Source organism: Bradyrhizobium sp. dw_411 (assembly GCF_018449695.1).
GTDB lineage: Bacteria > Pseudomonadota > Alphaproteobacteria > Rhizobiales > Xanthobacteraceae > Bradyrhizobium.
In genome coordinates this window covers 230,294-345,636 of sequence record NZ_JAAVUY010000002.1, presented here as the reverse complement: position 1 = coordinate 345,636, position 115,343 = coordinate 230,294, and the positions used below count along the sequence as shown (strand labels likewise).

General features: G+C 61.7%; 101 protein-coding genes and 1 riboswitch (2 of these 102 running past the window's edge). Of the genes, 48 read left to right on the top strand and 53 right to left on the bottom strand.

The genetic code is table 11. The features are described from left to right. Nucleotides 1-783, bottom strand: partial view of an amidohydrolase family protein gene (locus tag HB676_RS04215; RefSeq protein ID WP_213736413.1) — the 5' portion only. 477 nt of this gene lie to the left of the window's left edge; only the first 783 of its 1,260 coding nucleotides appear in the window; it begins with the start codon at nt 781-783; its stop codon lies beyond the left edge, outside the window. Nucleotides 784-1,073: 290 nt separating this feature from the next. On the opposite strand from HB676_RS04215, the gene HB676_RS04210 reads away from it, so the two are divergent. From HB676_RS04210 to upp, 3 genes are read left to right on the top strand one after another with little or no spacing between them, the layout of a single operon-like run. Next, on the top strand, nt 1,074-2,330 hold the full coding sequence (locus HB676_RS04210) for a GTP cyclohydrolase II (RefSeq protein ID WP_213736412.1): 1,257 nt from the start codon (nt 1,074-1,076) through the stop codon (nt 2,328-2,330). A gap of 18 nt (nt 2,331-2,348) precedes the next feature. Then, nucleotides 2,349-3,587 carry a DUF1688 family protein gene (locus tag HB676_RS04205; RefSeq protein WP_213736603.1) on the top strand — a complete coding sequence of 413 codons (1,239 nt, stop codon included), beginning with the start codon at nt 2,349-2,351 and terminating at the stop codon, nt 3,585-3,587. A gap of 14 nt (nt 3,588-3,601) precedes the next feature. Next, the gene (gene upp / locus HB676_RS04200) at nt 3,602-4,231 is read left to right on the top strand and encodes a uracil phosphoribosyltransferase (RefSeq protein WP_213736411.1); all 630 of its coding nucleotides are present in this window, start codon (nt 3,602-3,604) and stop codon (nt 4,229-4,231) included. Nucleotides 4,232-4,240: 9 nt separating this feature from the next. Here the strand turns inward: upp and HB676_RS04195 are convergent, their stop codons facing one another. Continuing rightward, nucleotides 4,241-5,071, bottom strand: a complete 831-nt coding sequence (locus HB676_RS04195) for an aspartate dehydrogenase (RefSeq protein WP_213736410.1) — start codon at nt 5,069-5,071, stop codon at nt 4,241-4,243. A 290-nt stretch (nt 5,072-5,361) separates the two neighbouring features. Here HB676_RS04195 and HB676_RS04190 point away from each other — a divergent pair, with 290 nt between their 5' ends. After that, nucleotides 5,362-6,378, top strand: coding sequence for a formamidase (locus tag HB676_RS04190; RefSeq protein WP_213736409.1), 1,017 nt, complete (start codon nt 5,362-5,364; stop codon nt 6,376-6,378). 113 nt (nt 6,379-6,491) lie between these two features. Here the strand turns inward: HB676_RS04190 and HB676_RS04185 are convergent, their stop codons facing one another. The 14 genes from HB676_RS04185 to HB676_RS04120 all read right to left on the bottom strand — a co-directional run bounded on the left by HB676_RS04185 (nt 6,492) and on the right by HB676_RS04120 (nt 20,011). Beyond that, nucleotides 6,492-7,721 (bottom strand): amidohydrolase family protein, encoded by a 1,230-nt coding sequence (locus tag HB676_RS04185; protein ID WP_213736408.1) that lies wholly within the window; start codon nt 7,719-7,721, stop codon nt 6,492-6,494. Continuing rightward, complete coding sequence (locus HB676_RS04180; protein ID WP_213736407.1) at nt 7,721-10,153, bottom strand: branched-chain amino acid ABC transporter ATP-binding protein/permease; 2,433 nt, start codon at nt 10,151-10,153, stop codon at nt 7,721-7,723. The genes HB676_RS04185 and HB676_RS04180 overlap by 1 nt, the downstream gene beginning before the upstream one ends. Continuing rightward, a complete protein-coding gene (locus tag HB676_RS04175; protein WP_213736406.1) occupies nt 10,150-11,019 on the bottom strand; it encodes a branched-chain amino acid ABC transporter permease in 870 nt (289 codons plus the stop codon). The genes HB676_RS04180 and HB676_RS04175 overlap by 4 nt, the downstream gene beginning before the upstream one ends. A 3-nt stretch (nt 11,020-11,022) precedes the next feature. Next, entirely contained in the window at nt 11,023-12,126 is a 1,104-nt protein-coding gene (locus HB676_RS04170) for an ABC transporter substrate-binding protein (RefSeq protein WP_249780051.1), read from the bottom strand. Nucleotides 12,127-12,473: 347 nt separating this feature from the next. Further along, nucleotides 12,474-13,121, bottom strand: coding sequence for an urea amidolyase associated protein UAAP2 (locus tag HB676_RS04165; protein ID WP_213736404.1), 648 nt, complete (start codon nt 13,119-13,121; stop codon nt 12,474-12,476). A gap of 12 nt (nt 13,122-13,133) precedes the next feature. Continuing rightward, entirely contained in the window at nt 13,134-13,952 is an 819-nt protein-coding gene (locus HB676_RS04160) for an urea amidolyase associated protein UAAP1 (protein WP_213736403.1), read from the bottom strand. A 20-nt stretch (nt 13,953-13,972) separates the two neighbouring features. Further along, nucleotides 13,973-14,581: an urea carboxylase-associated family protein gene (locus HB676_RS04155; protein ID WP_213736402.1), complete on the bottom strand. Its 609-nt coding sequence runs from the start codon at nt 14,579-14,581 to the stop codon at nt 13,973-13,975. 10 nt (nt 14,582-14,591) lie between these two features. Next, entirely contained in the window at nt 14,592-14,984 is a 393-nt protein-coding gene (locus HB676_RS04150) for a RidA family protein (RefSeq protein WP_213736401.1), read from the bottom strand. Between the two features lie 88 nt (nt 14,985-15,072). Then, nucleotides 15,073-15,858: an amino acid ABC transporter ATP-binding protein gene (locus tag HB676_RS04145; protein ID WP_213736400.1), complete on the bottom strand. Its 786-nt coding sequence runs from the start codon at nt 15,856-15,858 to the stop codon at nt 15,073-15,075. Between the two features lie 9 nt (nt 15,859-15,867). Beyond that, nucleotides 15,868-16,524 (bottom strand): ABC transporter permease subunit, encoded by a 657-nt coding sequence (locus HB676_RS04140; protein WP_213736399.1) that lies wholly within the window; start codon nt 16,522-16,524, stop codon nt 15,868-15,870. Then, nucleotides 16,521-17,168, bottom strand: a complete 648-nt coding sequence (locus HB676_RS04135) for an amino acid ABC transporter permease (protein ID WP_213736398.1) — start codon at nt 17,166-17,168, stop codon at nt 16,521-16,523. Before HB676_RS04135 ends, HB676_RS04140 begins: the two co-directional genes overlap by 4 nt. Nucleotides 17,169-17,186: 18 nt before the next feature. After that, on the bottom strand, nt 17,187-18,041 hold the full coding sequence (locus HB676_RS04130; RefSeq protein ID WP_213736397.1) for a transporter substrate-binding domain-containing protein: 855 nt from the start codon (nt 18,039-18,041) through the stop codon (nt 17,187-17,189). 84 nt (nt 18,042-18,125) lie between these two features. After that, a complete protein-coding gene (locus HB676_RS04125) occupies nt 18,126-18,959 on the bottom strand; it encodes a nitroreductase family protein (RefSeq protein WP_213736396.1) in 834 nt (277 codons plus the stop codon). A 166-nt stretch (nt 18,960-19,125) separates the two neighbouring features. Continuing rightward, nucleotides 19,126-19,232, bottom strand: a riboswitch (guanidine-I (ykkC/yxkD leader). A gap of 293 nt (nt 19,233-19,525) precedes the next feature. Next, nucleotides 19,526-20,011, bottom strand: a complete 486-nt coding sequence (locus tag HB676_RS04120) for a MarR family transcriptional regulator (RefSeq protein WP_213736395.1) — start codon at nt 20,009-20,011, stop codon at nt 19,526-19,528. Nucleotides 20,012-20,146: 135 nt separating this feature from the next. Between HB676_RS04120 and HB676_RS04115 the strand changes: the two genes are divergently transcribed. The 10 genes from HB676_RS04115 (at nt 20,147) to HB676_RS04070 (ending at nt 31,955) form a co-directional block, all read left to right on the top strand. Beyond that, entirely contained in the window at nt 20,147-21,424 is a 1,278-nt protein-coding gene (locus HB676_RS04115; protein ID WP_213736394.1) for an amidohydrolase/deacetylase family metallohydrolase, read from the top strand. Nucleotides 21,425-21,449: 25 nt separating this feature from the next. After that, on the top strand, nt 21,450-23,837 hold the full coding sequence (locus tag HB676_RS04110) for a xanthine dehydrogenase family protein molybdopterin-binding subunit (RefSeq protein ID WP_213736393.1): 2,388 nt from the start codon (nt 21,450-21,452) through the stop codon (nt 23,835-23,837). Then, nucleotides 23,834-24,670, top strand: a complete 837-nt coding sequence (locus HB676_RS04105) for an FAD binding domain-containing protein (RefSeq protein ID WP_213736392.1) — start codon at nt 23,834-23,836, stop codon at nt 24,668-24,670. Before HB676_RS04110 ends, HB676_RS04105 begins: the two co-directional genes overlap by 4 nt. Further along, nucleotides 24,667-25,863, top strand: a complete 1,197-nt coding sequence (locus tag HB676_RS04100) for a 2Fe-2S iron-sulfur cluster-binding protein (RefSeq protein ID WP_213736391.1) — start codon at nt 24,667-24,669, stop codon at nt 25,861-25,863. Before HB676_RS04105 ends, HB676_RS04100 begins: the two co-directional genes overlap by 4 nt. A gap of 63 nt (nt 25,864-25,926) precedes the next feature. After that, complete coding sequence (locus tag HB676_RS04095) at nt 25,927-27,339, top strand: cytosine permease (protein ID WP_213736390.1); 1,413 nt, start codon at nt 25,927-25,929, stop codon at nt 27,337-27,339. Between the two features lie 147 nt (nt 27,340-27,486). Further along, nucleotides 27,487-28,665: an ABC transporter substrate-binding protein gene (locus HB676_RS04090; RefSeq protein ID WP_213736389.1), complete on the top strand. Its 1,179-nt coding sequence runs from the start codon at nt 27,487-27,489 to the stop codon at nt 28,663-28,665. Nucleotides 28,666-28,672: 7 nt separating this feature from the next. Next, nucleotides 28,673-29,539, top strand: coding sequence for a branched-chain amino acid ABC transporter permease (locus tag HB676_RS04085; RefSeq protein WP_213736388.1), 867 nt, complete (start codon nt 28,673-28,675; stop codon nt 29,537-29,539). A 1-nt stretch (nt 29,540) separates the two neighbouring features. After that, nucleotides 29,541-30,476: a branched-chain amino acid ABC transporter permease gene (locus HB676_RS04080; RefSeq protein ID WP_213736387.1), complete on the top strand. Its 936-nt coding sequence runs from the start codon at nt 29,541-29,543 to the stop codon at nt 30,474-30,476. Further along, nucleotides 30,473-31,252 carry an ABC transporter ATP-binding protein gene (locus tag HB676_RS04075; protein WP_213736386.1) on the top strand — a complete coding sequence of 260 codons (780 nt, stop codon included), beginning with the start codon at nt 30,473-30,475 and terminating at the stop codon, nt 31,250-31,252. The genes HB676_RS04080 and HB676_RS04075 overlap by 4 nt, the downstream gene beginning before the upstream one ends. Further along, nucleotides 31,245-31,955, top strand: coding sequence for an ABC transporter ATP-binding protein (locus HB676_RS04070; RefSeq protein ID WP_213736385.1), 711 nt, complete (start codon nt 31,245-31,247; stop codon nt 31,953-31,955). The genes HB676_RS04075 and HB676_RS04070 overlap by 8 nt, the downstream gene beginning before the upstream one ends. 4 nt (nt 31,956-31,959) lie before the next feature. Here HB676_RS04070 and HB676_RS04065 read toward each other — a convergent pair whose 3' ends face one another. Next, the gene (locus HB676_RS04065; RefSeq protein ID WP_213736384.1) at nt 31,960-33,138 is read right to left on the bottom strand and encodes an amidohydrolase family protein; all 1,179 of its coding nucleotides are present in this window, start codon (nt 33,136-33,138) and stop codon (nt 31,960-31,962) included. A 108-nt stretch (nt 33,139-33,246) separates the two neighbouring features. Further along, a complete protein-coding gene (locus HB676_RS04060; RefSeq protein WP_213736383.1) occupies nt 33,247-33,534 on the bottom strand; it encodes a hypothetical protein in 288 nt (95 codons plus the stop codon). 189 nt (nt 33,535-33,723) lie between these two features. Here HB676_RS04060 and HB676_RS04055 point away from each other — a divergent pair, with 189 nt between their 5' ends. Continuing rightward, nucleotides 33,724-33,987: a hypothetical protein gene (locus tag HB676_RS04055; protein ID WP_249780050.1), complete on the top strand. Its 264-nt coding sequence runs from the start codon at nt 33,724-33,726 to the stop codon at nt 33,985-33,987. Nucleotides 33,988-34,662: 675 nt separating this feature from the next. On the opposite strand, the gene HB676_RS04050 is transcribed toward HB676_RS04055, so the two are convergent. Further along, nucleotides 34,663-35,436 carry a ferredoxin--NADP reductase gene (locus HB676_RS04050; RefSeq protein ID WP_213736382.1) on the bottom strand — a complete coding sequence of 258 codons (774 nt, stop codon included), beginning with the start codon at nt 35,434-35,436 and terminating at the stop codon, nt 34,663-34,665. 171 nt (nt 35,437-35,607) lie between these two features. Between HB676_RS04050 and HB676_RS04045 the strand changes: the two genes are divergently transcribed. From HB676_RS04045 to HB676_RS04035, 3 genes are all read left to right on the top strand, one after another. Continuing rightward, the gene (locus HB676_RS04045) at nt 35,608-36,804 is read left to right on the top strand and encodes an amidohydrolase family protein (protein WP_213736381.1); all 1,197 of its coding nucleotides are present in this window, start codon (nt 35,608-35,610) and stop codon (nt 36,802-36,804) included. An 840-nt stretch (nt 36,805-37,644) separates the two neighbouring features. Further along, nucleotides 37,645-37,830, top strand: a complete 186-nt coding sequence (locus HB676_RS04040) for a hypothetical protein (RefSeq protein ID WP_213736380.1) — start codon at nt 37,645-37,647, stop codon at nt 37,828-37,830. A 141-nt stretch (nt 37,831-37,971) separates the two neighbouring features. Next, the gene (locus HB676_RS04035; protein ID WP_213736379.1) at nt 37,972-38,781 is read left to right on the top strand and encodes a sulfite exporter TauE/SafE family protein; all 810 of its coding nucleotides are present in this window, start codon (nt 37,972-37,974) and stop codon (nt 38,779-38,781) included. A gap of 53 nt (nt 38,782-38,834) precedes the next feature. Here HB676_RS04035 and HB676_RS04030 read toward each other — a convergent pair whose 3' ends face one another. The 9 genes from HB676_RS04030 to HB676_RS03990 form a co-directional block, all read right to left on the bottom strand. Next, nucleotides 38,835-39,290, bottom strand: a complete 456-nt coding sequence (locus tag HB676_RS04030) for a MarR family winged helix-turn-helix transcriptional regulator (RefSeq protein WP_213736378.1) — start codon at nt 39,288-39,290, stop codon at nt 38,835-38,837. 46 nt (nt 39,291-39,336) lie between these two features. Continuing rightward, complete coding sequence (locus HB676_RS04025; protein WP_213736377.1) at nt 39,337-40,041, bottom strand: ATP-binding cassette domain-containing protein; 705 nt, start codon at nt 40,039-40,041, stop codon at nt 39,337-39,339. Next, nucleotides 40,038-40,829: an ABC transporter ATP-binding protein gene (locus HB676_RS04020; RefSeq protein ID WP_213736376.1), complete on the bottom strand. Its 792-nt coding sequence runs from the start codon at nt 40,827-40,829 to the stop codon at nt 40,038-40,040. Before HB676_RS04020 ends, HB676_RS04025 begins: the two co-directional genes overlap by 4 nt. Further along, nucleotides 40,826-42,706 (bottom strand): ABC transporter permease, encoded by a 1,881-nt coding sequence (locus HB676_RS04015; RefSeq protein WP_213736375.1) that lies wholly within the window; start codon nt 42,704-42,706, stop codon nt 40,826-40,828. Before HB676_RS04015 ends, HB676_RS04020 begins: the two co-directional genes overlap by 4 nt. Before the next feature lie 233 nt (nt 42,707-42,939). Further along, complete coding sequence (locus HB676_RS04010) at nt 42,940-44,145, bottom strand: ABC transporter substrate-binding protein (protein ID WP_213736374.1); 1,206 nt, start codon at nt 44,143-44,145, stop codon at nt 42,940-42,942. Nucleotides 44,146-44,172: 27 nt separating this feature from the next. Continuing rightward, on the bottom strand, nt 44,173-44,757 hold the full coding sequence (locus HB676_RS04005; RefSeq protein WP_213736373.1) for an amino acid synthesis family protein: 585 nt from the start codon (nt 44,755-44,757) through the stop codon (nt 44,173-44,175). Nucleotides 44,758-44,787: 30 nt separating this feature from the next. Then, a complete protein-coding gene (locus HB676_RS04000; RefSeq protein ID WP_213736372.1) occupies nt 44,788-45,696 on the bottom strand; it encodes a UPF0280 family protein in 909 nt (302 codons plus the stop codon). After that, nucleotides 45,693-47,147, bottom strand: coding sequence for a 6-hydroxynicotinate reductase (locus tag HB676_RS03995; RefSeq protein ID WP_213736371.1), 1,455 nt, complete (start codon nt 47,145-47,147; stop codon nt 45,693-45,695). Before HB676_RS03995 ends, HB676_RS04000 begins: the two co-directional genes overlap by 4 nt. A gap of 21 nt (nt 47,148-47,168) precedes the next feature. Beyond that, nucleotides 47,169-47,462: a hypothetical protein gene (locus tag HB676_RS03990; protein WP_213736370.1), complete on the bottom strand. Its 294-nt coding sequence runs from the start codon at nt 47,460-47,462 to the stop codon at nt 47,169-47,171. Nucleotides 47,463-47,480: 18 nt separating this feature from the next. On the opposite strand from HB676_RS03990, the gene HB676_RS03985 reads away from it, so the two are divergent. The 3 genes from HB676_RS03985 (at nt 47,481) to pncB (ending at nt 52,907) form a co-directional block, all read left to right on the top strand. Continuing rightward, nucleotides 47,481-47,963, top strand: coding sequence for a (2Fe-2S)-binding protein (locus HB676_RS03985; RefSeq protein WP_213736369.1), 483 nt, complete (start codon nt 47,481-47,483; stop codon nt 47,961-47,963). Further along, nucleotides 47,963-51,535 (top strand): molybdopterin cofactor-binding domain-containing protein, encoded by a 3,573-nt coding sequence (locus HB676_RS03980; RefSeq protein WP_213736368.1) that lies wholly within the window; start codon nt 47,963-47,965, stop codon nt 51,533-51,535. The genes HB676_RS03985 and HB676_RS03980 overlap by 1 nt, the downstream gene beginning before the upstream one ends. Before the next feature lie 67 nt (nt 51,536-51,602). Continuing rightward, nucleotides 51,603-52,907: a nicotinate phosphoribosyltransferase gene (pncB, locus tag HB676_RS03975; RefSeq protein ID WP_213736367.1), complete on the top strand. Its 1,305-nt coding sequence runs from the start codon at nt 51,603-51,605 to the stop codon at nt 52,905-52,907. Between the two features lie 510 nt (nt 52,908-53,417). Here the strand turns inward: pncB and HB676_RS03970 are convergent. From HB676_RS03970 to HB676_RS03935, 8 genes are all read right to left on the bottom strand, one after another. After that, a complete protein-coding gene (locus HB676_RS03970; protein WP_213736366.1) occupies nt 53,418-54,440 on the bottom strand; it encodes a trypsin-like peptidase domain-containing protein in 1,023 nt (340 codons plus the stop codon). Between the two features lie 276 nt (nt 54,441-54,716). After that, a complete protein-coding gene (locus HB676_RS03965) occupies nt 54,717-55,421 on the bottom strand; it encodes an ABC transporter ATP-binding protein (protein ID WP_213736365.1) in 705 nt (234 codons plus the stop codon). Continuing rightward, entirely contained in the window at nt 55,414-56,169 is a 756-nt protein-coding gene (locus HB676_RS03960; RefSeq protein ID WP_213736364.1) for an ABC transporter ATP-binding protein, read from the bottom strand. Before HB676_RS03960 ends, HB676_RS03965 begins: the two co-directional genes overlap by 8 nt. A 53-nt stretch (nt 56,170-56,222) precedes the next feature. Further along, a complete protein-coding gene (locus HB676_RS03955) occupies nt 56,223-57,482 on the bottom strand; it encodes an ABC transporter substrate-binding protein (RefSeq protein WP_213736363.1) in 1,260 nt (419 codons plus the stop codon). A gap of 52 nt (nt 57,483-57,534) precedes the next feature. Then, nucleotides 57,535-58,509 carry a branched-chain amino acid ABC transporter permease gene (locus HB676_RS03950; protein WP_213736362.1) on the bottom strand — a complete coding sequence of 325 codons (975 nt, stop codon included), beginning with the start codon at nt 58,507-58,509 and terminating at the stop codon, nt 57,535-57,537. Then, on the bottom strand, nt 58,509-59,360 hold the full coding sequence (locus HB676_RS03945; protein ID WP_213736361.1) for a branched-chain amino acid ABC transporter permease: 852 nt from the start codon (nt 59,358-59,360) through the stop codon (nt 58,509-58,511). Before HB676_RS03945 ends, HB676_RS03950 begins: the two co-directional genes overlap by 1 nt. A gap of 7 nt (nt 59,361-59,367) precedes the next feature. After that, the gene (locus HB676_RS03940; protein WP_249780048.1) at nt 59,368-60,264 is read right to left on the bottom strand and encodes a polysaccharide deacetylase family protein; all 897 of its coding nucleotides are present in this window, start codon (nt 60,262-60,264) and stop codon (nt 59,368-59,370) included. Beyond that, entirely contained in the window at nt 60,261-61,505 is a 1,245-nt protein-coding gene (locus HB676_RS03935) for an alpha/beta hydrolase family protein (RefSeq protein ID WP_213736360.1), read from the bottom strand. Before HB676_RS03935 ends, HB676_RS03940 begins: the two co-directional genes overlap by 4 nt. Nucleotides 61,506-61,722: 217 nt before the next feature. On the opposite strand from HB676_RS03935, the gene HB676_RS03930 reads away from it, so the two are divergent. Further along, nucleotides 61,723-62,436: a GntR family transcriptional regulator gene (locus HB676_RS03930; RefSeq protein ID WP_213736359.1), complete on the top strand. Its 714-nt coding sequence runs from the start codon at nt 61,723-61,725 to the stop codon at nt 62,434-62,436. Between the two features lie 363 nt (nt 62,437-62,799). Here HB676_RS03930 and HB676_RS03925 read toward each other — a convergent pair whose 3' ends face one another. From HB676_RS03925 to HB676_RS03910, 4 genes are all read right to left on the bottom strand, one after another. Continuing rightward, nucleotides 62,800-63,927, bottom strand: coding sequence for an ABC transporter substrate-binding protein (locus HB676_RS03925; RefSeq protein ID WP_213736358.1), 1,128 nt, complete (start codon nt 63,925-63,927; stop codon nt 62,800-62,802). Between the two features lie 184 nt (nt 63,928-64,111). Then, the gene (locus tag HB676_RS03920; protein ID WP_213736357.1) at nt 64,112-65,035 is read right to left on the bottom strand and encodes an MBL fold metallo-hydrolase; all 924 of its coding nucleotides are present in this window, start codon (nt 65,033-65,035) and stop codon (nt 64,112-64,114) included. A gap of 117 nt (nt 65,036-65,152) precedes the next feature. Beyond that, on the bottom strand, nt 65,153-66,478 hold the full coding sequence (locus HB676_RS03915; RefSeq protein WP_213736356.1) for an MFS transporter: 1,326 nt from the start codon (nt 66,476-66,478) through the stop codon (nt 65,153-65,155). A gap of 147 nt (nt 66,479-66,625) precedes the next feature. Then, nucleotides 66,626-67,696: a Gfo/Idh/MocA family oxidoreductase gene (locus HB676_RS03910; RefSeq protein WP_213736355.1), complete on the bottom strand. Its 1,071-nt coding sequence runs from the start codon at nt 67,694-67,696 to the stop codon at nt 66,626-66,628. Between the two features lie 451 nt (nt 67,697-68,147). Between HB676_RS03910 and HB676_RS03905 the strand changes: the two genes are divergently transcribed. Together HB676_RS03905 and HB676_RS03900 are read left to right on the top strand one after the other, a co-directional pair. Further along, nucleotides 68,148-69,182 (top strand): ABC transporter substrate-binding protein, encoded by a 1,035-nt coding sequence (locus HB676_RS03905; RefSeq protein ID WP_213736354.1) that lies wholly within the window; start codon nt 68,148-68,150, stop codon nt 69,180-69,182. Then, nucleotides 69,179-70,648: an amidohydrolase family protein gene (locus HB676_RS03900; RefSeq protein WP_213736353.1), complete on the top strand. Its 1,470-nt coding sequence runs from the start codon at nt 69,179-69,181 to the stop codon at nt 70,646-70,648. Before HB676_RS03905 ends, HB676_RS03900 begins: the two co-directional genes overlap by 4 nt. A 139-nt stretch (nt 70,649-70,787) precedes the next feature. Here HB676_RS03900 and HB676_RS03895 read toward each other — a convergent pair whose 3' ends face one another. The 4 genes from HB676_RS03895 to HB676_RS03880 all read right to left on the bottom strand — a co-directional run bounded on the left by HB676_RS03895 (nt 70,788) and on the right by HB676_RS03880 (nt 75,175). After that, entirely contained in the window at nt 70,788-72,017 is a 1,230-nt protein-coding gene (locus HB676_RS03895; RefSeq protein ID WP_249780047.1) for a cytochrome c, read from the bottom strand. 10 nt (nt 72,018-72,027) lie between these two features. Next, entirely contained in the window at nt 72,028-73,791 is a 1,764-nt protein-coding gene (locus tag HB676_RS03890; RefSeq protein ID WP_213736351.1) for a GMC family oxidoreductase, read from the bottom strand. Nucleotides 73,792-73,793: 2 nt separating this feature from the next. Then, nucleotides 73,794-74,543, bottom strand: a complete 750-nt coding sequence (locus HB676_RS03885) for a gluconate 2-dehydrogenase subunit 3 family protein (RefSeq protein ID WP_213736350.1) — start codon at nt 74,541-74,543, stop codon at nt 73,794-73,796. 434 nt (nt 74,544-74,977) lie between these two features. Beyond that, complete coding sequence (locus HB676_RS03880; RefSeq protein ID WP_213736349.1) at nt 74,978-75,175, bottom strand: hypothetical protein; 198 nt, start codon at nt 75,173-75,175, stop codon at nt 74,978-74,980. Nucleotides 75,176-75,387: 212 nt separating this feature from the next. Here HB676_RS03880 and HB676_RS03875 point away from each other — a divergent pair, with 212 nt between their 5' ends. From HB676_RS03875 to HB676_RS03845, 7 genes are all read left to right on the top strand, one after another. After that, a complete protein-coding gene (locus tag HB676_RS03875; protein ID WP_218625622.1) occupies nt 75,388-76,632 on the top strand; it encodes an FAD-dependent oxidoreductase in 1,245 nt (414 codons plus the stop codon). Between the two features lie 188 nt (nt 76,633-76,820). Next, nucleotides 76,821-77,081, top strand: coding sequence for a hypothetical protein (locus tag HB676_RS03870; protein ID WP_213736348.1), 261 nt, complete (start codon nt 76,821-76,823; stop codon nt 77,079-77,081). Nucleotides 77,082-77,155: 74 nt separating this feature from the next. Further along, nucleotides 77,156-77,536, top strand: a complete 381-nt coding sequence (locus tag HB676_RS03865) for a PRC-barrel domain-containing protein (RefSeq protein ID WP_213736347.1) — start codon at nt 77,156-77,158, stop codon at nt 77,534-77,536. Between the two features lie 261 nt (nt 77,537-77,797). After that, complete coding sequence (locus HB676_RS03860) at nt 77,798-78,961, top strand: MFS transporter (protein ID WP_275944918.1); 1,164 nt, start codon at nt 77,798-77,800, stop codon at nt 78,959-78,961. A gap of 280 nt (nt 78,962-79,241) precedes the next feature. Then, the gene (locus HB676_RS03855; RefSeq protein ID WP_213736345.1) at nt 79,242-85,520 is read left to right on the top strand and encodes a HAMP domain-containing protein; all 6,279 of its coding nucleotides are present in this window, start codon (nt 79,242-79,244) and stop codon (nt 85,518-85,520) included. 15 nt (nt 85,521-85,535) lie between these two features. Continuing rightward, nucleotides 85,536-87,056, top strand: coding sequence for an HWE histidine kinase domain-containing protein (locus HB676_RS03850; protein WP_213736599.1), 1,521 nt, complete (start codon nt 85,536-85,538; stop codon nt 87,054-87,056). A gap of 129 nt (nt 87,057-87,185) precedes the next feature. After that, nucleotides 87,186-88,193 carry an SDR family oxidoreductase gene (locus tag HB676_RS03845; protein ID WP_213736344.1) on the top strand — a complete coding sequence of 336 codons (1,008 nt, stop codon included), beginning with the start codon at nt 87,186-87,188 and terminating at the stop codon, nt 88,191-88,193. Nucleotides 88,194-88,196: 3 nt separating this feature from the next. On the opposite strand, the gene HB676_RS03840 is transcribed toward HB676_RS03845, so the two are convergent. Both HB676_RS03840 and HB676_RS03835 read right to left on the bottom strand, forming a co-directional pair. Then, nucleotides 88,197-89,540: a sorbosone dehydrogenase family protein gene (locus tag HB676_RS03840; protein ID WP_213736343.1), complete on the bottom strand. Its 1,344-nt coding sequence runs from the start codon at nt 89,538-89,540 to the stop codon at nt 88,197-88,199. Nucleotides 89,541-89,717: 177 nt separating this feature from the next. After that, a complete protein-coding gene (locus HB676_RS03835) occupies nt 89,718-90,986 on the bottom strand; it encodes a DUF2325 domain-containing protein (protein WP_213736342.1) in 1,269 nt (422 codons plus the stop codon). Between the two features lie 278 nt (nt 90,987-91,264). Here HB676_RS03835 and HB676_RS03830 point away from each other — a divergent pair, with 278 nt between their 5' ends. Then, nucleotides 91,265-92,758, top strand: coding sequence for an aldehyde dehydrogenase family protein (locus HB676_RS03830; protein ID WP_213736341.1), 1,494 nt, complete (start codon nt 91,265-91,267; stop codon nt 92,756-92,758). A gap of 242 nt (nt 92,759-93,000) precedes the next feature. Here the strand turns inward: HB676_RS03830 and HB676_RS03825 are convergent, their stop codons facing one another. Beyond that, nucleotides 93,001-94,488 (bottom strand): aldehyde dehydrogenase family protein, encoded by a 1,488-nt coding sequence (locus tag HB676_RS03825; protein ID WP_213736340.1) that lies wholly within the window; start codon nt 94,486-94,488, stop codon nt 93,001-93,003. Between the two features lie 117 nt (nt 94,489-94,605). Between HB676_RS03825 and HB676_RS03820 the strand changes: the two genes are divergently transcribed. Next, a complete protein-coding gene (locus tag HB676_RS03820) occupies nt 94,606-95,691 on the top strand; it encodes a substrate-binding domain-containing protein (protein ID WP_213736339.1) in 1,086 nt (361 codons plus the stop codon). Between the two features lie 9 nt (nt 95,692-95,700). Here HB676_RS03820 and HB676_RS03815 read toward each other — a convergent pair whose 3' ends face one another. The 5 genes from HB676_RS03815 to HB676_RS03795 all read right to left on the bottom strand — a co-directional run bounded on the left by HB676_RS03815 (nt 95,701) and on the right by HB676_RS03795 (nt 99,724). Then, nucleotides 95,701-96,207, bottom strand: coding sequence for a DUF1543 domain-containing protein (locus HB676_RS03815; RefSeq protein WP_213736338.1), 507 nt, complete (start codon nt 96,205-96,207; stop codon nt 95,701-95,703). A 142-nt stretch (nt 96,208-96,349) separates the two neighbouring features. Then, nucleotides 96,350-97,561: an ABC transporter substrate-binding protein gene (locus HB676_RS03810; protein WP_213736337.1), complete on the bottom strand. Its 1,212-nt coding sequence runs from the start codon at nt 97,559-97,561 to the stop codon at nt 96,350-96,352. Between the two features lie 45 nt (nt 97,562-97,606). After that, the gene (locus HB676_RS03805) at nt 97,607-98,011 is read right to left on the bottom strand and encodes a RidA family protein (RefSeq protein ID WP_213736336.1); all 405 of its coding nucleotides are present in this window, start codon (nt 98,009-98,011) and stop codon (nt 97,607-97,609) included. 36 nt (nt 98,012-98,047) lie between these two features. Continuing rightward, nucleotides 98,048-98,458, bottom strand: coding sequence for a RidA family protein (locus tag HB676_RS03800; RefSeq protein WP_346347252.1), 411 nt, complete (start codon nt 98,456-98,458; stop codon nt 98,048-98,050). 267 nt (nt 98,459-98,725) lie between these two features. Further along, nucleotides 98,726-99,724, bottom strand: a complete 999-nt coding sequence (locus HB676_RS03795) for a TRAP transporter substrate-binding protein (protein ID WP_213736335.1) — start codon at nt 99,722-99,724, stop codon at nt 98,726-98,728. A gap of 196 nt (nt 99,725-99,920) precedes the next feature. Here HB676_RS03795 and HB676_RS03790 point away from each other — a divergent pair, with 196 nt between their 5' ends. The 11 genes from HB676_RS03790 (at nt 99,921) to HB676_RS03740 (ending at nt 110,855) form a co-directional block, all read left to right on the top strand. Continuing rightward, the gene (locus HB676_RS03790) at nt 99,921-101,093 is read left to right on the top strand and encodes a CaiB/BaiF CoA-transferase family protein (protein WP_213736334.1); all 1,173 of its coding nucleotides are present in this window, start codon (nt 99,921-99,923) and stop codon (nt 101,091-101,093) included. Then, a complete protein-coding gene (locus HB676_RS03785; protein ID WP_213736333.1) occupies nt 101,090-102,019 on the top strand; it encodes a CoA ester lyase in 930 nt (309 codons plus the stop codon). Before HB676_RS03790 ends, HB676_RS03785 begins: the two co-directional genes overlap by 4 nt. A 132-nt stretch (nt 102,020-102,151) precedes the next feature. Then, nucleotides 102,152-103,666 (top strand): 4-hydroxyphenylacetate 3-hydroxylase N-terminal domain-containing protein, encoded by a 1,515-nt coding sequence (locus tag HB676_RS03780; protein ID WP_213736332.1) that lies wholly within the window; start codon nt 102,152-102,154, stop codon nt 103,664-103,666. 43 nt (nt 103,667-103,709) lie between these two features. Further along, on the top strand, nt 103,710-104,291 hold the full coding sequence (locus HB676_RS03775; RefSeq protein ID WP_213736331.1) for an amino acid synthesis family protein: 582 nt from the start codon (nt 103,710-103,712) through the stop codon (nt 104,289-104,291). Between the two features lie 12 nt (nt 104,292-104,303). Continuing rightward, a complete protein-coding gene (locus HB676_RS03770) occupies nt 104,304-105,500 on the top strand; it encodes an amidohydrolase family protein (RefSeq protein ID WP_213736330.1) in 1,197 nt (398 codons plus the stop codon). 41 nt (nt 105,501-105,541) lie between these two features. Next, complete coding sequence (locus HB676_RS03765; RefSeq protein ID WP_213736329.1) at nt 105,542-106,183, top strand: MarR family winged helix-turn-helix transcriptional regulator; 642 nt, start codon at nt 105,542-105,544, stop codon at nt 106,181-106,183. Between the two features lie 222 nt (nt 106,184-106,405). Continuing rightward, nucleotides 106,406-107,623: an ABC transporter substrate-binding protein gene (locus HB676_RS03760; RefSeq protein WP_213736328.1), complete on the top strand. Its 1,218-nt coding sequence runs from the start codon at nt 106,406-106,408 to the stop codon at nt 107,621-107,623. A gap of 40 nt (nt 107,624-107,663) precedes the next feature. Beyond that, nucleotides 107,664-108,542, top strand: a complete 879-nt coding sequence (locus HB676_RS03755) for a branched-chain amino acid ABC transporter permease (RefSeq protein WP_213736327.1) — start codon at nt 107,664-107,666, stop codon at nt 108,540-108,542. Continuing rightward, nucleotides 108,542-109,378: a branched-chain amino acid ABC transporter permease gene (locus HB676_RS03750; protein WP_213736326.1), complete on the top strand. Its 837-nt coding sequence runs from the start codon at nt 108,542-108,544 to the stop codon at nt 109,376-109,378. The genes HB676_RS03755 and HB676_RS03750 overlap by 1 nt, the downstream gene beginning before the upstream one ends. Then, complete coding sequence (locus tag HB676_RS03745; protein WP_213736325.1) at nt 109,375-110,127, top strand: ABC transporter ATP-binding protein; 753 nt, start codon at nt 109,375-109,377, stop codon at nt 110,125-110,127. The genes HB676_RS03750 and HB676_RS03745 overlap by 4 nt, the downstream gene beginning before the upstream one ends. Further along, the gene (locus HB676_RS03740; protein WP_213736324.1) at nt 110,127-110,855 is read left to right on the top strand and encodes an ABC transporter ATP-binding protein; all 729 of its coding nucleotides are present in this window, start codon (nt 110,127-110,129) and stop codon (nt 110,853-110,855) included. The genes HB676_RS03745 and HB676_RS03740 overlap by 1 nt, the downstream gene beginning before the upstream one ends. A gap of 19 nt (nt 110,856-110,874) precedes the next feature. Here HB676_RS03740 and HB676_RS03735 read toward each other — a convergent pair whose 3' ends face one another. Continuing rightward, nucleotides 110,875-111,441, bottom strand: a complete 567-nt coding sequence (locus tag HB676_RS03735; protein WP_213736323.1) for a MarR family winged helix-turn-helix transcriptional regulator — start codon at nt 111,439-111,441, stop codon at nt 110,875-110,877. Nucleotides 111,442-111,619: 178 nt separating this feature from the next. Between HB676_RS03735 and HB676_RS03730 the strand changes: the two genes are divergently transcribed. The 4 genes from HB676_RS03730 to HB676_RS03715 form a co-directional block, all read left to right on the top strand. Further along, nucleotides 111,620-113,113 carry a 4-hydroxyphenylacetate 3-hydroxylase N-terminal domain-containing protein gene (locus HB676_RS03730; RefSeq protein WP_213736322.1) on the top strand — a complete coding sequence of 498 codons (1,494 nt, stop codon included), beginning with the start codon at nt 111,620-111,622 and terminating at the stop codon, nt 113,111-113,113. Between the two features lie 17 nt (nt 113,114-113,130). Beyond that, nucleotides 113,131-113,511: a cupin domain-containing protein gene (locus HB676_RS03725; protein WP_213736321.1), complete on the top strand. Its 381-nt coding sequence runs from the start codon at nt 113,131-113,133 to the stop codon at nt 113,509-113,511. A gap of 64 nt (nt 113,512-113,575) precedes the next feature. Continuing rightward, complete coding sequence (locus HB676_RS03720) at nt 113,576-115,303, top strand: FAD-binding protein (protein WP_249780045.1); 1,728 nt, start codon at nt 113,576-113,578, stop codon at nt 115,301-115,303. Further along, nucleotides 115,300-115,343 carry the 5' end (the start) of a 2Fe-2S iron-sulfur cluster-binding protein gene (locus tag HB676_RS03715; protein ID WP_213736320.1) on the top strand. It continues 292 nt past the right edge of the window, so only the first 44 of its 336 coding nucleotides appear in the window; it begins with the start codon at nt 115,300-115,302; its stop codon lies off the right edge, out of view. Before HB676_RS03720 ends, HB676_RS03715 begins: the two co-directional genes overlap by 4 nt.

Sequence of the window (115,343 nt, the reverse complement as noted above, 5' to 3'; positions counted from 1 at the left end):
GCCGATCACATGATCGGCATAGTCTCTCGGATAACCCGCCAATGCGCAGGTGTGCCCCGCGGTCACCCGGCCCTGCCAGCCATTGGCAATGGTCAACTCGGCCACCACTTCCAGGGTCCGCGCCGCCGGATCGTCGGTCTCGTCGACATGCATGTCGATGTCGGCGTCGAATTCCCGGGCGATGTCAAACACGATCTCGATATGCCGCCGGCTGTCTTGCGGCGAGGCTTCATTGAATGGCATTCCGCCGACGACATCGACGCCGAGTTTCATCACCTCGCGCATCAGCGCTTCGGTGCCCGGCGATTTAACGATGCCTTCCTGGGGAAACGCCACGATCTGGATATCGATCAGATCGCCAAACCGTTCACGTGCGCGGATCACGCCTTCGGCCGGGCGTGTGCCGCCGATCGGATCGACATCGACATGGCTGCGTAACCGGGAGACGCCATTTTCCAGCGCCCGCGCGAGAACGCGCGAGGCGCGATCCGCGATTTCATCCACGGTGTAATTACGTTTGAGCTCCCACAGGATCTCGATGGCTTCGGTCAGCGTCCCGGAGCGATTGACCGGCGCGCGTTCGGAGATCAGCGCCTTATCGAGATGAATATGCGGCTCGACAAAGCCCGGCACGGCCATTCGGCCCTCCGCATCGAGCGTCAAGGCGGCGGCTGAGGAAGCGCCGCCCGGGCTAACACTCACGAAACGGCCGTTGGCAATTCCGAGATCGCACAGGCCTTCGGAGCCCCACAAAGCGACATTCTTGACCAGGATATCCAGCATCGACAGAGCTCCGCGTTGAGCGCACTGCACAATGCTAATCCATCGGCGAAATTTAGGCGAGACGTCGCGTCATACGGCCGACATCAAGCCGGCGGCGGCACCTTAAAAGTTAACGGCCGTCTGTCCCAACACGCCTCCCAACGAAAGCAGCACGGGAATCACCGTTGTATTCGGCCGCAATATGGCTATATAGTTCGAAGCAGCGGCTGTCGCCGCAGCGTTAAATTCCATCGTTGGTGACCAGGCCCGTCTGCTTAGGCGGGCCGTCGCCATTTCGGGGGTCTGTTACGATGACCGGTTCAAATCGGATTGACCATATCCGCCTGACGTCGCATCCGGCGCCGGGTGCCAAGCATACCTACCCAATCCACTGGGGCGCCGCCAGCGCGCGCGAACGCGGGCCGATCATCGGCACGGTATCGCGTCCGCAGGATCGCAATGTCATCGGCACCCATGGCGGCTCCTATTCGGTCTATCGCGCACTGGCCGTTTCATCCGGCGCGCTCAACCCGATCCGGCGTCCGGATCTCACCAATACCCATCCCGCTGAGACGATCGGGCCGTTCCCGCAATGGAGCGATCCGCAGAAAATCGTCTCGCTGGATCCGTGGGGGCATCTCGCCGCGGAAAACTTCGCGAAGGAAATCGGCGAAGGCATCGATATCCGTCCCAGCATCGCGATCACCCGCGCCCGTCTCGATCTGCCCGAACTGCGGTCCGCGATCGAAGCTGGGCGGCTCAAGGTAGACAATGAAGTCGTGCACAAGAGCGGCAGCGTTTCCGTGGTCAAGATCGCGATCGACCCGGTCTGGTATCTGCCGGGAATGGCGCAACGCTTCGCCACCACCGAAAATAATTTGCGCCGGCAATTGTTCGAGCAGACCGCGGGCATGTTCCCCGAGCTGGTGACGCGGCCCGATCTGCAGGTGTTTTTACCGCCGATCGGCGGCATGACGGCCTATCTGTTCGGCGACGTCAGCAAATTGCCGGACCATCGCACCAGCATCACCTGCCGCGTCCATGACGAGTGCAACGGCTCCGACGTGTTCGGCTCCGATATCTGCACCTGCCGGCCCTATCTGCTGCACGGCATTGAGGAATGCGCGCGCGCCGGGCAGACCGGCGGTCTCGGCATCATCGTCTACAATCGCAAGGAAGGCCGCGCGCTCGGCGAAGTCACCAAATTCCTAGTTTACAACGCCCGCAAGCGCCAGGAAGGCGGCGATGCCGCCGCACAATATTTCGAACGCACCGAATGCGTCGCCGGGGTGCAGGACGCGCGTTTCCAGCAATTGATGCCGGACGTGATCCACTGGCTCGGCCTCAAGCGCATCGATCGTTTCGTTTCCATGAGCGACATGAAGCACGACGCGCTGACCAGCCAGGGCATCGAGATCGTGGAACGCGTGCCGATCCCCGACGAACTGGTGCCGACCGACGCGCATGTCGAAATCGCCGCCAAGAAGGCCGCCGGTTATTATTCGCCGGAGCCGCCACAGCCGCAGGATTTGATCAATTCGGTCGGCCGCTCGCTCGAGAAGTACTGAGAGAGGACGGCCGTGTCCGTGGCAAATTCCGAGACGTCGGCCGCGTTGTCGTTGCTGAATGCCAGGGCGGTTCGCGAGCGCGCGCATCGCATGCTGGCGATCGGCCTTGACGACAGACTGCCGAACTTCCGCATCCATCTCGACCGCATGGACGACGCGGTCGATCTGGTGCTGCAAACGACGCGCAAGGCCTACCCCTCGTTCGAGGTGCCGTTCCATTCGCGCTGGCGGCACTTCGTCATGAACGGCGACAATCGCTGGGCCGATATCGCTAACCAGATTCATTGGCCCGATCGCGCCGCCCGCGCCCGGGCTGAATTCGATCTGGCGATCGTCAGCGTCTTTCTTGACGCCGGCGCCGGCCCGTCATGGCGCTATCACGATCCGAAAACCGGAACGCCGATCGGCCGCTCGGAAGGATTGGGATTGGCCAGCCTTGCGATGTTCGCGGCCGGTGCTTTCTCTGCCGATCCGCGTCAACCGTTGCGGGCTGATGCCGAGGTGCTGGCGAATTTTTCCGTCGCCGAGCTGGAGCGCGGCCTGCAGGTTTCGGACAGCAACCCGCTGGTCGGCCTTGAAGGCCGCGTTGACCTGTTGCGCCGCCTTGGCGCGCTGGTGGCCTCAAAAGCCGACGTGTTCGGCAGCTTCGATAAACCGAGGCCCGGCGGCCTCTTCGATCGGTTGGCGGCGCAAGCAGAGAACCAGCAACTCCCCGCCCCCGCGATCCTCTCCGAACTATTGCGGGAGCTCGGACCAATCTGGCCGTCGCGGTTGACGCTTGGCGGCATCGCGCTCGGCGACTGCTGGAAACATCCGGCGCTGACGACGATGGATGCGACCAGCGGTCTGATGCCGCTGCACAAGCTGTCGCAATGGCTGGCCTATTCCCTGATCGAGCCGCTGCAAACGGCGGGTATCCGCATCACTGACATCGACGGCCTCACGGGCCTCGCCGAATATCGCAATGGCGGCCTGTTCGTCGACATCGGCGTGCTCGGCTTTCGCGATGCCGAAGACGCCCAGCGCGATCATGAAGTGGCGTCATCGCTGGTGGTCGAATGGCGCGCGCTGACTGTGGCGCTGCTGGATCGTGTTGCTGATGGCTTGCGGCAACGGCTTGGGCTCGATGCCACCTCATTGCCTCTGGCGAAAATTCTCGAAGGCGGGACCTGGGCCGCGGGCCGTCTGCTGGCGCGCGAGCGCCGCGCCGATGCTTCGCCGCCCATCAAAGTCATCAGCGACGGCACGGTATTTTAGATCGGATCAACACCATGGACGGCGTCACGATCGTTAGCCACCCGCTGGTGCAGCACAAGCTGACGCTGCTGCGGGAGAAGAACATCTCGACCAAGGCGTTTCGCGAGCTCCTCAAGGAGATCGGGATGCTGTTGTGTTACGAGATCACCCGCGACCTGCCGCTGGCCGATGTCGATATCGAAACGCCGCTGACGCCGATGAAGTCGCCGCAGATCGCGGGCAAGAAACTGGTGTTCGCGCCGGTGCTGCGCGCCGGCGTCACCTTCGCGGACGGCATGCTCGATCTGGTGCCGAATGCGCGCGTCGCCCATATCGGGCTTTATCGCGATCCGCAGACCTTCGTTGCCGTGGAATATTTCTTCAAGGCGCCGAGCGATCTGCACGAGCGGTTGGTGATCGTGATTTCACCGGTGCTGGCGACGGGGAACTCCACCGTCGCCGCGGTCGACCGGTTAAAGGAGCGCGGCGCCAACGACATCCGGCTCGCGTGCCTGATCGCCGCACCCGAAGGCATCGAGCGCATGCGCGGCATTCATCCGGATGTTCCGATCTGGCTCGCCGCGATCGACGAAGGCCTGGACAAGGATGCCTTCATCCTGCCCGGCCTCGGCGACGCGGGTGACCGTGCTTACGGCACCAAATAGGCCTTTATCTCAGGTACCGACGCGAAGCGCAGAACGCTGCTTGCGCAGATAGGCGATGACGGAGAGCGCGGTGATGCGCCCGGTCTTCGGATTCTCCGACGGGATGTTTTCGATCGACATCGAAAAACGGGCTGCATCGGATTCCACCTCGACACGATGGATGTTGCGCGTCACCGTGGGATCGGCCCAGATTTCCAGCCGTGTCCGGTCGGGGCCGATGCCAGCCAGCGACAGCGCCACCGCCACGTTGAGATTGGCCGGAAATCCTTTCGCGGCTTCGCGCGCCGTTCCCTCGAATATTCGCAGCGGCTCGGTGATGCGTTCGATGTCGATGTTGTTTTCGACGATATAGGGCGCGCCGGCCAATCCCTGAACCGGCTTTCGTGTCACCATCCTGACCGAGTGGATGGTCTCGACCGCAGCCGCCGTCACCGCATCGAGCCCGATCAGCGCGCCTGTGGGCACTACGATCTGCCCGCCATTTTGTTTCGCCAACGCGATCAGGTCCTCATTCTCGAGCAGCGCACCGGCGCTGAGAACGATCGCGGTTTTTCCCTTGGTCACAAAGGGCGCGACGATCGATCTCAGGAGTTTTCCGGGCGCGCATTCGATAACGATGTCGGCGGCTTCGGAGAGCTGTTCGATCGGCAAAATCGCGGGCGGAGTAGCCAGCTTGCCGAGCCAGCCTTGGTGCTTCTCGGGGTTCTGCACCGACACCGCAGTGAGGACCAATCCATCGATGCCCCGGTCCAGCGCCTGCGCCACCTTCGTTCCGATCGGGCCGAGTCCGGCAATCGCAACCCGCAGACTGGCTGGCTGGCCTTTGGATACATTCGACATGATTGGATTCTCTTCTTTCAAAATGGCTGTAACGGCGATTCCGGGACGACCTATACCCGCCATCCCGGCTTCCCGCGAGAGCCTTCTCGACCGCAAACCCGCCGGGCTCCCATGCCCGTTTCGAAACCCTTATCGCGCGATAAAAGCTGGCCTCTCCTCCATGAGAATGCTCAAGAAAATCCGCGGACCTGTCGCCTGAAATATGATCTTTTGCTCCTGGCGAAAATCGGCTTTGTTTCGTCCCGGAATATTCGCGCAACGATGCACGGACATCTCGAAGGAGTTAAGACATGAACGGACTCGGCGGCCTCAACAAATCCCCAGAAGGCGTGGTCATCGGCCTTGTTCAGTTGCAATTGCCCGTTGTGGTCACCACTGCGGACCTGGCTCGCCAGACCGAGCGGATCGTCTACATGGTCGGCAAGGCCCGCCGCAATCTCGGCACCATGGACCTCGTGGTGTTCCCGGAATACTCGCTGCACGGCCTATCGATGGACACCAATCCCGCAATCATGTGCCGGCTCGACGGCCCTGAGCTCGCCGCCTTCAAGAAGGCCTGCATCGACAACAAGATCTGGGGCTGCTTCTCGATCATGGAATTCAACCCCGACGGCAATCCCTACAATTCGGGGCTGATCATCGACGATCAGGGCGAGATCAAACTGTACTACCGGAAATTCCACCCCTGGATCCCGGTCGAGCCGTGGGAACCCGGCAATGTCGGCATTCCCGTGATCGAAGGTCCCAAGGGCGCCAAGATCGCGCTGATCATCTGCCATGACGGCATGTTCCCGGAGATGGCGCGGGAATGTGCCTACAAGGGCGCGGAGATCATGATCCGCACTGCCGGCTACACCGCACCGATCCGCGATAGCTGGCGCTTCACCAACCAGGCCAATGCATTCCAGAACCTGATGGTCACAGCCAATGTCTGCATGTGCGGATCGGACGGCTCATTCGATTCCATGGGCGAAGGTATGATCGTGAATTTCGACGGCAGCGTCATCGCCCACGGCACGACCGGACGGGCCGACGAAATCATCACCGCCGAGGTCCGCCCCGATCTGGTGCGCGAGGCGCGGATTCACTGGGGCGTCGAGAACAACATCTATCAGCTCTGGCACCGCGGTTATGTCGCGGTGAAGGGCGGCGCGATGGATTGCCCCTACACCTTCATGCAGGACATGGTCGCCGGCACGTTCCGGCTGCCGTGGGAGGACCAGGTCAAGGTCACCGACGGCACATCCTGCGGCTTCCCGGCCCCGACACGCATCTTCATGGACAAGACCGCGAAGGCGGCGGAGTAATCGCCGCTTCTTAGAGCCTTATCGGTTCTGATTGAATCAGAACCGGGCTCTAATCTTTTATTTTGACGCGTTTTCTTCACGCGAACCGGTATCCACTTCGCTCGAAAACGCTCTCAGTGCGGCTGATGGATTTGCGGACGAGGCCGGGTAAAGGACGCCCGGCCGCGTTTGATGCCCCACAGCGGCTGCGCCAGCGTCGCGACCGCATCGGCGGGATTGCCCGCATCCACGCAGACGAGGTCGGCCGGTCCGCTGACCTTGATACCGTAATCGTCGAGCCGCATCAGCCGCGCCGCAGAGCCCGTGATCATGTCGAGGCAACCAGCGAGGTCGGCCGGCCGCGCAACGTGGCAGACATTGGCATAGAGGTTCGCCATCCGGATCAGCGAGCCGTCGCCATAGGGCGTGAACGGATTGAGGACATTGTTGGTCGAGATCGAACAGGTCACGCCGGCCTTGCGCAGTGGTTCGGCGGGCACCACGCCGCGCGGCACCGCATGATCATGGCTGCGGCCCATCAAGTGCAGATCGGTCGACGGCAATATCGTCACCGCGACGCCCGCGCTCGCCAGTTGTTTTGCGATGGCGCCAAAGCGCTCCGGTGGCAGCAGCGACATCTGGGTAGCGTGGCCGACCGCAACGCGCCCGCCCCAGCCGAATTCCTCGGTTTTGCGGCAGACATATTCGATCTGCATGCCCTGCGTAGTCTCGGCAAGATCGAGATGCATGTCGATCTCGGCGTCGAAGTCGCGCGCGATCGCAAAGATACGATCGATCTGGGCACGCGGGTCGGTGTCGAAATACGGCACCGCCCCGATCGCCCGCGCGCCGCGGCGCAGACCTTCGATCAGCAATTCCTCGGTGCCAGGATTGTTGGTCAGCCCCTCCTGCGGGAACACGCATAATTCGAGGTCCATCGCCCAGGCATAATCGCGCGCCAACTGATCGACCGCCTCGAAGCCGATCATGCCGATGCCGGGATCAAGCTCGACATGGGTGCGCATCCGCATCGTGCCCTGGGTGATGCAGCGCTCCAGCGTGCGTTTGCCCCGCGCATACACGTCTTCGACGGTAAAGCCGCGCTTGGCAGCGGCGGTTTCCCGGACGGCTTCAGCAACGGTGCCTTCCTCGAGGCGGCAGCGGTCCATGATGCAGGTCTTGTCGAGATGGATGTGCGTCTCGATCATGCCCGGGATGACCAGGCAACCCGCCGCATCCAGTTCGCGTCCATCCGCGCTCAGCGATGGCGAGATCGCGGCGATAGTGGTGCCGGCAATACCGATATCGACGACGGCAAGCTCGCTGCCACTTAGCACAGCGGCGTTACGAATGATCAGATCCATCAATTCACCACAGCGGGATGGGCACCCAGATAGGCGTCGTCCAGCATTGCGTCCCGCAATTGCGAAGGTGCGCCCTGCGCCACCACACGACCACCTGATATCACATAGCCGCGATCCGCAATGGCGAGAACATGATCCGCCATCTGGTCGACAATCAACAACGTCATGCCCTCTTCCCGCAACCGGGTAAACTGTCCAAACAACTCGGCCGCGACCGCCGGCGCCAGACCCAGCGACGGCTCATCCAGCAAAAGGATATCCGGCCGCGCCAACAGCCCGCGCGCTACGGCCAGCATCTGCTGTTCGCCGCCGGACAACAGACCCGCCGCCGTATGAAGGCGCGGGCGTAATCGCGGAAATCGCTCAAGCATGGCCTCGATCTCGGCATTGTCGAAGTCGCCGCGGCGGGTTGCGCCCAGGCGGAGGTTCTCGGCGACTGTCAGTTGCGGGAATACCTGCCGGCCCTCGGGCACCAGAATCAAACCGGCGCGCGCGACCAGATGCGCCGGAAGCCGCGCTAGCTCGACACCGCCAAAGCCGATCGCGCCCTCGACCGGGCGGATCAGCCCGCTCAGCGCTTTCATCAGCGTAGACTTGCCGGCCCCGTTGGGGCCGAGCACCGCGATGGTCTCGCCACGGCCGACCCGCAAGCCGATCTGATGAAGTACGCCGAGAGGTCCGTAGCCGGCGTTGAGATCGCGCACATCGAGCAAGGGAGCACCGGCCGGGCGCGGGGCCAGCGGCTCGATCGATGTGGTGGCCCCGAGATAGGCCGCCTTGACCGCGGGATCGGCGCGCACCGCAGCCGGCACGCCCGAGGCAATACGTCGCCCCGCGTCGAGCACGACGATCTCGTCCGAGATCGACATCACCAGCGACATGTCATGCTCGACCAGCACGACGGCTAGCCCGGCGCGCGCCAGTCGTTGAAGAAGGCTACCCAGTTTCGCGGTGTCGGCATCATCAAGCCCGGCGGCCGGCTCATCCAGCAGCAGCACGGCGGGTTTGGTCGCCAAGGCGCGGGCGATCTCGACAAGCCGGCGATCGACATGCGGCAACGTCGCGGCAAGCCGTGTCTCCGAACCCGTATAGCCAACCAATGCAAGCAACGCCCGCGCCAGGGCTTCCGGCGCTTCGCCTCGCCAGGCGCCGCGCAGCAATCCAAGGCGGACATTGTCCAATACGCTGAGACCACCAAATGGCTGCGCGGTCTGAAAAGTGCGGGCGAGGCCCGCGCGCGCGGCATCGTAGGCCGGCTGGCCCGTGATATCGGCGCTTCCAACATGCACCTTTCCGGTGTCCGGGCGTTGAAAGCCGCTGACCAGATTGAGCAGCGTGGTTTTGCCAGCGCCGTTGGGACCGATCACGCTGGTCACACGGCCCGGCGGCGCGGTCAGATCGACACCCGCCACCGCAACGACGCCGCCGAACGCGACACGAACGCCTTCGGCCACGAGACTGCCGCTGGAGCCCGCGATATGCGCTAAAGCGAGATCGATATCCGGCCTTGCATGGGGAACAGATGCTTGCGGCATCACCAGCCGCGCGATCGCGCCGGCAATCCCATCCGGCGCGATCCACAAGACGATCAGCAACCCGGCACCGAAAACCAGCAGGCGATATTCGGCGAGGCTCGCGAGAAATTCCGGCAGCAGCACGACCACAGCGGCACCGACCAGCGGGCCGAGCGTGCGGCCCGCGCCTCCGAGCACCACCACCAACAGGAACAGGATCGACTGCGAAAACGGAAACGAACTCGGCGCAATGAAACCCGTCAGTGCGGCCTGCAATCCCCCGGCCAGCCCCGCCGCGACAGCGGCCAGCACGAACGCTGCCGTGCGCACCGGCAACGCGCTGATCCCGATGCCGCGCGCTGCGGCCGGAGCTGCAGCCGTCGCCTGCATCGCAAGCCCGAGCGGACTGCGCGTAAAATAGTAAAACAGCACAAGCGCCAGCACACAGAGCGCACAGGCCAATAACGCCGTGCCGCCGGTGCCGAACGGCGCCGGAATGCCGGCGAGACCGCTGGCGCCACCGGTCAGGCCCTGCCACTCCACGGAAACGGATTCAACGATGAAACCGAAAGCAATCGTGACCATGGCGAGATAAGGACCGGTCACCCGCAGCGCCGGGATCGAGAGCACGGCCGATATCGCTGCGACCAGCAAGACGGCGAGCGGCAACGCTTCCCAGAAATTCAGGCCAGCCTTGGTCGTGAGGATTCCGACGCCGTAGGCACCAAGTGCCAGAAAGCCGCCCTGCCCGAGCGAGACTTCCCCGGCGAGACCAAGCAGCACGTTGAGGCCGACGCCGACCAGCGCGGTGGTCGCCAGCGTTCCCATCAGATAGGCGTAGTAGCCAGGCGCCAACAGACAGGTTGCGGCAACGCCGGCCGCCAGCAGCGCCGCAATCACGAAGAAGATGGCCTTCATACCCGCACCTTGGCCCGGCCACCGAATAGTCCCGACGGCGCCAGCGCAAGTGCGGCGATAACGGCGGTGAATGTGACGATCTGGGTGCTTCCCGAACCCAGCCATGTCGTGGCGCAGGCTTCGACCAGGCCGTAAGCCAATCCGGCGATCACGACGCCCCAGGGATTGGTCAGACCACCGAGGATCGCGACCGCGAACGCCTTGATGCCGAACAACGTGCCCATGTCATACGCGACGTTGTACAGCGGCGCGATCAGGATGCCGCCGATCCCGGCCAATAGCGCCGCCGCCGCATAGGTGAGCGCAATGAGCATCGTTACATCGATGCTCATCAGCCGCGCGGCGTCCGGATTCTCGACCGCCGCGCGCAGCTTCAGCCCCAGTGCCGTTCGATGCATGCCGAGATGGACCAGCAGCGCCAGACCCAATCCGACCACCGGCACCAGAACCTGCAGCGGAAAGATGCCGACATTGCCGATGACCCAGGGATCATCGGCCAGGGCGGATGGAAGCGCGCGCGGCTCCTTGCCGAACAGCACCATCGCGACGTTGTCGAGCACGATGCCAAGCGCCACGGTCGCCATCAGCCAGGAGTTGGTCCCGCGCGCGACAAACGGCCGGACTGCGATCCGTTCGACCACCAGGCCCCAAATGGCACAGGCCAACAGCGCCACGGGAACCGCCGATATCATCGGCCAGCGCATGCCAACCGCCAGCGTGTGACACAGGACCGCGCCCAGCATCACCGACGACCCCTGCGCGAAGTTCACCGTGCCGGAGACGGCAAACGTCAAGGTGAAACCAAGCGCAATCAGGCCGTAGATGCTGCCGAGACTTAATCCTGAAACAATGGCGGTCGCGAGCATCGATCAGCCCGTGATGGGCTCGATCTGGTCTCCATTATACCGGACCATCACGTAGTCATTTTCATTCAAGGCGTCGTGGTTGTCGTCCGTGAAGGGCTTGGTGTAGTTCTTGATCAAGCCTTGATAGCTTTCGATGCCAAGAAAACCTTCGCGCAGTTTGGTACCATCGGTCGAGCCGGCCTTGGCGAGCGCAAGCGCGGTCAACTGCATCGCGTCATAGGCGTTCGCAACACCGACCGGCGGGGTGACGTCGCCGGGGCCTTTGACATCGGGATATTTCGCCATCATCGCCGCAAGCACACGCTTGCCGACATCGTTTTGCGAACCGAAGAAGCTGTAGGTCTGGACGAAATGCACTTTGCCTGCCCAGGATCCGGCGAGCTCGGGGAAGCGTCCGCCTGAAATGCCCCAATGCGACACGATCGGCACCGTCCAGGCTGAGCGTTGAAGCCCTTTGACAACTTGCGCGCCCGGCGCGGCATTACCGACCAGGATCAACGTATCCGCACCCGCTTCACGCAGCCGCTGCAACTGCGGTGTCATGTCGGCGTCCTTGTCGTCGAACTTTTCCGCAGCCGCGAGCTTGATGCCCGCAGCTTCCGCCGCGGCGGTCAGGCCGGCCAGGTTGGATTCGCCCCAGCCGTTATTGACCAGGATCAGCCCCGGCTTCTTGGAGCTAAAGCTGGTCATCGCATGCTTGATCAATGCGCGATCCACCAGAACGTCGACCGCAGAGACACGGAACACGAAGTTGGGATTGGCGCCATTGCGGGTGATGTTGGTCGCTGCCGCCCACACGCCCATGAAGGGCACTTTCGCGGTGTTCATCAGCGGCGCGATAGCCAGCGAAACCGGACTGTCGATGCCGCCGAAGATAATGGCGACGCCTTCCTTGTCGATCAATTCCCGCGCCGCAGTCTGGCCCTTGGCAGGGTTCGATTCGTCGTCACGGCGCACCAGTTCGAGCATGCGCCCACCGAGCAGACCGCCGCGCGCATTGATCTCGTCGATCGCGATGGTGATCCCGCGGGTAATCCCTTCGCCTGACTTGGCGGACTGCCCGGAGAGTGCGGCAACCAGACCGATCTTAATGGGTTCTGCCGCCATCGCAGAGCGCCCGACGAGGCTCCCCAATGCGACCCCGGCTGGAAGAACAAGAGCTTGGCGGCGCGTGAGACGTGTGGGCATTTCAGATACTCCCCTTCAGATTTCAATATGGAGGACTTTTGTGCTGGCTCGGGTCAGCTCATTGTGGCGGCCGTGAACCAAAAACAACGGCGCTCTCGGCGCCCAAGTCCATGCCGGTATCAAGCAAACGGTATGCCACAAACAGGAAAATCACAAACAGTACTCTCGATTTGACCAAGAATTTCAAACCGCCAAACACCCGCTGCACTGCGTTTATTCCGCGCATCATCCCACCGCCACACGTTCTGCGGCGGGGGTCTGTCTGTTCAGGATTCCCGGGCATCCCAGATCACCACCCGTATCGGGGTCGGATTGAACCCGTTGCAGGGATTGTTGACCTGCGGACAATTGGAGATGACGAAAAGCACGTCCATATCGGCCGTGACATCGACATAATTTCCCGGCGCCGAGATACCGTCGACGACCGTGAATGCGCCTGAGGGATCAATCGGCACATTCATGAAGAAGTTCAGGTTCGAGACAATATCGCGCTTGGTCAGGCCATGTTTCGAAAGCTCGAGGATGAAGTTCTCGCGGCAGGCGTGCTGATATTTGGTCTCTTCGCCGAAGCGCACAGCGTTGCTTTCGCAGGAACAACACCCCGCCGACGTATCGTGCCGGCCGCAGGAATCCGCCGTCAGATGGGCCATCACCCGGCCCTTGTTCGAAATCAGTTGCGTGCCAAGCTCGATATAGGCCGATCCCTGAACCCGCAGCGTATCCTGGCTGCTGTAACGCTCTGCCGGATCTTCCGCGCAATAAAGCAACGCGTCGACCGCCTGCTGTCCCTCGCTGTCGATGATCCGCAAGGTCTGCCCCTGCTTGAGCACACGGGACCACGGCCGCTCTGCCGGAATGTCATGGGAATAGACAGCGTCGGACATATCCGGTGCCGATGATGCGAGACCAGTCATGGAAGCGTCTCCTCAGGCGTAGAGCCGATCGGTGAATTCAAAGGCGCGGACGATTTCCGGCGACGTCGTCCGGCAGGCATCGTCTGGTTTCGGTGACGGCGCGCGGTAGCGAATGAGCGTGACGGGATCGGTCGCGGCCGGCCGTGCCGGGTCGAGCGGATGGGCGCAATTCGACAACACCAGCACCAGATTCATCTCGGCTCGCAGATCGACGAAGTCGCCCGGCCGCTTGCGGCCGGATACCCACAGGAAGCAGCCGTTGTCATCGAGCGATACCGGCGCAAAAAACGTCACGCAGGGCGGGATATCCCGAAGGCCGAGCCCGACCTTGGCCGCGGCGGCCAGGAAATTCTCATGCGTGTTACGCGTGGTCGCGCCGAACGCGGCCCGCGTCGAGGCCGGCGTCGATCCTCCAACCAGCAGATCGTGGGCACCGCTGGTGTCCTCGATCAGCGACAGAAACACCCGTCCCATGTCCGACAGCAGCACGCGGCCTTTCGAGATCGCCGCACTCCACTGTACTTTGACGGTGTCGGCGCAATTGACCCGCTCGGAAGTGTCTTCCTCGCGCCAGCCGATCAGCGACACGCTGGCGCGGCCGGAATCGTCCACGACCCGTAGCGCCTCGCCGCGTTTCAATCGAACCGTCGTGTACCAGCCAGCAGGAACCTGCTCGCGGCCGATCACGGCGTCGGACACGATCGGGACGCCATCGAGCGGCGTGACATCCGGCAAGCCTTTCGGCGTCAGCTCCTGTCCCGCCGCCCGTAGTTCTTCGTAACGCCGCCGATTGGCCTCGGAAATCTCTTGCTTGGTCTGTGCCGTGATCATGGCGTTGCTCCGACTTTGATCTACTGTTCGGCGATCGAAAAATGCGCTTCGACCGGCTTTCCGGCCTTGCCGTTGATCGGCAGGATGTCCTGCGGACAGGCGGAAAAGGCGATCACCAGATCCATCTCGGCCCGCAGACGAACGTAACTGCCGGGTACTGGCCGGGGCGGCGCTTCGAAGCCGAGCTGGCCGTCAGCGCTCCAGGGAATATTCATGAACAGATTGAGCGGGCTCGGCACTTCCGTTGGCTCCAGACCGAGTTCACGCATTCCCGCGAAGAGATTATCCGTGCAATTGTCGTGATAATCCTCCACGCCGAGAAATGCATAGCGATAACGGTCGCAGGCAGCGATCAGCGTGTCGTGAATTCCTCCGGACGTGTCTTCGGTCAGCGTCAGGATCGGCCGGCGTTTGTTGGTGCGCAGGATATCACCGGGCTTCGGCACCAGATGCAGGCTGTGCGCCCGGGTATGTTCATTCGACATGAACTCGCCGAGATCATTGCGGTTGAAAGCCCAGGTGTCGACCACCTGTTCGCCATGGGTATTGATGATGGTGACGACATGCCCGGCCGCGACAAAGGCAGCCTTGCCACGCCTCGCGGGAATTTCGATGAGAGATTGGGTCATGGCTGGCACCTCATGGCCGCACGGCGATCATGTCGATCTCGATGATCCCGCCACGGGCCAGACCGGTCACGCCGACGGTGGTGCGCGCCGGGCGCTTGTCGGCTGCGAAATAGGTCGCGTAGATTTCGTTCATCTTGGCATAGTCGCCGTTGAAATCAGTCAGGAAGATGCGCACGCAAACAATGTTGGCCAGCGTCAGCCCGCATCCCCTGAGCACACGGGTCAGATTATCCATCACCTTGTGCGTCTGAGCCTCGATGCCGGGCGGAATGGGGAGTGAATCGTCAACCGGATCGGTCGCAAGCTGCCCGGTCACGAAAACAAAACCGCCCGCCTCAACCGCGTGGCTGTAAGGCGCGACCGGTTTCGGCGCATCGGGCAAAAGGTGAAAGATGGGATGCATGGTGGACGTCCTCCAGGTCTTCTGTTCTCAGGTCTTCTGTTCTCAGTGTCTTCTGTTCTCAGGTCTTTTGTTGCCAGTGTGGTTTTTCTTAGCGTCTGCCGCCCGCGACGTCCCCAGCGTAGCGCTGGATGAACTGGCGGGCGCGTTCAGTTTCGGGATTGGAGAAAAACTTTTCCGGCGATCCGGTTTCGACGGCTTTTCCGCGATCCAGAAATAGCACGCGAGTCGCCGCGTCGCGCGCGAAAGCCATTTCATGGGTGACGATCACCATCGTCATGCCCTCATGGGCGAGTTCCCGCATCACGACTAGCACTTCGCCGACCAGTTCGGGATCGAGCGCGCTGGTGGGCTCGTCGAATAGCAGGAGATCCGGACGCATCGCCAGCGCCCGCGCGACGCCAACGCGCTGCTTCTGTCCGCCCGATAATCGGGCCGGAAAAGCATCGCATTTTTCGCTGAGCCCGACCTTCGCCAGCAACGCCAGTGCCTCGTCGCGCACCTCGGCCTTTGGCCGCCGTTGTACCTGAACCGGCGCCTCCATCAGGTTTTGCAATACCGTCAGATGCGGCCACAGCGCAAAATGCTGGAACACCATGCCGATGCGCGTCCTGATCTTCGACAGGTCGCGATCGCCCATGACGATGCCGGCATTGTTGATGCCGACCCGCTCGCCGTTTAAATAGATCTGTCCGGCGTCCGGCCGCTCCAGCCAGTTGATACAGCGCAGCAACGTCGATTTGCCCGAGCCGGAGGGGCCGAGCACGCAGACCGTCTCCCCCTTGTCGACCTGGAGGCTGACATCGGAGAGAACTTCGTTGGCGCCAAACCGCTTCGAAACCCCGGCCACGTCGAGAACTTTGTTGGTTTCAGCCATCGCGCGTTCCTATCGGCGTGCTTCGGCAACGCGGCCGATCGAACTTATCCCGGCTTCGATCACGAGACATAGCCCCCAATACAGGAACACCGCGGTAATGAAGGCCGCGAATGGAATATAATGCCGCGACTGGATCGAACTCGCAGCGTGCGTCAATTCCGGCAGCGCGATGATGGTCAGAAAGGCGCTGTCCTTGACGATCTGGATCATCTGATTGCCGATCACGGGTCCCGCCGACAGCAGCAGCGGCGGCAGGATGATGCGGCGAAACAGCTTTAGCTCCGAAAAACCAAAGGCGATGCCGGCCTCAATCGGCTCGCGCGGCTGCACCGCCCAGGCGCCGCGCAGAATCTCCGCCATATAAGCCGTGTTGTAGATGATCAGCGCCGCGAGACCCGAGCTCCAGTTGTCGAGCCGCAGGCCCAGCGACGGCAGGCCGTAATAGATGATGTAAGCGAACAGCAGGAACGGAACGCATCGCATGCCATCGACGAACAGGCGCGCCAAACCAAAAATAGCCGGCCGTTTCGACATCAGCGCCGGGGTCACGAGGAATCCCAGCAGCAGCGCTGCGATCGCCGACAGCGCCGACAATATCGCCGTATTGGCGAGCCCGCTCAACAGCAGCGAACGTTCGCTCCAGACAATGCCGAAATCATGGATCATGCCAGCGCCTCGGCCCTGGTCTGGCGCCGCTCGATCCAGCGCTGCAACGACACCAGTGCGAAGACGATCGGCACATAGATGGCAATCGCGACCAGAAACGGCGGCAGCGGTTCATAGGTCTGGGCGCCGATCCTGACCGCGGCGCGGGTGATGTCGACCACGCCGACCACCGCGAGGACCGGCGTGACCTTGATCAGCAGCGACATTTCGTTGACTAGGCCAGGAAGGCTCACCGGCACGATCTGCGGCAACACGATCCTGCGAAAACGCTGCCCCGCGTTCATGCCCACGGACTGCGCGGCCTCGTACTGGTCCTTGGGAAAATTCATCAGCGCAGATCGCCATACTTCGCAGTTGAAAGCCGACGTACTCATGACCAGCCCAAGGATCGCGGCCGAGACCGGACTCATCGGCACGCCGATATTGGGCAGCGCAAAAAACAACAATAGCAGCAGCGTGACCAGCGGCGTGGCGCGCAGCATGCTGACATAGAGCGCAACGATCCGGCCTAAAACCGGAACGTCGGCCCAGCGGATCAACGCCAGGCCAAGACCGATCGGCAGTCCGATCAGGATGCCGATCGCTGACAATGTTATTGTCACGATGGCACCCTGAAAGATCGCCGCGATATCAGCCGCGCTCATGACAGACCGGATCGGCCGTTAGAACTGCGGCTCAAACGCAACCGGCAGGTTCGGGAACGCTTCGCCAAACCACTTCTTCTGCAGCTCGGCAAACCGGCCGCTGGCCTTTTCCTTGGCGATGAAGTCGTTCAGGAAGGCTAGCAGTTCCTTGTTATCCTTCGCAACAGCCCAGGCCGGGAACGACGGACCGGAGACAGCCTGACCGACCTCGAAGATCGGCTTTTCGGCGACCAGCGTCTGCAGGTTGATGACGGTATTGACGACGTAATCGACCCGGCCGAGCGCCAGATCCTGATAGGCCTCAGGATAAGACGTATATTCGACGACCTTGCCGAGCTTGCCGCCTTCCTTCTCGAGCATCGCGCTCAGTTCCGGCAGACGGGCCAGCATGGCGCTGCCGGCCTGAACGCCAACGGTCTTTCCGTTGAGATCCTTGATCGAGTTGATCGACTTGTCGTCCTTGCGCTTGGCGTAATAATGCGTGGCGTCCGCGATCGGGCTGGTGAATTCGAGCGACTGCTTGCGTTCCTTGGTGATGAGCACCGCGGTAATGGCGGCATCGTACTTGCCGGTGCTGACGCCGGCCAGAATGCCGGTCCAGGGCAGGATTTCCTGCTTGATCTCGAATGGCGCAACCTTGCGCATGTCTTCGATCAGCTCATTGTCGAACCCGGTTGCCTTGCCGTCCTTGACGAATTCGAAGGGACGGAAATCGTCCTCGGTCGCCACGATGAGACCGCGCTTCTTGATCTCTTCAAGGCCGGCGGCTTTGGCATTGCCGATCATCATCGGCATGGCGAACAACGCGGCCATCGAGCCGAGCAGCAGGCGCCGTGACAAGGAATTGGTGCAGGCGATCGAATGCGTCTTCATGATCAGTCTTCCTCTCCGTTGAGTAATGGCCTGTCACAGCCAGCAAAATAAAACGTGCGAAGTATCGTGGTCGTGGTGGTCCCTTCAGTCGAAGCTAAACCCATGTGAACGCAGATAGGGCGGGAACGCCGCGCCTTCCGCCTTGGCGGCCTGCCGGGCCTTATCCTCGGACCAGCCGTAAAAATCCGCCTCGCCGAATTCCGCGTTGGAGCGCTGTTGCTCCCGGGGTATGGCGTGCACCGCATCGCGCCGGCGGTCGTAGCCATCAATGGCCGCGGCAAGCGCGCTGTCATCGTAACGATCGCGATGCGTCGTGATCTCGCGCGGCAGCCGCAGGCTGACGTAGCCCTCACTCTGGGGATAGCCGAGGCAAAGTCCCGCGACCGGAAACACCAGAGCGGGCAGACCGAGAATGTCCGCGACCTTGTCGACCTCGTTGCGGAGGACGCTGATGGGGCAGACACCGAGCCCCGCGGATTCCGCGCACAGAATCATGGTCTGCATCGCCAGCGCCGCATCGACGCTGGCATTAAAGAAACCTTCCAGCGTTCCGTTGCGCACCGGCTTGCCGCGCAATTCGCCGATACGCTGCAATCGCCGCGCATCGCCCAGAAACACGAAGAACACCGGTGAGGCGCCGATCCACGGCATGCTCGGGAACAGCTTGCCGATCGCGGCGCGCTGCGTGGCATCTGTGACGCGCAGGATCGACGCTTGCTGAAAATCCGATTTCGCCGACGTGCTCAAGGCCGCGGCGACGAGCAGATCGAGTAGGCCATCGCTCGGGATCACGTCGCTGTAACGGCGCACCGTCTTTCGCGAGAGCACGCGACGGATGAACTCGTTGTCGGCTGCCCCCTCGCCAGACGGACCGCCATCGCCAAACCGCCGTTCGATCGCTTCCGCAAAAGCTGGCATCAGCTCGAAACCCAACCGGCCCCGAACGCGGGACTCATCGGCGGTTGCGCAGCGGTCGGCATTGCCAGTTTTTGGACAGGTGAGACGTTCATCGCCAACTCCACTCAAGGTTCGCAAACCCTGGAATTGGCATAGACCAAAGACATGCCAATTCCTGGCCACTGAGGTCTCCCGGGATTTTATCCCGCCGTGCCCTGTGCAGATTTCTCCTGCTCAGGCGGCAGCTCTTGGACCAGCCATCGATGCGGATGCGGAACCCTAGCCACCAACTCAATGCAGGGTATGGAGCAAAGGACATGCCAGACCTGACCGACGGCGGCGTGGAGGGCGTTTTGCCTCATGGCCCCGGGCTGCCTGATGGCGACGATCTGGCCAGCGCCTAGGGATTGCGGAAGAAAATCGGCTATCCTGCCCGCCTCCAGTCACCCGAAAAATGCGAAGAGTACTGCGCATTTTGATCGGGGGGTGCGGCCCGGCGTCGACGTGCACTTTCCAACCGTGCTGCTTTTGAGGCACGGCTGCACAGATTGTAATCGTCCGGACCGATGCGCCGGCGATCGCCCCCCTCAATCGGTGGCTGTCGCTGCCTTCGCGTCATCTGAACTTGCAGCTACGATGCGCTGCATCATTGCAATCAGCCGCTTTTGCTCTGGCTTGCTCAGGTCGGCCACAGTTTCACGGTGTGCGGCACGCGCCGCCGCTTCCATCTGGCGCAGCAACGCCGCGCCTGACTTGGTCAGCCGGCACATCTGCGCCCGGCGATCCCGGTGATGGATCGAGCGCTCAATAAACTTGCGGGATTGCAAGCGCTTAAGCGCGCCGGTGGTGGTGGTGCGGTCGAGCACGACGTCGGCCGCCAGAGTGGTCTGGTCGGCGGTGCCGCGCCGGGCCAAGGCCGACAGCAGGCTGTACTGTAGCGGCGTGACGTCAAAGGCGGCGCATTTCTTCTGAAAAATCGCGACGTGGATTTGATGCAACCGCCGGATCAGAAACCCCGGCCGTTGACCGAGCGGCCAGGAGTTGCTGCTCTTTTGCACCGGTTTCTTGGCCATCTTTAACCACTCTGTCCTTGCTTAGGCTGCATGAATTTGATGCAATCTATGGCATGATAGTTGCTGTATGAAAATGCGAAGCATACTTCGCAATTAGCCAGCGGCCCTTGCCGCGCTAACGATAGGAGATCGGCCATGTCTGTAAGCACCACATTCGACCTGCTTTTGCGCGGGGGACGCGTCATCGATCCGGCCTCAGGCATCGACGGCCTGAAGGACGTCGCCATTCGCGGAGGCAAGATCGCTGCCATTCAGTCCGACATCCTGCCGACCAGCGCCAGGGAAGTCGTGGATGTGACCGATAAGATCGTGCTGCCCGGGCTGATCGATACCCACGCCCATGTCTATCAATATGTGACTGGCCGCTTCGGCGTGAACCCCGACATGGTCGGCGTCCAGTCCGGCGTCACCACGCTGGTCGATCAGGGCGGACCGTCCTGCATGACGCTGCCCGGCTTCCGGCACTTCATCGCGGAAAAGGCGCTGTCACGCACTTACGCGTTTCTCTCCGCCTATTTGGTCGGCGGTCTCGAGGGACATTACTATCCCAATCTCTACAGCCCCGATGGCGTCGATATCGACGCCACGGTGAAGGCCGCGCTCGCCAACCGTGACCTGGTTCGCGGCATCAAGGCCCATGCCGAGATCGGCGGCTTCGCGCGCTGGGGCATTCGCGTGATGGAGATGGCGGCCGAGATCGGGCGTCGCACCGAACTCCCGGTCTATGTGCATTTCGGACAGCTCTGGGGTTTGCCGGAAAGCGGCAACAATGGCGAGGACGTCGATACGATTCTGGAGCGGGTGATTCCGCTGCTTCGCTCCGGCGACGTACTGGCCCATCCGTTCACGCGCCATCCCGGTGGCTTCGTCAATCGCGAGGGTGAAGTGCATCCGGTCATTCGGGCCGCACTCGATCGCGGATTGCGCATCGATGTCGGCCACGGCAGCCACTTCTCCTACCGCCTGGCTCGCAAGGCGATCGCGGCCGGTATCGTTCCGACCACGCTCGGAGCCGATATCCACGGCTACAACACCCATATTCCCGCGCCGGCCGGAACGCCCGACGAGCATGCCGATGACGAGAACCATCCGTTCGCGGGTCAGGCCAAGTTCAGCCTGGTGCAGGCGATGAGTTCGATGATGGCGCTCGGCCTGACGCTCGAGCAGGTGGTACCGATGGTGACGTCGAATCCCGCCGAATTGCTGGGACTTTCAGACGTCATCGGCGCATTGCGGCCCGGCATGGATGCCGACGTCACCGTGCTCACGCAGAAGCCCGGCCGCTATATCCTGCGCGACAATGAGAATACGGAAGTGGTCGCAGACAGCCTGCTGCAACCCGCCTTCTGCCTGCGCGCCGGTGTACGTCACGACGCCGTCGCTCCGATTCTGCCGCAAGCGGTGGCGGCGTAACCGCAGACCGTGGAGACGGCCATTCATGTCTCACGCTGAAAGCGATCCTGCTTCGGAAACCGCACCCGACACCAAGCAAGGTGTTGGGGCGCGTATGCTTCGCAAGGAAGACGATCGCTTCATGCGCGGGCGTGGCCAATATGTGGCCGATATCCGGCTCGCGGGTCTGCAGGACGTCGCCTTCGTCCGCAGCCCGCTGGCGCATGCCCGGATCAAAGCCATCCATGTGCCGGAGCGTTATCGCGACGTGGTCTTTACGGCCGCGGACCTTGACGGGATCAAGCCGATCCGGGCCGTATCCGGCCTTCCAGGTTTCAAGATATCCGAACAGCCCATTCTGGCGACCGGCAAGGTGCGCCATGTCGGCGAACTCGTCGCGATGTGCGTAGCGCCGACGCGGGCCGAGGCCGAGGATATCGCGGCTTCCGTGACGCTGGATCTCGAAGAACTCCCCGCCATCCACGACATGCTCGCCGCGCGTGACCCCGGCGCGGCGCTGGTCCATGAACATTGGGGCGACAACGTCTTTCTCGAAAGCTCCTTCGAGGTCGATATTACGAAAGCCTTCGATGCGCCGATCAAGGTGACGCGCGAACTATCGACCGCGCGCCAATGCATGTCGCCGCTCGAGGGACGCGGCGTGATCGCTACTTTCGATCACCGCCTCGACCAGCTCACGCTCTACACGGGTTCGCAGATGCCGCACATCGTGCGCAACGGCCTGTCGGATTGCATGGGCGTGGATCAAGGCCAGATCCGTATCGTATCGCCGGATATCGGCGGCGGGTTCGGACATAAGGGAATCCTGCTGCCGGAAGAAGTTTGCCTTTCCTGGCTCGCGCTGCGCAAAGGCTATGTCGCGCGCTGGATCGAGGACCGGCGCGAACATCTGATCGCAAGCGCCAATTGCCGCGAGCATCACTACAAGATCACGGTCTATGCCGATCGCGACGGCCGCCTGCGCGGGATCGATTGCGAGGCCACCGTCGATTCCGGCGCTTACTCGTCCTATCCGTTCTCTGCTTGTCTGGAGGCGGCGCAGGTCGCGAGCATCCTGCCGGGCCCCTATGTGATGCCGGCCTACCGCTGCCGGACGTTTTCGGCCGCGACCAATAAATGCCCGATCCTGCCGTATCGCGGCGTTGCCCGCACCGGCGTCTGCTTCGCGTTGGAGATCATGCTGGATGCCGTGGCCGTCGCGGCTGGCATCGAGCCGGGTGAAGTCCGGTTGCGCAATCTGATCCAACCGGATCAGATGCCGTTCGACAACATCACCAAGAAACACTTCGACAGCGGCGACTATCCGGAAGCCATGAACCGCGCGCTTGCGGCCATCGATATCCCATCGGTGCGATCACGCCAGCGCGCAAAGGAACCGGATGGCCGGCTGATCGGTGTTGGCCTGTCGATCTATTGCGAGCAGGCCGCGCACGGCACATCGGTCTATGCCGGCTGGGGCATTCCGATGGTGCCCGGACACGAGCAGGCCACTGCGCGCATGACACCCGACGGCGGATTGGAACTCCGCGTCGGCGTTCATTCGCACGGCCAGGGTCTCGAGACTACGCTCGCCCAGGTCGCCTACGAAATCCTTGGTATCGAAACCAAGCTGATACGCGTCGTGCATGGCGACACTGCGATGACACCCTACTCGACAGGCACCTGGGGTTCGCGTTCGATGGTGATGGCCGGCGGCGCGGTGGCGACCGCCTGCATCGAGATTGCCGAACGCGCCAAGAAGATCGGCGCCAAGCTGCTTCAACTCGATCCGGCGATCGTGACGTTGCGCGACGGCCGGGTATGCGGGCCCAACAGCAGCATCGCGCTCGCCGAAATCGCACATACCTGGTACCGGCGCCCGCAGGATTTGCCGGCTGATGTCGATCCCGCCGGACTGGAATCGACCACCGGCTACAAGCCACAGCGCGACAGCGGCACCTTCAGCTACGCCGCGCATGCCGTGACCGTCGCGGTCGACCCTGACCTCGGTGAGGTCGAGATCCTCGACTACGTCATCGTTGAAGACGGTGGCGTGCTGGTCAATCCGATGATCGTCGACGGCCAGATCTATGGCGGTCTCGCGCAAGGCATCGGAACGGCGCTCTACGAGGAAATGCCGTTCGACAGCGCCGGCCAGCCACTGGCGACGACGCTCGCCGACTATTTGCTGCCTGGCCCGGCCGAAGTCCCCGAGCCGCGCCTCGATCACATGGAGACCCCCTCGCCTTACACGATGTTCGGCGTCAAGGGCGTCGGCGAAGGCGGCGCGATCGCGCCACCGGCCGCGATCACCAATGCCGTGAATGACGCACTGCGTCCGCTCGGGGTTGAGCTGTTGCATTCGCCGATTTCGCCGCGCCGAATTGTCGAGGCCATGCTGGCAGCGCGCGATGCCGAAAGATCGGCGGCATGAAAGCAGCAGCGTTCGCCTATGAACGCCCCACCGATCTGAACACGGCGCTGGCCCTGATCGCCAAGGCGGACGGAACGACAAAGATTATCGCCGGAGGTCAGTCACTGGGCCCGATGCTCAATTTGCGACTGGTCGAACCGGACACCATCATCGACATATCCGGGCTTGCCGAGTTGAAGCGCGCCGAACGCGACGGCGACGAACTCGTGATCGGCGCCTGCGTGACCCATGGCGACGTCGAGGATGGGCGAATACCCGATGTCACGCGTGGCGCCATGCAGCGCGTGGCAAGCGCCATTGCCTACCGGGCCGTTCGCAATCGTGGCACCATCGGAGGGTCACTCAGTCACGCCGATCCCGCCGCGGACTGGGTTTCGTCGCTGTCAGGACTGGGGGCAAGGATCACGCTGCGAAGTGCGGCGGGCGTTCGCAATCTTCCCATCGAGAATTTCATCACCGGCGCGCTCGAATCCGCGCTACAGCCCGGCGAAATCGTCGAGGCGGTGCGGGTGCCCGTCATGACACCGTCGGCGCACTGGGGTTACGTCAAGGCCTGCCGCAAGATCGGCGAGTTCGCCCACGCCATCGCTGCGGTGCTGATCGACCCGGAGCGGGCGACGGCGCGGGTGGTGCTGGGCGCCCTGGAAACAGCGCCTATCGTTCTCAGCGACGCGTCGGCTCTTTTTGGCGGGCGCGTCACCGGCGACTTCAAGCAGCATTTCGACGCGCGCGTGGCCGACGCCATACTGATCAAAGCCGGGGTCGCGAACGCAGTCGACCGGCACATTCATGTCGCGGTACTCCGCCGCGCGATCAATGAGGCGGCCGCGTGACCATGATCGGGCTCACCGTCAACACGCGTCCGGTCAAGGCTTCGGTCGAGCCGCGCACCCATCTGGCTGATTTCCTGCGCGACAATCTCAATCTGACCGGCACGCATCTCGGCTGCGAACACGGCGTATGCGGGGCCTGCACCCTGCTGCTCGATGATATGCCGGCCCGCTCCTGCATCACCTATGCCGTGGCCTGCGACGGCGCGCGGGTAACCACGATCGAAGGTCTCGATAACGACGAGATCGCCACCGAGCTTCGCGCCGCCTTTACCCGCGAACATGCCCTGCAATGCGGCTACTGTACGCCGGGGATGCTGATCGCCGCGCGCGATATCGTATTGCGTTTGCCGACCTCCGACGAGCACAGCGTCCGCGTCGGCATGAGCGGCAATCTCTGTCGATGCACGGGCTATGTCGGCATCGTGCGGGCTGTACGCACGGTGATCGACCAACGGCGCGAGCGCGGCATCACGCCGATCCCCGGTGGCGGCCGCCAGGCACTCGGCCCTGCCGGATCCGGCAACGCCACCAATCCTGTTGTCTCGGAGACGACTGCAAGAGCGGCGGCAAAGACTGAAACGCCAGATCAGATCAGTGTCGCGATGGCGATACCGAACTTTACGCCCGCGAAGGTCTTTGAGGATCAATTCACGGTGGCTTTTCCGCCGGCCAAGGTTTTCGACATGCTCGGCGATGTCGCGCAAGTCGCCGCCTGCCTGCCCGGCACGTCACTGATCGGGACGCCGACGCCGGAGCGCGTCGAAGGCATGATCCGCGTCAAGCTCGGGCCGATCTCGGCCAACTTCCGCGGCGCCGCGCGCATCGAACGCGTCCCCGAAGACCTCACTGGCCGGATCGTCGGAATGGGCAGCGATCAGCGCAGCCGGTCTTCCACCCAGGGCGAGATTCGCTATCGGCTTGTGCCGATCGAACAGGGCGCGGCCACGCGCGTCGAACTTTCGATTGGCTACAGCCTTAAGGGAATGCTGGCGCAGATCGCGCGTGACGGCCTGGTGCGCGATCTCGCCGCCCGGCTAACCGCCGACTTCGCACGCAATCTCGACCGCCATCTTTCGGGCGTTCCGGTGGACGGAGCAGCCGACGGATCACAGGATCTAAACGGAGTGTCTTTGCTGATCGGCCTTCTGCGCAGGCGTGTGCAGGAGACCATAAGACGCATCTGGGGCCGATGAAGATCGCTTCCCTTGGTACGATTCTTGCTGCGCTTTATCTGAATTTTTTCAACGGAGGGCGTCATGACAGATTCAGAACTACGGGCAGACGTACATAGTATCGAACCTATCCCTGACTCAGACCGCGACTCGACCGGCATTCAGCAAATGTGGATTTGGGCCGGAGCGAACATCGCACCGGTCAACTGGGCGCTGGGAGCGCTCGGCATCATTCTCAAACTCGGCCTGTGGGAGACCATCTGGGTCATCGTCATCGGCAATTTGTTCGGCTGCGCGATCTTCGCCGCGTTCACGGTGATGGGCCACAAGACCGGCGTCAATCAGATGGTCCTGAGCCGTTCCGCCTTCGGACGCCGCGGCGCCTATCTGCCGAGCCTGCTGATGTTCCTGATGACGCTGTGCTGGATCGGGGTGAACACCTACTTCCCGGTCAAGATCTCGACCGCGATTCTGGCGCAGTTCGGAATACCGGACTCGCTGCTGGTGACCTTCATCATCATCACCCTCGTGATGGTGATCCAGGTCTGGATCGGCATCTACGGCTTCTACGCGATCCGCACGTTTGAAAAATATACCGTGCCGGTGACCGTCGCCATCATGGTGCTGATGAGCGTGCTTGCCTGGAGCCAGCCGGGAGTCGTCAACTGGAATCTGACCAGCACCCTTCCGCCGGGTGCGCATCTGGCGATGTTGTCGCTGTTGATGACGGCGATCGGCGTCGGCTGGGGTATCTCCTGGGTCACCTGGGCTTCGGACTATTCGCGCTTCGTACCGCGCAGCACTTCCTCGAAGTCTGTGTTCTGGTACAGCTATATCGGCATGTATGTTCCGTCGGTGTGGCTTGCCATCCTTGGCGCGACGATCGCGAGCGTTACACTGGATACCGACCCGGCCAAGATGGTCAGCGCGGTGTTCGGCGGCGCCGCTAGCATCCTGGTGCTGCTGATGGTGCTGCACGGTCCGATCGCGACCAACATCCTGAACGTCTATTCTGCTGCGCTGGCTGCGCTCAGCATGGGTGTGCGTCTATCGCGGACCTCGCTGGCGTTGATCGTCGGTGTCGTCGGCTATCTGGTGACGGTCTACTTCATCTTCGCGCCGTCGTTCGCCAAGGCGTTCGATAACTGGATGATCAGTCTGCTGCTCTGGATGAGCCCCTGGGCAGGCGTCGTGCTGGCCGACTTCTTCATCAAGCGGAAGAGCCAAATCAACGTGCCCGAACTCTACGCTTCGCCGGAAACCAGCATCTATGGAGACATCAACTGGGGCGGCATCATCGCATTCCTGATTGGCCTGGTCGCCGGCTGGTCGGTAGAAGACGGACTCGTCCCGGCCTTGCAGGGACCGATATCGGGAATGCTCGGTGGCGCGGATCTCAGCTGGCTGTTCGGCATCGTCATCGCCGGAGCCGTATATTTGGCTATCGGTGGACGAACGGTGACGGCGCCCTCGGTAGTGATAACAGGAGCCAAATAATGCACGAAAATTCCCCGCGAATGCCATACACGCAGGGAATTTTCGGCTCATAACAGGGGTTCATAAGCGAAAGGCAGGCTTGTCGCCTAAACCCGACAAGCCTGCCGCCGCTGATGATCCCATTTGCACGACACAACAGGGGACGTGATGTCTTATCTTGCCTTGAAGCGTATTGCCGTGAAGAACTCGATCCTGGGTGCGACGGCCATATGTCTATCCATGACAACAGCGCATCAAGCGGCTGCGGAACCTGCAAGCTGCCCCTCCCCGATTCCATTGGGCCTGACCACGGCCCTCACCGGCAATACGGCGCTGCTCGGCACGCAAGCGCGCAATGGCGTCGAATTCGCGGTCGATGAAATCAATGCGAATGGCGGTATCGGCGGCAAGAAGCTGGCACTGGCCACGGAAGATACCGGCGCCTCCAGCACCGACGCGCTGAACGTGATGAACCGCATTCTCGAAGGCAAGCCGATTGTCGTATTCGGGTCGATGATCAGCCCGCACGTGTTCGCGCAGACCGAGGTCGTCACCAAATCGGAAACACCTTTCCTGGTCGGCGCGACCAACGCGAAAGTCACTGCGCAGGGCAGCAAATGGCTATTCCGCACCCATGTCCATGACGGACAGCTTGCCGATCTCATCCCGGAATATCTGGTGAAGTCGCTCGGCAAGACCAAGCCCGGCATCATGGCGGTGGCGGATGATTACGGCCTCGGCGCTTCCAAGGGCATCCAGGCCTCGCTCGCCAAGCTTAAGGTAGCGCCGGTCGCCGTGACGTCCTATGCACCGTCCGACAAGGACATGAGCGCGCAATTGCTTGAAATCAAGGACAAGGGCGCCGACAGCCTGATCCTGTTCGGCCGCCCAGCCGATGTGACGCTGGTCATCAAGCAGATGAGCGATCTGGGCATCAAGCTCCCGACCATCGGCAACGCCAGCATCGTGGCGCAGACCACGCTCAATAACCTCTCAGCCGCGGAGGCCGACGGCGGTTACGCGATCGGCGGCATGATCCCGCAGACTTCGACCGATCCGAAAATCCTGGATTGGGCAAAACGCGTTCAAGACAAGTACAAGGTCCCCGCCGACAATTTCACGGTGTCGTATTACGACACCGTCTATATGCTGAAATCGATCATCGAAAAGGTCGGCTGCGACAAAGCGGCGATCCGCGACGCGTTCGCCGCAACCAAGGACTGGAAGGGCATGCTGATCTCCTACCAGGCCGATGCCGTCGGTGATCTGGCCCACACGCTCGGGATTTACCGCAACAAGGGCAAGACGCCTGAATTGACCGGTCCGATCAAAGAAAGCGGATACTGATCCCTTCATGGGCCAGCTCATCGTCAACGGCCTGGCGCTCGGGAGCATCTATGCTCTCGTCGCCCTCGGCCTGCTGCTGATCTTCAACACCGTGCAGATCGTCAACTTCGCACAGGGCCAGTTGCTGATGCTGGGCGCCTTCATCGGCATCAGTTGTGCGGTCACGCATGAGTTGCCGGTGGCGGCGGCCTGGGCCATCACCATGGTGGCGATGGCGCTGGTCGGCATCGTGTTCATGGTGCTGGTCTACTTTCCGCTGCGCGGGCGACCTGCGTTTCTGGTGATCCTGACCACGATCGCGATGGGGATTGTGCTGGAAAACCTCGCGCTGATTATTTGGGGACCGCTGCCGGTCTCGCTGCCATCGCCAATTCACGGCCCGCCGCTGCGCTTCGCCGGCGTGGTCATTTCGATGCACCAGCTCTTCATCTTCTGCACGCTTGCGGTGATCCTGCTGCTGCAATTCCTGTTGCTGACCAAAACCCGGTTCGGAATTCTGATGCAAGCGACCGCGCAAGACCTGCACACGGCGCGGCTGGTCGGCATTTCCGTCAATCGCACCATCGCCGTGGCCTTTGCCTTCGGCGCTGTGTTGTCGGGAATCGCGGGATTATTGGTCGCGCCGATTTTCCTGGCTGAACCAACCATGGGCGGCAGTCTTGGTCTGAAGGGTTTTGTCGTCAGCGTGATCGGCGGGTTCGGCAATTTGCCGGGCGCGGTCATCGGCGGATTGTTCCTCGGTCTGATCGAGACGTTCGGCGCACGTTACATCTCGTCCAACTTTCGCGACGCCTATGCCTTCATTGTCATGATCGCCGTTCTGATCGCATGGCCCCGCGGCCTGTTCGGCGAGAAGAGCAGCGAGAAGGTCTGAGATGAAAATTTGGCCCATTCTCGCGGCGTGTGGTGCCGTCGCTCTCGCCGTTCCCGCGATCGCCCAAGACGGTTACATCATCCAGTTGCTCAACATCGCCATTCTCAATGCGATTGTCGTGATCGGACTGAATTTTGTGACGGGCTGGACCGGCCAGATCAATTTCGGACAGGCCGCGTTCTATGGGCTCGGCGCCTACACCACGGCGATCGCCACCAAGGCCGGCTTGCCCTGGATCACGACGCCCTTTTTGTCGGCTCTCGTGGTGATGGCTGCGAGCCTCATGCTCGGCCTGCCGACCATGCGGCTGCGAACCTACTATCTGGCCATGACCACGATCGGCTTTGGCGAAATCATCCGGCTGATCATCGTGCATTGGGAGCCCGTCACCGGCGGCACCTCCGGCTTGCGGGCGATCCCCGGCATCAGCATTTTCGGATTCGGGCCGCAGGGACAGGTGCAGCATTATTATCTCTTGATCGCGATACTCGCGCTTGCGATCCTGATCGCCGCGCGCATTCGCCATTCGACGCTCGGCCGCGCGATGATCGCCACCAAGGACAGCGAAATCGCCGCCGAGCAAAGCGGTGTCGATACGGTTCGCACCAAGCTGCTCGCCTTCATGATCGGCGCCGTCTACGCGGGTCTTGCCGGGTGTCTCTATGCGTCCTCGATCCGGTTCATCAGCCCTGACAGCTTTTCCAGCATCCAGGCGATCCTGCTGATGACCATGCTCATTGTCGGCGGCATGGGATCGATCTTCGGCTGCGTTATCGGCGCGCTCGCCCTGACCATTCTGCCCGAGGCGTTGCGGTTCCTCGGTCAATGGTATCTCGTGCTCTACGGCCTCGGCGTGATCGGCGTCATCGTGCTAGCCCCGGGAGGTTTGGCGTCGCTGGCATCGCTCCTGCCGCTACGCCGGGCGAGCGTCAATTGACCCCGGAACCGATCATTTCAGCGCGGGGAGTGACGCGCCGGTTTGGCGGACTGGTCGCGCTTGACGGCGTCGATCTCGATGTACCCCCGGGCATCGTGCAGGCCATCATCGGCCCCAATGGTTCTGGCAAAACCACGCTACTTAACGCGCTGAGCGGCGCTTCGCATGCCGACGCCGGCTCCATTCGCGTTGGCGGCCAGGAGATCTTCCGGCTCAAGCCGCACCGGATTGCGCGACTGGGTCTGGCCCGGACATTCCAGAACATCCGGATTTTCGATAATCTGAGCGTGATCGAAAACGTGAAAGTCGCAGCCGCCTGCAATAGTCCGACGTCGCTTTTCAATATCCTGACAGCCAATGTGCGGCACAAGCTCAGCGAATCCGATATCGATCGTAATGCACGTGAAGCGCTTGACATCGTCGGCCTCGTTCGTCGCGCCGAAGATCGCGCGACGCAACTGCCTTACGCGCAACAACGTCTGCTGGAGATCGCGCGGGCACTCGCATCGAAGCCGAAGGTGCTGTTGCTGGACGAGCCGGCCGCGGGCATGAACATGACCGAGAGCATGACGCTGCTCGACACCATCGCCAAACTCAAAAGCAGCGGCATCACGATATTGCTGGTCGAACATAATGTCAGGCTCGTGATGGGCATCAGCGACCGCGTCACCGTGCTGGACTTCGGCAAGAAGATCGCCGAGGGCACGCCTTCCGAAGTTCAACGCAATCCGCAGGTGATCGAGGCCTATCTCGGCAGGCGGCACCGGCATGCTTAAGATCGATAATCTGCACGTGTCATACGGCCACATCGAAGTGCTGAAAGGCATTTCGTTCAGCGTCGAGATGGGTGAGATCGTGGCCTTGATCGGCGGCAATGGCGCCGGCAAGACCACGACGCTCAGCACCATCTCCGGGCTGGTGCGTCCCACTTCAGGCACCATCGCCTGGAAGGGCGAAAACATCCAGAACGCCGCGGTCGAAGCCATCGTCGGTTCAGGCCTCGCGCATTGCCCCGAGGGGCGGCGGATTTTTCCGGGGCTGACCGTGCTGGAAAATCTTATCACCGGCACCGCGGCGCGTCCCCAAAGAAAGCGCGAGGTCGACGAAGATCTCGCACTGGTGTTCGATCTGTTCCCGCGCCTCAAGGAGCGGCTCAAGCAAGGCGGCTGGTCGCTCTCGGGCGGCGAGCAGCAGATGCTGGCGATCGGCCGCGCTCTGATGGGGCGGCCGAGCCTGTTGATGCTGGACGAACCCTCGCTCGGACTTGCGCCGATCGTGATCGAACAGGTGTTCGACCGCATCCTCGAACTCAACAAGCGCACCGGTCTCGGCGTGCTGCTGGTCGAGCAGAATTCCGCAATGGCGCTGGAAATCGCGAGCCGCGCCTTCGTGCTCGAGACCGGTGTCATCACATTGTCGGGCCCCTCGGCAGTGCTTGCCGACGATCCGCGCATCCGAGAGGCCTATCTGGGCGGCTGAACCACTAAGCGTGCTGCACCCGCTTGCCCGCGAGCACCGTCTCGGACGGGAACAGCCGCTGGCGCCCCGTCCGCACGCCCTTGTAATTATCGAGGAACTCGAACGACCCTTCCCGCAGCTCCATGATCGCCACATCGGCCGGCGCGCCCACGTTAAGCGTGCCGCGGTCATCGAAGGCCGGGAAGCAGCGCGCGGCATTGATTGTCGCACAGGCGATGATCTGGCTGAGCGGCATGCCGAACATCAGAAACTTCGACATCACATTCGGCAGATCGACAACCCCCGTGGTCCTCGACGTGAGGCCCCAGTCGGTAGAGAACGTATCGGGCCACAGGCCTTGTTGGGTCGCCTTCTCGACCGAAGCCCAATCGAAATGATCGGCGACGCCATTGCCGAAGTCGAAGAGAACGCCGCGCCGGTGCGCGGCCATCACGTCTGGAAACAGGATTCCCTTGTCGTCGAGGATGCCATTCTTTCCCGGCGCGTAAATGTGCGTGACAATGTCGCCGCGTTTGAGCAGCGCCAGAATGGAACGGATCGGCGAATAATTCTGACCGACATGGATCATGACCGGCAGAGGCCCGGCGGCCTCCTGCGCGCGGCGCAGCGCTTCGAGGTCGTTGGCATCAGCGACACTCTCCGACAAGCGCGCCTTGACGCCGACAACGACGTCCCGATTGCGCTCGATGGCTCCTCGCGCCAACGCCACATTGGCCGCGCTGAGATCATGCAATTCACCGGCCGGCGACAAGACGCCGGTACGCGCGATGTTGACCAGGCAGCGGCCCATCTGCGGTGCGCCGCGCGCAATCGCGGCCACCGCGTCAATATTGTCCGCCCCGCCGGTACCGGCATCGACCCATGCCGTCACGCCGTCCTGCAGGATCATCGGCGGGCCTTCCTTGCTGCGGCCGGCGTGGACGTGAATGTCGATCAAGCCCGGGGCCACGATCTTGCCGCGCGCATCGATGGTCTCGGTCGCGTCGCCCGCAATGTTGGCCGCGACCGCGACGATCCTGCCGCCGGATATCGCAACATCCCGCGTCGCGTCGAGATTGACAGAGGGATCGATGACGCGCCCGCCCTTGATGATCAGATCGTAGGTCGCCGCAAATGCATTTGGAATGCGGGCAAGCAGTGCCGCAGCGCTGGTCGCGCACACCAATTGGCGTCGGTTCATCATGGCCGATATTCCTCCCTGGCCGGACTTTCGGAAGTCCGTTGATGGCCGACAAATTACCCGGCGCCGATGACAAAGCCAGCGCCATCTGACCTTGCTTATCGCATGGCCCTATTCCGGACCTGCACCGACCGGCGGGCCGCCGGGTGGCCTGTGTAAAAATGAAATCGACGCAAACGCGCCGATCCAGGACCCTGCCGCGGCGAAGGCGACATAGACCCAATTTTCGGTGTAGCTGATCACCGCATATGAAGAGAGCAGGTACCAGATGCTGCTCCAGCTCGCCGCAGGTACACGCCGGCGAGCCACCACGGCGGCGGTGAACATCACATAGACCGCGTCGGTGGCTGCCGTTGCGATCACCACAGCGGTCGCGGTCAGTGGGTCGATCGACACCATTTGATTTCCTCCGTTTTGAACGATCACCGATCACATCCTCGCCAAAACATCTGCACTGCGGCAACACCTCGAAGTGAACGTCGTTTCGGCGTGAAGGCGTTTCAATATCCGGCTGTTCAGGAATGTCGGAAATCCATCGGGAGTCTTTTTGGCATTCGCGCTTATGCGCAACGGCAATGGAGACATCCAATGACCAAATTTACCATCCTCAGTGCGGGCGCCATTCTATTAACAACGCTCGCAACACCCGTGTTCGCGATGGCCTTTGCGCCGCCCAGCCGCTCGGTGGCGTCGGGAAATGAAACAACGACCAGACCGTGGTCGGCGCCGACGGGCCACCGCCAGCCTGGAGTCGCCGATGTTCCAGAATCCACCTCGCTCTCTCAGCGAGGTCTCGACCCGGAAGACGCAAATGTGGAACGCGCGATCAAAGGCATTTGCCGCGGCTGCTGAACGCAACCTGCTAACCAAGAAAAAGCGAGAAGATCGAAAGGTCTTCTCGCTGCATATTTTAATTTGATTCTCGAAACCAAAAGCCGGGAAATCGACGTCCGGCGAATTTATTTCGGTGGCCTGCCGCGTTTTGCAAATGTCAGTCCGCGCGAATCCGCCGAACAGCGAAGCAGGCTTGCCCGCTTGAGGGCCTCGTTACGTTCCGGCCCCGGGGGCAACAGGCGGGCTCGTTCCAATGCGTCCGCTGCGCGGATATCCCAATCAATTCTGTCAGGCGAACGTTGCGTGTCTTTATTCATGATCCAACTTATTGCGAATTCTTAAAGCGCGTCAGAACGCCGCACAAATCTGCCGGCTTTCACTAGACCCCAATGGGAACAGCGTTATTCCCGGGATCTAATGCTTTTATGACGCCCGAGAACTGGTGCCGTCCCGCGCTGGACGCAACCGCCGGATTCTCGATTTTCATGCCCTCAGATGAATCTTCCGATTCACGCTGTGCGCGATTCTCTTTTAGCAACCTGAAGTGCGTACGCCGAGTGCAAGCAAAGCACAGTCGCCAATTTTTTGAGCTGCGAGACGCTTCACAAGAAATTTATCAGGCTGGCCTCGGGCGCCCGTCCCCATGATAGTACCGCCAATCAGGTGGCTGGTTGGGACCGGCCACCACGGTTGCTAGCGCTCGGCGAAGGCCTTTTCGAGCACAAACTGGCCCGGCTCGCCGTGATTGCCTTCGGAAAAACCCTTGCCGAGCAGCAGCGTTCGCGTGTCCTGAACCAGCGCCGGGCTGCCGCAGATCATGACGCGGTCATGCGCGGCTTCAAGCGGGGCAAGACCTGCATCGCTGTACAGCTTGCCGGAACTCATCAGATCGGTGATCCGGCCGCGGTTGCGGAAGGGGTCGCGGGTCACCGTCGGATAATAGATCAACTGATTGCGCACGAGTTCGCCGATCAGCTCATCGTTCGGCAGGTGCTCGGTGATCATCTCGCCGTAAGCGAGTTCGGCGACGTGGCGGCAACCATGCAGCAGCACCACCTTTTCGAAACGATCATAGGTTTCGGGATCTTTGATCACGCTGAGAAACGGCGCCAGCCCGGTGCCGGTCCCGATCAGATAAAGATTGCGGCCATCCTCGAGATTGTCGATCACCAGCGTGCCGGTGGCTTTGCGACTGACGATGATCTCATCGCCTTCTTTCAAATGCTGGAGCCGCGAGGTCAGCGGGCCGTCCGGCACCTTGATCGAAAAGAACTCCAGCCGGTCCTCGTAATTGGCGCTGGCGACACTGTAGGCGCGCAGCAGCGGCCTCTCGCCGACTTTCAAGCCGATCATCGTGAATTCGCCGTTACGGAAACGGAACGAGGGATCGCGGGTGGTGGTGAAGCTGAACAGCGTGTCGGTCCAGTGATGGACGCTGAGAACGCTCTCCTGGTTGAAGCTGCTCATCTGAAGAATTCCGCTGGTTGGGCCCTGCTAATGGCCGGACTATTATACCGCTAAACTCATTCGTACACATTCATTTGTATACAAATGAATAATCCTTCTTGATCCCGGCGTCAAGCCGCGCGCAAGATGGCGCACAGCTTCCAGAAGACCTTGAACAAGAAAGAAAAACCGATGTCCCATGACCAGCCCCAGGCCACCGGCCCGAGCAAGCTCGTGATCCGAAATATCGGCCTGCTGCTCTCGGGCATGATGGAGAAACCCATTCTCGACGCCGACACCATCGTGGCGGAGAACGGCAGGATCACCGCCATCGGACGCGTCAAGGACATCAATACCGAAGGCGCGACCACCATCATCGATGCCAACGGGACAACGGTTACGCCCGGCCTGATCGACAGCCATGTTCATCCTGTCGCCGGCGACTGGACGCCGCGGCAGAATCAAATTGGCTGGATCGACAGTTTTCTCAACGGCGGCGTCACGACAATGATCTCGGCGGGCGAGGTTCACATGCCCGGCCGGCCGCGCGATGTGGTCGGCGTCAAGGCAATGGCAATCTTCGCGCAGCGCGCGTTCGATAATCTCCGCCCCGGCGGCGTCAAGGTTCACGCCGGCGCACCTGTAATCGAGCCCGGCATGGTCGAGGAAGATTTCAAGGAATTGGCCGCCGCCGGTGTCAGGCTGCTCGGCGAAGTCGGGCTTGGCGGCGTCAAGGATGGCCCGACCGCGCGCAAGATGGTGGCATGGGCGCGCAAGTACGGCATCCAAAGCACGATCCACACCGGCGGACCTTCTATTCCCGGCTCCGGCCTGATCGACAAGGACGTGGTGCTGGAAGCCGACACCGATGTGGTAGGTCACATCAATGGCGGCCACACCGCCCTGCCCGACAGCCAGATCCGCTGCATCTGTGAAGGCTGCAAACGCGGGCTCGAGCTGGTTCATAACGGCAACGAGCGAGCCGCGCTGTACACGCTGCGGGTCGCGCGCGAGATGGGTGATCTCAGCCGCGTGATTCTCGGCACCGACGCGCCGGCCGGCTCCGGCGTGCAGCCGCTCGGCATCCTGCGCATGGTGTCGCTGTTGTCGTCGCTGGGTGATGTACCCGCCGAACTCGCATTCTGCTTTGCCACCGGCAACACCGCGCGGATGCGCGCGCTGGATTGCGGCATTGTCGAAGTCGGGCGTGCGGCGGATTTCGTCATCATGGACCGGGCGCAACATTCCGCCGGCAAGAACATCCTCGACAGCGTTCAACTCGGCGATCTCCCGGGCATCGGCATGACCATCATCGACGGCATCGTCCGCACCCACCGCAGCCGCAACACCCCGCCGGCGACAAAGGTGCCGGAGATTGTCGGGCATTGAGGGGGGCAACAACAACTCACCTCCGTCATTGCCGGGCTTGACCCGGCAATCCATCACCTACAAAAATTTTACGTAGATTGATGGATGCCCGGGTCAAGCCCGGGCATGACGAGTGATGTTCGTGCTGACGCCTCGTGTAAACATGCCTCCGCGTCCCCGCGGCACGATCTGCCCGAGTTATTGCAAAACTTCCGCCCAACAAAGGGCGTGGGGAATGCCGGGTGCCCAGTGCACCCGCAGCCGCGCGTGTAGTGTAGGTAACACGCGCGTTAGTCACCACGGATACACCGGTTCACCCGGCATTCCCGCACGCGGTGGTGTTAACGGTTTCCTTCGCGCTCTCCCCGGTGACCGGGCTTGTTTGCCACCGTCATCAGTGGCGTCTTCGCCACTCACTTGACACCAGCGTCGGGGTGTCAGGACCACACGACTTCGCCGTCCGCTTCAGTGCCATTCGTCAAAGGCGCATCCACGTCCACCGCATCCCGCCCCGCGTTCGTGACGATCGCGATACGCCCCTCGAGTGGGGCGAGACAGTGTGCATTATAAATTTGATTTGGGTGCGCGACGAAGCAGAAAAATTTAAAAAAATTGCAGCATGACGGCTGGACACGCGTAACACACCGGTCGCCAAAACTACCCGACGGGCAAATCACTTGACTCCGGACCGCCCGAAAATTCGGCAGAAATTTTAGTTACGCAAATGAGAGCGAGTTCACATTCGGCGGCGACATTACGAGATATGTTCTGCGATGAGAGATGCGCGCCACTTAATTGCAACTGCTCCGCACTCCCGCTGAAATATACCGTCCACGCAATCTTCTTTTGGAGGATTAAACGATGGCAATTACAGAACAGTTTACTGTTCAGCACCACCTCGAAGATGTTGAAGTCAAAAATTACGATATGCCGATTATACTTGGCTATTCGATTTTCGCGATCGTGTTCTTGATCGTGGTCTATTTCGATTCCGTGTCGCCGGGGACGGCGCTCGGCGATTTTGCTTCGACGATTGTATTTCAGTAACGCATTTCGAAAAACGGCAAGCTCTCGCTGAACATTTTTGATTCGACGGCATCGGCCCCGGGAAATCGGGGCCGAAAGCGAAGGCTTTATTCCGCATGTCAATCGCGGAAAGGTCACCAGACTTCAACGATGGAGGCCAGCGTGAGCATCGAGCTGACGCTCGCGGTGTTTACCCTGAGCGGTATTGCAGCCGGGTTTTTCGCGGGCCTGTTCGGCATCGGCGGAGGCCTGATCATGGTCCCCGTGCTCGTATACGCGTTCAAGACCGCCGGGATCGCCACACAGCACACGGTGGCAATGGCGCTGGGCACGTCGATGGCGGCGATCGTGTTTTCGGCGGCGCAGAGCGCCTATAGCCATTATCGCCGGGGCCGCACCTCGATCGAGATGCTTCGGCGCGTCGCGCCGTGGGTGGTCGCCGGTGTCGCCCTTGGGAGTTCGGTGGCTGCGGAAACGCCGGCCATTCCGCTACTCACCTTCGTGGCCTGTTTCCAGTTTGTCGCGGCTGCCTTGATGATCACCGATGTGTCGAAGTTGGCCGCCTTGCAGATAGTGGCGCGGCACTCCCTCGCCCTGAACGTCTTTAGTCTGGCTTTTGGAAGCATCGCCGCACTCGCCGGAATCGGCGGAGGGACGTTGTTCACGCCTTATCTCAAGGCATCCGGCATGGAGCCGAAACTGGCGATCGGCACTTCGGCCGCGATCGGACTGCCGGTCAGCCTCGCAGGCGCGCTTGGCTATGCATGGGAAGGCCGCAACGTGCCGCTCGGCCACTGGATGCTGGGTTACATCAATTTGCCCGCGCTGGTCGCTCTGATCGCCGGAACCCTGTTGACGGTGCGTCTTGGTGTCGCCGTAGCGCACTGGCTGCCATCGCGGATGCTGGCCGGGTTATTCGCGCTGTTCCTGGTCTTCAACGGTACGCACTTGTTGTATTCGGCATTAAAGTGAGAGCGCCATCGCGAAGCGATGCGTCTCGAAAGATCCGGAAAGAAACCTACCCCTCACCGCAATTTGCTGAGCAACGCCACCAGCGTCTCGCGCTCCTTGGCATCGAGCGGCGCCAGCGTTTCCCGGGTGATCGCGAGTGCGCTGGGCGCAGCTTTCTCCGCCGTCTGCTGGCCCGCGCGTGTCAGGCTGACCAACAGGCGGCGGCCGTCCTCCGGATCAGCGCTGGTTTCGGTCAGGCCGCGCGCGGTGAGCCGGTCGATCACGCCCTTGATGGTCGCGACATCCATCGCGGTCAGCCGCCCGAGCTGGTTCTGCGAACACGGCCCGGTCTCGGTAAGCTTGGCCAGCACCGCCCATTGCGCCGACGTGAGATTGATTCCGATCTCCCGGGCAAAGATCGCGGCGTGGCGCTGCCAGACCTGGCGCAGGATGAAGCCGATCTGCTCCTCCAGCACATAGCCCGGCCGCGGCGGTTTTATGCTGCGTTTCGGAGAAACACTCCTGGTCATATCTGTCTCCGCCCCTGTCTTCTTCCCGATCTTTTGCCGGCTTTGGTCACAGCGCCAGATGCGCGTCGCGAATATCCGGCCGCGCGTCGAGTTCGCTCATCGTGCCGCTAAAACAAATACGGCCGCGCTCGATGATATAGGCGCGATCGGAAATCAATTTGGCAAAATGCAGGTTCTGTTCGGAAACGAGCATGCTAACGCCCTCTTTCTTCATGGTCAGGATCGCATCGACCATCTGCTCCACGATCTTCGGCGACAGCCCTTCAGAGGGTTCATCAAGCAGCACCAGCGAGGGATTGCCCATCAGGGTTCGGGCAATCGTCAGCATCTGCTGCTCGCCGCCGCTCATGCGCCCGCCCTGGCGGCTGCGCATCTCGCCGAGATTCGGAAACAGCGTGAACAGTTTTTCGCGGGTCCAGGTCGGCGCATTCGGCCGCGCCGGCTGGCGGCCGACCTCGAGGTTTTCCTCCACCGTCAAATCCGTAAAGATGCGCCGTTCTTCCGGCACATAACCAAGTCCGCCCTTGACGATCGCATGGGTCGGCTGATCCGAGACGTCCTTGCCCTCGAACACGATGCGGCCGGTGCGCTGCTTGACCAGGCCGACGATGGAACGGAAGGTCGTGGACTTGCCGGCGCCATTGCGCCCGAGCAGCGCGACCACTTCGCCTTCGCCGACTTCGAGCGCGATATCGAACAGGATATGCGCGGGGCCGTAATGGCTGTTGAGGTCTTGCACGCTGAGCTTCACGCCGGGGCTCCATCGTGATGGCTGGCGTCGTAGAGGAGGCCCTCGCCGAGATAGATCGCGCGGACCTGCGGATTGCGCCGGACCTCCTGCGGCGAGCCCTCGGCAATCAACGTGCCGCGGTTGAGTACGAGTATCCGATCCGCATGTTCGAACACCACATCCATGTCGTGCTCGGTAAAGAGCACGCCGATCGATTTTTCACGGGCGATCTGCGCGGTGAGCCGCATCAATTCGATGCGCTCGCGCGGCGCCATGCCGGCGGTCGGCTCATCCATCAATAGAAGTTTGGGCTGGTTGGCGAGCGCAATCGCGAGCTCCAGCCGCTTGAGGTCGCCATAGGCGAGCTCGCCGCAGGGGCGCTCGGCGTAACCGCCCATACCCACCAGTTCGAGCAGGCGACCGGCTTCTTCTTGCGCGTATTTCGGCGTCGAGGCCCACAGATTGAACAATTGCCGTCCATACGAGACCAGCGCGACCTGGACGTTCTGGCGCACCGTCATGGTCGGAAATGTCGCGGTGATCTGGAAGGTGCGGCCGACACCGAGCCGCCAGACCGCGCGCGGCTTCTTGCCGGCGGTATCTTCGCCGAGCAAATTGATCCGGCCCGTATCCGGCACGTTCTGGCCGTTGAGCATGTCAAAGCACGTGCTTTTGCCCGCACCGTTGGGGCCGATCAGCGCCAGGATTTCGCCTGATTTGAGCGAGAACGACACGCCGCGCACGGCATGAACGCCGCCATAGGATTTGCTCAGGCCCTCGACCGACAGCAATGTGGGCGCGATGCTCATTCGGCGCTCTCGATCCCGAGTACCGCCGGCTTGGGCGCATCCGATCGGCGGCGATGCCGAAGAGTTTCCAGTATCCCGACAATGCCTTTCGGGAAGGCGACCACAATCAAGACGATAAAGCTGCCGAGCACCAGCTTGGATAAATCAGTCTGGCTGACCAGCCAGATATTGAGCGCCTTGTAGACGACAGCGCCGACGATCGCGCCGGACACCGTCTCGACGCCGCCGAGCAGCACCATGACCAGCGCATCGACCGAGAGCGAGATGCCGAGATTGTCAGGAAAGACGCTGCCCTTCAGGTACGCAAACAGCGCGCCGGCTATGCCAGCGACGGTGCCCGCGATGACGAACGCGGTCCACTGGATGCGCTTGCCGTCGATCCCGATCGCTTCGCCCCGCAACGGCGAGTCGCGCGTTGCCCGCAGCGCGAAACCGAACGGCGAGAACACGATGACCCGAAGGGCTGCGACCGACAGCGCGGCGATGCCGAGCGAGAGCCAGTAAAAATGCGACGGCGACGCCGCCCACGGTTCGGGCCAGACCCCGAGGATGCCGTTATCGCCGCCGGTGACCGAAACCCATTGAAACGCGACCGACCAGACGATCTGCGCAAAGGCCAGCGTCAGCATCGCGAAATACACGCCAGACAGTTGCACCGCGAAGAATCCGAATATCGCCGCACCGGCAAGTCCAAGCAGCGGGCCGAGCAATAGCGACGGGATCATCGGCAGGCCCGCCATCTTGGCGAGGAATGCGACGCCGTAAGCACCGAGCCCGAAATAGGCGGCATGGCCGAACGAGGCGAGGCCGCCGACCGACATCAGGAAATGCAAACTCGCAGCGAAGATTACGAAGATCGCGATTTCCGAACCGACCGTCAGCGCGTAATTGCCGCTGATCAATGGCAGTGCCGCAGCCAGCAGCAGCGCGGCGATCGCGGCGAGACGCTCGTTCGACGTCAGCGGCCGCCAGGGATTCACCGTCAGGCCGGGCGTACGGCGCGCGGGCGCTTCGGCCTTACCGAACAGACCCCAAGGCCTTACGATCAGCACCGCGGCCATCACCAGGAATACCAGGATGATGGAGATCTTCGGAAACACCAGAATCCCGAAGGCGTTCAATTCCGACACCAGCACCGCAGCGACGAAGGCGCCGATGATGCTGCCGAGGCCACCGATCACCACCACCACGAACACATCGACAATGATGCGCAGATCCATCGCGTGATGCACCGCGTCGCGCGGAATTTGAAGTGCGCCGCCAAGCGCTGCGAGAAACACGCCGACCGCAAACACGCTGGTGAACAGCCATTTCTGGTTGACGCCGAGCGCCGCTACCATATCGCGGTCCTGCGTCGCGGCGCGCACCAGCACGCCCCATCGGGTACGCTGGAACAATAGCCACAGCAGTCCCAGCACGAGCGGGCCGAGCGCAATCAAAAACAGATCATAGGACGGAATGTTCTGGCCGAAGAAATCCACCGCGCCCTTGAAGCCCGGCGCGCGACGGCCCAGTAAATCGCTGGGTCCCCAGATCAGCACAACGAGATCCTCGACCATCAATGTCAGGCCGAACGTCGCCAGCAACTGAAACAGTTCCGGCGCGTGATAAATCCGCCGCAGCAGCACCATCTCGACCAGCACGCCGATCACGGCCACGATCAGCGCGGCAGCCACGATGCCGCCCCAGAACCCGATCGCGCCGGAAAATCGTTCGGTCAGCGTAAACGCGACATAAGCGCCAAGCATATAGAACGCGCCATGCGCGAAATTGACGATCCGCGTCACGCCAAAGATGATCGACAGGCCCGATGCGACCAGAAACAGCGACGCCGCGCTGGCAAGACCGGTCAGGAATTGGACGAAGTAAAAGGCCATAGGGGTCCGGGTTGGGGCGTCATTCGCGGTTAAGGCGTCATTCGCTGCTTCATCCTTCGAGACGCATCGCTGCGCGATGCTCCTCAGGATGAGGAAGAGTGTGGCAAAGTTTCAAAAGAACTCGTCATTGCGAGGAGCGAAGCGACGAAGCAATCCATTCTTCCTTTGCGCGGCAAGATGGATTGCTTCGCTGCGCTCGCAATGACGATTTCAACTCCTCAGAATGAGCAAACTCACTCCTTCGGGCGCAGCTTCATCACTTCCTCATCGCTCGGAAGATAATTCGCGCCCTTGCGATAGACCGAATCCACCATCACGCCCTTGCCGTCCTTCAGCGCGGTCTTGCCGACGAACGCGCCCAAAGTCGACTGGTGGTCGATCTTGCGGAACACGATCTCGCCGAACGGCGATGGCACCGCGAGGCCTTCGGCCGCAGCGATCAGCTTTTCCGGATCGGTGGAGTTGGCCTTGGTGAGAATGGCGGCCGCCGACTTGATGGTCTCGTAGCCGACGATCGAGCCGAGCCGCGGATAGTCATTGTACTTGGCCTGATAGGCTTTGAGGAACGTATCATGCTCCGGGGTCTTGATGCTGTACCAGGGGTAACCCGTGACGATCCAGCCTTCCGGCGTCTCATCCTTGAGCGGATCGAGATATTCCGGTTCGCCGGTCAGGAAGCTCACCACCGTGCGATCCTTGAACAGGCCGCGGGTGTTGCCTTCGCGAACGAGCTTCACCAAGTCAGCTCCGAAGGTAACATTGAGGATGGCTTCGGGATTGGCGGCGGCGACGGCCTGGACGACCGGACCGGCGTCGATCTTGCCCTGCGGCGGCCATTGCTCATCGACCCACTGGATGTCGGGTCGTTTTTCCGACATCAGCTTCTTGAACACCGCGACCGCAGACTGGCCGTATTCATAATTCGGCGCGATCGTCGCCCAGCGCTTGGCCGGCAACTTTGCGGCCTCCTCCACCAGCATCGCGGCCTGCATGTAGTTGGAAGGCCGCAGACGGAAAGTGTAGCGATTGCCCTTGGCCCAGGTGATGGCGTCGGTCAATGGTTCGGCCGCGAGGAAGAATACCTTCTTCTGGTTGGCAAAATCGCTGACCGCCAGACCGATGTTGGACAGGAACGTTCCCGTCAGCATCACGACGTTCTCGCTCGAAACCAGTTCGTTGGCGGCGGTCTGCGCGTCGGCGGGCTTGCCGCCGTCATCCTTGGAAACCACGACGAGCTTCTTACCGTTGATGCCGCCGGCGGCGTTGATTTCCTCGACCGCGAGCTGCCAGCCCTTGCGATAGGGCTCGGTGAAGGCGGGCAGCAGCGAATAGCTGTTGATTTCGCCGATCTTGATTTCGCTCTGCGCCATCGCAGCGTTGGCAATGCCGGCGAACACAATGCCCAGACCGGCCGCCAAGAGACGTTTGCTTCGTTGCATCCGATATCTCCAATGTTAAAAAATCAGCTATCGCAGACCGTCTTCACCTTTTATCTCGGTAATCTTCAAGCCACCGACGCGCGGCAGCGGACGGCCGCTGTCGGTGATCGCCACCGCGACCATGATTTCGTTGGCGCGCGGCGCGTCGTTGATCTGGACTTCCATCCCGTCGAAATGACTGCGCACGAACGCCGCATCCTTGTGGCCGAGCGGAATATCCAGCGTCGTGCCGGGCCCGCTGCGCTTCTTCGATGACGGGATCAGCGCCGCACCCTTGCCCAAGATCGTGCGCACCGGCGCACCCATCTTGGGATGCAAGATCGCGGCCGCGTGCTCGAGTTCGCCGTTTTCACCGACTGCCGCGGCCTTGCCGTAGCTGTGCGCCTTGGCGCCATCGATTCCCAGCGCCGCGACTGCCCTTTTGGCGAGCAGTTCGCCGAGTTCCTCGCCGATCGCAATCAGGGGGCTGAGATCTTCGACATATTTACCGGCAAACGGATTCTCGATTACGGCGATCGCCGCGGCGCGCCGGGTCGGCGGCGAAACGGTCTGGCCCATCTCCAGCAGCGTCTCTTCGACCACCGTGACGATCTTGCGAATGACCGCGCTCATCGCTTTCCGCCTTCCCGCTTTACATCAACCTCACGCATGTATCGCACTTTCCAATTCCCGGCGCGATACCGCAGGCGGCATTTCGGCGCGGAATTTCCGCGGCGAGACGACGCGCGTTTCGCCCTGCAAACGCAGAGCCGCGCTGTCGATCAAGCCTGCCGCCAGCAGCCTACACGCCGTGTCTGCGCCGGCTTCGAGCGCCGAAATGGCTTCGGATTGTTCCAATACATCGACGTGACGTGTTACCAATCGGGTGCCGAGATCGCTGTCGGGCTGCAGCTCATCGGCCGGGCAGCGGACGATGGCGGGATGACCGGGCAAGTCGACCGCATTGGCGATGATGGTGGCCGCGGCATCGGCCTGCGCGGCGGTTCGCGCCAGCACGGTCACGGCGTCGGCAATCCCGAGCGAAAAGCTGCGCCCATGACATCCGCTGGTCGCGATGCCGCGCGAGGGATCATCTGATACAATCACGGTCGTGGCCATCAGGCCGGGACGATCCGGGCGATCCACCAGACCCACGGTGAACTGCGCGCCGTCAGCCAGATGCAGCGCAATGTCGCCGCCATTGTTGACATAAGCGCGCTCAAGCGACGCCGCGCGCAGCATCGCGCCGAGGATTTCCTCGGCGACCGCTCCGGCTACTGAGGCCATCGGGGTGATGAAATGATCCGCCGCGAATGGCGCGACGGCCTTATGCATGCGGCGCGCGACCGCGCCTTGCAACCGGCATTGCCTGGGATCAACAGCGCTACGCAGCAGCGGTAGCTCGCCGCAGAGTTCGTCGAGCAGGCCCGTCAAGCGGCGCGCCGCAGCGTCATAGGCCGCGCGCAGATGATCTTCGCTGCCGCGCGCCTCGATGATCAGATCGATCGGGCCATCCTGCAGATGAAGCCGTCTGCCATCCGCCAGCCATCCGATCTGCGGCAGCCGCGTCATGAGCGCGATCCCGATGCGGGCGCCGGATTCATCTGGCGGATCTCGGTATTGTCTTTCAGCGACGCCAGCGGGCGCACATGATCCATATGGCCACCGAGCGCCGCGTAATCCGACAGCCGCAACGTGAATTCGATCGGCGCCACCAGCGCCGGGGTCGGAACATAGCCGAACGCGCCCGCCGGCAATCGGGTGACATCGACCATGAAGGTGATGCCGCCGCCGGGCCAGACATAAACCGGCGCACCGCCGGACGTGACCCGCGTCAAGGCCTCCTTGACCGAGCGCGTCAGCCGCACCGGATTATCGGTCACGCCGGCCCGCAGCGATCCACCCGCCCCGCCCATGAACAGCACGGTGCACAGCGCCGGCTCACAATTTTCCTGGATGCGCTCGACCGACAATTGCAGATCTGAAGGCATCGGCTTTTCGACCGGCTCCAGCGCCTCGTCGAGTTCGTAATAGGCTGCGTGCTCGCCAGTCGTCGAGACCATCAGCATGGTCATGCCGGGACGCGCGGTTTTCGGGTCGAACGGCCCCAGCACGGTCAGCGGATCGGAAATCTTGGTGCCGCCCCAGCCGGTGCCGGGCTCGGCGACCTGGAAATAACGGCCCGGCGTCGAGCGCCGTCCCTTCATCTTGATGCCGGTGTCGGGAATATCGAGCAGCTTGCCGGCCTGATGTTCGCTGAGCACGCCGGTGATGTGGTCGTCCACCACGACGACTTCATCGACCTTGCCCTGCCATTGCTTGGCAAACATGCCGATGGTGGCCGAACCGCAGCCGACCCGCATCCGCTCTTCGGCGACGCCGTTGACGATAGGCGGATAACCGGCCTGCACCACCACGCTGGCGCCGCCATCGATGGTGAGTTCGACCGGCTTGCAATTGCTCAAGTCCATCAGCGCATCGCAGGTGACGCGGCCTTCCTTCTTGGAGCCGCCGGTCAGATGATGGACGCCGCCGAGCGACAGCATCTGCGAGCCATATTCGCTGGTCGTGACGTGACCGACCGCCTCGCCCTGCACCCGGACGGTCGCGGTCTCCGGCCCGAGAAACCGGTCGGTGTCGATCTTCACCTTGACGCCGCAATAGCTGAAAATGCCTTCGGTCACCACGGTGACCATATCGACGCCGTCGATCTCCGAGGACACGATGAAGGGTGCCGGCTTGTAATCGGGATAGGTGGTGCCGGCGCCGATCGCGGTGACGAACACGCTGGGCTCGTGGACGATCTTGCCGTCCCAATCGCCGGTGGCCTGGAACGGCACGATCTGCCCGCCATGGGACACCGTGCGCTCCAGAACAATGTGAGGATCGACGCGCACCAGCTCGCCATTGTGATTGGCATAGCGGTCGCAGGCGCCGGCCGCGCCGGGCTTGATATAGCACATGACCGGACACGCATCGCAGCGGATCTTGTCAGTGGCGGCAGCGGTCGCATCAGTCAGCATGAACAAGCTCACAGGCCAGCGTCAAACTGTCGAATGGCCAAACGGGGTGCCCGGCACCATGGTCAGCCGGCGTCGGGAATTGACATTTCGCGCCGATTTCGTTCGTATACGAATGATCTTGCGCGCACCGCGAAAACCTGTCAAGCGGCGTTCGCGGCGAAAACCGCCCTTGCCGAATAAAAGCTCATCCCTGTTTATAAACAGGGCAGCAGGTTTGGCGATAGAGAAAGGCCCGCTTGCACGTTTGTATGCAAACGGTATCTTCGGGAAGCGTTTGAGCGATGTTTGCAGTGCAATCACCTCGCCGGAACCCATGAGCTTGACGCAGTGAGCATGACACCAGCCACGATCCGCCTGACCGTCAACGGCCGGATCCATGATGTCGATGCTGCTCCCGATACCGCACTCCTGTACGTGTTGCGCAACGACCTTGCCCTGAACGGACCGAAATACGGCTGCGGGCTTGGCGAATGCGGCGCCTGCGCGGTATTGATCGACGGCCTCGCCGCCCGCGCCTGCGTGATCCCGATCAGCGGCTGCGTCGACCGCGACGTCGTAACGCTTGAAGGTCTGGGCTCACGCAGCGATCCCGATCCGGTGCAGGATGCCTTTATCAAAGAGCAGGCCGCGCAATGCGGCTACTGCCTCAACGGCATGATCATGACGACGAAGGCGCTGCTGATGCGCAACCCGCAACCGACCGAGAACGAAGCGCTTGAAGCGCTGCGTTACAATCTGTGCCGGTGCGGCGCGCATATTGAAATCGTGCGCGCGGTGATGCGGGCGGCGGGCCATGCCGCCGAGGCGCGCGATTGATGGGCGCAACAAGCTTGCCAGAAGACCTGATATCGCAGCCGGGATCGTTGTCGATCGTGCGCCCGGCCACGGTGGGCGCGAAAGCCATCTTCGAAACGTTTATCACCATCACCGCCGATGGTTCGGTGACGGCCTTCAACGGCCATGTCGATCTCGGCACCGGCATTCGCACCGCGCTTGGGCAGATCGTCGCCGAAGAACTCGATGTGTCCTTTGCCCGCGTCGTTGTGGTGCTCGGCGATACCTCGCGGGTTCCCAATCAGGGCCCGACCATCGCCAGCGAAAGCATCCAGATCTCGGCGGGTCCGCTGCGCAAGGCCGCCGCACAGGCGCGACAATTCCTCTTGGCACGCGCCGCGGAACGGCTTGAACTCCCGATCCAAGATCTCGCGATCGACGACGGCCTGATCCGCGGCCATAACCGCAGCGTCAGCTTCGGCGAATTGATCGGCGACGAGATTATCCGCCTCGAGCTGGCCGATGACGTCAAGGTCAAGTCCGTCGAATCCTACAGCATCGTCGGCCAGTCGATGCCGCGGGTTGATTTGCCGGCCAAGGCAACCGGCGAACTGGTCTATGTGCACGACATGCGCGTGCCCGGCATGTTGCATGGCCGCGTCGTGCGGCCGCCTTATGCGGGTGTGGATGCCGGCCCGTTTGTCGGCACCAGCCTGATTGCGGTCGACGAATCTTCAGTCCGCGATATTCCGGGTGTGGTCGCCGTGGTGCGGATCGGCGATTTCGTCGGCATCATCGCCGAACGTGAAGAGAGCGCGGTCAAGGCGGCAGCCCAACTCAAGATCACCTGGAAGCCGACGCCGACGCTGCCCGATTTGAACGACATCGAGACCGCGCTGCGCGCCAATCCCTCGACGCCCCGGACTTTGATCGACAAGGGCGATGTCGATGCCGCCCTCGCCGCCGCTGCGAAGCCGATGCAGCGGACTTATGTCTGGCCTTATCAGATGCACGGCTCGATTGGGCCGTCCTGTTCCGTTGCCGACTACAGCGATGGTCACATCAGGGTGTGGTCCGGCACGCAGAACCCGCATGTGCTCCGCGCCGATTTGGCACTGCTGCTGCAACGGCCGGAATCCGAAATCGACGTAATCCGGATGGAAGCCGCCGGCTGCTATGGCCGCAATTGCGCCGATGATGTTTCGGCCGATGCGGTGCTGCTGTCGCGCGCGGTCGGCCGTCCCGTCCGCGTGCAATTGACCAGGGAGCAGGAACACGCCTGGGAGCCGAAAGGCACCGGGCAATTGATGGACGTCAAGGGCGGATTAAACGCCGACGGCAGCGTCGCCGGTTATGATTTCGCGACGCGCTATCCCTCGAACGGCGCTCCGACCTTGGCGCTGCTGCTGACCGGCGCGGTTTCATCGATTCCAATTATATCTGAAATGGGCGACCGCACTGCGATCCCGCCTTACGATTACGACGCAATGCGCGTGGTCGCGCATGACATGCCGCCGATCGTGCGCGCCTCCTGGCTGCGCGGCGTCTCGGCGCTCCCCAACACGTTCGCCCACGAATCCTTTATCGACGAGCTCGCGGCCGAAGCCGGCGTCGATCCGATCGAATATCGCCTGCGCTATCTGCGCGATCCCCGCGCGGTCGATCTCGTCAATGCGGTTGCCGAGCGCGGCAACTGGACGCCGCGCCCGGTCCGGCAGGAACCTGTGCCTGAGGGCGATATCGTGCGCGGGCGCGGCTTTGCCTACGCGCTGTATGTTCACAGCAAATTTCCGGGCTATGGCGCGGCATGGTCGGCCTGGATCACCGACGTAGCCGTCAACAAGGCGACCGGCGATGTCAGCGTGACCCGCGTGATCGCCGGCCAGGATTCCGGCCTGATGATCAACCCGGATGGCGTGCGTCATCAGATCCACGGCAATATCATCCAGTCGACCAGCCGCGCGCTGATGGAAGAAGTCTCGTTCGACCGCAATGCCGTGACCAGCCGCGAATGGGGCGCCTACCCGATCATCACCTTCCCGGACATTCCCGATATCGACGTGCTGATGCTGCCACGGCCGGATCAGCCGCCGCTCGGCGTCGGCGAATCCGCTTCCGTCCCCAGCGCCGCCGCGATCGCCAATGCGATCTATGACGCCACCGGTGTGCGGTTTCGGGAATTGCCGTTCACGCCCGAACGGATTCTGGCGGGATTACGGGAGCAGCAGGGCGCGACACAGGCAGTCCTGCCGGGCGCATCAAAAGCGCCGGATGCAATTCCACGCCCCTCGCCGTCAAATCCCTTCGCAAAACGCCGCGGCGTGTTGGCGGGTGCGGCGGCATTGATTGCCGCGGCGATCAGCGTCGCCGCCGCCGTATTGCCGTGGCGCGCGATTGCGCCGATCGCGCGGCCGGATGCTTCGGTCTTTTCAGCGGCGACCATCGCGCGCGGCCAGCAACTCGCCGCACTCGGCGACTGTGCGGTCTGCCACTCCAGCCTCAAAGGGATCATCAACGCCGGGGGCCTCGCCCTCGAGACACCGTTCGGCATTATCTACAGCACCAACATCACGCCCGATGTCGAAACCGGCATCGGCGCATGGTCCTATCCCGCTTTCGAGCGCGCGATGCGCGAGGGTATCCATCGCGACGGAAGACAGCTTTATCCGGCCTTTCCTTATACGCATTTCACCAAAACCACCGATGCCGACCTGCAGGCGCTCTATGCTTTCCTGATGGCGCAGGCACCCGTGCGCGTCGATAATCCCAAAACGAAACTTGCCTTTCCGTTCAACTGGCGTCCGCTGATGGCCGGATGGAACGCGCTGTTCCATCGGGAGGGCGCATTCGAACCCGACGCGACAAAAACCGCAGTCTGGAATCGCGGCGCCTATCTGGTCGAGAGCCTCGGCCATTGCAGCGCCTGCCATTCGCCGCGCAACGCGCTCGGCGCGGAGCAAGCCAGAGCCTATCTGGCCGGTGGTTTCGCGGAGGGGTGGGAAGCCCCGCCGCTGACGTCGCTGTCGCAGGCGCCGATCCCCTGGAGCGAGGATGAGTTGTTCGCCTATTTGCGGTCGGGCGAGTCTCGTTTTCACGGCGTCGCTGCCGGTCCGATGGCGCCCGTCGTGAAAGAACTCGCCGCGCTGCCTGACGAAGATATTCGCGCCATGGCGGTCTATCTCGGCTCCTTCAATGAAAACGCGATCTCGCAACCTGAACAGGAAGTCCTTGCTGCCAAACTTGAAAGCCTGACCGCGACGAGGGCGGTTTCCGCCTCGGCGGTCGGCGCCCGGATCTACGAAGGCGCCTGCGCGGTGTGCCATCAGGTCGGCGGCCCGCCTTTGTTCGGCAGCCGGCCGTCGCTGGCGCTGAACAGCAATGTGCACGCCGTAGTGCCGGATAATCTGATCCAGGTCATCCTGCACGGCATCGCCGATCCCGTGTCGAGCGATCTCGGCTATATGCCGGGCTTCAAGGACAGCATGACCGACGGCCAGATCGCCGAGCTCGTATCCTACCTGCGGCAACAATTCGCACCCAAAAACCCGGCCTGGACCGGTGTCCCGGAAGCAGTCAGCCGGATTCGGCAAGGATCAGAGTTAGCGCACAGATAGCCGCTGACCTGCCATGTCCGGTTGAAACCCACTGGTTGCAGGCCTCCCGTCGGGGTAAAGTCTGATCATGGCAGTCACAGACATTGCATCGCGAACCTACAATCACGGCTGGCGGCTCGATCCGATCGTGCGCAGCCTGCTGGATACGGATTTCTACAAACTGCTGATGCTGCAGATGATCCGGGAATTCTATCCGGAGCAGCGCACCACCTTTTCGGTGATCAATCGCAGCCGGCATGTGCGGTTGGCCGACATCATCGACGAGGGCGAGTTGCGCGCCCAGCTCGATCACGCCCGCGAGATTCGTTTCAGCAAGAAAGAGCTGATCTGGCTGGCCGGCAATACGTTCTATGGCAAGACCCAGATGTTCTCGCCCGACTTCATCAACTGGCTCGCCACCTTCCGCCTGCCCGAATATGAGCTGCACAAGGTGGACGGCCAATATGAACTGCATTTCCATGGTCCGTGGACACACACGACCATGTGGGAAATTCCCGCACTCGCCATTCTCAACGAATTGCGCTCGCGCCAGGTGATGAAGGGCCAGGGCCGGTTCGCGCTCGACGTGCTCTATGCCCGCGCCAAGGCCAAGCTATGGAGCAAGGTCGAACGCCTGCAGAAGCTCGAGGGGTTGCGGCTGTCGGATTTCGGCACGCGGCGGCGCCACGGCTTTCTGTGGCAGCGCTGGTGCGTCGAGGCCGTCAAGGAAGGCCTCGGCTCGTGTTTCACCGGCACGTCGAATGTTTTGCTGGCGATGGACAATGATCTCGAAGCAATCGGCACCAACGCCCATGAATTGCCGATGGTAGCTGCAGCGCTGGCGAACGACGATACCGAATTGCGCTGGGCGCCCTATCGCATTCTCGACCAGTGGCGCCATACCTATGGCGGCAATCTTTTGGTGGCCCTCCCCGACGCCTTCGGCACCAAGCCGTTCCTGCGCGACGCGCCCGAATGGGTCGCCGACTGGACCGGCTTTCGGCCCGACAGCGCGCCGCCGATCGCCGCTGGCGAGGAGATCATCACATGGTGGAAACAAAAAGGCCGCGATCCCCGGGAAAAATTGCTGGTGTTTTCCGACGGCATGGATGTCGGATCGATCGAAGAAACCTACCGGCATTTCGAAGGCCGCGTCAGGATCAGCTTCGGTTGGGGCACCAACCTGACCAACGATTTCGTGGGATGCGCGCCCAACGGCTCGCTCAACCTCGATCCGATCTCGATCGTCTGCAAAGTGACGTCGGTCGATGGCCGGCCAGCGGTGAAGCTTTCCGACAATCCGGAAAAAGCAACAGGCAGCGCGGCCGAGGTTGAACGTTATCTGCGGGTGTTCGGTAATGCGGGACGTGTGCGTGCGGCGGTGCATGTGTGAGGGATTAGAGGAAAGACATGTCCGCTCGGATCACCGTGAATTTAAACGCTCAGGGCGAATTAGAAATATGGCTAAACCCTGAAGGCCGGGACATTTTGGTCAAACAACTGCAAGGACTTTCCGAAAAGAACGACCATGTTCATCTTGGATCCTTCAGTGAAATAAAGACATCAGATCGTCCCTATAGGTCAGACGACAAGCTTCTAACGTCCGGGAAAATCCTCTTTCGAACGGACGCTTGGGACGCCGAATACTTTCCGCATGTTCTGGATTCACCAGCACCATCCAAATAAGACCTGCCACAGGAGGCCAGGCGTGGCAGCAGCTACGGAGTTGCGCTCCCTCTCCCGCTTGCGGGGGAGGGCCGGGGTGGGGGCGCTTCGGCAAAACTCGCCGTTCGTGGGGGATGATAGACTTCCCCCACCCGCCGCGCTCTGACGAGCGCGTCGACCTCCCCCGCAAGCGGGAGAGGTAAGAGACCCGCCGACAGACCGATCAAAACCTTGCAGCCTACCTCGCCGCCGGCTTGCGCTCGATCGGATGAATGTCGATCGTCCGCAAGCGGCCCATGCGCAGCACGTCCATTTCCAGCGTGCGGTCGATGCGGTCACGGTCGAGTGCGCGGATCAGATCGTCGACGCCGTTGATCTCGACGCCGTCGAGCTTGATCACAACATCGCCGGGCAACAATCCGGCGCGCGCCGCCGGGCTGTCCGGCTCGATCTGGGCCAGCAAGGCTCCCATCTTGTTTTCGACGCCGGCTATGACAGCGTGGCGTCGCGGAATCGGCGCAGTTTGGCCGGACACGCCGATATAGGCGCGCCGGACATAGCCGTGGCGGATGATCTCGGACAACACGAATTGCGCGGTGTTGCTGGCGACTGCAAAGCAGATGCCTTGCGCGCCATTGATGATCGCGGTGTTGATACCGATCACCTCGGCCGCAGACGACACCAAGGGGCCGCCGGAATTGCCGGGATTGAGCGCCGCATCGGTCTGGATCACGTCTTCGATGGTCCGGCCGCTCACCGAGCGGATCGAACGGCCGAGCGCCGACACCACGCCGGCCGTCACGGTCGACTCAAACCCCAGGGGATTGCCGATCGCGACCACGAGCTGGCCGCGGCGCAAGGTCTTGGAATCGCCGAGCGAGGCGTAGCGCAGATCGCGCACGCCGTCGGCGCGCAGCAGCGCCAGATCGGTGTCGGGATCGACGCCCAGCACGCGCGCATCGGTGACGATGCCTTCATTGTCGCGCAGCCGGATTTGCTTGGACGACCCGACCACGTGGTTATTGGTCAATACCAGGCCATCCGGGGAGATCACGATCCCGGAGCCAAGGCCGCCGCGCTCGCGCGTATCGGGGGTTTTCGAGCCGGTTTCGACCCGGACCACCGCCGGACCGACGCGTTCGGTCACGTCGATTACGGCGTTCGAATAGGCATCGAGGAGGGTCTGGTCGCGGGCGGCGGCGCGCAGGGTCGCTTGCGATGAGTGTTCGTCGTCAGGGATGTCGCGGGTAAAATCCAACATGGCAAAATTCCTTCCGACGTTAAATGGTGGTCCCTGGGGAGCCCTGCAAGAGACCCCAAAGGGAGCCCGGGGGCGTGCCAAAGCCCGGAAACCGATCGATTCGGACTTTGCCTGAATGTTTATTGGCGCGTTTCTACGTCCATCCTTCGAGACGCATCGCTTCGCGATGCTCCTCAGGATGAGGTCGGAGCCAGGACGAAATCTCTGTTCCTCATGGTGAGGAGCGCGTTTTCGCGCGTCTCGAACCATGAGAGCCCGGCCGATTCAAAAACATCGTCACTGCACGCCGAGCCGCTGGAACAGCAAATCCGTCTGCTGCGACAAGGTAGCGGCATCGCCCTGATGCACGACCTTGCCGGTTTCCAGGATATAGACGCGGTCGGCGACCGCGAGCGCGCTGTAGAGATTTTGCTCGACCAGCAGGATCGAGAGGCCTTCGCGCTTGAGACCGAGCACGATCTCTTCCAGATGCTGCACCATGACCGGCGCCAGGCCTTCCGAAGGTTCGTCCATCAGGATCAGTTGCGGGTCGATCATCAGCGCACGGCCGACCGCGAGCATGCCGCGTTCGCCGCCGGACAACTGCCCGCCCCGGTGATGCCGGCGCTCGGCCAGCCGCGGAAAGATGCCGAACACACGATCGACCGTCCAGCCGGTTTTGGCCCGCGCACTTTTCAGCATGGTCAGATGTTCGATCACCGTCAGCGACGGAAACAGCCGACGACCTTGCGGCACGATCGCGATCTTTCGCGCGGCGATATCGTGCGGCCGAAGCCCCACCAGGCTCTCGCCGCGCCAGGTGATCGAACCTGAGTTAATCTGCGGCGGCGTCAGGCCCATGATGGAGCGGATGAAAGTCGTCTTGCCCATGCCGTTTCGGCCCAACAAAGCGACGATCTCGCCGGCGCCAACATCGAGCGAGACGCCGCGCACCACATGCGCCTCGCCATAACCGCTGTTCAGATCGCGAACCTCAAGCATGACGCGGGCGCCCCAGATAGACTTCCTGCACTTGTTTGTTGCGGCGGATCTCGTCCGGCGATTCTTCAACCAGGACGCGCCCCTCGAACATGCAGGTGACGAGATCGACGAGGCCAAGCGCGAGATCCATATCGTGCTCGATCAGGACCACCGTGATATCGCGATCGAGCGCGCGAATGATCTCCGCGACCATCGAACGCTCCGACGGAGAAAGACCGGCGGCCGGCTCGTCGAGCAGCAATAGCCGCGGCGACGTCACCAGCGACAGCGCGATCTCGAGCTGGCGCTGTTCGCCGTAAGACAGATCCTTCACCATGACGTCGGCGCGGGCCGCGATCCGGACCGCATCGAGCGCGGCGGCGATTTGCGGCGCTTCGGCGCCATCGACATCGGGCTTGCCGAACAGTGAAAACTTGCGCGTGGAGCGGCCGCGCAACGCCAGCACCATATTGTCCTGCACGCTCAGCCGCGGAAACAGATTGGTGATCTGGAAGGTGCGGGAGATGCCGAGTTGGGCGCGGCGATGCGGCGGCAGCTTGGTGACGTCGTGGCCATCGAACGCGATACGGCCGCCGGTCGGCGGCAGCGCGCCGGCGATAGCGTTGAACAGCGTCGTCTTGCCAGCGCCATTGGGACCGATGATGGCACGGCGCTGGCCGCGCGGCACGGTCAGGCTGACGCCATCGACCGCGCGCAAGGCGTCGAACGCAACCACCACGTCAGCAAGCGTCAAGATAGGTTCGGACACAATCATTTCCGGTCAACGGGACGCGGCGCAGGCCGCGCCCCTTAGGTATGGGCTCAAGCTTTTTTGATGCCCTGGAAGCTGCGCGAATAAGGCGGTTGCTTCATGTAGGTTTCGGGATCGTAGGTCCAGAATTGCGAGACGTTCGGGTAGGACGTCACCGGCACATTCCAGTATTTGCCGTCGGGCCGTTTGACGACCTTGCGAATCTGGACGTCATAGATCGGGTTGCCGTAGCTGTCGAGCTTGACGGTCTTGCCGAGCGGCGAGCCGGTCAGTTCGGTCTTCAGCACGGTATCGATCAGCGCTTCGCGGTCTTCGGCTTTGCCACCCATTTTCTCCAGCGCCTCGGCCACCCACATCACGCCGGAATACATCGAGAAGCCATAGAGCGAGGGAATCTTGCCGTATTTCGCTTCATACTCCTTGACGAATTTCTGCGTGACCGGATTGTCCGAGCCTTCGGCAAAATGCGCGGGCGCGATGATGCCCTCGCATTCCTCGCCGAGCGTGCGGATCACGGATTGATCGGTGCCGTTCATCGCCGCCAGCAAAGGCGTCTTGGCCTTGAGGCCGAAGCTTGAATATTGCTGAATCAGCCGCGTGGCGTCGGCGCCGGTTTCCATCGCGAAGATCGCATCGACTTTCAGGTCGGCCAACTGGCCGAGATAGGGGCTGAAGTCGGCGGTGTTGAGCGGGTGCCAGAACTGCTGCACAATTTCGCCGCCGCCTTCGGTGAATACTTGCGCCAGACCGCCGCATTGTTCGTGGCCGAAAGTGTAATCCTGGCTGACGGTGGCGATCTTCTTGTAGCCCTGCTTCAAGGCCCAGTCGCCAAGCGGATGGGTAAACGCGCTGGCCGAATACCCGGCGACGCGGATCACGTTCTTGATGCGCTGGCGCTGGGTGAGATCGTCGGCCGCGATGATCGGGATGAAATAGGGCGTGCCGGTGCCCTTGACGTAATTGGCGACCGCAAGCCCGGTATTGGCGAGCAAATTGCCGATCAGCATGTGGCAATTGCCCTGCTCGACCAGACGGCGCGCCTTCTGCAGGGCGGTATCGGGGTTCGAAGCATCGTCCTCGATCACCAGTTCGACCTTGCGGCCCGCGATCTCGCTCTTCACCTGGTCGAGATAGAATTGCACGCCCTCGACCATTTCCTTGCCGCCTGAGGCGACGACGCCGGTGAGCGGCGCCAGCAGGCCGATCTTGATCGGACCTGATTGCGCCAACGCGCTGCGCCAGGGCGACGTGCCGACGCCGGCTGCGGCGATGGCGGCGGTGGAGGTTTTGAGAAATTGCCTGCGATGCATAGCGACGTCCTTTCGTGGAAGCATTGGATTAACGCTGCTTTTAACGCGCCTCTTAACGTTCCTTGCGCTTGAGCATGGCGCGCAGCGTCCCGATGATGCCCTCGGGGGTGAAAATCATGATCAGGATAAAGGTAATGCCGAGCACCATCTGCCAGCGCTCGGTATAGGAGCTGACGACGTTCTCAAGCGCGATGATGGCCGCGGCGCCGACGAAGCCGCCGAACAGCGTACCGACGCCGCCCGCGATCATCATCAGCACGCCCTCGACCGATTGCGCCAGCGCCACGGTGGACGGGCTGACGAAATTGTTGAACATCGCATAGAGCGCGCCGGCTACCCCGGCGAAGAAGCCGGACACCGCGAAGCCGACAAACAGATGCACCGAGACATTATAGCCGAGGCTGCGCATGCGGCTTTCGCTGTCGCGGATACCCAGCAGCGTCAGGCCGAAGGGCGAGCGGACAAAGCGCCACATCGCGTAGCTCACCAGCGACGCCGCCGCGAGGACCGCCCAATAGAACGCCCGGTGCGAGACCAGCCACTCCGGCCGCACGTCACCGCGCATGCCGTTCTCGCCGCCGGTGACCTGGGTCCAGCGCAGGCAGATGCCCCACACGATCATGCCCAGCGCCAAGGTCAGCAACAGAAAGTAGACGCCTGACGTCCGCACTGCGAGCAACCCAAAGACCACCGCGACCAGGGTCGCGGCGGCGATGCCGAGCGCGAAAGATGTTGCGGGCGATAGCCCGGCCTGCGCGGTGGCATAGACCACGACATAGGTCGAGACGCCGAAGATCGCGCCGTGCCCGAGCGAGGTGCGCCCGGCGAAGCCGGCGAGAATATCGATCGACATCGCCAGCACGCCGAAGATCAGGATCTCGGTGGCAAGCCCGACCTGATAATTGCTCAGCACCAGCGGCAGCGCCGCCGCGACGGCGATTACGATCGCCGCGACCGCGACCGCGCGCCCGGTCATGCCGGCGAAGGTGCGCGACTGCAATGCCGGCTGCGTCGCGATCGTCGTCATCAGGCGGCCTTCCCAAACAGGCCGAGCGGCCGGAACGCCAGCAACACCGCCATCGGGCCGAAGATGACGAAATAAGCGAGTTCCGGAAACATCACCTGCCCCAGCGTGTTGAGAAGGCCCACTAAAAGACTGCCGACGCCGACGCCAACAAGACTGCCGCGGCCGCCAATGATAACCACCGCGAGGCTGAACACCAGAATTTCCGCGTCCGCCGACGGATACAACGACAGGAACGCGCCGCCCATCAAGCCGCCGAGACCGGCCAGCGCGGAGCCCAAGAGGAAGGTGACGAGGAAGACGCGGCGAATGTTGACGCCGGAGGCTTCCACCATCTCGGCGTCATCAACGCCGGCGCGGATCAGCGCGCCCAGCCTTGTGTGGTTCAACAGTCCCCACAATCCCGCGAACACGACGATGCCGGTGACCAGCACAAACAGCCGGTAGGTCGGATAGAACACGCCGAACACCCGCATGCCGCCGCGCAGCACTTGCGGGATCGGCACGGTGAAACTGTCGCCGCCCCAGATCACCAGCGCCAGATCGTTGAGCACGAAGGCAAAACCTAGCGACAGCAGAACCTGGCGCAGCTCATTGCCGCGGACAAAGCGCAGCAGGCCCTGATCGAGCACGAAGCCAATCGCTGCGATCGCGAGCATCGCGCCGATGCCGCCGAGCACAAAGCTGCCGGTCCTGGTCGCGACCGTATAACCGATATAGCCGCCGAACAGATAGAGCGCGCCATGCGCCAGGTTGACGATGCGCAGCAATCCGAAAATCAGCGTAAAGCCGCTCGCGACCACGAACAACAGCGCGGCGAAGGTCAGTCCGTTGAAAAGCTGAAACGTATTCATCGCTGCTTCATGCCGGCGGCTTGCCCGCGATCTGGCCTTGATACCAATCGAGAATCTGCTCGCCGTTCCAGTGCACGACGCCTTCGAACTTGTTCACATAATCGTAGATCGCTTCGAGATATTTGATCCGGAACGGCTGGCCGGAAATGTAGGGATGGATCGCCAGCGACAGGATCTTCGGCCGCTGCGCGCTCTCGGCATAGAGCCGGTCGAAACAGTCGATGCTGCGCTTGAGCATATGATCGCTCTCGTGATGCTGCACCATCATCATCGGGATGTCGTTGAGTTCGATGGTGTAGGGCAGCGTCACCAGCGGGCCTTTGGCGGTGCGGATCACGGTCGGCTCGTCATCATAGACCCAATCGCCAATATATTTGACACCGGCTTCGGCGAGAAATTCCGGCGTATCGAGGGTTTGGGTCAGGCCGGGCCCGAGCCAGCCGACCGGCCGCTTGCCGGTGAAATTTTCGATCACGTCCATGGAGCGATGAATCATCGCCTTCTGGTCGGGGTCCTTGTGAATCGGCCCCTGCTCATAGGCGTGCCCCAGGAATTCCCAGCCGGCGTCCTTGGCCTGTTGCGCGACGCGGGGATAATCCTCGCAGACGCGGGCATTGATCGAGAGCGTCGGCGCGATGCCGAGCTTCTTGTAGAGATCGAAGAAACGCCATACTCCGACCCGCATGCCGTATTCGTGCCAGCTCCAGTTCGGCACGTCGGGCAATAGCGGAACCCCGGTCGGCGGCGGGATCACCTGCCGCGCCATCGGCTTTGAGATATCCCAGACTTCCAGATTGACGATGGTCCAGACCACGACACGGGCCCCGCCGGGCAGTTTCAGCGCCGGGCGATCGACGATGGCGGAGAAGTCGCTGCGCTCGCGCGGGATCATGGGGCCGGTCATAGCAGCGGACTCCAGCATGTTTTCATCAGCGCGCGCTGATCGATGCCGAAGCGATCGGCGAGCCAGTCGGCCAGCACTTCCTGACCAATCGTGGGATTATCGTGCTGGCAATGTTCGGCGCCGGTCTCTTCGGGGTCAAGCACGCGCAACGTCGCATTGACGCCATGCGCCTTGGCATAGTCATAGGTGCTGCGTGCTGCCGTCACGGTGAGAACGTCATGGCCTCCATGCATCACCAGATACGGGCATCGCATGTGCTCCAGATGACCCCTCAGTGTAAACGGCTTCATCAGTTCATGGGCCTCGGACATCGACCTGGCGCCGAATACCCAGCGGATATGCATGGCCAGACCGAAATCGTCGCCCTTGGTGCTCCACATGTCGTGCACCGACCAGATCGCGCCATGCGAGATCGCCGCCGCCAGCCGCGGCTCGTAGCAGCCAGCGCGGGCTGCATAGTAACCGCCAAGGCTGGAACCGCACACCGCGATACGTTTGGGATCGACATCTGAACGCTTCTCCAGCCAGTCGATGCATTTGCCGATCGGCACTTCGCTGTCGGCGCGGGTGACGACCTTATGCCGCCGCAGCGTCCCGCCCTGCCCCGGCCCATCGATCATCAGGACCGAGATGCCGCGCTGCAGGCAGCCATGCGCCTGCATGAACCACATCTCGTCCTTGATCGAATCGAGACCGCCCATGCAGATCAGCACCGGCAATTTGTCGCCGGGAAACGGCGCGCGGATGAAATAGCCGCACATCGGCTTGCCCGGCTCATAGGGAATCTCGACCACCTCGCCCGGCGGATTGAGATGGCCGATGAATTTGTGCGAGCAGGCTTCCATCTTCTCGAAGGTCGGTAGCCGTCGCGCATCGTCGGGCTCAAGGTGAAACTCGGCCTGGCGGTAATAGTCCGCCGCGCGCAGGAAGCAGTTCATCGCGGTCCGGATATGACCCGCGGCCTCTTCAGTCAGTCCGCGCTTCCAGTTGCGGTCGCCGATCCGCATCCACTCGGCGTGCCAGCTTTCGAGATCGCCCGGAATCATCCGCGACCCTGCCTGCATCACCTCGCTGACGCTGCCGCCCCCCTCCTGGGTTTCGCCGAGGCCACGGCGGAATTGATAGGAAAGCCAGGGATGCTCCGGCCAATGGTGCCAGCCGAATGGCTCGTAATGTGGCCCGCGGTCGGCGGTAATCAGTTCAATCGCGCTTTCGCTGATGTCGTTTTTTGCTTCCGCCATAACCCTACGCCACCCCTAGATCAGGTCATTCATGGTTCGACGAACCCGCCGGTGAGTCAATATAAATTACATACACTTTTCGCTGCCGCATATAATTCTGGCACTAAGATCGTTATTGATGCAGCTCAAAATCCAAATTTAAGGCGGCAATCTCACTGGCATCGGTTCATCGAACTGATAAAGTGTATTCACTTAAGGCAGAGATAGGCCCCTCCCCATGACGGACCAGCTCGACCGGACTTCTCCCGAATCTACCAGCGGACCTCGCGCCGGCAACCGCGCGCTTTCTGTGATGGACAGGGTCAGAGAGGCCGTCCTGGAGGGCTCGATCAGTGCCGGAGAGCGGCTCAACGAGGTCCAGCTCAGCAAGACGCTCTCGGTGTCGCGCACCCCCGTACGCGCGGCCTTGCAGGCGCTGGCCGGTGAAGGCCTGCTGGATTACGCGCCCAACCGCGGCTTCACGGTGCGCGAATTTCCGCTTCCCGCCATCGTCGATGCCTACGACATCCGCGCCTCGCTGGAAGGCGTCGCCGTCCGCTTTGCCGCCGAGCGCGGGCTTGGCGCGCAGGAACGGGAAATCATCGAGCGCAGCCTTGCCGCCGGCGACAAATTGCTTGAACGCGGATCGTTCGAAGCCGGCGATCTCACCATCTATCGCGATATCAATGGCGACTTTCACGACGCCCTGCTTGCAGCCGCCCGCAACCGCATGCTCTCCGAGATGATCCGGATCTGCCATCACGTCCCGGTATCGTCGAGCCGCAACATCGTGGTGTTCGAATATCACGATGTCCGCCGCCGCCACGACGATCATCACCGCATCTATGAGGCGATCGTCGCGCGCGAGCCATGGCGCGCCGAAATGCTGATGCGCGAGCATGTCGCGAGCATCAAGACATCGCTGGTCGGCTATCTCAGCGAGCGCAGGTAATGGAGGTGAGCTCCCTCTCCCGCTCTTGCGTAGGGCTATCGCATATGAAGAAAGAGATTGGGCCTGCAGTCTTTGTGCGGCCATCCTTCGAGACGGCCGCCTGCGGCGTCCCCTCAGGATGAGGACTTTCTGTGCGGCTAAATCTTGAACCCTCATGGTGAGAAGCCTCGTCTTCGAGGCGTCTCGAACCATGAGGCCCCAGGCGATTACCGCAGCGGAAAGTCATATGCGATAGCCCTGCGCTCTTGCGGGGAGGGTTGGGGTGGGGGCGCATCAGCAAACGCAGGCGAGGATGATAGATTTCCCCCACCCGCCGCGCTTCGCGCGACCTCCCCCGCAAGCGGGAGAGGTAAGACCAACCAGCTACTCCGTCGCAATCACGGCCGGCTTGCCGTCCTTGTAGCCCAGGATCTGCAGCGGCGTATGTGCGTGATTGTGGTCGTCAGGCGAATAGCTGCCGCCGAGCCGCGACGGCATCGTCGTGGTCTTCAGCGCTTGCTTGATTGCGTCGGGCTGGTCCGATCCGGCCCGGCGGATCGCATCGACCACGAGATACGTCGCTTCAAAAACGAAGAACGAACGTTGCGTCGGCACCAGCCCGTAACGTGACTTGTAGACCGCAACAAAGGCCTGCACGTCGGGCTTGTCCAGCGCGGGCGTGAACACGGCGATGCCGGTGATGCCGGACAATCCGCCCGCATCGCGAAACGCTTGCGAAACCGCAGCCGCAGCGCCTGCGAGATCGAACCGGCCAGTGACCGGCACTTTCCAGCCCGAGGCTTCATAGCCCTGGAAAAATCCGGGCGTGGAGCCTGCCAGAATCGCAACGACTTCGCCGGGCGCGCCGGCTTTCAGCTTGGTGAAGATACCGGAGAAATCCTTGGTGTCCTTTGGAATGACCTCATCGGCGGTGACGGTCATCCCGGCATCCTTGGCGGCCTTGACGAGCGCAATGGCATTGGCGTGCTGAAACTCGCCATCATCGGCGACGATCGCGATCGACTTGATGTTCTGCGATTTCAGCCACTGCACCAGACCGCCCTGAATATCCACTTCCGACGGAATGGTCTTGAAGGCATAATCATTGCCGCCAACGCCGGAGGCATCGACGAAATCCTGTCCGGCCGAGGTCGCGATCACCAGCGGCACTTTTGCTTCTTTCATCATCGGCATGATGGCATGGGTGACAGGCGTACAGAGCGCACCGATGATAACAGGCACGTGCTCCAGTTCGAGCAGCCGCTTGGTCGCGGGCACGCCGACATCAGGCTTGCAGGCATTGTCGGCATAGTATGCGACGACCGGCCGGCCCAGCACTCCGCCCGATTGGTTGATGCTGTCCAGAGCGATCTGCGCGCCATATTGCTCGGACTGTCCGCGGTCGGCCATCGGCCCGCTGAGAATGGTGGTGATGCCGATTTTGACGGGTTCGGCGGCCTGCGCAAAAGTGCTGCAGAGCAAGCCCGCAGCCAGAACAAAAGTGCGTTTCATATCGCTCCCCAGGGAATGAAAAACTTCGTTATAATTTCAGGGATAGAACGCTTTGCGATCGGCGTTGTCTATTCACGAGCCTGTGCAGCGTGAAGGCGGCATGATATCCCGCCGCGATATCCGCTGAGATCTCTTCCGTAATGCCCGGCCTTGTGCCGGGCATTACGGACTTAAGAACCGCGTCTCACTGCGCTTCCTTGTAAGCCTGTGTGATCGCCCGCGTGAGATTGCCGGGACGCTGCCAGCCGGCGTATTTCTTTTTGAATTCCTCGGTGAGAACAGTCACGGTGTCTTCGACGCTCTTGCCTTGTTTCTTCGCCGCCTGCGCCTGGTCCAGCAGATCGACCATGAAGGCCTTCTGCTCGGCGAACATCGAACTGTCACCGGGCTGGCTGTGGTCGGGCAGGATCAGCGTCGGCTTCAACTCGGCGACCTTGTCGAGCACGCCGATCCAGGCCCGGATGTTGGTCTGCGTTCCAATCGGCAGAATGACGAACTTGTTCTGCACGATATCGCCGGAGACCATCACGTGGTCCGGCTCGACCATGAAGATGATGTCGCCATTGGTATGCGTCGGCCCGAAAAACATCATCCGCACCGTGACATCGCCGAGGTCCAGCGTCATTTCCTTGTCAAACAGGATGTCGGCCTTGTCGATGCCGGCATCGACCAGCAATTCCTTGTTGACGTCGGAGCGCGACCGGAAAAAATCGATCAAGGCTATACCGGATTCTTCCAGTTCCTTTTGCTGGACGGTCGGCCGGATCACCACTGTGCCGGCCGGAAAGCCGGCCTGGCCGGTGACATGCTCGGGATGAAAGTGCGTAGTGGCGAGATAGAGATTGCCGCCCTTGCGCAGTTTTGCGGCGGCCGCCGCGACCGTCGCGCCGTTACGCTTGCCGAGACCGGTATCGATGACGAGGGTGCCCTTGCTGCCAACCACGATCCCGATATTGGGATTGCCGAACAATGCCCACACATGGGGCGACAATTGCTTGGTGTCGTTCTCGTTCAGAACGATGTTTTCGGGCTGTTGCTGCTGCGCAAGGCCGGTAGCAGGTGCTGCCAGCAATCCGAAACAAAACGCAATGACGGCTGATCTTTGCATCTCAATCCCCCCTTTTTACTACGGTGATCTCGTGAACAATCCCATTTCGATTATTCGGCCACCTGTCCCTGGATACTAGGCGACGGACACGAGCCGCACCAGCCCAACCCGGCAATGTCAGCGATCGACCACCGATTTCTCGGGATCGATCAGCAAAATCCAGATCAGCGCTCCCGTGGTCAGAACACCGGCGGTGACGTAGAACGGCGCAACCCAGGAGCCTCGCTCGACCAGAAAGCCGAACACCAGCGGCGAAATCGAAGCCCCGATCGCGCCCACCATGTTCATGACGGCGGTCACCGTTCCGCTGGATGTCCCGCCGACATCCATCGGCACCGCCCAAGCCGGCCCGAGCACCAATTCCAGAAAGAAGTTCGAAGCGGTCAGGCAAAGCACCGCGGTCATCGCACTGTCAGTGGTGCCGGCCGGGATCAGCAACAGCGCGGCCAGCGCCAAACCTGGCGCCGCCACCGCGCGCCGTGCCAATTTCAGATTACCGGTCTTGCGCAAGATGTGATCGGTCAAAATACCACCGACGAGATCGCCGAGCATCGCCGAGATCAGCGGCAGGGATGCGAGATAGCCGACCGAGTTCAGCGAGAGATGACGAAACTCAAGCAGATAGGTCGGAAACCAGCTGACGTAGAAATAAGCCCCATAAAAAAAGCAGCCATAGGCCGCTGCGATAAACCACATGTTCGGTGAGGTGAAAATCGTCCGCCACGGCACCGCGGATTCGATTTTTGTCGTGGCCGGAATGATTTCGCCGTTCGGAAATGTGCCGCGAATATGCGCGAGCTCTGCTCTGTTGACGCGTTCTTCGTCCTCCGGACGGTTGCGATAGAAATAAAAGAACACCAGAGACCAGGCGATGCCCAGCAGTGCAAAAATGTAAAATATCCAGCGCCAGCCCCACGCGTTCATGATCACAACCGCGACCAGCGGCGTGATGGCGATCGCGAGCCGGCTGAAACAATGCGTCATGCCCTGGACGAAACCGCGCTCGGATTTCGGAAACCATAGCTGCATGGCGCGGCTTGCGGTCGGAAAGGCACCGGCTTCTCCGAGACCAAATACGAAGCGAACCACGAAAAACGACGTCGTGCTCGACGCCCAGGCCGTTGCGGCCGTCATCAGCGACCAGAACGGGACGATCACCATGAGAACCCGCTTCGGCCCGAAGAAATCCGCGAGCCAGCCGCCGGGCACCTGCCCCGCGGCATAGGCCCAGGCGAATGCGCTGAAGAACAGCGCGATTTCGGTCTTGCTGAAACCGAATTCCTTGGCGATCGCCGGCGCTGCAATCGAAATATTGCTGCGGTCCATATAGGTGATCATGTACATCAGGCTGATGAGCAACAGCACGTACCACCTGATGTGGGTACGCCTCGCGCCGGCGAACGCTGTCGCTACGCCACTCTGCGCCGTAATATCCGCAGGCATGAAACCTCCATTTATTTTTTTGTCCGACGGTTTTGGCCCGTCGTTTTTTCGGTCGCCCTGATCAGGGCGACCGTCCCCATCGCACACATGGAAATCGCACTGGATTATTTCCGGCGCGCATTCCTGAATAATCCAATCAACGAAACCCTATCGCCCCGCGGCCACTTTCGCCGGCCGTTTGTTCTCAAGCGGGAGCGTGACCGGCTCGTTGAGTTCGGCCGACAGGTCGGCGGCGATATAGAGCTCCATGACACGACGCGCCTGATCGGGCGTCACCAGCACCGGCCGGTCCAGCGCCACCGCCTCAACGAAATGCACGGTTTCGGTCGCCATCGGGCCCGCATAGACGTGCCCGACCGGTTCGCCCGGCATCGTCGACATCGGAAACACCGCGCCGCCCTTCATCGTATTCAGCATCACGTCGCGGTGGGTGTCGTCGACCATCAGCGCGCCTTCGGTCCCGATCAGTTCGATCCAGGTCGAGGAGAAATTGGGATAGCCCGGCGGCAGGCTCCAGCCGCCCCCGACAACGAAAGTAAGCCCGCTGTCCATGGTCACGGTGATCCATTGCAGATCCGGGATATCGTTGCCGGTGGACTCGCGCATCGCGCCGTAATTGACCTGCGAATAGACCCGAATTGGCTTGGCCGGCTCAAGACACCACAGCACGAAATCGAGATCGTGCGTCGATTCCATCGCGGCGGGCGAGAGCTTGACGCGGCCGCTGATTTTCTTGCCGAGGCTGCGTGAAATATGCCGGCTGACCAGCGCACTGACCGGCTTGCCGATGGTGCCGTCGGTGATGCACTGTTTGACGTAGGCGAATTTTGGATTGTAGCGCTGCGAATAGCCGATGGTGAATTTCAGCCCGTTGGTGCGGGCGATCGAAATCAGCTCATCCGCCTCATCGAGTTCGAGTGCGATCGGCTTTTCGAGAAAGACGTGCTTTCCGGCGCGCAGGAAATCCCGCGCCATCGGGAAATGCGTCGTCTCCGGCGTCGCGCAGACGAAAACCGCCGAAATGTCCTTGTTGTCCAGCAAGGTCCGATAATCCGACGTGGCCGATTTGGCGCCGATCGAATCGGCAACTTCCTTCAATCGTTCCGGGCGATTTTCGGCGATGTGCACGGCACTCACCAGCGGATTGGCCGCACAGGCATGGGCCCGAATTCCCCCGCACCAACCCGTGCCGATGACCGCTACCTCGATCTGGTCCATTTTGTCTCCACCACTCTTTTTCGTTTCGTTTTTGTTTTTGAGAATCGGCTTGCTGGCGCAAATCGATCGGCCGGCGCGGTCCGTTGAGGAGCGCAGATCAGCGCTAGCACAGTCTGCAGCCCGCCCGATGTCAAGCGTGGACTTTAAGCGCTGGCGAAGTCCGGTTTGGGTTCATGTTGGCTCGCCACTGCCGGACCTAGGTTGGAGACCGGGATCACCGCATCGACCACTCGCGACAGACTTGCCAGCCGACTTGCCGGCCGACCGAAAAATTCCGTCTGAGGCGGTGCTGTTTTGGCACCGCCGCGCCAGATTTTTAGCTGTTGAAAGGCCCATCCCCAAACCTCAGACTAAGACCGGCGCTCGTCGAAGGTCTTGCTCTTAAAAAGTCTGCCCTTCGTAGACGGCGCTCATTCCGCCACGAATAGCTGAACCAACGGAGATTGGGTCAATGCGCCGGCTTCTGTCTGCCCTCGCGATAGCGAGCTGTCTTCTCCTGCCGCCGACCGGCGGCCACGCGGCCGAGCCGGTCAAGATCAAGTTCACGCTGGACTGGAAGCTTCAGGGGATTCACGCCTGGTACTATTGGGCCAAGGCGAAGGGATATTTCGCCGCGGAAAATCTCGATGTCCGGATCGACCAGGGCGAAGGATCGGCCACCACCGTAACGCGAATCATGTCCGGCGCCTATGATGCCGGCTTCGGCGACATCAACGCCATCATCCAGAACGCCGCCATGAAACCGGGCGAAGCGCCTGTCATGGTCTACATGATTTACAGCAAGGCCCCGTTCGCCCTGCTGACCAAGGCGGGAAGCGCGATCAAGAGTGTGAAGGATCTGGAGGGTTCAAAGCTCGGTTCGCCCGCCGGCGGCGCCTCGTTCAAACTGCTGCCGCTATTGGCCAAACAAAATGGCGTCGACTACAGCAAGATCAACATCACGCAGGTATCGCCGAGCATCCAGGAGCAGATGCTGCTGCAGGGACAGGTCGATTCCGTCGCGATTTTCACCGCGACGAGCTATATGAACCTGGTCTCGCTCAAGCTCGACCCCGACAAGGATTTCCGCTGGATGTACTACTCTGATTTGGGTCTCGATCTCTATTCCAACGGCATCATGGTCTCGCCGAAACTCGCCAAAGAGCATCCCGAGGCGGTCAAAGGCCTGCTGCGCGCGATCAACCGGGCCTTGAAGGAAACGGTCGAGCATCCCGGCGCGGCGATCGACCTTCTGGCCACCGAAGAGCCGCTAATCAAGAGCGACATCGAACAGCGCCGCCTGCTATATGTTTACAAGACCCTGATCGACACGCCGGAGGCGCGCGACCTTGGCCTGGGTGATGTGAGTGACGAGCGGCTGAAATCCGCGATTTCGATCATCGCGACATCGTTCGAGCTGCCGCGGGTGCCCAATCCCGGCGATATTTTCGACCACGCGTTTCTGCCTGCGAAGGCCGACCGCGTTCCACCAGGAATAAGTCCATGAAGAACGATATGAAGAACGACGCTTCGCGCACCATCGCCTGCAGCCATGTCGTCGGCACCGCGCGGACGCTGACGGGCGCCCAGGCGATCACGATATCGGGTGATAGCTTCGCGTCGATCGAGCCGACGACAACGCCGGCCGCCGACCGGTTTCTGGCAATGCCTACGCTGGTCAATGCCCACGATCACGGACGCGCCGTCTCTACCAGCGCAATCGGCGGCGATGCCAAGCCGCTTGAATCTTGGCTGCCGTATTTCGCGCTGTTTCCGTCGGTGGATCCCTATCTCGCCGCGGCTGTGAATTTCGCCAATGGCGCGCTCGGCGGCACCGGCGCCATCATGGTCCATTATACGCGTGCGCAGGGATTGACCGATCTTCCGACCGAAGCCGCCGAGATCGCGCGCGCGGCCCGCGACGTCGGCGTTCGCGTCGGCTTTGCGGTGTCGATGAAGGACCGCAATCCGCTGGTCTATCACGGGTCCGAAGCCCTGCTCGCCAGCCTGCCCCCGGATGCCCGCGCCGAAGCCGCGCGGCGCCTGATCTACAAGGTGCTGTCGCCGGGCGACTACATCAAGCTGATCGATGACGTCGCCGCCGCCGCGGACGGGCCGGGCTTCAATGTTCAATACGGCCCCAATGGCGTGCAATGGTGCAGCGACGCATTGCTGCAAGCCGTTGCGGAGGCGTCGCACCGCACCGGCCGGCGCGTCCATATGCATCTGCTGGAGACGAAATATCAGCGGCAATTCGCCGATGCCAATTATCCCGGCGGCGTCGTGCGCATGCTCGACGAAATCGGCCTATTGTCGCCGCGATTGACGCTGGCGCATTGCGTGTGGGCGAAACCGGATGAACTGGCATTGCTGGCCGAACGTGGCGTGACGATTTCGGTCAATACCAGTTCCAATCTTTTCCTCTACTCCGGCATTGCCCCCCGGAAGACGATGATCGAGCACAACTGCAAGACGGCGCTTGGAATCGACGGCAAGGCCTTCGACGACGACGACGACGCGCTACGTGAATTGAGGCTCGCTTATTATCTGCATGCCGGGACGGGATTCGACCGCACCATCAGCCGCGAGCAGGCCATTCAAACGGCCGTCAGCAATGGCCGCTTTGCCGTGACGAATATTGGGGATAGCGGCCTGATCGAGGCCGGCGCCGCGGCCGACATGCTGTTGCTGGACTGGGCGGCGCTCAACAATGAAAACCTTCGGGACGATATCAATCCGCTCGATCTCTTGTTCTCGCGCGCCACCGCGCGGCACATTCGCGAGGTGATCGTCGGGGGCCGGACCATCGTCCGGGACGGACGCGTGCTGGGCGTCGATTTCCCCGCGATCCGGCAGGAAGTGCTGTCGCGGATGCGATCGGGCATCAAGGAAAGCACAGCCCTCATCTCGGCGCTGTCCGTACTCGATGACGCGATCGCCCATCATTATGTAAGCGACTCGCATTGCTGCTGAGAGTTTAGAGCCTTATCGGTTCTGATTGAATCAGAACCGGGCTCTATCTTTTGTTTGACGCGTTTTCTTCACGCGAACCGGTATCCACGGAGCCTGTCATCGGGCGCGCGTTCGCGCGACCCGTTGGCTCGAAAACGCTCTACGGCGACTTGCGCAGGGCCTCGCGCTGGCTCGCGACAGCGTCAGCCGAGACCGGCACGGCGGCATTGCCCCAGGCGTTGCGAACATAGGTCAGGACCGCCGCCACCTGCGCGTCGCCTAGCCGCCAATCGAACCCGGGCATCGCGGGCGCGGTCGGCGCACCCGGCGTGGAAACCGCGCGCGTGCCATGCAGAACCACCCGCGCCAGCGTGGTCGGATCGTCCGATTGCACCAGCGCGCTGCCGGCCAATCGCGGGAAAAGATTGACCTCGCCTTCGCCGGTGTCCTTGTGGCACGCGGCGCAACTGTCCTTGTAGATCGCCGCACCCGCGCGCATCGCGCCATTGCTGGCCGCGACCGGCTCCGGCTTTGAACCCGCACCGGCTGCGCCACTGTCTTTCAGATAGGTCGCAATGGCCACGATATCGCCGTCGGTCATATGCGATGTGGAATGGGACACCGCCTCGGCCATCGGGCCCGAGGCCAACGTCCACTTGTTGGTCCCGTTTTTGAGATACTGGACCAGATCGTCCCTGGACCATCCGCCAATGCCCTTGCGCGGATCGTTGGTAATGTCGGGAGCGAACCAGCCCTGAAGCGTGGCGCCGGTCAACGCGACATTATTCTTGTCGCCGCCGAGAAGCGTCTTCGGCGTGTGGCAGGTGCCGCAATGCGCTGCACCCTCGACGATATAGGCGCCGCGATTCCACTCCGCGGATTTCTTCGGATTGGGTTGGTAGCGCCCGGATGCGAAATTGAGCCCGTTCCAGAACACCATCGCGAGGCGGATGTTCAGCGGAAAAGGCAGTTGGTTGGACACGACCCTGTTGCTGACCGGCGCGACCGTCGCAAAATAGGAACGCATGGCCAGCACATCGTCGTCGCTCAGTTTGGTATAGGCCGGATATGGCATCGCCGGATAAAGCCGCTTGCCATCGTGACCGCGGCCCTCATGCAGCACCGCGAGAAACTCGTCGTTGGTCATGTTGCCGATTCCGGTGTCGGGATCGGATGTGATGTTCGGCGCCACCAATATGCCAAACGGGGTCTGCAGCGCGAGACCGCCGGCATACGGCGCGCCGCCAGGCGTGGTGTGGCAGGCCGCGCAATCGCTGAGTGTTGCGAGATAACGTCCGCGTTCGATGCGGTCGAAACTCTGGGTATCCTGCGCAAAGGCAGCATTGGTCAGGCTGACGAACAAGGCGGCGGCTGTGAGAGAACGGCGCATCATTCCCTCACTAAACCAACGGACCGGGGTTTTTCAGATAGCGATTGCGAATAGCGTCGGCGGTCCAGTACGCGAGCGCACCGACCGTGTCGGTCGGGTTGTAGCCGTGATTTTGCGGGAACACCGAGGCGCCGCCGGGCACAAAGATATTGTGCACGTCCCAGCTCTGGCAATAGCGATTGAGCACGCTGGTTGAGGGATCGGCGCCCATCACGGTGCCGCCGGTATTGTGCGTGGTTTGATAGATGGTGCTGTCGTAAGGGCCCTTGCGCGGGCTTGCCGTCATCTCGACGGGGTCCATTGCTTTCGCAATCTCCGCGAGGCGCTCGGTCAGGAAGGCCGACATCTTCAGTTCATTGTCGTGAAAATCGAACGTCATCCGCAATAAAGGGCGGCCGAACCGGTCCTTGTAGGTCGGATCGAGATCGAGATAGCAGTCCTTGTAGCTGTACGAACTGGCGTGGGTCGCAAGACTCAGACCGCGTTGATAGGTCTCGGCTGTCGCTTTCTTCCACTCCGCGCCCCATTTCGGCGTACCCTTCGGCACCGGCCGGGTCTGGATCGGGCGCGCACCGGTCTGCCCGAACCCCATATAGCCACCGCCGAAGAAACCGAGCCCGGTGTGATCGAAATTGTCGCCGTTATAGTCGTCGATGATCATGCCGTGCGAGCCGGTCGCGATGAACGGATTGAGGATCTTGTCCTTGAGAATCAGACTGACACTGGAGGTGGTCTGATAGGCGTAGTTGCGCCCGACGACGCCCTGCCCGGTTTGCGGGTCGTAGGGTTTGCCGATGCCCGACAGCAACATCAGTTGCACATTGAAGAACGAAAACGCGCACATCAGCACGATATCGGCGGGCTGTTCCCACTCTTCGCCTGAGGTATCGACATAGGTCACGCCGGTCGCGCGTCTCCCGGTCGAGTCCAGATTGATTTTGGTGACCTCGGATTCAGTCCGTGCGCTGAAATTGGGAAATCGCATCAGCGCCGGCAGCACGCAGGTCTGCGGGCTCGATTTCGCATAATTGCCGCAACCGAACCGCTCGCAGAAACCGCAATAGGTGCACTGCCCGAGTTTCACGCCGAGCGGATTGACATAGGCTTCGCTGAGATTGGAAGCCGGCTGCGGGAACGGCGAATGACCGGTCTTGCGCGCCGCTTCGGCGAACAGCGTCGCGCCCAATCCCTGCTTCAGCGGCGGCGTCGGATATTCCGAAGAGCGCCAGCCTTCGAACGGATTGCCGCCGGGTTGCTTCTGCCCGCGAAGATTACCGGCCTTGCCGGAAGTGCCGCAGAGCTTTTCAAAGCGGTCGTAATAGGGTTCGAGTTCGTCATAACTGACGGGCCAGTCCTGGATTGTCATATCAGCCGGCAAGGCGTCCTTGCCGTAGCGTTCTTCAAGATGGCTGCGGATATTGAAATCCGTCGGCAGGAAGCGCCAGGTCTGTCCGTTCCAATGCACCCCGGCGCCGCCGACGCCGTTGCCCGGAAGGAAGCCCGAGAAACTGCGGATCGGCATCGCCGTCTGGCTCGCATTGTTGCGAAACGTCATGGTTTGCTGGTCGGGACGCAAAAACAGATCCAGCCGAACCGCGTAGCGCAATTCATCCTGCGCATAGGCGGGCGGGAAATCCGTTGCGGTGTCGCGCCACGGACCGCGCTCGATCGCAACCACGTTCAGCCCTGATTTGGCGAGTTCATAGGCAAGGATCGATCCGGTCCAGCCGAGCCCGATAATCACGACGTCCTTGGCAGGCAGTTTGCGGGCCATTGCTATTCTCTCACTGTCCAGTCGGAGCGGCCCATGATGCTCACGGGCGGCAACGGATAGGCTTCGTTGTGGCGCTCGACCCAATCGCGATAATCGTAACGCGCGCCGGGAAAGCCGATCAGCTTCCAGCCCGCCATGTCGCGGTTGCCGCCATAGATCGGATCGGCAAAAAAGCCTTCCTGGGTATTACCCAAGAGCAGCGTAAAGAAATCCGCGCTCTTGACGTCCTTGAGCGCGATAGATCCCGACTCCAGCCCTTTGAGCACCTTGTCCTGATCCTCAGGCGCGAGATCGCGAAAAGATTTTCCTGCGAAGTTGCTTTTGATGTGGTCCGCCAGCGCTCTCAGGCCCATGCGATAGCGCGCGGCGGGCGCGTCGGGCATTTGATAGCCTTGCGTGGCTGCGCCCGCCATGAAGGGTGGCCTGGTATAGAGGCCCTCGGAACGGCCATAGGGGCCTGCGAGTTGCCGGTCGATGTACACGGCGCACCCGGCATCCTTGCCGCCGGGCCCGCGATTGTCCGGCGGGATCAGGCGATCGACCGCGGCTTCAACTATCGCAGCTTCGTCCGCGGTGAAAAACAGCCAAGGACCGGGACGCACTGGTGTTGGTGGCGTTGCCGTTCCCGGCTCCCAAGGCAGGCTGCCGCCGAGAGTGCGCGCACGTGCCAGACCTGTCCCCACGAAAAAAAATGCGGTAGCGGAGGCCAACAAAAACCGCCGGGACGGTTGCGAGGAAGTATTGCGATTCATGGTCCCCCTCTGGCGCTTCAAACCGACGGCGTCGATCCACGTAGCATTACGCTTCGCTCAATGCGCGTTCTGTCGCATTCTTGCTGCGTTGAATTGCGGCGTGCTGCAGAAATGATTCTCGGGCCGGGGAATCCAGGTCGCACCACTGTCCGGGCGCATAAAACCAACGGCGGATAGCGCCGAAGGCAAACCGTCTGTCATCCGGGAATTCCGCCCCAATAGCATCGAGCTACTGACAGGTAGCACTCGGCTTGACGTCCGTCCCTGCGAAAGGTTCCAGCTACGGAACAAGATTTTGTTACGACCGCAGACCGGCGAGGTCATAGACGTCCGGAAGCCGGAACCCAGACTGACAGCAGTGCTATGCGCCTTGTGGACGTCCACAGTTCTATGAGTGACAGGCTAGTGATCGCCTGCCCGTCGCGGGCGTTCGATCAGGCGGCGTCGCGCCTGACGGCTTGAACGTTCGAGTTGCTTTCGTTGCAGTCCTCGAAGTGGGACGCCAATTCCTGCTCGGCGAGATGTTCCCAGCGTTCTGCCTGTCCAAGCAGATGCCAGCTCTGGCCGGGATTGTACGCAGCCTGCTGACGGTACAGCGAAGCCAATGCGCGATAGTGAGACGCGTTCTTCATGGCTACCTCCGCTAGATCGATGAATCTGGATCGAGTTTATTCCCTTTCATTGCGTCAGAGGTATTATGGTTATGTAACAGAACGAATTTTTGAACCGGGCGGCTGGATTTGCCGCACGCACGCAGGGCTAGGAAACTGGAACCAGACCGGATCGCGCTTGTTAAGAATTTGCCAACGCCGCCTTTACCGTTCCGGCGGCTGCTCAAGTTCATTTGAGGGTTATTATCAGCGTTCTCGATTCAGAGGATACCGAACAGGCCGACCTGCGCGGCGGCCGGTCGCCATGGTATGCGACACCCGAGCAAGCCGTCCGGCTTGAACTCGATGAAAACGTCAAATGCGATGCGCTGATCGTCGGCGGCGGTATTACCGGGTCGCTGATCGCAGAGCGGCTTACCCGCCAGGGCCTTGATGTCATTGTCATCGATCGCGAGCTTCCCGGCCGCGGCAGCACCGCCGCTAGCACGTCGATGCTGCTGTGGGAAATCGATCGCTCCCTTACTCAACTGACCGACCTTTACGGCTTCGAACGGGCATCGCGCGCTTACCACGCGAGCTTACATGCCGTCGCTGGTTTGAAGTCGCTGGTCCATCAACTGGGTATTTCCTGCGAACTGCGAGACAAGCCATCGCTGTATCTGGCTGCGGGCGATACCAGCAAGGAATTGCTCGGGGAACATCAACTTCGCGAACGCGCGGGTTTGCCGGGTGAATTCCTGGATCATCGAATGCTTCTGGATGTCTTCGGAATTGCGCGCGCCGGCGCGCTGGTATCGCCAGGTGCGGCGGACGCGGATCCATCGCAATTGGCCAAGGGCATGCTTGAGACCGCAGCCGCCCGAGGCGCCCGTGTCTTCGAAGCGGAAGCCATCGGTTTCGACGCGGCCGCGCGCTCGGTCGGCATTCAGCTGAAGAACGACCGTCAGATCGAGGCGCGCTCGGTGATTCTTGCGACCGGCTACGTCATACCCGCGATCGTTCACTCGACCATTCAAACGGTGTCTTCGAGTTGGGCAATTGCAACCAAGCCCCAGCCGCAAAATCTCTGGAAGGAAGGCGCGCTGATCTGGGAAGACAGCAAGGACTATCTCTATGCGCGAACCACCTCCGCCGGTCGCATTATCATCGGCGGCGAGGATAGCGACGAAGTGGTCGAGCCGGAGGCGCGCGATCGCCTGATCCCGCAGAAGGCCCGCGTGCTGGCGCAAAAGCTTGCCGCGCTTTGGCCGGCCGCTGATCTCGACATCGAATATCGATGGTCAGGAACCTTCGACACCACCAGCGACGGACTGCCCTTGATCGGTCCCGTGCCCGGTGCGAAGGGCATTTTCGCCGCCTATGGATATGGCGGCAACGGAATCACCTTCAGCTTTCTCGCCGCGCAACTGATCGGCGATCTGATCGCGGGCTCGAGTTCGCAGCTCCTGACTGATTTCGCGCTGGATCGGGACGGCTGATCTCCTGGAACCAAGTTGCCGTGATCGCATTTCCTTTATGAGGTCGCCGCTCGCCGTTCAATACGGCGCTGTCGCGGATAGCCAAAGGTCTTTTTGACCCGCTATTCCAACCAGCGCTCGCGAGGATAGCCCAAAGGCGGCGGCCTCTTCACTTCCTTAAAACCGGTCTGAGATCGAAGGCGAATGACATGACCATCGAAACATTTGCGGCACCGCGTGAACCGAACCTCGCGGAGCGGGCCATGGACACGGCAACCGACACCTCGCGTACCATTACCGAGCTTACCGAAAGTCTTCAGGCAGCGACCCGAAAGTTGACGGACGCTTTGGCGGCCGCGCGGCAGCCGGGGACGGCACTGTCGACCATTAGCGCGGTCACGCGGGAGGCACCGCTTGCAAGCCTGTTTGTCGCGTTCCTGTTCGGGATCGCGGTCGCGCGGCGTCGCTAGGACCTGCAGCACTTTGCCTTCCGGAACAATCCTTTCACCCGTCCGTTTTCGTTTCACAACCTCGGAGGTCTCGGATGGCAATGCAATCAAGAGAAATGGAAGCGCGGGAAATGGGCAACCTGATCGGCAGCGACAAGGTCGAAGGAACCCCGGTGTACGGCGCCGACAGCCAGAAGATCGGTTCGATCGAGCGCGTGATGATCGACAAGATGAGCGGCAAGGTTTCCTATGCGGTTCTGAGCTTCGGCGGATTTCTGGGAATCGGTGACGATCATTATCCGCTGCCTTGGCAGTCGCTGAAATACGACACCGCGCTCGGTGGTTATGTCACCGGTATCACGCTGAAGCAGTTGGAAGGCGCACCGAGATACGGCAACGACAACGCCTGGAACTGGTCTGACACTGCACGCGCGCAATCGGTCAACGACTATTACGGCATCCCCATGATCGCCTGACGGAAGATCGATTCCTGGTTTATCCGGGGATTTTCTTTCATCGCTTGTGGCTGTTCTTAAGACGTATCTGATGCGCGAGAGATGAATGTGCCGGGCGCAGTCTCGCCGCTGTCGATTCCACCTGGTCGTTAAATGACGGAATCCATGAACTGGCTTGCGTCACAAAGATTATTTCCTGGTCACGTCGTCAGTTCGATCGGGAAATGGTTTGTAGCGTCCCATTCCAGATCTAAATCATCCTCCTCTCAAAAGCTTTGGCCGCTGCTCGCGCTGAATTTCGTCATGGCGGACATGCAGTCGGGCATCGGCCCGTTCCTCGGCGTTTTCCTGCTGGGGCGCGGATGGAACAGCGGCCTGATCGGCACGGCGATGACAATCGGCAGCGTCGCGGGAATGCTGATCACTATCCCCATCGGCGGATTGATCGACACGACAAACTTCAAGCGCGCGTGGGTGATCGTGCCTGGAATCTGTGTGGTGAGCGCATCGGCGATCATTCTACTGTCGCAGGATTTCTGGATTGTGGCAGGTTCGCAGGTCGCGACCGCGATTGCCGGTGCCGCCATCGTGCCCGCGGTGACCGGCATTACGCTTGGTATTGTCCGGCAACGCGGATTCAACCGGCAGATCGGGCGAAACCAGGCCTTCAACCACGCCGGCAATGTGGTCGGCGCGGCACTGTCGGGCTATCTTGGATGGACCTTCGGCTACACCGCCGTATTCGACCTCGCCGCCGCGTTCGGTATGGTATCGATCGTTTGCGTATTGATGATCCCGCCGAAATCGATCGACAATCGGGCCGCACGAGGCACCAGCGAAGCCGATCCGGACAGCCAGCCCAACGCATCCTACGTCTTGCTGACACACAAGCCGCTGCTGGTCCTGAGCGTGGCGCTGGCGGCATTTCATCTGGGCAACGCCGCCATTCTCCCGTTGTACGGCCTTGCCGCCGTAGCCACTGGCGGCGCCGACGGACCGAGTTTCGTAGCGGCAACCGTGGTCATCGCGCAAGCGGTGATGACGATCGTATCGATCGTGGCCATGCGTGTGGCGGAAAAACGGGGGTACTGGCCGATATTGCTGGTGTCATTTGCCGCGCTACCTTTGCGGGGAGTACTTGCTTACTTCTTTGTGGGCTGGCTGGGCGTCATCCCCGTTCAGATTCTCGATGGGGTTGGTGCGGGGCTGCAGAGCGTTGCAGTTCCCGGCCTCGTCGCGCGCGCTTTGAATGGCACCGGCCGGATCAATCTCGGCCAAGGCGCGGTCCTGACAGTTCAGGGCCTCGGCGCATCCTTAAGCCCACTTTTGGGCGGCTGGCTCGCGCAAACCGCAGGCTATAACGCAGCCTTCGTGTTGCTCGGGTCGTTCGGACTTGTGTCAGTCGGGCTCTGGATCGCCTTCGCATCTCTGGTGAAGAAATATTGAGCCAACGGGGCGCCCGATCTCGCAATCGTTAACGACCGGTGTCCACCGGAAGCCCACCCCTAACCCCCGGATTGGACTGGCTATATTTTCTCTGGGGGCTGTTGGAACCAATTGCAGCTCGATGCGTTGGGGAACTTAGGTCGGACGTGCCGAGTTCCATGTTCGCGGGGCCATATCTTCTACTGATCTGGCATTTGTATAGGCGCCTCTATTCTGTGGCTTGTGAATTGATTCACCAATATCGCCAGACTAGTCGCGTGACTTCCACTTGGGGGATGCCATGAGTGATCTCGATTCCGCAGCTACTCTTCGCAGGACGCCCAAGCGCAAGCCTCCGGCGAACGGGGCTTCCGATCCGCTGCAGGATCTGCTGCATGCGCTGCAGGCGATGCGGGGCGGTGATTTCTCGGTCCGGATGACCGGCGATCATCTGGGGATCGAAGGCAAAATAGCCGACACTTTTAATGAAATCGTCGCCGCCAACCAGCGAATGGCGCTGCAACTGGAGCGGGTCGGCCAGGTGGTCGGCCGCGAGGGCAAGACCCGGCAACGCGTCAAATTCGATCTGCCCGGCGGCTCCTGGGCCGACATGGAAGGCTCGGTCAATACGCTGATCGACGACCTGCTCTGGCCGACGCGCGAGGTGACCCGGGCGGTCGCCGCCGTCGCGCAGGGCGATCTGTTGCAAACCGTAAAACTCGATGTCGACGGCCGCCCACTGGGCGGCGAATTTTTACAGTCGGCCAACATCGTCAATACGATGATCAAGCAGCTCAGCGTATTCACCTCGGAAGTGACGCGCGTCGCCCGCGAAGTGGGAACCGAAGGCAAACTAGGCGGCCAGGCACAGGTGCCGGAAGTGACGGGCGTCTGGAAAGACCTCACCGAGAGCGTGAACTCGATGGCCAACAACCTGACCGGCCAGGTTCGCAACATCGCCGAAGTGACGATCGCGGTCGCCAATGGCGACTTGTCCAAGAAGATCACGGTCGACGTGCGCGGCGAAATTCTGCAGTTGAAGGAAGCCATCAACACGATGGTGGATCAGCTTCGCTCGTTCGCGTCCGAAGTGACGCGCGTGGCGCGCGAGGTCGGCACCGACGGCAAACTCGGCGGCCAGGCTATCGTCCCCGGCGTCGCCGGCACCTGGAAGGACCTTACCGACTCCGTGAACGCGATGTGCGGCAACCTCACCGCGCAGGTCCGCAACATCGCCAACGTCACCACCGCCGTGGCGCGCGGCGACCTCTCGCGCAAGATCACGGTCGACGTCCGCGGCGAAATCCTAGAACTCAAAGACACCATCAATACGATGGTCGATCAGCTCAATTCGTTCGCCTCCGAAGTGACCCGCGTGGCGCGTGAGGTCGGCACCGAGGGCAAACTCGGCGGTCAGGCGCAAGTGCCCGGCGTCGCCGGCACATGGAAGGACCTCACCGACAACGTCAACTTCATGGCGTCCAACCTGACCGCGCAGGTCCGCAACATCGCGGATGTCGCGACCGCGATCGCTGGCGGCGACCTCTCCAAGAAGATTACCGTGAACGTGTCCGGCGAAATCCTGCAATTGAAGGAAACGCTCAACACCATGGTCGACCAGCTCAACGCCTTTGCCGGCGAAGTGACGCGCGTCGCGCGCGAGGTCGGCACCGACGGCCGGTTGGGCGGTCAAGCCAACGTGCTCGGCGTCGCCGGCACCTGGAAGGATCTGACCGAGAGCGTCAACTCGATGGCTTCAAACCTGACGGCGCAGGTTCGAAATATCGCCGAAGTGACCACCGCCGTCGCCAATGGCGACTTGTCGAAGAAGATCACGGTGGACGTGCGGGGCGAAATTCTCGAGCTGAAAGACACCATCAACACGATGGTCGATCAGCTCAACGCCTTCGCCGGCGAAGTGACGCGCGTTGCGCGCGAAGTCGGCACCGAAGGCAAGCTGGGCGGCCAGGCGCTGGTGCGCGGCGTCGCCGGCACCTGGAAGGACCTCACCGACAGCGTCAACTCGATGGCCTCCAACCTGACCGGCCAGGTCCGCAACATCGCCGAAGTCGCGACCGCCGTGGCCAAGGGCGACCTGTCGAAAAAGATCACGGTGAACGTGTCCGGCGAAATCCTGCAATTGAAGGAAACGCTCAACACCATGGTCGACCAGCTCAACGCCTTTGCCGGCGAAGTGACCCGCGTCGCGCGCGAAGTCGGCACCGACGGCAAGCTCGGTGGTCAGGCCGAAGTGCCCGGCGTCGCCGGCACCTGGAAAGATCTCACCGACAGCGTCAACTCGATGGCCGGCAATTTGACCGCGCAGGTTCGAAACATCGCGGAAGTCGCGACCGCGATCGCCGGCGGCGACTTGTCGCGCAAGATCACGGTCGACGTGCGCGGCGAAATCCTGCAGCTCAAGGAAACCCTCAACACGATGGTCGATCAGCTCAACCGGTTCGCCGGTGAGGTGACACGCGTCGCGCGCGAGGTCGGCACCGAAGGTCGCCTCGGCGGCCAGGCCAACGTGCCGGGTGTCGCCGGCACCTGGAAGGATCTGACGGACAGCGTGAACTCGATGGCGGGCAATCTGACCGCCCAGGTTCGTAACATCGCCGAAGTCACCACCGCGGTCGCACGCGGCGACTTGTCGCGCAAGATCACGGTCGACGTGAAGGGCGAAATTCTCGAACTCAAGAACACCATCAATACGATGGTCGATCAGCTCAACGCCTTCGCCTCCGAAGTGACCCGCGTGGCGCGCGAAGTCGGCACCGAAGGCAAGCTTGGCGGTCAGGCCGAAGTGCCGGAGGTCGCCGGCACCTGGAAGGACCTCACCGACAACGTCAACTTCATGGCCTCCAACTTGACGGCACAGGTCCGCAACATCGCCGAAGTGGCGACCGCGATCGCGGGTGGCGACCTCTCCAAAAAAATCACGGTGGACGTGCGCGGCGAAATCCTGCTGCTGAAAGATACCTTGAATACGATGGTCGAGCAGTTGCGCTCGTTCGCGGCCGAAGTGACCCGCGTCGCGCGCGAGGTCGGTACCGAAGGCCGGCTTGGCGGTCAGGCCGTGGTGCCCGGCGTCGGCGGCACCTGGAAGGACCTGACCGACAACGTCAACCTGCTGGCGGCCAACCTGACCACGCAAGTCCGCAACATCGCCGAAGTCACGACGGCCGTCGCGCGCGGCGACTTGTCGCGCAAGATCACGGTGGACGTGAAGGGCGAAATTCTCGAACTCAAGAATACCATCAACACGATGGTCGATCAGCTCAACGCTTTTGCCGGCGAAGTGACGCGCGTGGCGCGCGAGGTCGGCACCGAAGGCAAACTCGGCGGACAGGCGCAAGTGCCCGGCGTCGCCGGAACCTGGAAGGACCTGACCGACACCGTGAACTTCATGGCGGCCAACCTGACCGAGCAGGTGCGCGGCATCGTCAAGGTGGTGACCGCCGTCGCCAACGGCGACCTGCAGCAAAACCTGACCGTGAAGTCGAAGGGCGAAGTCGCCGCCCTCGCCGACACCATCAACAACATGACGGAGACATTGGCGACGTTCGCCGATCAGGTCACCAGCGTGGCACGCGAAGTCGGCGTCGAAGGCCGCCTGGGTGGTCAAGCCAACGTGCCCGGGGCGGCCGGCACGTGGAAGGATCTGACCGGCAACGTCAACCTTCTGGCCGCCAACCTGACCTCCCAGGTGCGCGCGATCGCCGAGGTCGCCACCGCCGTCACCAAGGGCGACTTGACGCGTTCGATTCAGGTCGACGCCCGCGGCGAAGTCGCCGAGCTCAAAGACAACATCAACACCATGATCGGCAATCTGCGGCTCACCACCGACGTGAACACCGAACAGGACTGGCTGAAGACCAACCTCGCCCGGTTCACCAACATGCTGCAGGGTCAGCGCGACCTCACCACCGTCGGCCGCTTGCTGCTGACCGAATTGACGCCGCTGGTGAACGCCCATATGGGCGTGATCTATCAGGTTGAGAACGAAGAAAGTCCCAGCCTGCATTTGCTGTCGACCTATGCCGGCGATGGCGCCAATCCTCATCCGTCCTCCATTCAGTTCGGCGACGGTCTGATCGGTCAATGCGCGATGGACAAGCGTCAACGGCTGGTATCGGATATTCCGCTCGACGCCGTTCCGATCAATTCGGCGCTGCTGCGGGTCATGCCGAAGAATCTGGTCGTGCTTCCGGTTCTGTTCGAGAACCAGGTCAAGGCCGTCATCGAGCTGTCTTCCGTCAGCTCGTTCACGACCTCGCAGATGACGTTCCTCGAGCAGCTCACAGACAGCATCGGCATTGTGCTCAACAGTATCGAGGCGACGATGCAGACCGAAGGCCTGCTGAAACAGTCCCAGCAGCTCGCAGGTGAATTGCAGACACAGCAAAAAGAGTTGCAGCAGACCAACGAACAGCTTGAGCAGAAAGCCCAGCAACTTGCTGAGCGTAACGTCGAAGTCGAAAGGAAGAACCAGGAAATCGAGCAGGCGCGACGCGCGCTCGAGGAAAAGGCGACGGAACTCTCGCTGACCTCGAAATACAAGTCGGAATTCCTCGCCAACATGTCGCACGAGTTGCGCACGCCGCTGAACAGCATCCTGATCCTGGGCCAGCAGCTCACCGAAAATGCGGACGGCAATCTGTCGGCCAAGCAGGTCGAATTCGCGCGAACCATTCACGGCGCGGGTACCGATCTGCTCAATCTGATCAGCGACATCCTCGATCTCTCCAAGATCGAGTCCGGAACCGTAACGGTGGACGCCGAGGAAATTCTTACGACCAATCTGCTGGAGACGGTGGGACGCCCGTTCCGGCATGAGGCGGATAACCGCCGGCTCTCCTTCAGCGTCGAGGTCGATCCCAATCTGGGACGCAGCATCGTCACCGACTCCAAGCGTCTGCAGCAGGTGCTGAAAAATCTGCTGTCGAATGCGTTCAAGTTCACGGCCGAAGGCGGGGTCCGCCTCAATGTTTCGGCGGCCGCCAGCGGCTGGAGCGCCGAACATCCGGTTCTCAATCACGCGCCGGGCGTCATCGCCTTCGAGGTGACCGACACCGGCATCGGCATTCCGCTTGAAAAGCAGAAGCTGATCTTCGAGGCGTTCCAGCAGGCCGACGCCGGCACCAGCCGAAAATACGGCGGCACCGGTCTGGGCCTGGCCATCAGCCGCGAGCTCGCAAGTCTGCTCGGCGGCGAAATCCACCTGCGCAGCACGCCCGGCCAGGGCAGTACGTTCGTGCTCTATCTGCCGCTGAAATATTCCGGACCGACGGTGGCGCCGCGCGTCCATGCCGGAACCTCCCACAATACCGCGCCGGTGCTGCAGGTCGCGGCACAGGAGCGGGTGATCGAGCAATTGGCCGACGATCGGCTCCATCTCGAGCCGGGAGACACCATTCTGCTGATCGTCGAAGACGATCCGCATTATGCGCGGGTGCTGATCGATCTGGCGCGCGACAAGGGCTTCAAGGTCCTGGTCGCCGCGCGTGGGGCCGAGGCGCTGGATCTTGCCAAGCAGTTCCAGCCCGCGGCGGTCTCGCTCGACGTTTTCCTGCCGGATATGCTGGGCTGGACGGTGCTGAGCCAGCTCAAGCATAATCCCCTGACCCGGCATATCCCGGTCCAGATCATCACGCTGGACGAGGATCGCCAGCATGCGCTGGCGCGGGGCGCGTTCTCCTTTGTCAACAAGCCGACGACGACCGAAGACGTCAGTGCGGCGCTGTCCAAGATCAAGGAATATGCCAGGCCGCGCCGCAAGCGCCTGCTGATTGTTGAGGATAATGCCGCGGAACAGATGAGTATAAGGGAACTGCTGGATCACAAGGACATTGAGATCGTGACCACCGGTACCGGGGCCGGCGCGCTCTCGACGTTGCGGGAGAACCCCTGCGATTGCGTAGTGCTGGATCTGCGATTGCCGGACATGAGTGGCTTCGAAGTGCTTGACCGAATCCGCAAGGATGATTCACTGTCCACTGTGCCTGTGGTCGTGTTCACGGGCCGGGAACTTTCGGTCGAAGAAGATGCGGAACTCCACACCATGGCGCGCAGCATTGTGGTGAAGGGCGTCGAGTCGCCGGAACGCCTGCTCGACGAAACGTCGCTGTTTCTGCACCGTGTGATCACGGAATTGCCCATCGAGAAGCAGCGAATGCTGGAGAAGCTCAACAGTTCCGACGAGGATTTGGTGGGCCGGACCGCATTGCTGGTGGACGACGACGCCCGCAACATCTTCGCGCTCAGCAGCGTCCTGGAGCGTCGCGGCATGAAGGTTCTCACCGCCACGACCGGCAGCGAGGCCGTTACGCTGGTCGAGTCCAATCCGGAGATCGCCATCGTCCTGATGGATATCATGATGCCGCAGATGGATGGCTACCAGACCATGGGGGTCATTCGGGAGAACCCGGCCTTCCGCCGGCTCCCGATCATCGCCCTCACCGCGAAAGCGATGAAGGGCGACCGGGAGAAATGCCTGGAGGCCGGCGCTTCCGATTATCTCGCCAAGCCGGTCAATACAGAACAACTGCTTCTTGCCATACGCATGTGGCTTCACCGCTGATTGGCATACACGATGATGGACCATGAAAAGGTAAATATCCTTCTGGTCGACGATCAGCCGGCGAAGCTGTTGGCCTATGAGGTGATCCTCAAAGAGCTCGGGGAAAACCTCGTGGTGGCCACCTCGGGCCGCGAAGCACTTGAATATCTCCTCAAGAATGAAGTTGCCGTCATTCTGGTCGACGTGTGCATGCCGGAACTCGACGGATTCGAACTGGCCGCGATGATCCGCGAACATCCCCGTTTCCAGAAAACGGCGATGATCTTCATTTCGGCCATCCAAGTCAGCGATCTCGATCGCCTGCGCGGTTACGAGATGGGCGCGGTCGACTATGTGCCGGTGCCGGTTGTTCCCGAAGTGTTGCGCGCCAAGATCAAGGTCTTCGCGGAGCTTTATCGAAAAACGAGACAGTTGGAACGGCTCAATGCCGAACTCGAGCATCGCGTTCGCGCCCGCACCGCGGAGCTGGAGGAATCGACTTCCCGGCTGGTCGAAAGCGAACAACGGCGCAGCATGGCGATCGCCGCCGGCAAGATGGGGTCCTGGGACTGGGATTGGGTCAACGGCGACTGGATGTGGGACGAAGGCCAATACCAGATCTTCGGCGTCGATCCGCAAACCTTCCGCGCGACCCCCGCCAGCGTTCAGGCTTTGCTCCATCCCGGCGATGTCGGCCAATTACGCAAGGCGATGGCCCGGTTCGCCAAAGGCGCGCGATCCTATGAAGCGGAATTTCGCATCAACCGGCCGGACGGCGAGATTCGCTGGTGCGTTGGAACCGCAGCCGCGACGCTCGACAGGGATGGCCGCGTAGTCGGTGTCAGCGGCGTGACCGTCGACATCACCGAACGCAAGCGCGCCGAGGAGCGTCAGAACCTGCTGACAAGGGAAGTCGACCATCGCGCCAAGAATGCCCTGGCGCTCGCCCAGTCGATCGTCCGGTTGACCCGCGCCGGCGATGTCAAAGCCTATGTCCAGGCGGTGGAAGGACGCATCAACGCGCTCGCCCGGGTCCATACCATCCTGTCACTGTCGAGCTGGCAGGGCGCCGAAATCAAGAAGCTCATCGTTGAAGAACTTGCGCCCTATTCCGCCGGCGGCCAGATCAAGGTCAGCGGGTCGGAGGTTCAATTGCAGCCGGCCACCGCGCAGACATTGGCGCTGGCCTTGCACGAGCTAGTCACCAACTCCGCAAAATACGGCGCGCTCTCCACCCTGTCGGGGCAATTGTCGATCATATGGCAGGTCCAGGCGAACACACTCGTACTGTCCTGGGAAGAAACCGGCGGACCTTTGGTCCGGAAGCCGGAAGTCAGGGGATTTGGAACCCGAAGTCTGATGACGAGTATTGAATCGCAGCTCGGCGGCGAAGCGCTATTTGACTGGCGTTCGGAAGGTCTGATTTGCCGCCTGTCGGTTCCGCTGGCGCAAAAGGCGGGAACATCCGAGGCGAACGATCTGGAAAATGACATTTCGCAAAGTGACGTCGTGTCCGGCAATATTCCAGAATGGCTGCCGCAATCGGCGAGGGTTTAAGCCAAGCGACCGAGCGTCATCGGAGCGCCGACGTTCGCAGAGCCCACCGCTCATCGACGGTTCTCCGAATCCCGGGCGAAACGAAAGCCGGCGGCCGGTGTTGTCATCGGTCATCAGCGGGAGTTTCGAATGTCCATCAGCGCCAAATCTCCTGTCTCACGCCGGGCCGTTGTCGGCGCGACCGGCACGGCCGCATTGGAAACCGCGGCTTCGCTGGCTCACGCCAGCGTGCAGGAAGCCGAACCGATGCCCGAGCATGGGTTGCAGAACCCGGCCGACAAATATCCCAAGCCACCCTACAAGAAGCAGTCGCAACCGTGGCCCGGTCTTGCCAGCAGGATGGAACCACGACCGGACCATGGCGAAACCAGTTATCGGGGATCGGGACGTCTGGCGGGCCGCAAGGCGCTTATCACCGGCGGCGACTCCGGCATGGGCCGCGCAGCCGCAATCGCCTACGCACGTGAAGGCGCCGACGTTGCCATCAACTACTTCCCCAGCGAAGAACCCGACGCCAGGGAAGTCATCGATCTGATCAAGGCCGAGGGCCGGATCGGCGTGGCGATCCCCGGCGACCTGCGGGATGAGGAGTTTTGCCAGGAGCTGGTCGATCGCGCGGTCAGGGGTCTCGGCGGCCTCGATATCGTGGTCAACAATGCCGGGCGGCAACAGACGCGCTCATCGATCCTCGATATCACGACCGAAGATTTCGACGCGACGATGAAGACCAATATCTATGCGCCGTTCTGGATCATCAAGGCGGCGCTGCCGCATCTCAAGCCCGGTTCAGTCATCATCGGAACGGCCTCCGAGCAGGCCTATGATCCCTCGCCCGACTTGTACGACTATGCGCAGACCAAGGCCGCGACGATGAATTACGTGAAGTCGCTCGCCAAGCAACTCGCCCCAAAAGGCATCCGCGTGAATGCCGTCGCGCCGGGCCCGATCTGGACTCCGCTTCAGGTGTCCGGCGGTGCGACGATGGAGAAGCTGGAAAAATTCGGCGGCCAGACACCGCTCGGCCGCGCTGGCCAACCTGCTGAACTGGGTTCGATCTATGTTCAATTGGCCGCTGCCGACGCGAGTTACGCTACGGGTCAGGTTTATGGTTCTGCAGGCGGCTCGGGCCAACCCTGAGCATCAATGCGTCACACGCCAGATCGTCCCGCTGCTGTCCTCAGAAATCAGCAGCGCGCCGTCGTGAGCCACGGCTACGCCCACCGGACGGCCCCACACATCGGAATCGTTGACCACAAAACCTGTGATGAAATCTTCATAGGCGCCGGTTGGAATGCCGTCCTTAAGACGAATGCGAACAATCTTGTAACCGGTACGCTTCGATCTGTTCCACGAGCCATGCTCGGCCGCGAAACCGTCGCCGCGATATTCGGCCGGGAATGCGTTGCCATTGTAGAACGTCAATCCGAGCGAGGCGGAGTGCGGCTGGATCAGGACATCGGGAACGGTGATCTTGTCCTTCAGATCAGGCCGCTCGCCGGCGTGGCGCGGGTCCTCATGGTCGCCGATGTAAAACCACGGCCATCCATAGAAGGCGCCTTCTTTCACCCGGGTCACGTAATCAGGGACGAGATCATCGCCCAAACCATCGCGCTCATTGGTCGAGCACCAGACGTCGCCGGTTGTGGGGTGGACCGCGAGGCCGACGCAATTGCGGATACCGGTGGCAAAGAGCCCGGCGTTCTTGCCGTCAGGATCGAAAGCCATCACCGCGGCGCGATCGGTCTCATAACCCCAGCTTGCGCCGAGTGGATGCTGGCTGCTCCATACTGGCAGTCCGCCCGCCGGAGCGCCCATGCCTTCGGCAACGTTGCTTGCAGAGCCGACCGATATCAGCATTCGCTTGTCGCCGTTGATGAAGGCGATGTCTCGCGTCGAATGCCCGCCTCCCGCGGGTAATGCCGCGACGACGACCTCGGGCTTTCCGGAGGCTTTGATATCGCCTGACTTGTAGGGAAAGCGAACGACGCTGTCGGTATTGGCGACATAGACCCACTGCGGATTGTCGCCGCTCGGAAAGAACGCGATCCCGAACGGCTGCTTCAACCCGCTGGCGTAGATCTCGTTGACATCGGGCTTCGATCCGCCGTCAGGCGCACGCAGAATACGAATGCGGCCGGCACGGGTTTCCGCCATGAAGATATCTCCATTGGGAGCGACCCGCAGGATGCGCGGGCCGCTCAATCCCTCGGCGAACAGTTCCACCTTGAATCCCGCCGGCGCCTGCGGCGTAGCAGAGGCCGGGCGCGGAACCGAGTGAGAGCCATTGGCGGTCGAGGGCGTGGCACCGGGTTTGGGCAGATCGGCCGGGGTTAGACGTCTGACCGTACCGGGCTTGTCGGCACGCCAATCGCCGAACGCTTTTTGTCCTTCAAGCGGCGGCGATTGAGCCAGTACCGGGCTTATCGAGGCCAGACCGCACACCAGCGCGAGGGCGGCTTTGTTCCAGTTGAGCGGCTGTCGCATCCGTTCCTCGCTTGATGGCCATGGCCATCAATGCCGGATCGATCATCGATCCCTATCGCGTTCGATTGTAACCACACCAGCCGTCAAGCGCTCTTCCGCAATCCCGTTTCCGGGATCACATTTTCTTTTTCAGGATGGAGTTTGGCGGCCGGCAGCGCAAAAATTGGCGTGCTGGATTCAGACCTGGGCCAGTTGCGGGCTTTTCAGGACATCGCGGCGGTCGATCGCGGCCACAAAACTCGCCACGCTCGCGCTTCGAAGCGGCATGAACGGCTTGTGTCCGTCGCGGCAATATTTCTTGACGTGCCCGACCGCCGAATGGCTGATGCAGTCCATCGGAAAGAAGGCGGCATCGGCCCGGCTTATCAAACCCGGCAAGGTCGCGAGATTTTCTTCAATGCCCCCGTCGTGAGACAGGAATATTCCGCCTCGCCTCGCGACAACCGCTTTCAACTGATCGATCAGCCCCGGGCGTCCGCCGACATACAGCACGGTCAGGCCGTCGAGATCGCGTTCGACCTTAGCGGCCGGCGCGTCCGCGTCATCGATCTTGAGTTCGGCTTCGAGCGCCACCACTTCGCGCTGAAGCTGGTCGTTTTGCTTGTTGAGCGCCGCCGAAAACTTGTGCGCCTTTTCGAGCTCGCCTTCGAGCTCCGCGACCCGTGCGGCCAATGCACTCGCATGCGCCTTCTCCGCATCCAGCCGCTGCAGCAGCGTGGCGGCGGTCACGGCGCCCGATATCACTTCCGCAGCGGTTCGTTCCGTCGATTCGCGCCGGCGAACCTCCATTTCGAGGCCTTCGACCTTGCGCACCAATTCAGCGCGCTCGCGCGCGCTCTCGGAGAGGCGCGCCTCCTGCCGGGAAATCTTCTCGTCGCGGTCGCCGAGTTCAAGCTCGAGCGTACGCAACCGCGTGATGTCGACCCGATTGGACGAGCCAACCATATGCGACAGCATGTGGACCTGACCAAACGCATCCTCGACAAGCGGACGATCGGTCGCGGGATGCGTTAGAACGGCCCAGTAGCCACCGGGGATATTCCCCTGCTCGAACGCCTCAAGCCAGAGCGCTCGCACGTCGGCCACGCTGGAGACTTTGGCAAAACGCCGGATCAATGCCTCATGGCGATTGTCCAGCATCTTGTTCAATAATTTTCCGACGAGGTCGTGCTTGCCCGCGGCCCGCACGCCGCGGCCATGCAGGATATTGTCGGACGCCGTTTTGGCCTCGGTGTCACCGAGCTTGGCGAAAAATTGACGCAACTCGGCGGCGGACAAACACGTCCCGATGATGGAGCAATGCAGCGACGGCGCGATATCCCAGATCTTGGATCTTCGGCCCTTTACGTCGGTGACGACAAGAGGCGCCAGATCGCCTCCCAGACGAGGTAACAGGGCACTCGTCACAGTCCGATGATGGTGATGGACGACAGACAGGTCAGACACAAGAATCGTTCCAGGAAACGTCATATTCTATTGGATATAACGATAGCCTGCATTCCACCCGCTGGCAATATGCCCGGCAGCCGTTCAAATGCCTGAAACAGCACCAAAATCGGGCAGCGGCTTCCGCAAAATAAGCATATGAGGTGTTCGTTCCGGCATGCGCGATCGCCCGCTCGCCGCCTTTACCTCGTCACGAAACTCAATGTAGTCTTGCCGCTACAACGAATTTACAAAAATGACCTTCGCCAAGAGGTCCGATGCCAAGGGAGCAGAACATCATGAACGTAGCGCATCCTGTGCCGATCTCACGCCATCCCTATGCCGACGGCTCCTACAAGAAGATGCTGATCGACGGCAAATGGATCGACGCCGCATCCGGCAAACGCTTCGAGACGCACAATCCCGCAACCGGCGAACTGCTGGCCACCGTCGCCGAGGGCGACGCCGAAGACATCAATCGCGCAGTTGCGGCAGCCCGCCGGGCTTTTGGGGGACCGTGGAGCAAGGTCAAGCCGTTCGAGCGGCAGAATCTGCTGCTCAAGCTCGCCGACCTCGTCGAGAAGAATTTTGAGGAACTTTCGCAACTCGACACGCTCGACATGGGCGCGCCGATCAGCCGCACCCGCGGCAACAAGCAGCGCGTGCTCGGGATGCTGCGGTATTACGCGGGGCAGGCCACGTCGCTGCACGGCGAGACCATCGAGAACTCGCTCCCCGGCGATATCTTTTCCTACACGCTGAAAGAACCCGTCGGGGTCGTCGGCGCGATCATTCCCTGGAACGGCCCGCTCGGCGCCAGCGTCTGGAAAATCGGCCCCGCGATTGCGACCGGCTGCACCGTCATTCTCAAGCCTGCCGAGGAAGCGCCGCTGACTTCGCTGCGGCTGGCCGAACTCGTGATGGAAGCCGGCATTCCGCCCGGCGTCGTCAACGTCGTGCCGGGATTCGGCGATACCGCAGGCGCGGCGCTGGCCTCGCATCTCGGCGTCGACAAGGTCGCCTTCACCGGCTCGCACGTCACCGGACAATCCATCATCCGGGCGTCCGCCGGCAATCTGAAGCGGGTGTCGCTCGAACTCGGCGGCAAGTCGCCGGACATCGTGTTCGCCGACGCCGATCTCGATGCGGCGGTGCCAGGCGCGGCGATGGCGGTGTTCGCCAATTCGGGCCAGATCTGCAGCGCGGGCACAAGGCTGTTCGTCGAAAGCAAGGTCTATGACGAATTCGTCGGCCGCGTCGCTGAATATGGCAAGAAGCTGCAGGTCGGCAACGGCCTCGATCCCAACACCCAGATCGGGCCGCTGGTGTCGGCGCAGCAGATGGAGCGCGTCTCCGGCTATCTCGACATCGGCCGCAAGGAAGGCGCTCAGGCGCTGGCCGGCGGCGCCAGGCTGACCGAAGGTGCACTGTCGAAGGGATACTTCGTGCCTCCGACCGTGTTCGCCAACGTGCAGGACAATATGCGGATCGCGCAGGAGGAGATTTTCGGGCCGGTGATCTCGGCGATCTCGTTCAAGGACAGCGACGAATTGATCCAGCGCGCCAACGCGACCACGTTCGGATTGGGTAGCGGAGTCTGGACCAAGGACGTCAGCAAGGCACACCGCGTCGCCCAAGCGCTGCGTGCCGGCTCGGTCTGGGTCAATTGCTATCAGGCGATGGACCCGGCGGTGCCGTTCGGCGGCTACAAGATGAGCGGTTACGGCCGCGAGTCCGGCAAGCAGCATCTGGAAGAATACCTCAACGTCAAGGCGGTCTGGATCAAGACCTGATACGGCAAACTATGGACAACGGCCTTTTGTGCGACGACGTGTGATCTCGTTCACAGAGGCCGCCGTCAGGCGATGCTAGCAACGCCGCACCGGACATGTCCCCGTCCGGGCGGTCCCCCCCAGCCGCAAAGCCGTCAAGCGATGACATTTCGCTTGGCGGCTTTTTCTTTTTCAAAACGAAAACGCGGGCCCTGCGGCCCGCGTTTGATCTTTCACCGATCCCTCCTGCGAGAGCCGAATCCTCAGACGTTGAGGTTCATCCAGACGGCCTTTGGCTCGGTAAAATTATCGATCGCGGCGGTGCCGTGTTCGCGGCCCAGACCGGAATCGCGCTCGCCGCCCCACGGCAACCGCACATCGGTATAGCCGTAGGTATTGATCCAGACCGTGCCGGCCCTCGCCTTCTTGGTGAAGCGCTGCACCCGTCCCATGTCACGGCTCCAGACGCCGGCGGCGAGGCTATAGGCCGTGCCGTTGGCAATCCGCAGCGCGTCAGCTTCGTCACGGAATTTGATGACGCTGACCACCGGGCCGAATATCTCTTCCTGCGAGATACGCATCTCGTGCGCGACGTTGGCAAACACCGCCGGGCTGATGAAATAGCCACGGTCGCCGACGCGCTGGCCACCGGTCGTCAGCATGGCGCCTTCCTTCTGGCCGATATCGACATAATCGAGAATGCTCTTCATCTGCTTTTCGGAGATCACCGGCCCGAGCACGGTCGCGCGATCGCTGGGGTCGCCGATGCGCAGCGATTTCGCCCGCGCCGTCAGCCGCTCGACCACCTCGTCATACGCCTTCTCCTGGACCAGCACGCGCGAGCCGGCCGAGCACACCTGCCCGGCGTTGAAGAAGATACCGGCCGCGGCCGCCTTGGATGCCGCATCCAGATCCGCATCGTCGAAGATCACGTTGGCGGATTTGCCGCCGAGCTCCAGCGACACGCGTTTGAAATTACCCGCCGCGCCCTTCATGATGCCGCGGCCAACACCCGGCGATCCAGTGAACGTCACCTTGTCGACGTCGGGATGATTGACGAGGGCATCGCCGACCACCCGGCCGGGACCGGTGACGATATTGAGCACGCCCGGCGGCAGGCCCGCCTCCAGTGCGAGTTCGCCGATGCGCAGCGCCGACAACGACGTCAGTTCGGCCGGCTTCATCACGATCGTACAACCGCAGGCCAGTGCCGGCGCCAGCTTCCACATCCCGATCATCAGCGGGAAGTTCCAGGGCACGATCGCCGCCACCACGCCGACAGGTTCACGAATGGTATAGGTCAGCGCATCGTCGCGGGTCGGCACCACTTCGCCGCTGATCTTGTCCGCCCAACCGGCATAGTATGTCAGCGTATCGATCGCCGCCGGCAGGTCCTGCCGAAGCACCGCTGAGATAGGCTTTCCGGCGTCGAGGCTTTCGAGTTCGGCGATTTCGTCGGCATGGATTTTCAGAAGATCCGCCCATTTGAGCAGGATGTGACCGCGCTCGGAGGCGCGCATCGTGCGCCAGGGGCCTTCGAAGGCACGGCGTGCCGCGGCAACCGCGAGATCGACATCGATCTCGTTGCCTTCAGCGACGGTCGCAATGACCTGTTCGGTCGCGGGATTGATGGATTTGAAGGTGCGGCCCGAGGCGGACGGGACCCGTCGGCCATCGATCAGCAGCAGCCTGTCCCTGGAGGCTGGAATGACGGTTGAGTGGTCTTGGGCATAGTCATATGCAATCGACATCATATTTCCTCCGGTTCTTGTTCTTTAACTTAGGAGGATATTTGCAGTATAAAATATGATATTGTGTGCCTATGGCTCACACATATATGAAGCATAATTCATAATACTGAGACACCCATGCTGGATATCGAGATCGAAACTGTCTGGCGATTTCGCAAAGAGGGCAGCCCGCAGACCGCGGTTGTCATGCTCGGAATACTCAACGAGATCCGAAAAACCGGAAAACTGACCAGCGCGGCCGAGCACGCCCATCTCTCCTACCGGCACGTCTGGAACCTGGTCGAACAATGGTCCGATTTTTTCGGCGTGCCGCTGGTCGAAACCCAACGCGGCAAGGGCACCAGACTGACAGCATTCGGCGAAAAGCTGGTCTGGGCCGGCGAGCGCATGCAGGCGCGCCTCGGCCCGCAACTGGAAAATCTGGCGCAGGAGCTCGCCACCGAGATCAAGCCGTTTCTGCACCAGCGCCCATCGGTGATCCGCGTTCACGCCAGCCACGGCTTTGCGGTTTCGAAACTGCGGGAATTGCTCGACCGTGAGCCCGGTATCGGTGTCGATCTTCGTTACGTGAGCAACCAGAATTCATTGGTGTCGCTGGCACAGGGCGCCTGCGACCTCTCGGGCGTGCATCTGCCGCGCGGCGAATTGCGCGCCCAGGGCATCCAGGTTTGCAAGGAATGGCTCGATCCCCGCGAAGACCGCGTCATCAGCTTCGTCACGCGCGAGATGGGGCTGATGGTCAAGCGCGGCAATCCGCTCAACATCGCCTCATTGCAAGACCTCGTCGATCGCAAGGCCCGCTTCGTCAACCGCGACCATGATTCCGGCACGCGCATCTTGTTCGACCAGCTATTGGCGCTGCACGGTATCGACGAAGCCAAAATCATGGGCGGACAACAGATGGAGTTCACCCATGCCGCGGTCGCGGCCTATGTCGCCAGCGGCATGGCAGACGCAAGCTTCGGCGTCGAAGCCGCGGCGCGTCAGTTCGGCCTGGATTTCATCCGGATTCTGACTGAAGACTATTTCTTTGTCTGCAAACGCGCGTTTCTGGAAACCGAGCCGATGCAGCGGGTGCTCGACGTCATGAAGGGTGGGGAATTTCACGCCGGGATCGCCACCCTGCCCGGATACATTGCGGCCAACACGGGCGCGGTCAGCAGCGTCAAGGAATTCCTGGAGAGCATGGACGCGAGCCGGTGAAACGCGATCTCAGGCGATCGGCCGATAATCGCATTCGAAAGCGAACGGCTTTGAAGTCGTCGCGGGCGTCAGACTGATAAAGCGCCCATGGCTTTGCAACAAGGCGGTCAGGTCCATGGCCTTTTCAACCTCGAACAGGCGATCCTTGTGCGGCAGCGACCAGCCGTTGGTTTGCGTCAGCGCCTTTTGCTTGGCCGATGCGGCGTCCGGCGCCACGATCAGGACGTTCTTGTGCAGCTCGGCGAAATCCAGCGGGCTATATCCGCCGAGATTGACGAAGAAGAGCTTGAGGGCCTGATCGCCTGACGGTTCGGTCGTCAGCGTGACATCGAATCCGTCGGCCTGTTCCACCGGTCCCCAGCAATCCAGATGCAGGCTCTTGGGGGTGCCCCACCATTGCTGACGCAAATCTTCGTAACAATCTTCCGGCGTGTTGCCGATCGAGAAGCGGACGTCATGCAATTCGACATTCGCATTGCCGCAGTCGCCGCCGACGTAAAACATGAATAGCTTCATTGCGAATTCGCCAATCGACGCCGATATCAAGTCGAAACGTCCTAGCAAACATCCCAGCCGAACTCCAGATCGCGCCAGAACCGATCATCCAGCTCGTCATGGCCGGGCCTGTCCCGGCCATCCACGTCCTTTTTTTCGAAGGTTACTGTTTCACCAGCGGGCATTCGCTTTCCGCGATCGGACGGAACGCCTGATCGCCGGGGATCGTCGCGAGCACCTTGTAATAATCCCAGGGATATTTGGATTCGACCGGCGTCTTGACCTGCACTAGCAGCATGTCGTGCACCATGCGGCCGTCCTTTCGGATCGTGCCGCCTCGCGAGAAAAAGTCATCGACCGGCATTTCACGCATTTTGGCCAGCACCGCCTGGCTGTCGGAAGTCCCGACCGCTTTGACGGCCTTGAGATAATGCGACACCGCCGAATAAACCCCGGCATGGGTCATGGTTGGCATCGCCTTGCGCCGTTCGAAGAACCGCTTCGACCACGCGCGCGTATCGTCGTTAAGATCCCAATAAAATCCCTCGACGAAAGTCAGGCCCTGCGCCACCGGCAGGCCCATGCTGTGGATATCGGAAATATAAACCAGGGGTGCAACGATGACGTGATCCCTGGTCAAGCCGAATTCCGTCGCCTGCTTGAGGGAATTGATGGTGTCCGAACCTCCATTGGCAAACGCGATCACTTTCGCATTCGACGCCTGTGCCTGCAGCAGGAAGGAACTGAAGTCGGAATTATTCAGCGGATGGCGCGCACTGCCGACCACCGTGCCGCCGAGCGCCGTGATCGCCTTCGAGGCCTCGTTCTGCAGCGAGATACCGAGCGCATAATCAACCGTCAGGAAATACCAGCTCTTGTCACCTTTCGCGACGAGTGCCTTGGCAAGACCGGCCGCATTCGAATAGGCGTCATAGGCCCACTGGATTCCATTCGGCGAGCATTGCTTGCCGGTTAGTTCGGTCGTGGCTGCGGTGACGTAAAGCGCGATCTTGTTCTTGTCCTTGACGATCTGCTGCACAGCAAGTGCAACCGCCGAGTTTGGCATGTCGGCTACCACATCGACGCCATCGACATCGAACCAGTGCCGGACGATGGAGGTGCCGACATCGGTCTTGTGCTGGTGATCCGCAGAGACGAGCTCAATCGGCTGGCCGCCGAACGTGCCGCCGGCATCCTCGATCGCCATCTTGGCGGCCTCGACGGACCCCGCACCCGCCTGGTCCGCGTAAAGACTCGACATGTCGCTGAGGATGCCGATCTTGATCGGCTTATTTGGCGTCTGCGCCTGAACGGATGCTCCGCCCAGGAAAATGATGGAAGCAAGGATAGCGCTTGTTTTCAGCTCAAACTTCATATTCACCTTCCGATATCCTTTTCCAATATCCTTGCACACCAATCGTCAGCTCGCTCCCGGCAATCCCACGACAGCCTCGATCTCGACCTTCATCTCCGGAAGCGCCAGCTTGCTGACTTCGATCAGCGTGCTGGCCGGCCGTGCGTCACCGAAGAATTCCCGCCGCACCGGGTTGATCACGGCGCGATCATCGATGTCGGTCAGGAATACCGTCACCTTGAGAACATCGGCCATGGTCGCTCCCGCCGCATCGAGCACGAGCGTCAGATTCTTCAGGATTTGGCGGGTCTGCGCCGCCGCATCCGCTCCGCCAACGAGTTGCCCCGCCGCGTCATGCGCCGTCAGCCCGGAGACGAACAGGATGTCGCCGAACCGGACCGCATCGGTATAATGACTGATCGCGGCCGGGAGCCCGGCCACCCTGAATTCCCTGCGTTTGGACTGCGTCATCGACATTTCTCCCTGCAACTCGCGGACCAGCCGCGATCAGACCGCCGCGATGGTCTGCACTTCGACCAAAAAAGGCTCCTTCACGAGCCGGTCGACCATCAGCAAGGTATTCGGCGGATACTTTCCGTTCGGAAACATCTTCGGGAATTCGCGCAGGCGGAATTCCATGAATTTGGGAATGTCCTGCGAGTGGACGAGATAGGTCGTGAACTGAACGACATTGCCCCAGGACGCTCCGGCTGATCTGAGCGCGGCCTCGATATTGCGAAATACCTGCCGGGTCTGGAGATCGAAATCGCCCTCACCGATGACATTACCCGCGGAATCGCCTGACAGCATCCCGGCGATGAACAGGAATTCGTTCGCCTTCACGCGCGTCACATGGGTGTATTGGCCCATCGGAGGCCCAAGCTCTTCGGGATTATAGATGTTGATTTCTGCTGACACAGGTTTTCCTCTCTGCGGCGTCGCCGCGATGACAGAACGAAGGTGCCGAAGCCGGCCACCGCTGAACGGACTATGCAACAGATCGGGGGACGTGCGACAGCGCCAAGCGCCGCATAGCGGCAAACGAACCTGCGCGCGACGGGAATACCTGCCGAAATTGCGGATGGTCACGCCTGCATCTTCGCCGAGCGTCGCGCGCATCGGCCTGACAAAACATCGGTGCCGTCACGCGCCCTGATTTAGGGCAGCGTCGCCGCAAAAAGCGGCTTAGCTTCCGCCGCCAGCCTCTTTTCGGAATTGCTCGATCAAATCCTTGCCGATGCGGGACGCCATCTCGTCCGCCACCGGTTGCATGGCCTTCATCCATTCGGCCTTTTCGTCCGGCGTCAGCTCATAGAAGGTCATGGTGCCCGCCTTCTTCATCGCTGCGATCGCGTCATCGTTTTCCTGCTGCGCGATGCCGTTGGCGTAGTCGGTTGCATCGTCCATCGCCTTTTGCACTTGCGACCGGATATCGGCTGGCAGCCCGTCCCAGAACTTCTTGTTCACGATCACGGCGTAGCCGACATAACCGTGGTTGGACATCGTTGCGTGTTTTTGGACCTCGTGCATCTTCTGCGTATAGACGTTGGACGGCGGGTTCTCTGCGCCATCGACCACGCCGGTCGACATCGCCTGATAGACTTCGGAAAAAGCCATCGCCTGCGGAATGGCGCCCAGCGCCCGCATCTCGGACTCCAGCACCTTTGAGGACTGAATCCGCATCTTCATGCCATGGAAATCGGCGACATGATGCATCGGCTTGTTGGCCGTCATGATCTTGAAGCCGTTATCCCAATAAGCGAGGCCTTCGATGCCCTTTGGCGCCAGCTTGGCGAACAATTCCTTGGCGACTTTGCCCTTGGTAACGCGCGCCAGCGCAGCCTTGTCGGGAATGATGTAAGGCAGGTCGAAAACCTCGAATTCCTTGACGCCGAGCGGGCCGAACTTCGCCAGCGAGGGCGCCAGCATCTGCACAGCGCCGAGTTGCAGCGCTTCAAGCTCTTCCTTGTCCTTGTAGAGGGTCGAATTGGCAAACACCTCGACCTTGACCTTGCCGCCGGTATATTTTTCCGCCAGCTCCTGGAATTTCAGCGCGCCCTTCCCCTTCGGGGTATCCGGCGCCACCACATGGCTGAATTTGATAATGATCGGCTGTTGGGCACTGGCCTGGTTGCCGATGGCCATTGCCACCGCGACCAAGCCCGACAAAATGGCGCTGCGCATGATTGGCTGCACGTGCGGGTTCCTTCCCTGTTCTGTTGTCGGGCGCCTTGATCAGCGCTTTCTGCCCCACCATGCCATGCGGATAAATCGGCTTGATAATGAGGCCCGCCAGTGCGAGCTAGTCTAGCATGTTGTCCGGTCATGACCATCTGGCCGCGCAACAAATCCGCTTGAAAGTTCTTCTGGAGAAGCTGCCATGAAAGCAGGACAGCCCGTTTTGCCCCTGTCCGGCATTACCGTCGTCTCGTTGGAGCAAGCCATCGCGGCACCGCTGGCCAGCCGGCACCTTGCCGATTGGGGCGCGCGCGTCATCAAGATCGAGCGGCCGGGCAAAGGCGATTTTTGCCGCGACTACGATTACGTGATGAACGGGATGTCGAGCCAGTTCGCCTGGACCAACCGGTCAAAGGAAAGCCTCGCGCTCGATGTGAAAAGCGATGAAGGCAAGGAAGTGCTGGATGCGTTGCTGCCGCAGGCGGATGTCTTTCTGCAAAACCTGGCGCCGGGCGCGGCCAAGCGGCTGGGTCTGGATGCCGCAACGCTGGTCGAGCGCTTCCCTCGCCTGATCGCCTGCGACATCTCCGGTTATGGCAGCGGTGGCCCCTACAGCCAGAAAAAAGCCTATGACCTCTTGGTGCAATGCGAGGCGGGATTCCTGTCGATCAACGGCACCCAGGAACAGCCCGCCAAATGCGGCATCGCCGTCGTCGATACCGCCACCGGCATGTATATTGTCAACGGCGTGCTGATGGCGCTGTTCAACCGCGAGCGCACCGGCAAGGGCATGGCGTTCGAAGTGTCCCTGTTCGACTCCATGACCGAGTGGATGAGCTATCCGGCCTATTACACCGAAGGCGCCGGCAAGCCGCTGGTGCGCACCGGTACGCGTCATGCGACCATCGCGCCGTACGGGCCGTTCAAGGCGGGCGACGGCGGCGTGGTGTTCTTCGGTATCCAGAACGAGCGCGAATGGATCGCGCTCTGCGCGCAGGTCTTAGGTGACGCGGCATTGGCGAGCGATCCGCGCTTTTCAAGTAATCCGCAGCGCATGCAAAACCGCGATGTGCTGGAGGCGCTGATCGAGCAGCATTTCGCAAAATTTTCGGCCGCCGAGGTGATGCAGCGGCTCGAAGACGCGTCGATCGCGAATGCGAACATGAACACCGTCGAAGCCTTCCTCAGGCATCCGCAGCTCCACAGCCGCGACCGTGTTCGCAAGGTCGGCTCGCCCAATGGGCCGCTAACCAGTTTCCTGCCCGCGATCATCATCCCCGGTGTCTCGCCTGTGATGGGCGATATTCCCGCCGTCGGCGAACACACCGAGACAATTTTGGCCGAACTCGGCCTGTCGACGAAGGCTCAGCCATGACCGCACCGCGACTGACCCGCAGCTATCTCGCCGTACCGGCCCATCGCACGCCGTTGGTGCAGAAGGCCGCGGCATCCGCTGCGGACGCCGTGTTCATGGATCTCGAAGACGCGGTCCCTCTGGCCGAGAAAGCCGCTGCGCTGGCGGCTGCTGCGGACGCGCTGACCACACTCGATTGGGGTCGCAAGACCGTCTCCGTCCGGCTGAACGCCATCGACAGCCCGTCGATCCAGCGTGAGATTGAGACCCTCGGTGGATTGAAGCGGCTCGATGCCTTCATTATTCCGAAAGCCGAGACCGTCAGCGATGTCGCGAAAATCAGCCAATGGATCATGGCCGCCGCGGGCCAACGCGATGCGCCTGTCGAGATCGAATTGCTGATCGAAACCGCGCGCGGGCTGGTCAATGTCGAGACGCTCGCGGCCATGGGCGGCCTGGTGACAGCGCTGCATCTGGGCGTCGGCGATTTCGCGGCGTCGATCGGCGCACGCAGCGCGGAAATCGGCGCGTCGCCGTCAGGATATCGGCATGTCGCCAGCGCTGCCGACGGCTATCAAGAAGTCCCGCTCGATCTCTTTGCCTATCCGATGATGCGGCTATTGGTGGCGGCGCGCGCCTTTGGGCTGCGCGCCATCGACGGCCCCTGCGGCGCCTTCCGTGACGCGAAGGCCACGACCTCCACCGCAATGAAAGCCGCCGCGATGGGCTTCGACGGCAAGCAGGTCATCCATCCCAGCCAGATCGAGATCACCCGCGACGCCTTTATCCCGTCCGACGAAGAGATCGCCTATGCGCATCGCGCCATCGCAGCGCTGCAGGAAGCCGAGCGCAACGGACAGGGCGCCGTCACGGTCGACGGCAAGATGATCGACTACGCGAATATCCGGATGATCCACCGCCTGCTCAGTTTCAAGGATGCCGGCTAGCCGGTTGAGACAGATCCGGCCATCAGCTCGAAAAAGAGGGGATTGAAATAGCTTCTTAAATTAGCTATTCTCCGACGCTATTCGCACCGTGCGCGGCCAATACGAGCCCGCAGGCCATGGAGGAGCACCGCGATGACGGGTCCCGGATCGAAGCAACCCCTCTCCGTAAAGAACGGCGCACAGCACATTCAAAGCGTGCGCGACGGCCGGTCGGTCTATCTCAATGGAAAGCTGATCCACGACGTTGCCGAACATCCGGCCTATCGAAATGCCGTCGCATCCGCCGGCGCGCTCTATGACCACCAGTCCAAGCCGGAAAATATCGAACGCATGACCTTCGATATCGGCGGCGGCCGCCGCGTCAACCGGTGCTGGCAGTTGCCGCGCAGCTATGACGAGCTGGTCGAGCGCCGCAAAGCGCTGGTCGAATGGGCGGAGATATCCTGCGGCTTTCTCGGGCGATCCCCCGACCATGTCGCCTCCTCGATGTCCGGCATCATGATGGGGATCGACGTGTTGGATCGCCACGGCGAGAAGTACGGCAAGGCCTTTCGCGAATGGTTCGACTACGTTCGCCAGGACGACATGTTCCTCACTTACGTCATCAACAACGTCCAAGGCGACCGGTCGAAGGCATTTGGCGATCAGGGCAAGGGCGCCGAGGACATGGTGGCCCGCATCGTCGATCAGGACTCTTCGGGAATCACAATCCGCGGCGCCAAGCTGTTCGCGACCAGCGCTATCATGGCGAATGAGATCTTCATCAGTTCCGGGCAACCCCTGAAGCCCGGAGAGGAACATCTCGCCTTCTCCTGCGCGCTGCCGATGGCCACCAAAGGCATCAACCTGCTGTCGCGCAAATCCTTCGAAGCCAGCGCGGTCAGCGAATTCGATAATCCGCTGTCAACCCGGTTCGATGAAAACGACGCGCTCGTTTTCTTCGACGACGTGAAAGTGCCCTGGGATCGCGTGTTCGTGCTGCGCGACACCGATATGTGCCGCGCCCAGCTTCATGATACGCCGGCTCACGTGTATCAGAACTATCAGGCCCAGATCCGGCTTTCGGTGAAGCTGCGCTTTCTCGTCGGCCTCGCGCGCGGCATTGCACGAACCATCGGCACCATCAATTTCCCGCCGGTCGTGGACGTGCTGGGCAAGCTGGCGTCGCAGGCATCTCTGATCGAAGGGATGATGCTGGGCATGGAAGCCGGCGGCGCGATGCGCGGCGAATATTTCCTGCCCAACAAGCATCTCCTGTATGCGGCACAGGTGCAATCGCAGGAGATGTATCCGGTCATCATCAGCACGATCCGGGAACTCGCGGGCGGCGCGCTGATGATGCTGCCTTCCTCCGCGGCCGATTTCGACAATCCCGATATCGCGCGCATGATTTCGTTGACGCAGGTGTCCCCCGTCATGAGCGGCGAAGACCGCGTCAAGCTGTTGAAACTGACCTGGGATGCCGTGGGATCGGAATTCGCCTCGCGTCATCTTCAGTACGAAATGTTCTATGCCGGGGCGCAGTTCGTCACCCGTGGTCACAGCTACCGCACCTATGATTGGGATCGCGCGACCGCGATGGCAACGCGGCTGTCGGACAGTTACACTCTGGCCGATTCCCGAGTAAGCGCAGGTCAGGCAGCCTGATGCCGGTTCGAGATGGTATCTTCCCGATGACACGAGGCCTCCCATGAAACTCGATATTCGCCGCCTGCTGTCCTTTTGCGATCACAAGGACGTCGAGGCCGGCCATCGCCATACAGAGCCGCTTCGGCGCGTCGCGGCCATCGCCATCGTCGGCAATCCCTATGCCGGCAAGTATGAGGAAAATCTATCCGAGGCGATCGAAGCCAGCGTCCACATCGGCCGCGTGTTGTCAAAACTCGCGACGGATCTCATGGGTTCCTACAAAACGGAGAGTTACGGCAAGGGCGGCATTGTCGGCCTCGGCGGTGAACTCGAACACGCCAACGCGATGCTGACCACGACGTTCGCCGCACCATTGCGTGACGCCGTCGGCGGCGCGGAGGCCTGGATACCCTCTTTCACCAAGCTCGCCGCGCCGGGCAGCCAGATCGATATTCCCCTCGCCCACAAGGACGCGCTCTATGTCCGGTCGCATTATGACGGCATGACGATCACGCTGCCGCCGGATGCGCCGGCCGCGGACGAAATCGCGCTGATCGTTTGTCTCGCCAATCGCGGCCGGCTCAATGCCCGCGTCGGCGGGCTCGCGGCAAAGGACGTCGTCGGCAAAGACGGCCTGCGATAACAGGGGAACGATGTGCGTACCGCGATTGTCAATATCGGAACCATCGTCACCGGCGACCTGAAGCAACCGTTCGCATCAGGCGATAGCATCCTGCTCGATGGCGGATCGATTGCCGCTGTAGGAACGCTGTCGGCCGATACGGTGGCCGGATGCGACGTTGTCGTTGACGCAGCCGGGACGACGGCGATCCCCGGTCTGATCGACAGCCATGTCCACATTACGTTCGGCGACTACACTCCACGCCAGCGCGTGGTCGGGTATCTCGAAAGCTATTTGCATGGCGGCACCACCACATCGATCACCGCATCGGAAGTGCATGTCCCCGGCCGCCCAAAGGATGCTGCAGGCGTGAAAGCCCTGGCGCTGGCTGCACGCGCCTGCTTTCTCGATTATCGGCCCGGCGGGATGCGCGTCCACGCGGGTTCGATCATTCTCGAGCCGGGCCTGAGCGAAACCGATCTCAAAGACTTGGTCGCACAGGGCTTGTGGCTGGCGAAAGCCGGCTTTGGCGCGTTCGAAACTCCCTTCGACTATGCGCCGCTGATGCAGGTCGCTCGCCGATTGGGGATGGTGACGACCATGCACACCGGCGGCTCCTCGATTCCGGGATCGTCGGGGATATGGGCCGAGCATGTGCTGGCCTCCAATCCCACCGTGTCTTTCCACGTCAATGGCGGTCCGGTCGCGATGCCCGAGGCTGGTTTTGCGCGGCTGGTGAACGAAAGCGATATCGCGCTGCAACTCTGCACCGCCGGCAATCTGCGCACCGCCTTGCTGACGGCGAAATTACTCGATGAGGCCGGCCAGCCCGAGCGGCTGCTGATCGCGACGGATACGCCGACCGGCAGCGGCATCATGCCGCTCGGCATGTTCTACACCATCAGTCACCTCGCGAGCCTCGGCAACATGCCGCCGGAACAGGCGATCGCGGCGGCGACCGGCAACAATGCCCGGGTATACCGGCTGAATTCTGGATTGCTTCAACCGGGCAAAGACGCCGATGTCGTCTTGATCGACGCCTGCGCCGGCGGCTCTCAGCCCGACGCCCTCTCCGCGCTGCGCAATGGCGACGTGCCCGCGGTATCAGCGGTTTTCACCGACGGCGTGCCGCGCTTCGTCGGCCGTAGCCGCAACACGCCGGCATCGATACGCGACGTCAAAGTCGCGCAGTGCAAACTGCCGCGGGATTTTTCAGGGGCCGCGCACTGACCGCGACATCAAGATAAACCGCATACCGTGAGCTGAAACGAATGGCACGAGAACGACTGGCGGCCTCCTCAAAGATCAAGTCGCCGCCGCCGAAACCGGCGCGACAAGCCGCACTGACAGTCGCGCGGCCGGAACTGCTGATTGACGGCTCCGACCAGAAATTCCGCAGTCTGGTTCATAACCTCTTTGGTTTTCTGGCCCGTCATTCGTCGGTGCGCGAAGGCCACGCCGCGCTGATCGGCCTTGCCGGTATCGAATACACGATGCTGATTTCGATCGGACACCTTTCGGCAGACGGCAATGTCAGCGTCAAGGACGTCGCCGATCACCTGCATCTTAGCGGCGCGTTCACCACAGTCATTACCAACAAGCTGCTGCAGAAGGGCTTGATCGAAAAGGCCGGCCATCCCGTCGACAAGCGCCGGCTGTGCCTGAGCGTCACGGCGCGCGGGCGCGACATGCTGGAACGGCTCGCACCGATCCAGCGGCAGGTCAACGATGTCGAGTTCGGCTGCCTTAACGCCAGGGAATTTGCCTCGCTGGTCGACATGGTCGAACGTCTCGTCACATCGAGCGAACAGGCGATGGCGCTGCAACGATATCTATCGGAATCCAGCGCCAAGCCGAACATCACCAAGCTCGATGTACCGCCAAAGTCAGCCCGCAAGAGAGGATCGTCGTAGCCGCGGCTCTGGCCTGCTGGACGGCCCGCCGCCCCTGAGATACCTTTGTAATAAATCTAACTTTCAAAGCTGTCCAATATGTGTTTGTCTCGGCTGAATTCCTGGCCGAATTCTGGGAGATGATTTAGTCCGAAGACCCCGATGGCACGGTCTATGCACGTATAGGCGCAGCTAAAACTGATGAATCATGATCTGAGCCGCATAATTCTGGGAGAGTATTCGATGAATTCGCCTCGCAATAAATGGTCCGTTCTTCTCGCCGCAGCGATCCTACAAATAGCGGTCGCAGGCTCCGTGCAAGCGCAAACCGTCGCGATTGGCGCGATCGTCCCCAGCAGTGGACCCTTCGCGGAATGGGGCCGCAGCAACACCGTGACGCTCAAGATGCTGGAGCAGGAAGTCAACAAGGCCGGCGGCATCAATGGCGCCAAGCTGAAGGTCATTATCCTGGATGATGCAACCAAGCCGGCGCAGGCGGCGAGTTCACTGCGCAAGCTGGCCGGCGATGAAAAGGTGATCGCGGTCGCAGGCCCCCTCACCAGCAGCGCCGCCGAGGTGACATTCCCGGTCGCCAACGAGATGAAAGTGGTCTCGATGTCGCAGGCTTCGTCGAAGCCCGGCGTGGCGAAGGCCAACCGTCCCTGGGCTTTCCGCAACACGATCGACGAGTCGATCCTCGCGAAGTCGACGGTGCCCTATTACAAGAAAACCTTCGATATCAAGACCGTTGCCATTATCTTCGACGCCAAGGACGCGACGGCCGCGACCGTGGGCACCAAGATCATGCCCGCGATGATGAAGGACAACGGCATCGCGATCGTCAATGAAACCGATCCGCTATCCTTCAACACCGGCGACCTCGACGTCAGCGCCCAGGTGACGAAGATGAAGTCGCTCAACCCGGACGGCGTCGTTCTGAGCGCGGACTACAGCCAGGCCGTGACGGTGCTGCGCGAGATGAAGCGCCAGGGGTTCATCAAGCCGGTGGTCGGCGCAACGCAACTGATCTCGTCGGCGATCCTGAAAGCGGCGCCCGAGTTGCCGATTGTCGCGCCCGCGACTTTCTACGCCTCGATGACAGGCGGTCTTGCAGCGCCCTTCGTGGCGGAGCTGCAACCGATGCTGCGCAAGGAATCCGGTTTGCCGGCGGAGATCGAGCCCAGCATGTATGACGCGAACATCTACGAGATCGTCAGCATGTATGTCGAAGCCGCCAAAAAATCCGGTGTGACCGGCAAGCCGGAAGACCTTGAAGCGGACCGCACCAAAGTTCGCGATTACCTCGTCAAGCTCGACAACTTCAAGGGATTGGGCGGCCCGATCAGCTTCAACGACGACGGCGATGCCATCAAGGCCTTCTATGTGCTGCAGGGCCAGAATGGCGCCTGGACGACCAAGGTGCAGGGATGCAGTTCGGTGCCGGGTCATCCGGCCTGCTGATCGAACGTTTTGATATAGCCCGGCGAGAGCAGGCGTCTCCATGCTTCTGCAGCAACTGGTGAATGGCGTGACCTTGGGAGCAGTCTATACGCTGCTCGCACTGTCTTTTTCCATCGTGATGGGCATTCTGGGCATCCTGAACCTCGCGATCGCCGAACTCTTCATGATCGGCGGCTATCTCGGATTCGCCGTCATCACCGCGCATCTGTCGTTGCCGGTCGCCGTGGCTGCCGGCATGGCGGGGGCCGCGGCCATATCCGCCGTGATCGAGAAGATCGGCTATGAGCCGCTGCGCGATGCGCCGCTGGTCACGCCGATGCTGAGCACGCTCGGCTTTTCGATCATTCTCCAGAACATCGCGACCAATATGTGGGGCTCTGATCCCCTGCAATTGCCGGATGAATTCCTCGGCGGGCGTATCGCTCTTGGACCGGTCAGCATTGGCGAGCTGCAATTGATCGTTATCGGCGTCACGATCGTATTGGTTGCCGTCATGGCCTACATCGTGCAGCGCACGTCGATGGGCCGGGCGCTGCGCGCGGTTGCCGAGAACCGCGACGTCGCGCGCCTGCTCGGCGTCTCCGGCAGCCGGATCACGCTGACCGCGTTCATGATGTCGGGCGCGCTGGCGGGCGCGGCCGGCGTGCTGATTGCAATCCATTATGCGGCGATCACACCCTATGTCGGCGTCGAGATCGGACTGAAGGCAATCGCGGTGATGGTGATCGGCGGCACCAGCCGAATCTGGGGCGCGCTGCTGGCAGGTCCGCTGATCGGCATCGCGGAAGTGCTCACCGTCGCCTATGGCGGCTCCCAGATCAGGGATTTCGTGGTCTACGGATTCATGATCGCGATCCTGCTGTTTCGCCCGCAGGGTTTGCTGGGCGGCAGCGGTGCGGATCAGGGGCAGCGGGTGTGATGTCGACCTATACCGCGAGCCTGCTGGCGGATGTGGGCATTCTCACGCTCGGCGCGCTGAGCGTCTACGTCATCCTGGCGACCGGCCAATTGTCACTCGGCAATGCCGGCTTCATGGCGATCGGGGCTTACCTGGCCTCCTATTTGACCGTGGTCGCAGGCGTGCCGCTAACATCGGCTTTGGTGATCGCGGCCCTCTGCTCAGGGATCATCGGCGTGATGATCGGATTTCCCGCGCTGCGGCTAAAGGGAATCTTTCTCGCGATGGCGACGCTGGGGTTTGGCGAGATGATCCGCAGCCTGTTTCTCAACCTTGAGATCACCGGCGGTGCAGGCGGCTTTCATGGCATGGCCCATGTGTCGGTCACCTATGTCTGGATCTGGGTCGGGCTGATACTGGTTCTGGTCTGGCTGATGGAATCGTCCCGGGCCTGGCTCGAGATGCGCGCGGTCGCCGACGACGAGACGGCGGCCAATCTGATCGGTCTCAACACGACCATGACCAAGATCGGCGCGTTCGGCATGAGTGCCGCGGTAGCGGCGGTGTCCGGCGGGTTGTTCGCGCATCATCATGTCTATATCGAGCCCGGCAATTTCGGATTCGAACGCTCGATCGATTTCGTTCTCGCGGTCATTCTCGGTGGATCGACCATCGGCGCGGGATCGCTCGTCGGCGCCGCATTGCTGGTTCTGCTGCCCGAACAATTGCGCGCGCTCGACGATTGGCGGCCCGCGGCCTTCGGCGCCCTGCTCATCATTGTGCTGCTGATCCGGCGACAGGGAATTCTGGACCGCTCGCTGCTTCGTCGTTTTACATTTCGCAAGCAGGCAGCATGAGCGCGCCTCTTCTTCAATTGAGCGATGTCACCAAATCCTTTGGTGGGATCAAGGCTCTTTCGGGATTGTCCTGCGAGGTCCGCCAAGGCCAGATCGTCGGCGTGATCGGCCCCAACGGCGCCGGCAAGACCACGTTGTTCAACGTCATCACCGGCGCCTACCGCGCCAATAGCGGTGACGTAAATTTCGACCGGCAGCCAATCACGCATTGGCGGCCGTACCGGATCGCGCGGGCCGGCGCGGTGCGCACGTTCCAGAACATCCGGCTATTTTCCAGCATGACCGTCTGGGAACATTTGCTTGTGGCGCAGCCCGGCCGTGGCGCGCTGTGGCGCAGGGCCTTGCCGACGCGTTGGGCCGATGGCGCCGCCATCGCACGTGCCGAAGAGGTGCTTGAATTCTTCGGGCTCAAGGACGTACGCAACCAAATCGCGCGCTCGCTGTCCTATGGCACGCAGCGCAAGGTCGAAATGGCGCGCGCGCTCACGGCCAACCCCCGGCTGCTGCTGCTCGACGAGCCAGTGGCGGGCATGAATCACGACGAGGCCGAGGACATTCGTCGCCTGATGCTGCGCCTGCGCGATGGCGGCCTCACGATTCTGCTTATCGAACACGACATGGGTTTCGTGATGAACCTGTGCGATTATCTCTACGTGCTGGATTTCGGCGTGTTGATTGCAAAGGGATTGCCCGCTGAGATTCAATCCGATCCGATCGTGATGGACGCCTATCTCGGAAAGGAAGCGTGATGCTCGCAATCCGCGGCCTCGGGGTTCAATATGGCGCCGTGACCGCAGTGCGCGAGATCGATCTCGATATCCGCGAGGGGGAAATCGTGGCGCTGCTCGGCGCCAATGGTGCGGGCAAGACCACGATTGCGCGCGCGATCGCCGGCCTGCTGCCGTTTCGCGGCGAGATCAGTTTCAGGGATCAGGTGCTGAAACCCAATTCGGCCGAGCACAATCTGCGCGCTGGTATTTCGCTGGTGCCGGAGGGACGTGGCATCCTGGCGCGCATGACGGTCGAAGAAAACCTGCTGATGGGCATCTATTGCCGGACCGACCGGCGGGCGGCGACGGCGGATGTCGGTCAGATGTTCGAACGCTTTCCAATATTGAAGGAGAGACGCAGCCGATTGGCCAGTCTGCTTAGCGGCGGCGAGCAGCAATTGCTGGCGATTGCGCGGGCGTGCCTGTCCAAGCCTCGCCTGCTGTTGCTGGACGAACCATCGCTCGGCCTCGCGCCGAAAATGACCGATTATGTGTTCAGCATGATCGGCAATCTGAGATCAGAGGGCCTGACCATCATGCTGGTGGAGCAGAAAGCGCGCCAGACGCTCAAATTTGCCGACCGCGCCTATGTGCTCGAAACCGGACGCATGGTGATATCCGGGACAGCGAGCGAGCTGGCCGGAAATGCCGCGGTATCCGAAGCCTTCCTTGGCGGAGGCACGAAGCCGCCCCATCATGCCAACTAGCACCTGCTTGGATACGGACCTATTTGGCCGAACGCGCCGTCGCCGTCGGCGAGGTATATTCCAGCAGGTTGATCGCCTGATCCGCAGCCTCGACCAGTCCGGACATGATCTTGCGCAGCCGCTCAAAATCCTTTGCGGAAAGGCTGCTGAACAAGAGATCATTGGACGGCCGCTGCACCGGCGCCAATTCGTTGAGAAGCGCGCGCGCCTTCGGCGTGATCGTGAGCACGACGCGCCGGCGGTCAACGGGGTCGGTTTCCTTTTCAACCAGCCCCGCCGCCACCAGCTTGTTGATTTCGATCGTGATGAACGCCCCGCTGAAATGCAGATGATCCGCGACAAGGTTGACGCCGACCCGCTCGTCGCCTCCGTGAAGGTGGGCGATCGCAATCAGGACCGTGTATTGCGTGCCGGAAAGACCGATCACCTGCCCGAGCAGGCTGCGGACCTGCTGCAGCCGCGCCGAAAAGGCCAGCGTATCATGGATGAATTGGCGGAAGGCCTGGTCGGAATTATCGACCAGCAATTCGGGCCGGGAAACCGTGGGTTGCGGCGCGACCGGTCGAGATCTCGATTTCTCAGCCATTCGATTCCTGCTCGGCCGATTCCGCTCGGCGGTTGCGATTTTGTAGCGAGCGATCAGCGCCGGAACAAGTTGCGTCGGGCCCTGCATCGCGGGCCATTACACTTGACAGCAATCGATGCACAAATCAATATAGCTTTGTTATAAAGCTAATTCTGCAGCCCGATCATCGAGGCCGACCATGATCAAGACCGGTGAACAGCATCTCGCGAGCCTGCGCGACGGCCGCGAAATCTATCTCGACGGCGAGCGCGTTGCGGACGTCACGGTTCATCCGGCCTATCGCGGTGCGGTCGCCTCCATCGGCCACATGTTCGATTTCCAGAGTGCGCCCGAGAACCGCGAACTGATGACGTTCGAAACCGAAACAGGCACGCGCGCCAACAGGATCTGGCAGTTGCCGGCCAGCTATGACGAACTCGTGGTGCGGCGTAAGGGGCTTGAGGCCTGGACGGAACTGCATGCCGGTTTCATGGGGCGCGCGCCTGACCACGTCGCGTCCTGTATCTCCGGCATGTTCATGGGACTCGATGTGTTCGAGGCCTACGATCCTGCCCGCGCCAAGGCGCTTGCGGACTATTATCGCCATGCGCGCGACAATGATCTCTACCTCACCTATGTGATCATCAATCCCCAGGCCGATCGCTCCAAGAGCGCGGCCCAGCAGGCCGATCCCTATCTGACCGCAGGGGTCGTTGACCGCGACGCCGCCGGCTTGACGATCCGGGGCGCCAAGATGCTCGCGACCGGCGGCATCATGGCCAATGAAGTGTTCGTGACCTGCATCCAGCCGCTGCAGGCGGGCGACGAAAAATACGCCCTCTCCTTTGCCATTCCGATGAATACCAAGGGTTTGAAAATCCTTTCCCGGAAATCATACGAGGCCGCGGCGCCGTCGGTGTTCGATAATCCGTTGGCCAGCCGCTTTGATGAAAACGACGCCGTGCTTTATTTCGACGACGTCAAGGTACCCTGGGACCGCGTCTTCATCGCCGACAATATCGAGATGTGCCAGAAGCAGTTTCATGCGACGCCGGCCCATGTCTACCAGAACTATCAGGCGCAGATCCGCCTTGCGGTGAAACTGCGGTTCCTGGTCGGCATCGCCCACCGTACCGCCGAGATCAACGGCATCGTCGGCTTCCCGCAGGTGCGCGAAATGCTCGGCCAGCTTTCCGCCGAGGCCAGCATGGTCGATGCCTTCGTGGTCGCGATGGAAACCAAGGGCCTGCAGCGCGGCCGCTATTTCGTTCCCGACCGGCAAATGCTGTACGCGGCACAGACCCTGACGCAGCAACTTTACGCGAAAGTGATCAATACGCTGCGCGAATTGGCGGGCGGCGGAATGATCATGCTGCCCTCCTCTGTGAAAGATTTCGGCAATCCGGAAATTGCCGGCCTGATCGGCAAGACCCAGCAATCCCCGGCCGCGGGCGCGGTCGACCGGGTCAAATTCTATAAAATGGCGTGGGATGCGGTCGGTTCCGAATTCGCCTCGCGCCACGCGCAATACGAGATGTTCTATGCGGGCGCTACCTTCGTTACCAAAGGCCACGCCTTTCGCACCTACGACTGGAAGGCTGCAACAGCGTTGCTCGACCGTATGCTTTCCAGCTATGACCTTGCGGACGAGCTTGCGGCGCAGGCCAATCCGCCTTCCCGCGCCGTCGCCTGACCAATTCGGAGTTACCAATGGCCGTCAACAAAGCCCACGATGAATTCCACACGCTCGACATGTCCAGCGGCTGGGAAACGCCCGTGGGTTATCCTGCCGGTATCCAGCAAAAAATCCTCTCGGGCGCGCTCGATGAGGTGAACAAGCGCGGCAGCCGGACCCGGCTGCTTCGTTTCGCTCCCGGCGTCTACACCACCGCGCCCTTTGTCCATGAGTATTGGGAGGAGGTTTTCCTGTTCTCGGGCGATCTCACCGTCGGCAATGACAAAGAGGGCAAGGGCGGCGAGGCTTTCAAGCCCAATACCTATGCCTGCCGTCCGCCCGGCGCGTTTCACGGTCCGTTCAAATCGGAAACCGGCTGTCTCCTGATGGAGATCCACTATTTCGACCCAGCCTGATGTGGTCTCTTCGTCGGTATGAGCCGTACGCAATCGCCAAAACCAACACGAAACTGGAACGATCATGACGGCTGCTGCAAACAATGACGCTATGGCGCCGACGCATATCGAAACCGATGTCCTCGTGATCGGTGCCGGTGGCGCCGGCATGTATGCGGCCCTCGAAGCCGCAAAAGCCGGTGCCTCGGTCGTGCTGGCGGACCGCAGCCTGATCGGGCGCGGCGGCGCCACTGTCATGGCGCAAATGACCGTCGCGGCGGCGCTCGGCGAACAGACGCCGGATCATTGGGAATATCATTTGTCCGATACGCTGGCGGCCGGACGCGGGCTTTGCGATGAGCGCATGGCAGCGCTGCTGTGCGAGGACGGACCCCGGCGGCTGCGCGAGATGGACGGCTGGAAAGTCGGCTGGGCGCGCGAAGACGGCCACATCAAACAGGCACAGGCGCCGGGCCATGACCGGCCGCGCTGCGCCTATGTCGATTTCCTCTCCACCGGCCCCGCGGTATCGCGCACGCTGCGTACGCAATTGAACAATGCGAACGGTATCCGCCGCATTGGCGACCTCATGATCGTCGATATCGCGCTTCGCAACGGCGAAGCCTGCGGCGCGACCGCGCTGCATCTGACGACCGGACAGGCCGTGACGCTGGCGGCCAAGGCCGTGGTGATCGCGACCGGCGGACTGACCGGGCTTTACCGCCGCAACAGCGCGTCATCCAACATGGGCGGCGACGGCTATGCGCTGGCGCTGCGGGCCGGCGCCGAACTCATCGACATGGAGTTCGTGCAGTTCTTCCCGATCGGGCATCTCGCGCCACGGCTGGTCGGAATGGACCCGATCATGTGGGATCCGTTCCGCTACAAGCTGGGCGGTAAGCTGCTCAACGCCGAAATGCGCGAGTTCGAACAGGATTACGCCACGCAAGACACCCGCAGCGACGGGCGCTACGTGCTGACCCGCGATCTCGCCACCTACGCCATCACACGGGAAGTCGAGGCCGGCCGGGGCAGCCCCGCCGGCGGCGCCTATCTGAGTTTCCAGCATCTGCCAGAGGCCGATATCCGCAGCGCCTTCGGACCCGTGGTGGACCGGCTGGCCGCCAACGGCATCGATCTGGCCAAGCATCCGGTCGAGGTCGCGCCGATCGCTCATTACCACATGGGCGGCGTGCGGGCCGATGAGACACTGCAAACGCGCGTGCCCGGTCTCTACGTCAGCGGCGAGGCCGTCGGCGGCGCCAATGGCGCCAACCGGCTCTCGGGCAACGCGATCACCGAAGCCCTTGTGTTCGGCGCCCATGCCGGCCGCAACGCGGCGCAGCGCGCGTTGCAAAGCTCCTCAACAAAGTGGCAGCCGCAGGCCGCAGGCCCCACGCTTGATCTCTTACGCAGCGCGCACAAACGCGACGTCCCCAATCTCGCAGCGGTCGTTGCCGAATTGAAGGGGCTGATGGCCGACCTGGTCGGACCGTTCCGCACCGAACCGAAGCTGCGTTCGGCCATTAAAGCTATCGAACGGCTGAAGGCCGAAATCGGCGAAGTCCCGGTTTCGTCCGCGGCGGTGTTCGATCCCGTGCTGGTCGACTGGCTCGACCTGCGCAACATGCTGTTGGTCGCGCAATCCGTCACGGTGCCGGCGCTCGCCCGCACCGAGAGCCGCGGCGCCCATCAGCGGGAGGATTATCCCGGCCTCGATGAGAGCTGGGGCGTCAACCAGATTGTGGCGTTGTCGAACGGCAAGATCGAACTCAGCCGCAGTGCACCAGTAACCGGGAGGGCCGCGGCATGAAGGCAACACTCGCCATCCAGCGCGGCGTGCCCGGCGAGAC

What these genes read in the sequence shown, in the direction of transcription:
- HB676_RS03750 (WP_213736326.1), top strand. Translation starts at nt 108,542, where the DNA reads ATGTCGACCTATACCGCGAGCCTGCTGGCGGATGTGGGCATTCTCACG.
- HB676_RS03840 (WP_213736343.1), bottom strand. Translation starts at nt 89,540, where the DNA reads ATGCGACAGCCGCTCAACTGGAACAAAGCCGCCCTCGCGCTGGTGTGC.
- HB676_RS03850 (WP_213736599.1), top strand. Translation starts at nt 85,536, where the DNA reads ATGGACCATGAAAAGGTAAATATCCTTCTGGTCGACGATCAGCCGGCG.
- HB676_RS04000 (WP_213736372.1), bottom strand. Translation starts at nt 45,696, where the DNA reads ATGACGCGGCTGCCGCAGATCGGATGGCTGGCGGATGGCAGACGGCTT.
- HB676_RS03915 (WP_213736356.1), bottom strand. Translation starts at nt 66,478, where the DNA reads ATGCCTGCGGATATTACGGCGCAGAGTGGCGTAGCGACAGCGTTCGCC.
- HB676_RS04145 (WP_213736400.1), bottom strand. Translation starts at nt 15,858, where the DNA reads ATGGCTGAAACCAACAAAGTTCTCGACGTGGCCGGGGTTTCGAAGCGG.
- HB676_RS03940 (WP_249780048.1), bottom strand. Translation starts at nt 60,264, where the DNA reads ATGACCGGCCCCATGATCCCGCGCGAGCGCAGCGACTTCTCCGCCATC.
- HB676_RS04080 (WP_213736387.1), top strand. Translation starts at nt 29,541, where the DNA reads ATGAAAATTTGGCCCATTCTCGCGGCGTGTGGTGCCGTCGCTCTCGCC.
- HB676_RS03760 (WP_213736328.1), top strand. Translation starts at nt 106,406, where the DNA reads ATGAATTCGCCTCGCAATAAATGGTCCGTTCTTCTCGCCGCAGCGATC.
- HB676_RS03730 (WP_213736322.1), top strand. Translation starts at nt 111,620, where the DNA reads ATGATCAAGACCGGTGAACAGCATCTCGCGAGCCTGCGCGACGGCCGC.
- HB676_RS04150 (WP_213736401.1), bottom strand. Translation starts at nt 14,984, where the DNA reads ATGCATCCCATCTTTCACCTTTTGCCCGATGCGCCGAAACCGGTCGCG.
- HB676_RS03735 (WP_213736323.1), bottom strand. Translation starts at nt 111,441, where the DNA reads ATGGCTGAGAAATCGAGATCTCGACCGGTCGCGCCGCAACCCACGGTT.
- HB676_RS03810 (WP_213736337.1), bottom strand. Translation starts at nt 97,561, where the DNA reads ATGAAGTTTGAGCTGAAAACAAGCGCTATCCTTGCTTCCATCATTTTC.
- HB676_RS03830 (WP_213736341.1), top strand. Translation starts at nt 91,265, where the DNA reads ATGAACGTAGCGCATCCTGTGCCGATCTCACGCCATCCCTATGCCGAC.
- HB676_RS04110 (WP_213736393.1), top strand. Translation starts at nt 21,450, where the DNA reads ATGTCTCACGCTGAAAGCGATCCTGCTTCGGAAACCGCACCCGACACC.
- pncB (WP_213736367.1), top strand. Translation starts at nt 51,603, where the DNA reads ATGGCAGTCACAGACATTGCATCGCGAACCTACAATCACGGCTGGCGG.
- HB676_RS03725 (WP_213736321.1), top strand. Translation starts at nt 113,131, where the DNA reads ATGGCCGTCAACAAAGCCCACGATGAATTCCACACGCTCGACATGTCC.
- HB676_RS03865 (WP_213736347.1), top strand. Translation starts at nt 77,156, where the DNA reads ATGGCAATGCAATCAAGAGAAATGGAAGCGCGGGAAATGGGCAACCTG.
- HB676_RS04090 (WP_213736389.1), top strand. Translation starts at nt 27,487, where the DNA reads ATGTCTTATCTTGCCTTGAAGCGTATTGCCGTGAAGAACTCGATCCTG.
- HB676_RS03855 (WP_213736345.1), top strand. Translation starts at nt 79,242, where the DNA reads ATGAGTGATCTCGATTCCGCAGCTACTCTTCGCAGGACGCCCAAGCGC.
- HB676_RS04005 (WP_213736373.1), bottom strand. Translation starts at nt 44,757, where the DNA reads ATGAGCGCGGTCATTCGCAAGATCGTCACGGTGGTCGAAGAGACGCTG.
- HB676_RS04165 (WP_213736404.1), bottom strand. Translation starts at nt 13,121, where the DNA reads ATGACTGGTCTCGCATCATCGGCACCGGATATGTCCGACGCTGTCTAT.
- HB676_RS04115 (WP_213736394.1), top strand. Translation starts at nt 20,147, where the DNA reads ATGTCTGTAAGCACCACATTCGACCTGCTTTTGCGCGGGGGACGCGTC.
- HB676_RS04030 (WP_213736378.1), bottom strand. Translation starts at nt 39,290, where the DNA reads ATGACCAGGAGTGTTTCTCCGAAACGCAGCATAAAACCGCCGCGGCCG.
- HB676_RS03985 (WP_213736369.1), top strand. Translation starts at nt 47,481, where the DNA reads ATGACACCAGCCACGATCCGCCTGACCGTCAACGGCCGGATCCATGAT.
- HB676_RS04055 (WP_249780050.1), top strand. Translation starts at nt 33,724, where the DNA reads ATGACCAAATTTACCATCCTCAGTGCGGGCGCCATTCTATTAACAACG.
- HB676_RS03900 (WP_213736353.1), top strand. Translation starts at nt 69,179, where the DNA reads ATGAAGAACGATATGAAGAACGACGCTTCGCGCACCATCGCCTGCAGC.
- HB676_RS03945 (WP_213736361.1), bottom strand. Translation starts at nt 59,360, where the DNA reads ATGAATACGTTTCAGCTTTTCAACGGACTGACCTTCGCCGCGCTGTTG.
- HB676_RS03795 (WP_213736335.1), bottom strand. Translation starts at nt 99,724, where the DNA reads ATGCGCAGCGCCATTTTGTCGGGCTTGGTCGCGGTGGCAATGGCCATC.
- HB676_RS03905 (WP_213736354.1), top strand. Translation starts at nt 68,148, where the DNA reads ATGCGCCGGCTTCTGTCTGCCCTCGCGATAGCGAGCTGTCTTCTCCTG.
- HB676_RS03775 (WP_213736331.1), top strand. Translation starts at nt 103,710, where the DNA reads ATGAAACTCGATATTCGCCGCCTGCTGTCCTTTTGCGATCACAAGGAC.
- HB676_RS04180 (WP_213736407.1), bottom strand. Translation starts at nt 10,153, where the DNA reads ATGAAGGCCATCTTCTTCGTGATTGCGGCGCTGCTGGCGGCCGGCGTT.
- HB676_RS04095 (WP_213736390.1), top strand. Translation starts at nt 25,927, where the DNA reads ATGACAGATTCAGAACTACGGGCAGACGTACATAGTATCGAACCTATC.
- HB676_RS03980 (WP_213736368.1), top strand. Translation starts at nt 47,963, where the DNA reads ATGGGCGCAACAAGCTTGCCAGAAGACCTGATATCGCAGCCGGGATCG.
- HB676_RS04140 (WP_213736399.1), bottom strand. Translation starts at nt 16,524, where the DNA reads ATGATCCATGATTTCGGCATTGTCTGGAGCGAACGTTCGCTGCTGTTG.
- HB676_RS03805 (WP_213736336.1), bottom strand. Translation starts at nt 98,011, where the DNA reads ATGACGCAGTCCAAACGCAGGGAATTCAGGGTGGCCGGGCTCCCGGCC.
- HB676_RS04065 (WP_213736384.1), bottom strand. Translation starts at nt 33,138, where the DNA reads ATGATGAACCGACGCCAATTGGTGTGCGCGACCAGCGCTGCGGCACTG.
- HB676_RS03815 (WP_213736338.1), bottom strand. Translation starts at nt 96,207, where the DNA reads ATGAAGCTATTCATGTTTTACGTCGGCGGCGACTGCGGCAATGCGAAT.
- HB676_RS04020 (WP_213736376.1), bottom strand. Translation starts at nt 40,829, where the DNA reads ATGAGCATCGCGCCCACATTGCTGTCGGTCGAGGGCCTGAGCAAATCC.
- HB676_RS04195 (WP_213736410.1), bottom strand. Translation starts at nt 5,071, where the DNA reads ATGTCGAATGTATCCAAAGGCCAGCCAGCCAGTCTGCGGGTTGCGATT.
- HB676_RS03845 (WP_213736344.1), top strand. Translation starts at nt 87,186, where the DNA reads ATGTCCATCAGCGCCAAATCTCCTGTCTCACGCCGGGCCGTTGTCGGC.
- HB676_RS03820 (WP_213736339.1), top strand. Translation starts at nt 94,606, where the DNA reads ATGCTGGATATCGAGATCGAAACTGTCTGGCGATTTCGCAAAGAGGGC.
- HB676_RS03780 (WP_213736332.1), top strand. Translation starts at nt 102,152, where the DNA reads ATGACGGGTCCCGGATCGAAGCAACCCCTCTCCGTAAAGAACGGCGCA.
- HB676_RS03790 (WP_213736334.1), top strand. Translation starts at nt 99,921, where the DNA reads ATGAAAGCAGGACAGCCCGTTTTGCCCCTGTCCGGCATTACCGTCGTC.
- HB676_RS03870 (WP_213736348.1), top strand. Translation starts at nt 76,821, where the DNA reads ATGACCATCGAAACATTTGCGGCACCGCGTGAACCGAACCTCGCGGAG.
- HB676_RS03785 (WP_213736333.1), top strand. Translation starts at nt 101,090, where the DNA reads ATGACCGCACCGCGACTGACCCGCAGCTATCTCGCCGTACCGGCCCAT.
- HB676_RS03965 (WP_213736365.1), bottom strand. Translation starts at nt 55,421, where the DNA reads ATGCTTGAGGTTCGCGATCTGAACAGCGGTTATGGCGAGGCGCATGTG.
- HB676_RS03720 (WP_249780045.1), top strand. Translation starts at nt 113,576, where the DNA reads ATGACGGCTGCTGCAAACAATGACGCTATGGCGCCGACGCATATCGAA.
- HB676_RS04010 (WP_213736374.1), bottom strand. Translation starts at nt 44,145, where the DNA reads ATGCAACGAAGCAAACGTCTCTTGGCGGCCGGTCTGGGCATTGTGTTC.
- HB676_RS04175 (WP_213736406.1), bottom strand. Translation starts at nt 11,019, where the DNA reads ATGCTCGCGACCGCCATTGTTTCAGGATTAAGTCTCGGCAGCATCTAC.
- HB676_RS03880 (WP_213736349.1), bottom strand. Translation starts at nt 75,175, where the DNA reads ATGAAGAACGCGTCTCACTATCGCGCATTGGCTTCGCTGTACCGTCAG.
- HB676_RS03920 (WP_213736357.1), bottom strand. Translation starts at nt 65,035, where the DNA reads ATGCAAAGATCAGCCGTCATTGCGTTTTGTTTCGGATTGCTGGCAGCA.
- HB676_RS04125 (WP_213736396.1), bottom strand. Translation starts at nt 18,959, where the DNA reads ATGCCAGCTTTTGCGGAAGCGATCGAACGGCGGTTTGGCGATGGCGGT.
- HB676_RS03895 (WP_249780047.1), bottom strand. Translation starts at nt 72,017, where the DNA reads ATGCGCCGTTCTCTCACAGCCGCCGCCTTGTTCGTCAGCCTGACCAAT.
- HB676_RS03740 (WP_213736324.1), top strand. Translation starts at nt 110,127, where the DNA reads ATGCTCGCAATCCGCGGCCTCGGGGTTCAATATGGCGCCGTGACCGCA.
- HB676_RS04120 (WP_213736395.1), bottom strand. Translation starts at nt 20,011, where the DNA reads ATGGCCAAGAAACCGGTGCAAAAGAGCAGCAACTCCTGGCCGCTCGGT.
- HB676_RS03990 (WP_213736370.1), bottom strand. Translation starts at nt 47,462, where the DNA reads ATGGGTTCCGGCGAGGTGATTGCACTGCAAACATCGCTCAAACGCTTC.
- HB676_RS03970 (WP_213736366.1), bottom strand. Translation starts at nt 54,440, where the DNA reads ATGTTGGATTTTACCCGCGACATCCCTGACGACGAACACTCATCGCAA.
- HB676_RS03955 (WP_213736363.1), bottom strand. Translation starts at nt 57,482, where the DNA reads ATGCATCGCAGGCAATTTCTCAAAACCTCCACCGCCGCCATCGCCGCA.
- HB676_RS03950 (WP_213736362.1), bottom strand. Translation starts at nt 58,509, where the DNA reads ATGACGACGATCGCGACGCAGCCGGCATTGCAGTCGCGCACCTTCGCC.
- HB676_RS03885 (WP_213736350.1), bottom strand. Translation starts at nt 74,543, where the DNA reads ATGAATCGCAATACTTCCTCGCAACCGTCCCGGCGGTTTTTGTTGGCC.
- HB676_RS03910 (WP_213736355.1), bottom strand. Translation starts at nt 67,696, where the DNA reads ATGGACCAGATCGAGGTAGCGGTCATCGGCACGGGTTGGTGCGGGGGA.
- HB676_RS03995 (WP_213736371.1), bottom strand. Translation starts at nt 47,147, where the DNA reads ATGCTGACTGATGCGACCGCTGCCGCCACTGACAAGATCCGCTGCGAT.
- HB676_RS04210 (WP_213736412.1), top strand. Translation starts at nt 1,074, where the DNA reads ATGACCGGTTCAAATCGGATTGACCATATCCGCCTGACGTCGCATCCG.
- HB676_RS04170 (WP_249780051.1), bottom strand. Translation starts at nt 12,126, where the DNA reads ATGGCGGCAGAACCCATTAAGATCGGTCTGGTTGCCGCACTCTCCGGG.
- HB676_RS03930 (WP_213736359.1), top strand. Translation starts at nt 61,723, where the DNA reads ATGACGGACCAGCTCGACCGGACTTCTCCCGAATCTACCAGCGGACCT.
- HB676_RS04190 (WP_213736409.1), top strand. Translation starts at nt 5,362, where the DNA reads ATGAACGGACTCGGCGGCCTCAACAAATCCCCAGAAGGCGTGGTCATC.
- HB676_RS04060 (WP_213736383.1), bottom strand. Translation starts at nt 33,534, where the DNA reads ATGGTGTCGATCGACCCACTGACCGCGACCGCTGTGGTGATCGCAACG.
- HB676_RS03755 (WP_213736327.1), top strand. Translation starts at nt 107,664, where the DNA reads ATGCTTCTGCAGCAACTGGTGAATGGCGTGACCTTGGGAGCAGTCTAT.
- HB676_RS04105 (WP_213736392.1), top strand. Translation starts at nt 23,834, where the DNA reads ATGAAAGCAGCAGCGTTCGCCTATGAACGCCCCACCGATCTGAACACG.
- HB676_RS04070 (WP_213736385.1), top strand. Translation starts at nt 31,245, where the DNA reads ATGCTTAAGATCGATAATCTGCACGTGTCATACGGCCACATCGAAGTG.
- upp (WP_213736411.1), top strand. Translation starts at nt 3,602, where the DNA reads ATGGACGGCGTCACGATCGTTAGCCACCCGCTGGTGCAGCACAAGCTG.
- HB676_RS04040 (WP_213736380.1), top strand. Translation starts at nt 37,645, where the DNA reads ATGGCAATTACAGAACAGTTTACTGTTCAGCACCACCTCGAAGATGTT.
- HB676_RS04045 (WP_213736381.1), top strand. Translation starts at nt 35,608, where the DNA reads ATGTCCCATGACCAGCCCCAGGCCACCGGCCCGAGCAAGCTCGTGATC.
- HB676_RS04085 (WP_213736388.1), top strand. Translation starts at nt 28,673, where the DNA reads ATGGGCCAGCTCATCGTCAACGGCCTGGCGCTCGGGAGCATCTATGCT.
- HB676_RS03935 (WP_213736360.1), bottom strand. Translation starts at nt 61,505, where the DNA reads ATGGCGGAAGCAAAAAACGACATCAGCGAAAGCGCGATTGAACTGATT.
- HB676_RS03825 (WP_213736340.1), bottom strand. Translation starts at nt 94,488, where the DNA reads ATGTCGATTGCATATGACTATGCCCAAGACCACTCAACCGTCATTCCA.
- HB676_RS04160 (WP_213736403.1), bottom strand. Translation starts at nt 13,952, where the DNA reads ATGATCACGGCACAGACCAAGCAAGAGATTTCCGAGGCCAATCGGCGG.
- HB676_RS04185 (WP_213736408.1), bottom strand. Translation starts at nt 7,721, where the DNA reads ATGGATCTGATCATTCGTAACGCCGCTGTGCTAAGTGGCAGCGAGCTT.
- HB676_RS04130 (WP_213736397.1), bottom strand. Translation starts at nt 18,041, where the DNA reads ATGAAGACGCATTCGATCGCCTGCACCAATTCCTTGTCACGGCGCCTG.
- HB676_RS04050 (WP_213736382.1), bottom strand. Translation starts at nt 35,436, where the DNA reads ATGAGCAGCTTCAACCAGGAGAGCGTTCTCAGCGTCCATCACTGGACC.
- HB676_RS03745 (WP_213736325.1), top strand. Translation starts at nt 109,375, where the DNA reads ATGAGCGCGCCTCTTCTTCAATTGAGCGATGTCACCAAATCCTTTGGT.
- HB676_RS03765 (WP_213736329.1), top strand. Translation starts at nt 105,542, where the DNA reads ATGGCACGAGAACGACTGGCGGCCTCCTCAAAGATCAAGTCGCCGCCG.
- HB676_RS03925 (WP_213736358.1), bottom strand. Translation starts at nt 63,927, where the DNA reads ATGAAACGCACTTTTGTTCTGGCTGCGGGCTTGCTCTGCAGCACTTTT.
- HB676_RS04015 (WP_213736375.1), bottom strand. Translation starts at nt 42,706, where the DNA reads ATGGCCTTTTACTTCGTCCAATTCCTGACCGGTCTTGCCAGCGCGGCG.
- HB676_RS03890 (WP_213736351.1), bottom strand. Translation starts at nt 73,791, where the DNA reads ATGGCCCGCAAACTGCCTGCCAAGGACGTCGTGATTATCGGGCTCGGC.
- HB676_RS04155 (WP_213736402.1), bottom strand. Translation starts at nt 14,581, where the DNA reads ATGACCCAATCTCTCATCGAAATTCCCGCGAGGCGTGGCAAGGCTGCC.
- HB676_RS04135 (WP_213736398.1), bottom strand. Translation starts at nt 17,168, where the DNA reads ATGAGCGCGGCTGATATCGCGGCGATCTTTCAGGGTGCCATCGTGACA.